The organism is Rhodospirillaceae bacterium, assembly GCA_016712715.1.
Taxonomy (GTDB): Bacteria; Pseudomonadota; Alphaproteobacteria; order Dongiales; family Dongiaceae; genus Dongia.
In genome coordinates this window covers 1867415-1982757 of record JADJQM010000001.1, presented here as the reverse complement: position 1 = coordinate 1982757, position 115343 = coordinate 1867415, and the positions used below count along the sequence as shown (strand labels likewise).

Below are 115343 nucleotides of genomic sequence, written 5' to 3'. Positions count from 1 at the left end.
TATTTCACCATCGTCTATGGCCTGACACGCGTCCTGAACTGGCTCGAGCGCCGGCTCAACAAGGACCGCCTGGCCATGCCCAGCTCCACCAAGGCGGTCATCCAGGCGTGAAGCGAACGCCGCTTGCCCTCTCGCTGGCGGCTCTGCTGATCGGTGGCGCCGGCTATGGCGCCTACTGGCACTATGTGGCTGGCCAACTTGATGCCGGCATCGCCGATTGGGCCGCGCAGCAGCGGACGCTGGGGCATGAGATCGCCTTTGAATCCGATCCGATCTCGGGCTTTCCCCTGGCTTTCCGCACCGAGTTCCGCGCCGTCTCCCTGATTTGGCACCTGCCCGCGGGCGATGTCTCGGTCGTGGGCGAGCGGCTGCATGCGGTGATGCGCCCCTGGAACCTGCAGGCGATCGAGATCACCAGCGACCAGACGGTCACGGCCACCCTCGACGACGGCAGCGGCCGCCAGCAACAGGCGCGCCTTGGCCAGGGAACCGCCGATCTTGCCCTCCATGCCACCGGCCAGATGCGCTCCCTGTCGCTCGCCGCGGCGGGCGTCGGGCTGGAGACCGTGCACGGCGGCTATGAGGCTGAGACGCTCAACGCGAAGATCGATCTGCCGGCCGAGATGCCGGCCGATTATCACCAGCCTTTGGTCGGCTTTGACCTGGCCCTCTCGGCCTTGCGCCTGCCGGCGGGCCAGCGTGCCTTGACCTCGGGGCCGATCGAAAGCGCCGCCGCCACTGGTGCCGTCATGGGTCCGGTACCGTTCGCGACCAGCCCGCACGAGGCCCTCTCCGGCTGGGCGCGCGCCGGCGGGATCGTGGAATTGAAGAGCTTCACTTTCGCCCAAGCGCCGTTGACCCTGGCCGGCGCCGGCACGCTGACCCTGGACGAGGCGCTGCAGCCCTTGGGCGCGCTCACCATCCACGCGCAAGGTCTTGGCGAGACTATCGTCCTCCTGGAGCGCGACGGGATGATCGACGCCCAATCCGCCAAGACCGCCGGCATGATGGCAAAGGGCCTCGCCAAGCCCGATGAGGCGGGGCATCAAGTGGTGAGCGTCAGCCTCAGCCTGCAGCAGGGCTATCTGTGGCTGGGCCCGGTCAAGCTCGCTTCCCTGCCGGTGCTGGGCTGGTAGAAAAAAGCCCCGCTCGTTTGAGCGGGGCTTTTCATTCGAACGACTGAAAGTCCCCTCACCCCAACCCCTCTCCCCGTAAGAACGGGGCGAGGGGCTTAGAGTCGAGCTCGGTCGAAACCCCCTCGCCCCGCTTGCGGGGAGAGGGTCGGGGTGAGGGGGCTTCTCGCTTTGCAGAACCAGAGCGATCAGCGCCGGACGCGGAAGTTCTCGAACTGCCAGGGATCGCTCTGGTCGAGGTTCTTTTCCTTGAACAGCACGTTGCGATCCTTGAGCGGCGTCCAGTCGGTGAAGCAGCCGACCACGGGGCCGAGATAGGGCCGGCAGATGTCGATGATGTAATCATGATCGATCTGCTCCGGCTCCACGACACCCTCATTGGGATGCTCGATGAGCCAGATGGCGCCGGCCAGAACCGGCGAGGCGATCTGCGGCGAGGTGGCGTTGTATTCCGGCCCCATGACGCGGCGCGCTTCCTCGACCGAGAGCTGCGAGCCGTACCAATAGGCGCCGAAATCGCCCATCAGCAGCACGCCCAACTCGTCGATGCCGGTGACGATCTCTTCGCCCAGCAGGCGGACATCGTTCTGCATGGTGAAGTTCTTTTCCTGGAACTCACGCACCGAGAGGACGGCATCGTCGCAGGGGTGATAGGCATAATGCACGGTCGGGCGATAGGCGGCCTTGCCCTTTTCCATCACGGTGAAGTAGTCGGCCGTGGTGATCGATTCACCATGGGTGATGAGATAGGCGATCATCGGCCCGCCATGGGGCGTCCAGGAACGCACCTCGGTGGTGCAACCCGGCTGCTGCAGGTAGATCGCGGCCTTGCTGCCGACCTTATGCTCGACGGCATTCTCCGGCAGCTTCTTCTCATGGGTACCCCAGCCGAGCTCGGCCGGCTGGCAGCCTTCGCCGACGAAGCCGGGGATCGACCAGGTGTTGACGAACTCGCCCGGCATCTTGGGGACGTCGGTGACCTGCTGGTCATGCTCGGCGACATGAATCGTCTTCACGCCGCAATCGCGCATGAGCTTGGCCCATTCCTCGCGCGATTTGGGCTTCGATGTCTTCAGCCCGCGCATGCGCGCGATGTCGAGCAGGGCCCGCTTGATGAAATGCGTGACGAGGCCCGGATTGGCGCCATGGGTGAGCAGGGCCGAGGGGCCGTTCTTGGGAAATTTCTTGGCGGCTTCCAGGGCGCGGTGACGCAGGAAATAATTGGTCCGCTGTTCTTCCGGAATGGCCGTGTTGTCGTAGTAGTTCGCCCAGGGCTCGATGCAGGTGTCTTCATAGAGCACGCCCTGCTTCTGGCACCAGGTGATGAGCGCCAATGAATCGACCTCGACCGACAGATTGATCAGGAGATCGCCCTTCGAGAGATGCTTCGCGAGGACCTTGGTGTAGTTGCCTTCATGCAGAGGCTCGACGATGTAGGTGACACCCTTCTCAATGAAGCGCGCGGCGTCTTCGCTATGATCATGACCATCGATCACCGTGACGCGGCTCAAAGGCATGTCAAAATGACGCTCGATCAGCGGCATCGTGCACCGGCCGACCGAGCCATAACCAATCATTACAATACGGCCCTTATAGGGAAACTTTGCCATCATCTACCTCATGTCCAGAAAAGCGGTCAGTATGCTGCAGGATCTGCGCAGCCAGCTTTGCTCTGACGAGCGCCGCAAACGCGGGATTGTCGACCGAAAAGCCCCGAACCTCGGCGCTTAAGGGAAATCCCCTGGACTCGCAAGTGAATTTTGTCAGGCGGCCGGAATCGACGGAATTTCGACCGGAATCCAGCGTTAATTCTACGATTTATGCAGCCGGTCGAACTCGCCCAGTTCATGGGCGATCGAGCGCTCGACGAGGTCGCGGTAGATGGGTTCGATGAAGGCCGGAGCCATGCCGGCCTGGGCGGCGCTCGCGCGCACCTTGGCAATCACATCCTCGATGCGGGGTTCGTCGCGCACGGCGTCACGGCTGGCCTTGATGCGCGCCGCCTCGCCGATGAAATGCAGCCGGTCAGCCAGCAGCGTCACGATCTCGCGGTCGAGGGCGTCGATCGCCTCGCGCACCTCAACCATGTCCCGGCAGGTCTTGCGGCGCATGCTCACGCCTGCTTGGCGTCGATGATGGCGCGGCGGACGGCACGGGTGCGGCTGAAGACCTCGAACAGCTTGTCGCCGTCGCCCCAGCGGATCGCGCGCTGCATGGCGGTGAGATCCTCGGTGAAGCGGCCGAGAATTTCCAGCACCGCTTCGCGGTTGTTGAGAAAGATGTCGCGCCACATGGTGGGGTCCGACGCGGCGATGCGCGTGAAGTCGCGGAAGCCCGTGGCGGAGAACTTGATGACTTCCGACTGGGTCGAGGTCTCTAACTGCGTTGCCGTGTCGACGATCGTGTAGGCGATGAGGTGCGGCAGATGCGAGGTGATGGCCAGCACCTGGTCGTGATGGCCGGGTTCCATCACCTCGACCATCGAGCCCATGCCGGACCAGAGCGCCTTCAGTCTTTCGGTCGCCGTCGGATCGGTGCCGGGAACAGGTGTGACGATCGCCCAGCGGCCCTTGAAGAGTTCGGCAAAGCCCGCACGGGGGCCGGAATGCTCGGTGCCGGCAAGCGGGTGGCCGGGGATGAAATGGACGCCCTCCGGTACGTGGGGACCAAGATCGCGGATGACCGCCTGCTTGACCGAGCCCACATCAGTGAGGATGGTGCCAGCTTTGAGATGCGGGGCCAGGGCCGGCCCGAGATCGGCGTAGGCGCCGATGGGGGTCGCCACGATGACGAGGTCGGCATTCGCGACGGCGCCGGCCAGCGTCTCCGCGATCCGGCCGAGTTTCAGTTCGGCCGCCGTGGCGCGGGCCTCGGCGCTGGCGTCGAAGATGGCGATCTCGGCGGCCAGCTTCTCGGCCGCGATGGCGCGCGCCAGCGACGAGCCGATGAGGCCGATGCCGATGATGGCGACCCGATCAAAGAGGGGAGCACTGGTCATTGTGTGGCCGCACCCTGGACAAAATCATTGAGCGCCGTGGCGCAGGCCTTCACGGCTGCTTCCTCGGCAATGGTGATGCGCAGGCAATCGGGCAGGCCATAGGCGCCCATCTTGCGCACCAGGATGCGGCGGCTTTTGAGGAATTTCTCGGCCGCATCGGCATTGAGCTTCGGGTCGGTCGGAAAGCGCACCAGCAGGAAGTTGCCGACGCTGGGATAGGGATGGAGCCCGATGCGCTTCACTTCCGAGACGAACCAGGGCAGCCAGTAATCGTTATGCGCCTTGGAGCGCTTGACGTGATCGGCATCGGCCAAGCCCGCGATGCCGGCGATCTGGGCGGGGGCCGCCACGTTGAACACACCACGAATACGGTTGAGCACCTCCATGATGCTCTTATGCCCATAGGCCCAGCCGAGGCGCAGCGCCGCCAGGCCATAGATCTTGGAGAAGGTGCGCGACATGATGACATTGTCATGCGCCTTCACCAGTTCGGCGCCGTCCGTGTAATCCGGCTTGTCGACATATTCGGCATAGGCCGCGTCGATGACGAGGAGCACATTGTCCGGCAGGCCGTCGCGCAGGCGCTTCATCTCGGCGGCCGGGATATAGCTGCCGGTGGGGTTGTTCGGGTTGGCGACGAAGCAGATCTTGGTCTTCGGCGTCACCGCGGCCAGCAGCGCATCGACATCGGTGGTGAGGTCCTTTTCCGGCGCCGTCACCGGCGTCGCCCCCACCGACTGCGCGGCAATGGGATAGATGAGGAAGCCGTGGCGCGAATAGAGCACCTCGTCGCCGGGGCCGGCATAGGCGCGCGTGATCAGCACCAGGATATCGTCGGAACCGGTGCCGCAGATGATCTCCTCCGCCTTGCCGCCCACGTCCTGCGCCAGCGCGCTGCGCAAGGCATGGCTGCCGCCATCGGGATAACGATGGAGCTCGGCGGCACCCTTGGCATAGGCGTCCATGGCAAGGCGGCTGGCACCTAGCGCGCTTTCATTGGACGACATCTTGTAGATCGGACCCGAGCCCGGCAGATCATGCTCGCCCGGCACATAGGCGGCGATGTCGAGGATTCCGGGACGAACGGTAAGTGACATTTTTTGCTCCCAGGCGACCGGCGCCCGTTTCAGTGGCCAGAGGTTCAGTGGCCGTTTGGCTCGTCGGTGAGCTCGGCCTTGGTCAGGGGTTCGGCATAGGAGCCGATCGTGTGCAGCTTCGCATTCTTGCCAAGGCCGCTGGCGACCAGGGTGAGGCGCGGATCGTCCTCGGCCACATAGCCTGCGACCTCGATGAGGTTGAGGTCCGGGCCTAACTGGTCGCGCCCGCCATGGATGAAGCTGGTTTCGAGACCGACGCCGGCCAGGGCCTGGCGCAGGGTCGAGCGGCTGACCGGTTCCGGCGCCTCCAGCACAATGAGCGAGTGGTCGCGGTCGGTGGGTTCGGTGGGTGTCCGGCCGACCACCAGGGCCTGGAGGTCGGGGTTGCGCTGGTTGCCGGGATCGCCGAAGGGCAGGCGGCCGATGACATGCGGGAGCTGGGCCGAGCCCATCAGGCGTCGCCACCAGGGATCCTTGTCATCCTCGCGCGGGAAGGGCAGGACGGCGACCGTGGCCGAGCCATCCATCACGGCGGAGAGGGCCCGGTCGACACGGCTGAAGGTGAGGATCTTGACCCGGCTGCCGTAATGGTCGCGGGCGAGGTCCCAGAAGCCCGGATGCGCCTGCGGGGCATAGACCGCGACGGCGAAGGGGCCTTCGACCTGGAGGAGGGCCGAGATCATTTCGCGCCACATGCGCACGATCACGGCCTTGGGCAGCTTGCCCTTATGCCGCGCGATGAGGCGGCGCAGGATCTTGGCTTCGCGGGCCGGGCGGATGAATTTCGATCCTTCGGCCGGTGAATCGCCGCTGACCGGCTGGCGCGCGGCCTTTGCCGCCCCCACCGCGACGGCGAGTTCCGTGCGTTGCATGAGCAGATCGTGCAGCTGGTCGTCGATCGCGTCGATCTTGTGCCGCAGCTGGACTAGCTCATCCCCGATGCCATCCGACCCCTGCATGTCCCCTAAACCACTTCCAAGAGCTGAAAACGGCCTTGCCAACGGTCATCCTGACGGGGCCCGGCCGCGGCCAAGTGATAGCCGCCAAGCGCCCGAAAAGCAAAGAAAACCTTGGGAGAAGTCCTCGACAGGGCGACCTGTGCCCGGTTTCCAGGCCCCGAGCCTGGAGGTCCGGACAGGGCTCGATTTGCCGACCAGGGGCATGTCCCGCGGCCGACCGACCGGGGGCGTGCCGCCGCCCCCGCGGACCCTACTGGCCGATCTTCTCGATCTCGAAGGGCGTCGTCTGATAGATCTCGTTGATCCAGTTCGAGAAGAAGAGATGGGCGTGCGGGCGCCAGCGGTTGAGCGGCGCTTGGGTGGCATCGTCGGCCGGGAAATAGTCGTGCGGCAGCTTGATGGGCACTTGGGCCGCGACATCGCGCGCATACTCGTCGCCCAGCGACGTCGCGTCATATTCCATGTGATCGAGCACATGAAGACGGCGCGTGCCGCGACTCTGGGCGATGCAGACGCCCTTCTCGTCGGAATAGGCCAGCACCTCGACATCCGGGCAGGCCGCCACATCGGCCGTCCTGATTTCGGCCCAGCGCGAGATCGGGATCACGAAGTCATCCGAGAAGCCGATGAGGTAGGGCGATGACGGGGTCATGATCTTCTGGCGGTAGACGCCGAATGCCTTTTCCGGGAGTTGATGCTTCGGCACGCCATGGAAATGGTAAAGGGCCGCCATGGCACCCCAGCAGACATTGATCGTCGAATGGGCGTTGGTTGTGGTCCAGTCGAAGATCTGCTGCATCTCCGGCCAATAGGTCACGTCTTCATAGGGGATCGTCTCGACCGGCGTGCCGGTGATGATGAATCCGTCGAATTTGCGATGCCGCGCATCCTCCCAGGTCTGGTAGAATGTCCGCAGATGGTCCTCCGCCGTGTTCTTGGAGGCGTGGTTGCCGATGCGGACCAGGGAAAGATCGATCTGCAAGGGGGTGGCGCCGAGCAGGCGCGCGATCTGCAGCTCGGTCTTGATCTTGTTCGGCATCAGATTCAAGAGGCCGATCTGCAACGGGCGGATATCCTGGCGGATCGCCGCGGTTTCAGTCATCACGCGCACGCCCTCGTTCTGGAGGGCCTGGAAGGCGGGGAGCTTGTCGGCAATCTTGATCGGCATCTGCGGTCACCCAATTTCAGCGAATGGCTCGCTCTGGGGTCCGCTGCCTTGAGATTCCAGTCTTGAAAATCCCGGGCGGCCCTTTAGCGAGTTGTTTTACGTGGCTGCAAGCCGGCCGGCCAAATCACCACGGAATGGCTCTATTTAACCGAACCGGCACCCAAGCTACAATACGATTCAGCATGCGTTGCGGGCCGCCCAGGGCGGCGGTTCAGGCATTTCGTGGGGCATTTTGCCGCAGAATACGGGCGAATGTGCCGGGGATTGCGCGTGCCGATAACCAAGGGGAGCCTCGATGACTGAGACCTATGCCATTCTCGCCATCATGCTGGCGATGCTGATCGGGGCCATCAGTCCCGGCCCCAGTTTCCTGCTGGTGGCGCGCATCTCGCTCTCGCAATCCCGCGCGCATGGCCTCGCCTCAGCGCTGGGCATGGGGGTGGGCGGCATGATCCTCGCGACCCTCGCCGTCATTGGCCTCCAGGCACTGTTCATGCAGGTCGACTGGCTCTATATGGCCTTCAAGATCGGGGGCGGTGCCTATCTCGTCTATCTGGGCTTTTTGCTGTGGCGCGGGGCGAAGCAGCCCTTGCAGGCAGAAGCGGCAAATCCATCGCGCAGCGGTGTATTCCGCACCTTCCTCCTGGCGCTGGCCACACAGCTCAGCAATCCCAAGACGGTGATCTTCTATTCCAGCGTCTTTGCGGCCCTGCTGCCCGCTCATCCGTCGACGCTGGCAATCGTGACCCTGCCGTTCCTGCTGTTCCTGATCGAAGGCGGCTGGTACAGCGCGGTCGCGCTGGCCTTTTCAACGCACAAGCCGCGCGCCGCCTATCTGCGGATGAAGAGCTGGATCGACCGCCTCGCCGGTGCCGTGATGGCGGGTCTGGGTCTGCGGCTCATCTTCAGTACGGGCAAGATCTGAACCTAAGAGAGCCCCTCACCCCAACCCTCTCCCCGCAAGCGGGGCGAGGGAGTTTCTAGCGAGTTCAGCGTCTTGCCCCTCGCCCCATGAAATGGGGAGAGGGGTTGGGGTGAGGGGCGGTTGGTAGAGGCCGATTCTCAGTCCAGCAAGCTCCGCAGCGCGCGGTTGGCGACGGCCAGCATGGCGAGTTCGAGCTTGCCGACCTGGCGCAGATCGTTGAACAGGGATTCGGCGCGCGGCAAGGCGGCGGAACGGCCCGCCCGCCAGCCGGCGATGGCGTCCGGTCCGGTCAGGGCCAGATCGTTGGCCAGCACCGCAGTGGTGAGGTCGCGCTGATGCGTGTTGAGATCATCGACGATCGCAAACACAGCAAGGCGCTGCCAATGGCTGTCGCCGATCAGCCCCTTGGCCCCGGCCCGCAGCCAGTCGATGTTGAACTGGTCGCCGATGGCAAAGTAAGTGGCGGCCACGTCCTCGACCTTGATCTTGGTCTGCGCCGCGATGCGCACGACATCGAGGGTCGTGCCGATGCTGGCCAGTTGCGAGATGCGGCGCGCCAACGCCTCCGGCACGCCCGCCGACATGAGGGCGCCGGCGCGCTTGGTGTTGGCGGCCTGGTCGGCCGGCGACAGGATCTTCGCGAGGACAGCTTCGATGGCGATGATGCCGGGTTCCGTCGCGGCGATATTGCCGGCGATGTCGAGCGGATGCTCGCCATTGCGCAGGAACCAGAGTGTCGCGGCTTCCGCCAGCCGGTTGATCTCGATCAGCATCGAGGTCTGGACGCTGGCCGAGACCTTGTTGTCGAGGGCCTGGATGCCGGTCCACAGGTCGCGGAGCTTGAAGGCGCCGCGGGTGATGGCATAGGCCCTGGCGATGGCCGAGGCGCTCTGCCCGGTCTTTTCCTTGGTCACATGCAGGAAGGTCGCCCCCATGCGGTTGACCAGGGAGTTGGTGACGACGCTGACGATGATCTCGCGCCGCAACCGGTGCTTCTGAATGAGCGGCTTGTAGCCCTCGCGCAGCTGCTTCGGAAAATAGGAGACGAGATCGTCGGCCAATTGCGGATCGTCGGGCAGATCCGACGGCAGCAATTCGTCATAGAGCGCGTTCTTGGAATAGGCGAGCAGGACGGCGCTTTCCGAGCGGCTGAGGCCGATGCGCTGCGTCAGGCGATGGCGCATGATCTCGTCATCGGGCAGGAATTCGATCGCGCGGTCGAGCTGGCCATTGCGCTCCAGGGCCCGCATGAAGCGGCCCTGCTGGTCGAGGAGGGTATAGCTCTGCGCTTCCGCGACCGACAATGCCTGGCTCTGCAGGTAATTGTCGCGCAGCACCAGCGTGCCCACCTCATCGGTCATCTCAGCCAGCAGCTTGTCGCGCTGCTTCATGGTGAGATCGCCGCCGGCAACCGCCTCGTTGATCAGAATCTTGATATTAACCTCGTGATCCGAGGTGTCGACGCCGGCCGAATTGTCGACCGCGTCGGTGTTGAGGCGTCGGCCCGCCAGGGCCGCCTCGACGCGGCCACGCTGGGTGCAGCCCAGATTGGCGCCTTCGCCGATAACCCGGCAGCGCAGTTCCGCGGCATTGACGCGGGTCGCATCATTGGCGCGGTCGCCGACATCGGCATGGGTCTCGTCCGAAGCCTTGACATAGGTGCCGATGCCGCCGAACCAGAGCAGGTCGACTTCCGCCTTCAGCAGGATGTGGATGAGTTCGTTCGGCGTCACCTGGTCCTTCTCAAGGCCGAAGCGCTGTTTCACTTCCGCGCTGAGTTTGATCGATTTCGCCTTGCGCTCGAACACGCCGCCGCCCGCCGAGATCAGCTCGGGATTGTAGTCGTTCCACCCCGAGCGCGGCAGGTTGAAGAGGCGCTGCCGCTCGGCAAAGCTCGCTTTCAAGTCCGGATTGGGATCGAGGAAGATGTGCATGTGGTTGAAGGCCGCGACCAGCTTGGTGTGCGGGGAGAGCAGCATGCCGTTGCCGAACACGTCGCCAGACATGTCGCCGACACCCACACAGGTGAAGTCGACGCTCTGGATATCGTGGTCGAGCTCGCGGAAATGCCGCTTCACGCATTCCCAGGCACCGCGCGCGGTGATGCCCATCTTCTTGTGGTCATAACCGGCCGAACCACCTGACGCACATGCATCGTCCAGCCAGAAGCCATAGTCGCGCGAGACCGAATTGGCGATGTCGGAGAAGGTGGCGGTGCCCTTGTCGGCCGCCACCACCAGGTAGGGATCGTCGCCGTCATGGCGCACGACCTGGGCGGGCGCCTTCACCTTGCCGCCCACCAGATTGTCGGTGATGTCGAGGAGGCCGCGCATCAAGGTCTTGTAGCAATGCACCACTTCGGCCATCACGGCGTCGCGGTCGCCCTGCACGGGCCGCTTGACCACGAAGCCGCCCTTGGAGCCCACCGGCACGATGACGGCGTTCTTCACCATCTGCGCCTTCATCAGGCCCAGCACCTCGGTGCGGAAATCCTCGCGCCGGTCCGACCAACGGATGCCGCCGCGGGCCACCTTGCCACCGCGCAAATGGATGGCCTCGGCGCGCGGCGAATAGACGAACACCTCGACCAGGGGCCGCGGCAACGGCAGTTCCTCGATCTTCGCGGAATCCAGCTTGAACGAGATGTATTCCTTGGGGCCGCCATCGGCCGCCGGCTGGTAGAAATTGGTGCGCAGGGTGCACAGCACGGCGTTGAGATAGCGCCGCAGGATGCGGTCCTCGTCCAGATTGACGACGCGGTCGAGCTTGCCGTTGATCTTCTCGATGATCATGGCAGCCTTCGCGTCGCGATCGCCCGTGAAGGCCGGGTCGGTCCGGGTATGGAACAGGCGCACGATGTTGCGGGTGATGGTCGGGTTGGCGTTGAGGGTCGCTTCCATGTAGTCCTGGCTGAAAGCGATCGCGGCCTGGCGCAGGTACTTGCAATAGGCGCGCACCAGCATGATATCGCGCCAGCCGAGGCCGGCCGTGATGACCAGGCGGTTGAACCCGTCATCCTCCATCTGCCCGCCCCAGATCTTGGCATAGGCTTCGTGGAACTTGTCGCGGATCGCGGTGATGTCGACCTCGCCGCCATCGGCCGTCACCATGATGAAGGCATGGATCCAGACCGGCTGCTCCTGGCCGACCGGCCGGACGTCGAACGGATTCTCGCTGATCACCTTCAGGCCGAAATTCTCCAGCGAGGGGAGCACGGTCGAAAGTGCGATCTTCTCGCCGGATTTGTAGAGCTTGAGATGGAGTTCATTGCCGGCGGCTTCGATCGGCCGGTAGAGGTTGATCGCGGTCTTGTTTTCGGCCAGCGCCTCTTCGATGCGGTCGATGTCGCTTACCGCCGCATGGGCGTTGAAATAGTCCTCGAAGCCGATCGGGAAGGCGTCGCCATAGCGGCGCAGGAGGCTGAGGCCCTCGGCCTCGCCCTTGGCTTCGATCAGCGCCTCCTTCAGATGGTCGCTCCAGGAACGGCAGGCATCGGCCACCAGCAGTTCCAGCTCCTTGACGTCGTAGCTGGGAATTTCGCCGGGCATGGTCGCGATGATGATATGGACGCGTGCCAGCGGGCTTTCCGTCAGATGAACATAGAAATTCGACAGGCGGCCGTTGAACGCCTTGCACAGGATGCCCTGGATGCGGTGGCGCAGTTCCGTGCTCAGCCAGTCGCGCGGCAGATAGACGAAGCAGGAGAGGAAGCGTTCGTAAGGATCGCGGCGGATGAAGAGGGCAACGCGCTGGCGGTCCTGCAGGTTGAGAATGCCGAGCGCCGTCTCCAGCAATTCATCGGCATTGATCTGGAACAGCTCGTCGCGCGGATAGGTTTCGAGGATATGCGCCAGCGCCTTGCCGTCATGGCTCTGCGGGCTGAAGCCGGCGCGCTTGGCGACGGTCTCGACCTTCTCGCGCAGCAGCGGGATTTCCCAGGGCGAGCGGTTATAGGCGACCGACGTGAACAGGCCGGCAAACAGATGCTCGCCGACGACCTCGCCCTTGTCGTTGAAGATCTTGAGGCCGAACGTGTCGAGATGGACGTTCCGGTGCACGGTCGAGCGCAGATTGGCCTTGGTGACCAGGACCAGCTTCGGCTGGGTGAGGAAGCTGCGGACATCCGGCGGCAGGGCGTCGAGGTTGCGCATGCCCTCGAAGACGCGCACATCGGCATCGCGCAGCACACCCAGTCCGGCATCCTTGTTGATGTGATAGGTGACGCTGTCCTTGGCGCCGGCAAAAGTGTATTCGCGGTAGCCGAGGAAGGTGAAGTGATCGTCGTTGATCCAGCGCAGGAAATTGACCACTTCGGCAACTTCTTCGGCCGGCAGCGGCAGCTTGCGCTTCGAGGTCTCTTCGATGTCGGCGGCGAGGCGCGCCCGCATCTTCTGCCAATCCTCGACCGCGAGGCGCACGTCGCGCAGCACGATGTCGATGCGGTCCTTGATGGCATCCAGCTGTTCCTGGGTCGCCACCTGGTTGACGCGCAGCTGCATGATCGATTCCGGCTTGCCGTCAGCAGCGCCGATCGCGGTCAACTGGCCCTTGGCATCGCGCGTCGTGCGCACGATCGGGTGAATGACGAGATGGACGCCAAGCTCCTGCCGGTTCATCTCGGCGGTCAGCGAATCCACCAGGAACGGCATGTCGTCATTGACGATCTCGACCACCGTGTGCGGCGAGCGCCAGCCATGTTCGTCGATATGCGGGTTGAAGACGCGGACCTTGGCCTGGGTCGGCAGGCGAACTTGCGCGAAATTGGCCAGCGAGACGGCGGCGCTGAACAGATCCTCCGGGCTTTCCCCGGCAATGTCGGCTTGCGGCACATTGGCGTAGAACGCCCGGATGAAGGCGTCGACCTGCGGCGCTCGCTTGCGCTCGATTCTCTCGCCAACAAAGCGCACGACTTCATCGATAAGCTGGGTCTTCAGCTTTTCCGCTCGCATGATACTCGATCCCCGATGACAGTTAATGGAGGTTACTTATTGTTATTTTTGATGATTCTAGCCCAAGCCAGCTGAAAGCGCCAATCTGGCACTTGCCCGGAAAGGGCCGTCGAAGCGGCGCCTAGACAGCGCAAATTGCAGGTTTTTATCGCTCATTGGCCTAATGGAACATGTTTTGGTAAAGAAAATTTAAACTATACGGCGTCATTCTCGGAGAAATGGGGGTGCGGGGTTGCTTGGGGCCGATATGCGCACCGAAAGGAGCATGACATGCTGATGGACGAAGTCCGCGGCGAAGCGTTTCTGCGCAAACTGCCGCAAGATGTGCGTGACAGCCTGACACCGGCGCAGTCGCAGGCGATCAGTCGCGTGGCACAGGGTACCATTCAACGGCGCCAACCGATCGACCTGCGCGCCTCGATCCCGCTGCTTTTCGGCGAACGCGCCTATCTGGTGTTCCTGATCGGCAAGGAGAAGCGCTCGACCGCGCGCCGCAAGCTGGAACAGCAATTGCGGCCGACCGACCGGCTGAGCCAGATTGTCGTCTTCGGGCTGGGCCTGGCGGCCTTCACCTTGGCGGCCTTCATCGCCTTGCTGTTCCATAACGCGGTCCTGGCACCCTGAAGGATCGCGCGATCGAACTGGCTGTCACCGTGCGGATCATTCTGTTCGCCTTGCCTCTGCTGCTGGCGGTCTCGGTCGCCGCGGCTGACACCAAGAAACTGCCACCGCTCCCGAAGATCGGCATCGAGGGCAAGGACGACCGCACGCGGGTCGATTCCAGGACCTGGCCCTGGATCGCCATCGGCCGCATCAATCTTGAAGGCCGCGGTCATTGCACGGGAACGCTGATCGCCCCGGACAAGGTCCTCACGGCCGCGCATTGCCTCTACAATGCCACCGACGCCCGCTGGGGTATTCCGCTGGAAACACATTTCGTCCCAGGTTATGACCGCGGCAGCTATGCCGGCCATTCACGCGGCAAGCGTTTCATTTTCGACCCGGCCTACGATCCGACGCAGCGCCTGACACCGCGCGGCATGGCGCATGACTGGGTCGTGGTGGAACTGGAAAAGAGCCTCGACGTCAAGCCGATCCCGCTGGCGCAGATCGATTGGCCCGGCCTGCAGAAGATTGGTGCCGCCGGCGAGATGAGCAATGCCGGCTACAGCAGCGATTGGCCCGAAATCGTGATGCGGCATGCCGGTTGCAGGGCCGAGAAAATCATCGCCGAATCCGATCTCGTGCTGCACGATTGCGATGCGACCTTCGGCGCCTCCGGCGGCCCGCTGCTGCGCATCAAGAAGAATGGCGAGGTCGAGGTGGTCGGCGTCCAGAGCGGCGGCCTCAAGGCGAACGGGCAGGAATTCGGAACCGCCGTGCCGGTCTGGACGTTCAGGCCGTCCGTTCTGCCCTAGCGACAAAGCGCAGCATCAGATAGCCGGCGATGGCCGAGGCGAATGAGCCCGTGAGCACGCCGAGCCGGACTTCGCCTGCCAAAGCGGGGTCCGGAAAGGCGAGGCCGCCGATGAACAGCGACATGGTGAAGCCGATGCCGGTGAGGAGCGCCACGCCATAGAGTTCCGACCAGCTGGCACCGCTGGGCCTGCGGCACAGGCCGAGGGAGACTCCTGCCCAGACCGCCAGCAGCACGCCGACCTGCTTGCCGAGGAAGAGGCCGAGCGCAACGCCCAGCGTCAGGCTGTGGGTCAGCGATTGCAGCGACAGCTCCGATAGGTTCACCCCGGCATTGGCAAAGGCGAAAATCGGCATCACGCCGAAACTGACCCAGGATGAAGCCCATGCTCGGCCCGGCGCAGGGGCGAGTGTTCCGGATCGCCCGCACCGCGATAGGGAATGAACAGCGCCACGGCGACCCCGGCCAGGGTGGCATGCACCCCGATTTCAGCACACAGACCCAGATGAAGATGCCGATGAGGACATAGGGCGTGATGTTGCGGACGCCGCTGCGGTTGAGGATCAGCAGGCCAACGCCGCCGGCACAGGCGAGGCCCAGGGAGAGCAGCGACAGATCGGCGGTATAGAAGATGGCGATGATGATGATGGCGCCCAGATCGTCGATGATGGCCAGCGCCAGCAGGAAGATCTTCAGGCTGGGTGGCACGCGGGAACCCAGCAGGGTGAGGACCGCGAGCGCAAAGGCGATGTCGGTCGCGGCCGCAATGGCCCAGCCGCCGAGATATTCGGGCGCCTCGCGGTTGATGAGGAAAAAGACCAGCGCCGGGACGGCCATGCCGCCCAGGGCGGCGATGCCGGGGAGCGCCGCCTGGGACGGGGTCGAGAGTTCGCCGCCCACGACCTCGCGCTTGATCTCCAGCCCCACCAGGAAGAAGAACACCGCCATCAGCCCGTCATTGATCCACAGCAGCAGCGGCTTCACCAGGCCCAAGGGCCCCAGCGTCACGCCGAGCGGCATTTCCAGGACGCCGCGATAGTAGGGCGCCAGGAACGTGTTGTCGCACAGCATGGCGAATATGGCGGCCACCAGCAGGATCATGCCGCCGGTCGATTCAAGCTGCAGGAACTGGCGCAGGGCATTCATCGGGTTGGGGTATCCTGGTCTAGAAGAGAGAGGCGTTGATGATGCGGTGGGCGAGGATGCTGGCGCCGTAGCCGGCGGCGATGGCCCAGCTCCATCTCAGATGGCTGGAGAAGGTGTAGATGCCCTTGGCCTGACCCATGAGGGCGACACCGGCCGCCGAGCCGATCGACAGGATCGATCCGCCGACACCGCAGGTGAGGGTGATCAGCAGCCATTGGCCGTCGGTCATCTGCGGGTCCATCTTGAGGACAGCAAACATCAGCGGAATATTGTCGACGATGGCCGAGAGGGCGCCGATGACGATGTTGGCCGTGGTCGGCCCGAAGCCCGCATAGAGAAATTCCGAGGAGACGGCCAGATAGCCCATGGCGCCCAGCCCGCCCACGGCAAAGATGATGCCGAAGAAGAACAGCAGGGTGTCGAACTCGATCCGCTGAATTTCCTTGAAGGAATCGAGCAGCATGTCGGAATCGTCGCGCTTTTTGCCCGTGCGGGTAAGGTAGAAGGACCAGAGCTGCAGATAGCCCAGGCCCAGCATCATGCCGAGTGCCGGCGGCAGATGCAGGAAGTTCTTGAAGGAGACCGCCGTCACGATGGTGGCTGCGAACAGGATGATGACACCGCGTGCGCCGGACTTGGCGCGCACATGCTCCTGTTTGCTTGAGGGCTTGGTTTTCGGAATGGCGAAATGCATGGCGGTGGCCGGAATGAGCCAGTTCACGACTGACGGCACGAACAGCGCGAAGAACTCCCAGAAGGACAGCTTGCCGTTCTGCCAGACCATCAACGTGGTGATGTCGCCGAAGGGCGAAAAGGCGCCGCCGGCATTGGCGGCCACCACGATGTTGATGCAGCCGATGGCGATGAAGATGCGCGATCCGGTGCCCACTGCCAGCACCACCGCCCCCATGACCAGGGCCGTGGTGAGATTGTCGAGCACGGCAGACATCGGAAAAGCGAGCCCGCCGGTGAGCCAGAAGAGCGCGCGGTAGCCGAGGCCGAGGCCGACGAGTTTTGCCCGCAGGACGTCGAACACGCGCCGTTCCTCCAGCGTGTTCACATAGGTGATGGCGACCAGCAGGAAGAGCAGCAGCTCGCCATATTCGAGGATGATGTGCTTGGCCTGTTCATTGGCGGCTTCGGCCTGGCCAGCCATGCCGTAGCCGATGGCGACCAGGGCCCAGATCAGCCCGGCTGCGAGCAGCACGGGCTTCGACTTCCGCATCTCGATCGCTTCTTCGAAAACGACGAGGGCGTAGGCAATGAGGAAGATGGCCAGGGCCAGCAGGCCGGACCAATGCGTCGTCAGATCAATCAACCGCCAAGCTCCCGAGCAGCATCGCCTCCGGTCCTGTTACCGAAGCGCCGGCGGAGCATAGCGGAGCTAACCGGGCCAAGCCCAGCTTTTTGTGGTTTCGAGATTTCAATCTATTGATAACGTTGCGCTTTGTCGGAGAAATCTGCCCGGCGCACCCGGCACCGGGCGCCCTTCAGGCGAGGCTGGGCAGGGCCAGAATCAGCATCATCAGGGCGGAAAAGGCGATGGCTTCGACGGCGTTCTTGAGGCGGATGGCCATGATCTTGCTCCCTGTGTATCGTCTATGACCTCTTTATGTTCCATCAATGTTCCAAAGTCAAGAGGCAGAAGAACGGAGCCGGGAGAGCCCTTTCATGCTCTGGAAGATTCTCCGGGGGAAGACCTAGTTCGGGCGGCCCGCCTTCAGCCGATAGGCCCCCGCGGCGGGTTTCTCGAACATGTCGCGCAGGAGCGGATGACGGCAGGGCTGCCCGCTGTCATCGGGCAGCAGGTTCTGCTCGGAAACATAGGCGACATAGGTCGTCTCGGCGTTTTCGGCCAGCAGATGATAGAAGGGCTGTTCCCGGTGCGGCCTCAGCTCGGCCGGGATGGATTGCAGCCATTCATCGGTATTGGCGAAGACCGGGTCGACATCGAACACCACGCCCCGAAACGGGTAGACGCGATGTTTGACGATGTCGCCGATGTTGAAGCGGGCGGTGCGAGAACTCATGACTGAAAGATTGCTACTCAGACTGTCGGCGTCAAGTCATTGGCGAGGATTGTGTGATCGATCATCAACAACTATGACTGGTGTGCAGTGTTTCATCCGCTACAGGTTACCTCCCCATGAATTGTCGAGCGCCAGGACACGTTGCCCATACCATGGTTCGCATTCTCCTGCCGATGGTCGCCGCCATTGGCCCAAGCCATACGGCACTGGCCGACGACCCGCTCGCACCCTGCAACCTCACTGCAGACTATTTGCGGGAGTTCGCGGAGGCACATCCGGCGCAGGCGACGAGTGAGGAAAACTTCCCGCTCAACGCTCTCACCGGTCAAGAGAGTGCAAGCTCAATCCGCTTCCTGCCGCTTCAGGATTTCGAGACATTGGAGGCCATTGTAGCAGCGATCGCACCGCTAAAGTTCAGCCCGGCCAATCGCCAGTTCATGGAAGAGACCGTCTATCTCGACCTGGGCGCGAGCTGGCAGGTGATCGATGCGAGATCATTCGGCAACCGACTGGTACTGATACAGACGGGTGGATCAGCCTCTTGCTATCAGGCAGCCATTTTCGACGCGTCCGCCAGCGGCCTCAAGCCAGCCTATACCGGCAATTTCGGCGTAGGCGAGGTATGCAGCGGCTTCGGTACCTCATTTGATTTTCTCAGCGTCAATGGTCAGGCCTATCCGGTCCTTTGGAGCGTGCCGCAGGGAGGCGTTTCCTATCAGTTCTCGCTGGATATCTTGCCGCCAAGCGGCGGCTCAATTGTCGAAACGCCGTCACAATGCAGCGTGACGGTCGATTTCGCGAACGACCAGCCGGCGACAGATTGGTATGTCGCAACGACGGCGAGCAGTCCGCAACTCATCAAACGGGTCGAGGCATTGGCGCGTTCACTTGAGCCGGCGATCCGCCATGGCGACGATTTGACACCGTTGCTCCAACCCTATCTGGCGCTGCCGGACGGCTCTGATAAAAGCGACCCGTTCCAACGCCTGGCGGCACGCAATGATCCAAAAGCGCAGCCGGCCGATGTCTTGACCACCGAAGAGGAGATAGAACTCGGTTCCAACCTGCCGACTCGCGATTGGTCACTGCGGGGGCCGTATCTCGCGCTCAGGATCGACGGGGAGAACGTGATCTTCGCTTCCGGTACCCGAAATATGGGATGGCGCGAACTCGCATATCCCTCGCTCAACGCGTGGCGATGGACCAGTGGCGGCCCGGCCATGCTGGTGGACGCGGACTTTCAGACGCAGGGTACTTCGCCCAGCATCAATGTTGCCGGCTGGAATCAGGAAGTGCAGGAGTAGGAATTGGCAAAGCGTTTCGACCACAGAATGACGAAGCATCCATCATGACCGGACCGATTGCTCGCCAGGCTATCCCGGCGCTGGTGTTGGCCACCGCCTTGCTGCTGTCACCCGGCACAGGTCGGGCCGAAAATACCGCGGCGGCGCTGGCGCCCTGCAACGATGTGGCGCGCTACCTGCGGGAGTTCTCCGTCGCAAATCCGGACCTTGCTACCAGTGCCGAGAAGTTTCCCGTCGGCGCGTTGCTTGACGCGCCGAAAGATGCAGCGGTGGGATTTGTCGAGTCCACCATCGCCTACGACGGGTTGATCGCCGCCCAGACGGCCATCCTCCCGCTTGAAATTGCCAGCGCCGTGAAACCGATCCTGAACGAGTCGAGTGTATGGGCGGAGTACCTCGATCATGGGTGGCGTTTCATGGACGGCCGCGCCTTCGGCGACCGCCTGGTGCTCTACACCATCGATCCGCATTCGGATTGCACCGAGGCGGTCATCCTGGATACGTCTGGGGATCATCCGAAGCTCGCCTATCGCGACCTTGTCGACGAGGAATATCTCGAAGGTGGCGAGACCTGTGACGATCATAGGGCGCGTTTCAATCTGCTTCGTGTCGGCAAGAGCAGTTTTCCGGCCATCACCGAGATCGGGCGGCAGGACGAGAAATATCAGTCTCGCATCAATCTGCTGGCTCGTTCGGAAGATGCCGATGAGAAGGCACAGGCGCAATGCCTTGTTAGCACCACCTTTGCGACTTTTGAAGACATGACCGAATGGACCATGCCCATGGAAGCGCGTGAGAGACCCTTGGCGGCATTGATCCGAGAAGCCCTCGAGAGTTTTGAGCCGGATTTTCGTGCCAAGACGACGGCCATGCGTCATTTTGAATTGGATGATCTCAATCACCTTACGCCGATTCGTATCGCCGCAGGCGATGTTCGGACCCCGGAAACCTTGGCCGCGCAGCTCCGTGGCAGCAACCTGCTTTCGAGCGAGCCCGTCGTATTGGAGATTGATCGCCAGAAGGTGATTCTCATTTATGGCGAGGAATCTCGCGGCTGGGATCTTACGGGGCATCAAAGTATCATCGCATGGCTATGGAACGGGATGGATGGCAAGGAGCTGCTTCGTGGCGACTACTTGATCCGGGCCTCCAAGCCGGAGATTATTGTCTCTGCTCCTTAATCGATCTCGTAACCAGGAAAATGCTTCTCATGACCAAGCCCGCGAAATTCACCGGCACCGAGAGCTACATCACGACCCGCGATCTGGAGATCGCGGTCAATGCGGCGATGACCCTGGAGCGGCCCTTGCTGGTGAAGGGCGAGCCCGGCACCGGCAAGACCGTGCTGGCGCGCGAAGTGGCGACGGCCCTCAAGATGCCGCTCATCGAATGGCATGTGAAATCGACCACCAAGGCGGCGCAGGGCCTCTATGAATATGACGCGGTCGCGCGCCTGCGTGATGGGCAATTGGGCGAGGCCAAGGTTCACGATATTTCCAACTACATCGTGCGCGGCAAATTGTGGGAGGCCTTCACCGCCGACCGACAGGTTGTGCTGTTGATCGACGAGATCGACAAGGCGGATATCGAATTCCCCAACGATCTGCTGCAGGAACTCGACCGCATGGAGTTCTTTGTCTACGAGACCAAGGAGACGGTGAAGGCGCGGCATCGGCCGTTGGTGATCATCACGTCCAACAATGAGAAGGAATTGCCGGACGCCTTCCTGCGCCGCTGCTTCTTCCATTTCATCCGCTTTCCGGACCGTGCCACGATGGAGCGGATCGTCGCCTCGCATTACCCCGACATCAAGCACGATCTGGTGCGCGAGGCGTTGAACCTGTTCTTCGATATCCGCGAGGTGCCGGGGCTGAAGAAGAAGCCGGCCACGTCGGAGCTGCTTGATTGGCTGAAGCTGCTGATGGTCGACGACATCCCGGCGGAGATCCTGAAATCCAACGACCCGAAGCTGGTGGTGCCGCCGCTCTATGGCGCGCTCCTGAAGAACGAGCAGGACGTGCATCTCTTCGAACGCGTGGCGTTCCTGGCGCGGCGCGGGCAATAGGCCATCATGTTCGCCGGCTTCATCACATCTCTGCGCAATGAAGGCGTGCTGGTCTCGCTCACCGAGTATCTCACGCTACTCAAGGCGATGAAGCATCAGGTGGCGGTCCTCGACGTCGAGGATTTCTATTACCTCGCCCGGGCGACATTGGTGAAGGATGAGCGGCTGGTCGATCGTTTCGACCGGGTCTTTGCGCTCTATTTCCAAGGCCTCGCCGGCATCTCGGAAGATTTGCTGGCCGAGATACCCGATGAATGGCTGAAGAAGCTTGCTGAAAAATACCTTTCGCCGGAGGAAATGGCAGCCATCCAGGGACTCGGCGGGTTCGAGAAATTGATGGAGACCCTGCGTGAAAGACTGCAGGAGCAGAAGGGCCGCCACCAGGGCGGCTCGAAATGGATCGGAACGGCGGGCACCTCGCCCTTCGGCGCCTATGGCTACAATCCCGAAGGCGTCCGCATCGGCCAGGAAGGCATCGCGCCATTTTCGCGCGGTCAAGGTCTGGGACAAGCGCGAGTTCAAGGATCTCGATGGAGAGGTGGAGCTGGGCACACGCGGCATCAAGCTGGCGCTTCGGCGCCTGCGTCGCTGGGGCCGCGAGGGCGAAGCGAATGAGCTGGATCTGAACGGCACCATTCGCGCGACGGCCGCCAATGGCGGCGTGCTCGATCTCCATCTCAGGCCCGAACGGCGCAACAAGGTGAAGGTGCTGCTCCTCCTCGATATCGGCGGGTCGATGGACGATCATATCGAAGAATCAGCGCAGCTCTTCTCAGCGGCGAAATCCGAGTTCAAGCATCTCGAGACCTTCTACTTCCACAATTGCCCCTATGAGAAACTGTGGCGCTCGAACCGGCGGCGTCACGATGAGTTCATGCCGACCACCCAGGTCATGAACACGTACGGGCCCGACTGGTGCCTGATCATCGTCGGCGATGCGACCATGAGCCCCTATGAGATCACCCATGCCGGCGGCTCGGTCGAGCATTGGAACGAGGAAGCCGGGGCGGTCTGGCTGGGGCGGTTGCTGAAGCACTATCCGAAATCAGCCTGGATCAACCCCAGGGACACGCAGCATTGGGGCTATACCGCGTCGTTGAAACTGCTGAAGCAGATGATGGGCGAGCGGATGTTCCCGCTGACCCTCGATGGCCTGGATGGGGCGCTCAAGGAATTGCGCCGGCCGCATTAAGCACCCCTCACCCCGACCCTCTCCCCGCAAGCGGGGCGAGGGAGTTTTGAACGAGTTCGCTCTAAAGCCCCTCGCCCCGTGAAATGGGGAGAGGGGGTGGGGTGAGGGGTTCTCGCGAATTTAGAAACTAATCCTCTTTGCCGCGCAGCTTCTTGATCTTTGCATAGGCTTCATTGGCCTGTGCCGCCATGCGGTTGGCTAGCTGGATAAAATCCGGCGGCAGGTTCAGCGCCTGGATACTGTCGGGATGCACGGGTGTTATCGCCTTGTGATAGGCAGCCTTGATCTCGGCATCGGATGCCGTCTCGCTGACACCCAGAATTTCGTAGGGGCCGCGGCTGGGCTTGGTCGTGCTTTCCATCGGCACGATGCGGCGGATCGCGTCCTTGCGGATGATCTCGGTGGTGCCGTCGGCGGTCTCAAAAGGCAGGAACTGGCGATTGTCGTTGAGCGTGTCGCTGACGCGCGTGTTGGGCGCCACGAACAGCGCCATCAGCCGCTCGATCCCATCATCCAGCTCGACCCGCATCAGAATTTTGACGCGGGTCTTCTTCGTCTGCGAACTGTCGAACATGCGGCTCTGCAACCATTGATAACAAGGTCCTCAGAGTGCGGCGAAATGGTTAATAAATGGTAGCGATTCGTCCGTTTCGCTCACACCGGCCGGCGCGCGAAGGCGAGGGCCACGCCGAGACTGCACATCAGGGCACCGGAGGCGCGCTGGGCGCGTTTCATCCAATGCGGCCGCGACAGCAGGCTGCGCCGGATCCTGCCGGCGAAGACGGCGATGACGATGTCGGGCGTGGTGTTGAGCGTCACCGACATGGCGCCGAGGATGATGAACTGCACCGCCACATTGCCCCGCGTTGGATCGACGAACTGCGTCACGAAAGCCAGGAAGAAGGCGGCGGTCTTCGGGTTGAACATTTCGACGAAGATGCCTTCTACGAAGGCGCGCCGGCAGCCCGCCGACTTCACCTCGATATTGGAGAGATCGAACCCCGCCTGGCGCCAGGTGCGAATGCCCAGCCAGACCAGGTAGATGGCGCCCACCAGTTTCAGCGCCGTGAAGATGTTGGCGCTGGCCATCAGGATGGCGGTGACGCCGATGGCGCCGCCGATGACATGCACGAAGCCGCCCAGCGCCGTCCCGAAGCTGGAGGCAAGTCCCTCGGCGCGACCGCCGGAGATGGAGCGTGCGGCGACATAGAGCATGCCGGGTCCCGGCGTGACGGCGAGCGCCGTCGCCGCCACCAGGAAGATCATCAGCTGAACGGGATCGAACATGTTTGAGTCTCCTTTGAGCGAGCGCCCCGCCCCTCACCCCAACCGCTCTCACCAGAGGGGCGAGGGGCTCAAGGCCGGTCTCGCTCGAAACTCCCTCGCCCCGCTTGCGGGGAGAGGGCCGGGGTGAGGGGTGTTTAGTACGCAAACTCCGAATAGACCGGGTCGACGCTGCCGCCCCATTTGCCGTGATAGAGGTCGAGCTTCAGCTCGGCCGGGGTCTTGCCGCTGTCGGCGATGATCTGCAGCGGGTTGAGGAAACCGGATTCGTCCATGCCGCCGAGGTCGGTGGCGCCGCGCTGCTGCAGGCCGGCTCGCGCAATGGCCAGCACCTCCAACGCGATATCGCGGACGGTGCGGCCGCGGAACGGCGTCTTCAAGGCAAGGCGCGGCACGTCGGCGCGCAACTGTTCATGCTCGGCGATGGTCCAATCCTTGACCAGGTCCCAGGCGGCATCGAGGGCCGTCTGGTCGTAGATGAGGCCGACCCACAAAGCAGGGAGCGCGCAGAGCCGCTCCCACGGACCGCCATCGGCGCCGCGCATCTCCAGGAACTTCTTCAGCCGCACTTCGGGGAAGGCGGTGGTCATGTGATCCGCCCAATCGCCGGTGGTGGGAATTTCGCCCGGTGCCGCCGGCAATTTGCCGTTCAGGAAATCGCGGAACGACTGGCCCGAGGCGTCGATATACTTGCCGTCGCGATAGACGAAATACATCGGCACATCGAGCATGTAATCGACATAACGCTCGAAACTCATGCCCTCTTCGAACACGAAGGGCAGGATGCCGCAGCGGTCCGCGTCGGTATCGGTCCAGATATGGCTGCGATAGGAGAGGAACCCGTTGGGCTTGCCCTCGGTGAAAGGTGAATCGGCAAAGAGCGCGGTCGCGATCGGCTGCAAGGCCAGCGACGTGCGGAACTTCTTCACCATGTCGGCTTCGGAGGAGTAGTCGAGATTGACCTGCACGGTACAGGTGCGCAGCATCATGTCGAGACCGAGCTTGCCGACCTTGGGCATGTAATCGCCCATGATCTTGTAGCGGCCCTTGGGCATCCAGGGGGTGTCGGCGCGCGACCATTTCGGATCGAAGCCCATGCCCAGCACGCCGATCCCCAATTCCTCTGAGATGGTCTTCACCTGCTTCAGATGCTGGCCGACCTCACGACAGGTCTCGTGAATCGTGCGCAAGGGGGCGCCTGACAGTTCGAACTGACCACCCGGTTCCAGCGTGATGCTCTCGCCGTTCTGCGACATGGCGATGATCTTGCCGTTCTCCTCGATGGGCTCCCAGCCATAGCGGATGAGACCCTGGAGCAGCGCGCCGATGCCATTGGGTGCGTCATAGCTGACGCGGCGCAGCGATTTCAGGTCATAGACGAACTTCTCGTGCTCGGTGCCGATGCGCCAATCCGCCTTGGGCTTGTTGCCTTCGGCGATGTAGTCGACGAGCTGGCGCTTTGCCGTCACTGGCTCGCCGCGCGATTTGGGCGGTGCTGACACGATATATCCCCTCAGTACGACGTTCCTCAGGCCGGCAATTGGCCGATCGGCACAAGAGGTGCCGGTGGCCGCAGGGCGCCGTCGCCCAGGATGCTTTGAAAGACCGCCAGCGCTGTGAGCGCCGCGGTGTCGGCACGCAGGATTCTGGGTCCCAGGCCAACGGGGGTAACAAATGGCAGATTTGAGAGGAGGTCAAGCTCGGAACGTGCAAACCCCCCTTCTGGCCCGCAAACTATTGCCCATGCGTTAGAAATACTCACGGATGGCTGTAGCTCTGATAACGCTGTCGCAATCGGTGCCGCCGGACCGGCCTCGGCGCAGAGGATGATCCGCCGATGGGGGGCCCATTGCGCGATCATGTCGCGGAGCGGCAAGGGCTGCCGGATCTCCGGCAAGGTCAGGCGTTCGGTCTGTTCGGCGGCTTCGATCGCGTTGGCGGCGAGGCGCTCCAGATTGAGCCGGGTCGAGGTCGTGTGCTGGGTGATGACCGGCTGAAAGGCCGCCGCGCCCAATTCGGTCGCCTTTTCGACCAGGAAATCGACCGCGTCCTTCTTCAGCGGCGCAAAGCACAGCCACACATCCGGGACGCCCATCTGCGGCCGGCGCAAGGCGCCCACCCGCACTTCCACCGCGCGCTTCGACACCTCGGTGATCTCGGCCGCGAATTCGCCGTCGCGGCCGTTGAAGAGGATGATCGGATCGCCGACGCTCCGCCGCATCACGTTGCGCAGGTAATGCGCCGCGCGCTCGGCGGCCGGGAAGACGAGGCCGGGTTTCAGTTCGACGGGCACGTAAAGGCGTGGGATCATGTTCTTGAGCGATTCTTGCGTGGTGACTATGGTCGCGGGCGTGAGCCTAACCCTAAATGACGGACATGACGACGTTATGAGCGAGGCCAGCGACATTCAAGCCGGCGATTGGATCGACCGCCACCTGCCGGCGGGCTTGCGCCCCTATCTGCGCCTGGCGCGGCTCGACCGGCCGATCGGCACCTGGCTGCTGCTCTTTCCCTGCTGGTGGTCCCTGGCGCTGGCGGCACCCCCGGGTGGCCTTCCCGACATCAAGATGCTGGTGCTGTTTGCCCTGGGCGCCGTGGTGATGCGTGGCGCCGGCTGCACGGTCAATGATATCGTCGATCGGGATTTCGACGCCAAGGTGGCGCGGACCGCCAACCGGCCGCTGGCCTCGGGCGCCTTGTCGCTGTTGCAGGCGCTGATGTTCCTCGCGCTGCTGCTGGCGGTGGGGCTCCTTATCCTGGTGCAGTTCCCGTTCTTTTCCATTCTGCTGGGGGCGGCCTCCCTGATCCTGGTCGCGGCCTATCCCTTCATGAAGCGCATTACCTGGTGGCCGCAGGCCTTCCTCGGCCTCACCTTCAATTGGGGAGCATTGCTGGGCTGGGCCGCCGATCGCGGCGCGTTGGATCCGGCACCGGTCTGGCTCTATCTCGGCGGCATCAGCTGGACATTATTCTACGACACGATCTATGCGCACCAGGACAAGGTCGACGACGCCCTCATCGGCATCAAATCGACAGCGCTGAAGCTGGGGGCGAAGACCAAGCCCTGGCTGGTGGTGTTCGCGATGCTCGCGATCGGCTGTTTTGCGACGTCCCTGCTCCTGGCCGGCACCGGGCTCATCGCGCTTGTCGCCCTGGTGGCGGTCCTGCTGCATATGCTGTGGCAGACCTATGATGTGGATCTCGACGACGCGAAGGATTGCCTCACCAAGTTCCGCAGCAACCGCTTCATCGGTTGGATCCTGTTCTTAGGCATCGTCCTCGATCGGCTCATGGGGTGAGCGACCCACAGGCTTTCATCCGCGCCCAGACCAAAATCGCCCGGCCCAGCCTGGTGCCGGAGCTCAAACTCCATCTCGCGACCGAGATCAGCCCGATCTGGCGCGCGACCCAGACCGAACTCGACAATTACGGCATGCCGCCACCCTATTGGGCCTTCTGCTGGCCGGGTGGCCAGGCGCTGACCCGGTTCCTGATCGATCATCCGGAATGGGTGAAGGGCAAGCGTGTGCTTGATTTTGCCGCTGGCAGCGGCATCTCCGGCATTGCCGCCGCCAGGATGAAGGCAGCGCATGTGACCGCTGCCGAGATCGACGACTTCGCCGTGGCGGCCATCGCCCTCAATGCCCGGCTCAACAAGGCCAAGGTCGAGATCGTGATCGAGGATCTGGTGGGGCGGGTTGATCTTGGTTTCGATATCGTGCTGGCCGGCGACGTATGCTACGAACGGCCGATGGCTGAACGCGTCTTCGCCTGGTTCGAGGCCTTGGCAGATGCGGGTGTCACCATCCTCATGGGTGATCCGGGGCGGGCCTATCTGCCACGCCGTCATCTGGTCGAAATGGCGCGCTACCAGGTGCCGACTTCGGTCGAGCTCGAGGACAAGGACATGCGGTTGACATTGGTGTGGCGCATTTCAAGCGGAGCGGAATCTTGACGAAGTCGGCAATGGTTGCGGGTCTCTATCGTTATCCGGTGCAAAGCGTGCAGGGCGAGGAACTCGCTGCCGTGACGTTTGGCCCCAAGGGCATCCAAGGCGACCGTGCCTTTGCCATTGCCGATCTGGAATTGGGCGTCGTTGCCCATGTCAGCGGCGCCAAGAAGCACTATCGCGACATGTTCAGCTGGCGCGCGCGTTATCTGGCCGAACCGCAGGCGGGCGCCGATCTGCCCCTGGTCGAGCTGGATTTCGGCGACGGCACCATCCTGCGCAACGACGATCCAGCTCTCGACAAGGCGATCAGCGATCGGCTCGGCATGGACGCGGCCTTCGTGCGCAATGACGGCAAGCGCGTGCCGCTGTTGTTCGAGCACAGTCATTGCCATCTGCTCACCAGTGCCACTTTGAAGCGGCTGCACCAGAATCATGAATCCGGCATATTCGTGCCGGCCCGCTTCCGCCCGAATACCTATCTTGATTGCGGCGATGAGGTCGGCTTCTTGGAACAGGAGTGGCTCGGCCACAAGCTCAGCCTGGGTGGCGCCAGCTTCGACATCAACGACGTCTGCAAACGCTGCGCGCTCACCACCCGCGCGCAAGGGGATCTGCCGAGCGATCCCGGCATCCTGCAGGCGACCGCGCTCAACAAGACAGTGGCCGGCGTGTATGGTTCGGTGGTCGGCCAGGGTGTGGTGAAGGTGGGGGATGTGGCGAAGATTGCGCGCGCATAGCATTGCCATCGGCACCTCCACCCTCTCCCGCGAGGGGAGAGGGTGGAGGTCACGTCGGGCAGATTCTGTCTGTAGCATCAAAAAAAAGCCCCGCAGTTTCCTACGGGGCTTTTCGTTGGCGGTGCCGCGTTACTTGTTCGGCTGCGGCGTCACGCGGAGATACGGCTTGATCTTCTTGTAGCCCTTGGGGAACAGCTTGTCGGCATCGGCGTCGGAGATGCTGGGCGGGATGATGCAATCGTGCCCATCGCGCCAGTTGACCGGCGTCGCCACCTTGAAGTTCGCGGTGAGCTGCAAGGAGTCGAGCACGCGCAGGATCTCGTCGAAATTGCGCCCCGTGCTCATTGGATAGGTGATCTGCAGCTTCACCTTCTTGTCCGGGCCGATGATGAAGACCGAGCGCACGGTGGCGGTCGCGTCCATGTTCGGGTGGATCATGTCGTAAAGTTCAGACACCTTGCGGTCGGCATCGGCCAGCAGCGGGAAATTGAGCGCATGGCCCTGGGTTTCCTTGATGTCGCCGACCCAGCCCTGATGCTCCTTCAAGCCATCGACCGACAGGCCGATCACCTTGGTGTTGCGCTTGTCGAATTCCGGCTTCAGGCGCGCCACTTCACCAAGCTCGGTGGTGCAGACCGGGGTGAAGTCCTTGGGGTGAGAAAACAGAATGGCCCAGGAATTGCCGATCCAGTCATGGAACTTGATCCGGCCGTCGGTCGAATCCTGCTCGAAATCTGGGGCGGTATCGCCAAGTCGAAGGCTCATGTGAAGCTCCTCTGTCTGATTTTTGAGTTTGTTATTCGCCCGCGGCGCTGAGGCGCGGCTGCGGTTTGGTGAAGCTGCGGTCATGGGTCAGCGCCGGCACGGCATAGCGTGCCTTTGTGACAAGGGCGGTGTCGATCTCGGCCGTCACAACGCCGATATCGGTGCCGGCATCGGCCAGCACCTTGCCCCAGGGATCGATGATCAGCGAATGGCCATAGGTGCCTCTGCCATCGGCATGGATGCCGGTTTGCGCGGCCGCCAGCATGAAGCAGCCGGTCTCGATCGCGCGGGCACGCAGCAGCACATGCCAATGCGCCTCGCCCGTCGGCACGGTGAAGGCCGCAGGCCCGGTCAGCAGGCTGGCGCCTGCCTGCGCAAGCGCCCGGTGCAGATAGGCAAAGCGCACGTCGTAGCAGATGGTGAGGCCAAGCCCGCCCCAGGGCGTGTCGGCCACCACGGCTTCCACACCAGGCCGCACCTGGGCGGATTCGCGGTGGCTTTCGCCGGTCGGCAGATCAACATCGAACATGTGGATCTTGTCATAACGCGCGACCACCTGGCCCTGCGGGTTGAACACGAATTGCCGGTTGGCGATGCGCGTCGGCTCCGCCCGGACCGGCATCGAGCCGATCACCAGCCAGACACCCAATTCCTTGGCGAGGTTGGAGAAGGCGGGGAGGCCGGGATGTTCATCCTCGACCGGCGTCTTGGCGAGGGCTGCCTTCTTGTCGGGTTCCAGGATGGTGGTGTTTTCCGGCGTCACGATCAGCTTGGCGCCTTGCGCATGGGCGGCGCGGATGAGGTCGCTGGCGGCGGCGATGTTAGGCGCCACGTCGCGCTGGCTGTTCATCTGCACACAGGCAGCGGTAAAGACGGCCGCTTTACTGTCGGTCATGGCGAAACTCCTGTTCAGTCGGTCGCATATGCCGCGCGGTGTCACGCCGCGGCGGAAAATTTCCGGATCAGTGGCGCCGGATCAGTGGCTGGCGTGGAGCAAGGGCTGCAGCTTGCCGGCCTGGTCGAGGGCATAGAGATCGTCGCAGCCGCCGACATGGGTGTCGCCGATGAAGATCTGCGGGACCGAGGTCCGGCCGCCGGCACGCTTGCGCATCTCGTCGCGCAGCTTGCCATCCGTCATCACGTCGATTTCGGTAAACTCGACCCCGCGCTCCTGCAGCAGCTTCTTGGCGCGGTAGCAATATCCGCACAGCATGGTCGTGTAGATCTCAACCTTGGCCATTCACACACCGATCCGAGGTATAACCAAACCCGCCCGGGAAATCCCGCCCGGCCGGGTTCCTGTAATGTCAGCCTTTAGGGCCGGGTTGACAAGGGGGTGCGCGCCCCGTTTCGGCAAGCTTTCCTCGCGCAAAGACGTACTTTTTCTGTGGCATCGGCCTGCTCAAAGGGCCTGGATGACCCGGGCCAGGGCCAGGACGTCGATGGCCGCGGCGCCGCCCTGGCGCAGAACCCTGGCGCAATTGGTGACGGTGGCCCCGGTGGTGATGACATCGTCGATCAGCAGCACCCGTTTCCCGGCCAGCGCCGACGCCCGCCCGGGGTGAAGGGCAAAGGCCCCAGCCACATTGCGCTGGCGGGCGAGGCGGCCGAGATGCCCCTGTTTCCGCGTGGCGCGCCGCCGGACGAGCAGATCTGGGAGCACCGGCTTGCCCGCAAGGTCCCCGAGCGCCACCGCCAGCAGGGCCGCCTGGTTATAACGGCGGCTGAACAAGCGCGACCAGTGCAGCGGTACCGGCACGATCAGATCGGTCTCGGCCAGCAGCTCCTCACCGGCGCGTTTCAGCCAGGCGGCGAAGGCGGGGGTGAGGGAGGTGCGGTCGGCGTGCTTGAAGGCGAGGACGAGATCGCGGCTGGCCTCGTCATAGCGCATCACCGCGCGCGCCCGGTCGAAGGCGGGTCGCATCTGGGTGCAGGCGCCGCACAGCGCCCCCGGCCCCATCTCGAAATCGAACGGCTGGCCACAGCAGGCGCAGCAGGGTGGTCCCAGGAAACTCAACTCCTGCCAGCAGGCGGGGCAAAGGGCGCCATGCGGCCCGCTCCCATGCGAGCCGCTTTGCGTCGCCACCACCAGTCCGCATTTCAGACAGCGCGGCGGCAGCACGGCATCCAGCGCCCGCGCCAAGGCACGGCGCATCGGGCTGCGCGCTGGTGATCGCAAGGAGTCGAGCTGGGTCATGCCCCCATTTCACGAAATCAGGGCACCCGCGTCAACCCCAAGTGGTCGGTCCCAAGTGGTCGGGCCCAAGTGGTTGGGCCCAGGTGGTCGCACGAATTGCCGTTGCGCGACCCGCCGCCTTGCGCATACTCCGCAGCCATGAGCGACCAGCAACATGTCTTCGATCGCACCCAGCTGCGACGCCAGCGCCGCCGTGCCGCGGCCGGTTTCACGCGCCATGATTTTCTCTACCGAGAACTGGGCGAACGGCTTCTCGACCGCCTCGCCGATGTGCGTCGCAGCTTTCCGCTGGCGGCCGATATCTCACCCTATCCGGGTGTTCTGTCCGATCTGCGAGCGGCGATGAACCCGGATCTCGGTGGGATCGAGACCTTGATCGAGACCGGCCCTGTGCCGCTGCCAGCGGGACATGGCAATCCACGTATTGTCTGCGATGAGGAGGCGCTGCCGTTCCGCGCCGGCAGCCTCGATCTCATCCTCTCGTGTCTCGGCTTGCACTGGGTCAACGATCTGCCGGGCGCCTTGGTGCAGATGCGCGATGCGTTGCGGCCGGACGGGCTGTTTCTCGGTGTGATGCTGGGTGGCGAGACGCTCCATGAGCTGCGGCAATGCCTGATGGAAGCGGAACTGGCCGAGAGCGGCGGCGCCAGCCCGCGCATCTCGCCGATGGTGGGGCTGCGCGATGCCGCGGGCCTGCTGCAGCGCGCGAGCTTCGCCTTGCCGGTGGCCGATGCGGAAAGCGTCACGGTGACCTATCCGAATGTGCTTGCCCTGATGCGCGAGCTGCGCGGCATGGGCGAGGGGAATGCCACCCTTGCCAGGTCGCGGCGGCCGCTCGGGCGCCGTGTCCTGGCGCATGCCAGCGCGCTCTATGCCCAGCGGTTTGCGGCCGCTGACGGGCGGGTAACGGCCACGTTCCAGGCAGTGTTCCTCACCGGCTGGGCGCCTGCCGCCAATCAGCAGCAGCCGGCCCGGCGCGGCAGCGGCGAGGTCAGCCTGGTCGACATTTTCGCACCCAAGGGCTGTGGCAGCACCTAGCGCAGACCCGCTCTATTGCTGATTGCCGCCGCTTTCACTCGACTTCGCCCGGTCGCGATTGAACTCGACGCCCAGCGCGTTCAGCCAGCCATCGTCGACAACGGCATCGGCTACCGCGAGGACTTCATCGATCACCTCGATGCCCTCGGGCGTAATGCGGGCGCCCTTGCCCGCCGTCAATGTCACGGGATCGCCCTTGCCCTTGGAGACGATGCCGATCTCGCCTTCGTCAAGTCCCAGCAATGTGTCGCCATTGGCGCGGACGCCGATCTTCACATTGGTGCCGCGGATCGTGATGGTCGCGGTCGGCGTTTCAATGCGCATGCCACCCGACGGCATGATGCCGGTGACCCAGCGAACGGCGCCGCGGGTCAGGGTGAGGACCGCTTCACCGGTCTCCGCGTCCTGATCGAACACGAAGTTGTCGATGTTGATTGCTGCGTCGGCGCCAACGGTCATGGTCGAGCCATCGACAAAGCCGATCTCGACGGCGCTGTTCCTGGCGGTTTCGATCAGTTCCTTGAACTCGACCCCGTCGCGCTTGTGCTTTGGCACCCGCGCGGCCTGCGGCGGCGTGCCATAGGCGGTGTTGTGTACACGCTGCACCAGGCCGATGGGATCGGCCAGGGCCGGTGACGGATGGCCGAACAGAGCGAGGGCGATGAACGCGCCGCCTAAGCCAGCGATTGCAAGGACGCGCATTTTTCCCCCAGCCATATCATTCGTCGGTCGGTTGTCTCGAACTGGCCTTCATCTCACAGCAAATCGCACAACATGGCAATGAGCGGCTTGTCGGCCGGCGGCATCGGATAGTCGGAAAGCCGGGTCGGCCGCACCCAGGCGAGGCTCTGGCCTTCGCGGCCGTGCACGGTGCCTTCCCAGCGGCGGCAGACATAAAGTGGCATCAGCAGGTGAAACTGTTCGTAGCTGTGCGAGGCGAAGGTGAGGGGTGCGAGGCAGCTTTCCTTGACGTCGATGCCGAGTTCCTCATGCAGCTCGCGAATGAGTGCCGCCTCGGGGGTTTCGCCTTCATGCACCTTGCCACCTGGAAACTCCCAGAGGCCAGCCATGCTCTTGCCCGGGGGGCGCTGCGCGAGCAGCACCCTTCCATCAGCATCGACCAAAGCGACGGCGACGACCAGCAACATTTTCTTCTGGCTCATGCAGCCCCCATTAGGCGGCCCGGCCCGTCGCGCGTAGCCAATCGTTCCGCTTCAGACGGCGATGAATGACGGGCAGGTGGCAGTTCTGCGCGCGTGAATAGATCTCGCCTGTGCCGCAAACGGAAAAGCCGATCTTTTCCAGTACCCGGTGCGAGGCCTCGTTGACCGTGACGGCGGAGGCGATCAGTTCCGGCAGGGCGAAATTCTCGAAGGCGAGTTTCACCAGGCGCCCGGCGGCTTCGCTCGCATAGCCCTGGCGCCAATAATCGCGCCCGATCCAGTAGCCGAGCTCCGGTCCCTCCGGCGTTTTCTGCAGGCCGACGCAACCCAGCAGCCGGCCGTCTTCCTTGTGGAAGATGCCGAGCACGATGGCGCCCTCGGGATCGTCAATGAATTTCGAGGCGGCATCGGCCGCCGCTTAGGGGGCGGCGATGAAATCCAGCGCCATCGACATGTCATAGGGATGGGGAATGGTGGCGGTGAAGCGAGCGACGTCGAAATCGTCGACCAGCCGCACGATCTCTGGCGCATCTGCCTTGGTCAGCGGGCGCAGGCGCAGGCGATCGGTCTCGATCTCAGGAACGGTAATCGGCATTGATCTCGATATAGCGATGGGTGAGGTCGCAGGTCCAGACCCGCGCCTTGGCCTTGCCCACGCCGACATCGACGCCGATCTTGACGTCGCGGGTCTTGATATGGGCGGCAACCGGTGTCTCGTCATAGTCCGGGCGGCGTTGACCATTCCGCGTGATCTCGACGCCGCCGATGGAGATGGCAAGCTTGTCACGGTCCGCCTTCTCGCCCGATTTGCCGACGGCCATGACAATGCGACCCCAATTGGCATCCTCGCCGGCGATGGCAGTCTTGACCAAGGGCGAATTGGCGATGGCAAGGCCGATGCGGCGCGCGGCGGCAGCGGTCGCGGCACCCGTTACATCGATGGTGATGAGCTTCTCGGCACCCTCGCCATCCTGCACCACCTGGACCGCAAGGTCGGTCAGCAGCGACTCAAGGGCTGCGCGGAAGTCCTTGAGGATCGGGTCGGTGGCGGATGCCGGCTTCTTGTGCTTGGGTCCCTGGCCGGTCGCCACCAGCAGCAACGTGTCGCTGGTCGAGGTATCGCCATCCACCGTGATGCAGTTGAACGACCGATCGACCGCCTTGGAGAGAAGGGTCTGCAGGATGGCGGCCGGGATCTTGGCGTCGGTCGCCACAAAGGCCAGCATGGTCGCCATGTCCGGCGCGATCATGCCCGATCCCTTGGCGATGCCGTTGAGGGTCACTTCCACATCGCCGATCCTGGCCGTGCGGGTTGCCACTTTCTCGAACGTGTCCGTGGTCATGATGGCGCGGGCGGCATCGTTCCAGGAATCGGCGTGGAGGTCCTTGATCAGCGCCGGCAGATTGCCGGTGATCGCCTTGTCGTTGAGCGGCTCGCCGATGACGCCGGTCGAGGCGATGTAGATTTCCTTGGGCTGACATTTCAGCGCTTTGGCGGTCGCCTTGAGGCAACGATCCGCCGCCTCCATGCCGGCCTTGCCGGTAAAGGCATTGGCATTGCCGGCATTGACCAAGATGGCGCGCACCTTGCCGCCTTTAAGATGCTTGCGGCAAATGTCGACCGGGGCCGAGCAGGTCAGGGAGCGCGTCAACACGCCGGCGATGGTGCTGCCGGGCGCCACCTCCATCAGCATGACATCCTTGCGGCCCTTGTAGCGCACGCCACATTCGCGGGCGGCGAGCCGCAGCCCGGGCAGGGCCGGCAAATGATGAAACACGGTCGGTGCAAGCGGCGAGACCTTGGCGCCCATCTGTTGTCGGCCTTTCGTCGGGTGATGTCAGGTGGTTGTTTCTGGTGGTTGCTTACTGGGCGGGCTTCACGCCGCCATTGGGGTCGATGACCTCAAGCTTGGCCGCGTCCTTCAGCTGCTTCGCCACGTCGCGGCGCAGTTCATCCACCAGGTCGAGGCGGATGTCTTCCTTTTTCCTGTCGAAGGTCGGCAGGGGCTTGGTGCGATCGCCGGTGACCTTGATGATATGATAGCCAAACTGAGTCTTCACCGGCACCTGGCTCGTCTCGCCTTCCTTCATGGCAAAGGCGGCGTCCAGGAACTCCTTCACCCATTCGTCCTTCATGGTGAACCAGCCGAGCTGGCCGCCCAGCTTACCGCTGTTGACGTCGGTGGATTTTTCCTTGGCCAAAGTGGCGAAATCGGCGCCGCCCTTCAACTGCTCGATGATCGCCTTGGCCTCATCCTCGGTCTTGACCAGGATATGGCTGGCCGAGAGTTCACGCTCCGGTGCGATCTTCTTCACTTCTTCGTCGAACTGCGCCTTGAGTTCGTCATAGCGCGCATCGACCGCCGCGTCGGTCACCTTCTGGTCGATCAGCTTCTTGAAGTAGATCTGTCGGATGGCATTGTCTTCGATCTGGCGGACCGACTCGGCCACCATCGCCGTCACATTGGGATCCTTGTCCAGTCCGTCGGCCCGGCCCTGATCGGCTACCAGCTTCAGGAAGATGTAGCGGTCGAGCAGCTGGGGGAAGAACTGGTCGATATTGGCGCGCACCTCAGGCTCCAGGCCCTGGGCGGAATCGATGATGTCCTGGCGTGTGATGTCGGTCCCGTTCAGCTTGGCTACCACCAGCTTGGGATCCGGGGCGCCCGGACTGGCAGGCGCCGTCGCCGGTGCCGCGGCGGGTGCCGCCGGCTCGGTCGTGGTGCTGTTGTCCTGGGCCCAGCCGAGGTCGGCGCTGAAGGCGAGGATGAGGCCGGCGGTCAAAGCCTGGCGGATAATCTGAGTGGCCATGGGATTAGGGGTATCCTTTGGTGCCTGAAAATTGGGTGTCCCGGGCGGACCCTTTGATCGACCCCGAGGTCGTCCCTGGGATCGATTTAGGGCCGCAAACCCCGCGAGCGCCGGGGACTATGCCGAACGCTGCCCGGCCTTACAAGCGGAAAGGTCAAGGATTTCCGTGGCTTCACCCCAAGTTGACAGGGCGCCGCCCGCGACCTATCTCTTCCGCAACCACAATCCAGAATTTTAAAGGTTTCTGAGCATGTTCGCGGCGTTGGCGAGGCGGGTCTTCGGATCCGCGAATGACCGTTTTATTAAGGGCTTGGACAAGACGGTCGCTGCGGTGAACGCCCTGGAGCCGGAAGTCAAGGCACTCAGCGACGACGAGCTCCGCGGCCGCACCATCTGGCTGCGCGACCGCCTGGACAAGGGCGAAACGCTCGACGACATCCTGCCCGACGCCTTCGCTACCGTGCGCGAAGCGGCCAGGCGCACCCTGGGCCAGCGCCATTTCGACGTCCAGATCAAGGGCGGCCTGGTCCAGCATCAGGGCCGGATCTCGGAAATGAAGACCGGCGAAGGCAAGACCCTGGTCGCGACCCTCGCCGTCTACCTCAATGCTATCGAAGGCAAGGGCGTCCATGTCGTCACCGTCAATGACTATCTCGCCAAGCGCGACGCCGGCTGGATGGGTCAGGTCTATCAGTTCCTCGGGTTGACCGTGGGGTCGATCGTCCATGGCCTGAACGATGTCGAGCGGCGTGCCGCCTATGCCTGCGACGTCACCTACGGCACCAACAACGAATTCGGCTTCGACTATCTGCGCGACAACATGAAGCATCGCGTCGAAGACATGGTTCAGCGGCCGTTCAATTTCGCCATCGTCGACGAAGTCGACAGCATCCTCATCGACGAAGCACGCACCCCGCTCATCATCTCAGGGCCGACCGAGGACAATTCCGACCTCTATTACAAGGTCGACAAATTGATCCCGCATCTGGTCGATGCCGATTTCGAGAAGGACGAGAAGTCGCGCCATGTGACGCTGACCGATGCAGGCAACGAGCATATCGAGCAGCTGCTGCGCGGTGTCGCCCTGATGAAGGCCGGCACGCTCTATGACGCCGCCAATATCAGCCTGGTACATCACGTCAACCAGGCGCTGCGCGCCCACAAGCTCTTTACCCGCGATGTCGATTACATCGTGAAGGACGACAAGGTCGTCATCATCGACGAATTCACCGGCCGCATGATGGAAGGCCGCCGCTACTCGGAGGGCCTGCACCAGGCGCTGGAGGCCAAGGAGAACGTCACGATCCAGAACGAGAACCAGACCCTGGCCTCGATCACCTTCCAGAACTATTTCCGCATGTATCCGAAGCTGGCCGGCATGACCGGCACGGCGATGACGGAAGCGCCGGAATTCTCCGACATCTACGGCCTCGACGTCGTCGAGATGCCGACCAACGTGCCCTGCATCCGCAAGGACAACGACGACGAGGTCTACCGGACCGCCGCCGAGAAGTTCAAGGCGATCAGCGAACTGGTCGAGGAATGCCGCGCGCGGCAACAGCCGGTACTGGTGGGCACGGTCTCGATCGAGAAATCGGAACTGCTCTCTGAGCATCTCAAGAAGAAGAAGATCCCGCACGCGGTGCTGAACGCCCGCTATCACGAGCAGGAAGCCTATATCATCGCCGATGCCGGCGTGCCCGGCGCCGTCACCATCGCCACCAACATGGCGGGTCGCGGCACCGACATCCAGCTGGGTGGCAACGTCAAGATGCGCATCGAGCGCGAAATGAAGGATATGCCCGCCGGCCCTGAACGCGATGCGCGGATTGCCGCGATCACCGCGGAAGTCGAAGCGGCGAAGAAGGTCGCGCTGGATGCCGGCGGCCTGTTCGTCATCGCCACCGAGCGTCATGAAAGCCGCCGCATCGACAACCAGCTGCGTGGCCGGTCCGGCCGCCAGGGCGATCCGGGTGCTTCGCGCTTCTTCCTCAGCCTTGAAGACGATCTCATGCGCATCTTCGGCTCCGAGCGCATGGATTCGATGCTGAAGCGCCTGGGGCTCAAGGAAGGCGAGGCCATCGTCCATCCCTGGATCAACAAGGCGCTGGAAAAGGCGCAGCAGAAGGTCGAAGCGCGCAACTTCGACATCCGCAAGAACCTGCTGAAGTTCGACAACGTCATGAACGACCAGCGCAAGGTGATCTACGAACAGCGCAAGGAAATGATGATGGCGACGGACCTCAAGGAAGAGGTCATGTCGATGCGCCATGAGGTCATCAACGACCTCATCAACCGTTATGTTCCCGAGAAGGCCTTCGCCGAGCAATGGGACGTGAAGGCCTTGCACGAGGAGACCTTGCGCATCTTCGCGCTCGATCTGCCGTTCGCCGATTGGGCCAAGGAAGAGGGCATCGCCGACGAAGCGATGCGCGAGCGCCTGGTCGAGGCGGTCGACCGCCGCATGGCGGAAAAGGCTGCCAATACCGGCCCGGACCTGATGCGCGCCATCGAGAAGTCGCTGATCCTGCAGGTGCTCGACCAGAACTGGAAAGAGCATCTCCTCCACATGGATCATCTGCGCCATGCCATTGGCCTGCGCGCCTACGGCCAGCGCGACCCGTTGAATGAGTACAAGCGCGAAGGCTTCGAGATGTTCGAGGCGATGCTCGACCGTCTGCGCGAACAGGCAACCTCGATGCTTTCCCATATCGAGATCCGTGCCGAAGCCCCGCAGCAGGCGGCACCTGCCGCGCCGCCGCCCGTGATCGAGAACGGCATCGATCCCAACAATCCGGCGACCTGGAGCAACCTCAACCGCAATGCCGATTGCCCCTGCGGTTCGGGGAAGAAATACAAGCATTGCCACGGCCGCCTGACCGCCTGATTTCTGGTTAAAGCCGGCTTTCAGCCCGACCGCCCCTCCGATAGTATCCCCAGAACGGGGATCTATCGGAGGTGGGTCGCATGGCGGAGAATGACGGCAAGGCGCGCATCGACTTCGTCGACGCGGCGCGCTTCCTGGGCATCTTCCTGGTCTATTACGGCCATGTGGTCGAACGCGTCATGCAATTGGGGAACGCCGACGCCGCCCTGCAGTACAAGTTCATCTATTCCTTTCATATGCCGTTCTTCTTCCTGATCGCCGGCATGATCGCCAAGGATTGGTCGATGGGGACCGGGCCACGTGCCTTCCTCTGGTCGCGCGTGACCTCGCGCCTCGTCCCCTTCCTTTTCTTCAATCTGCTGCTCTGCGGCCTGAGCCTGCTGCACAAGCCTGATTTCCCACCATTCCCGCTCAGCACGCCGGGCGACTATCTCAACGCCTGGATCGCGACTCTCACCTGGCTATCCTTCTTCAACGTGCCGACCTGGTTCCTGATGGCCTTGGTGAGCGTCGAGATCCTGCATTACGCCGTGTTCAGGTTCCTGCGCGGCTCGACGCCCCGCATCGTCGTGGCTGCGTTGCTGTTCTATGCCGTCGGCTACGTACTCAATGACGCATATGCCTTCTTCCCCAATTGGAACATCTGGCTCTGGAACGAAGCGATCACGATGTATGCCTTCTATCTCGGCGGCATCATCCTGGTGCGCATGGAAATCGCGCGCTGGCTGGGGGCCCGGCAAATGGCGCTGGCAGTGGCGGTGCTCGGTTTTGCCCTTGTATGGCTGACCTATGATCTCAATCAGGGGCCATTCCGCCTCGGCTATGATGCCGTCGTGATTGTCGCCGCGGCGCATGGCCACTGGCTGCTGTTTCCTGCAACGGCGCTGCTGGGGTCGATCGCCTTGCTGGCGGCGGGACGCCTCGTCCAGTCATGGAACTGGATGCGCTATCTGGGCCGGAACGTGATGGTCATCTTTTGTCTCAACGGTGTGGTCTATCACCATGTCAACGGACCGTTCGCCGCCTGGCTCAGTGCCGATGGCCAACCGGGTGTCGCCAGCCTGACGGCAGCCGCCACGATCTTGAGCATTCTCTTGATTGCCGCCATTTTGTCTTTGGTCTATCTGTTGGAGAGATATCTGCCACAGCTCATTGGTCGACCGACCGTCGCCGGGCCGCTGCTGCCCAGACTGAGCTAGGACGTCGAAGGCACAACCTTGCCGCGATCTATCGCCTAGCCACGATTATTTTGCGTAGACAGACGGCGTTGTGCTTGTCGCCGCAGTGATCGGTCGTTTCACCCAGGATCTTGGGCCGATCGGCGCGGGCGTAGCAGGGAACTTCTTCCCTGCCGCCGACAAGTCTGAAACGCGCGAAATTCAGGCGCAGTACTTGGATGACCTTGCTCTCATGATCGAGGATCACCAATCCCAATCATTGCTCTGTCGGGCCGCCCAACCAGGATTCGTCCTCGCCGAGATCCACTGAAGCGAGTTGGCCTACCCGGACGTCGTCGGCATAAGGAGGGGCCACGCAAACAAATGCGGCAGGACGGTTGATCATATCGTCAATAAGCGGGAACAGCTCGCCAGCCAGCGCTGGTGAACGCGTCAGGCTGGCGTCGACGTGATGCTCGAATGCGTCCGACCTGCTGTCCAGTTCGACAGAATTCCAGATCTCCCGCCCAAGCTCCGCGCAAATCAGCAGCATTAAAAGTGCTGCGATGGAAAGTACTATTCGCCCCTTGGTCAATATCTTATCCCCGGATGGCTATCTGCCCAGCTCGCAGCTTCGATGCGCGGTGTGCCATTTTTGAGGCAAAGGATGGGTATTTCGAAGACAGCACTGGGAATCCTGTGTCTCGTCCTAGCTCTAAATGACCCGCCCCATCGAAAACCCGCGCACGAGGTGCTTTCGCATGAAGATGATCAGCACGATGCCGGGGATGAGTCCCAGCACGCTGGCGGCCGAGAGAAGCGAGACATTGGCGGCGAGCACGCCGCCCGCGCGCGTGATGATGCCGCCGATCGGTTTGGCGTCGGTGGTGGTGAGGCCGTTCGAGATCAGGAACTCGACCCAGGAGAACATGAAGCAGAAGAAGGCGGTAACGGCGATGCCGGGTGCTATCTGCGGCAGCAGGATATGGAGGCTGAAACGCACCGGGCCGTAGCCATCGAGCTTGGCAAGGGCATCCATTTCGCGCGGGATGGCGGAAATGAAGCCTTCGAGAATCCAGATCGCCAGCGGCACGTTGAAGAAGCAATGCGCGATCGCCACAGCGATATGCGTGTCGATGAGGTTGAGGTCGGAAAAGATCTGCACGAAGGGCACCAGCAGGATGGCCGGCGCCATCATGCGGAACATGAGGAAGCCGAAGAACAGGGCCCTGCTGCCGGCAAAGCGCAGGCGCGAAAAGGCGTAGGCCGCCGGAATGGCGACCGAGACGGAGATGGCGACGTTGATTGCGACATAAGCGAGCGCATTGAGATAGCCGAGATACCAGCTGGGATCGCTGAGGATGAGCTGGAAATTGGCGAGCGTCGGTTCCTTCGGCCAGAACGAGAGGCCGCTCAGGATCTCCTTATTGGTCTTGACGCTCATCAGCACCAGCCAATAGAGCGGCATCATCAGGAGTGCCACATAGAGTGTCGCGGCAATGGGGATGCGTTCCCTCATGCGGCTGCCCCGCTGCCGACCTTGGGCATGATGAGGCGGAAGAGGATGAGCGCGAAGGTGGCGATGATGGCGAAATAGATCACCGCCAGCGCCCCACCCTGACCGAGGTCGAACTGGATGAGGGCGGTCTGCACCAGTTCATGGGACAGGAAAGTGGTGGCGACACCCGGCCCGCCGCGCGTCACGACATAGGCTTCGCTATAGATCATGAAGCCGTCCATGAAGCGGAGCAGGATGCCGATCAGCAGCACCATGCGCAGCTTTGGCAATTGGATATAGCGGAACACGGCCCAGCGGCTGGCCCCGTCGATGCGCGCCGCCCGGTAATAATCCTCCGGGATCGCGCGTAAACCCGCAAAGCACAGCAGCACGATGAGGCTGGTCCAATGCCAGGCATCCATCGCGGCCAAGGTCAACCAGACGACGATTGGATTGTTCATATCGTAATGAACACCGAGTGCTGCCGCCGTTTCAAAGAGCAAACCCGCCTTGTGCGCCACCAGGATCTTCCACAGATAGCCGACCACGATGCTGGGCGTCAGCAGCGGGATGGCCAGCAGTACGATGTAGAGCGCGGAGAGGAAACCACGGGTCGGCATGCGCAGGGCGATGAACAGGCCCAGCGGCACCTCGATCAGCAACAACAGCGTTGCAAAGCCCAGGCTGCGCGCGGCGGCGCCGTGAAAGTCGGGCGAAGCCAGGACTTCAACGAACCAGTCGAGCCCGACCCAGACGAAGCTGTTGCCCATGAAGGTATCGTGCAGCGCATAGAAGAACACGAACCCCATGGGCACCAGGCCGCAGGCCGTCATGACCAGGAGGGCCGGTGCCAGCAGCGTATAGGCGGTGCGGTTCACGGGCGAACCCCGCGCTACCTTGCAAACCGGTCCGTGGCCTCAATGAGCTGGTTCATGATGCCCGGTTCGTCGAAGGCATGGCCCGCATCGTCGACGATGACGAACTCCGCTTCCGGCCAGGCCTTGTGCAATTCCCAGGCGGTGACGGCCGGGGTGCAGATGTCGTAGCGGCCCTGGATGATGATCCCGGGAATGTTCTTCAGCTTGTGGGCATCGCGAATAAGCTGGCCCTGCTCCATCCAGCCGCCATTGACGAAATAATGGTTTTCGATCCGCGCGAAGGCGAGGGCGAACTGGTCCTGGCCGTAGCTGGTGCTGTTCTGCTTGCTGGGCAGCAACTTGATGGTGCTGCCTTCCCAGATGCTCCAGGCGCGCGCCGCCTCAAGCTGCGCCTTGGGATCCGTCCCGGTGAGACGCTTCGCGTAGGCGCCGACCAGATCGCCGCGCTCGCCTACCGGGATGGGGGCCAGGAACTTTTCCCACAGATCCGGGAACAGGTTCGAGGCGCCGTCCTGGTAATACCAGGCGATCTCGCGCTTCTGCAGCGTGAAGATGCCGCGCACCACGAGCTCGCTGACATGCTCGGGGTGAGTCTCGGCATAGGCCAGCGCCAGCGTTGAACCCCAGGAGCCGCCGAACACCAGCCATTGCTCGACACCCATGATGCCGCGCAGCTTCTCGATATCCTTGACCAGATCCCAGGTGGTGTTGTTCTCCAGGCTGGCATGGGGTTTCGAGCGGCCGCAGCCGCGCTGGTCAAACAGCAGCACGCGGTATTTCTCAGGGTTAAACAGGCGCCGATGCGCCGGGCTGCAGCCGGCGCCAGGGCCGCCATGCAGGAAGACGGCCGGCTTCCCTTCCGGATTGCCGGACATTTCCCAATAGACCTGGTGGCCGTCACCCGTGTCGAGGTGGCCGGTGCGATAGGGTTCGATCGCCGGGTAGAGCGTGCGCATGCTGGATCCGTCCTGGGGACTCAATGGATGAAACAGAGCCGTCAGGATTAGGCGATCCCAGTTGCTTGAGCAAGTGACCCCGGAGCCGGAGCGGTTCAGCGTTTGCCAGAAGCACCCCTCACCCCGACCCTCTCCCCACTTCGTGGGGCGAGGGAGTTTCTACCGAGCCTTTGCGACAAGCCCCTCGCCCCACACCCGACGAATGTCGGCCTTCGCCGACGGCGGAGAGGGGTTGGGGTGAGAGGAAGTACGCGATTCCATGGAAACGGGAGCAGCCCTAGTCGTTTTTCACGCCGGCCAGGGGCAGGTCGCCTATTTCGATGGCGCTGCGCAGGGCCTTCAAGCCCAGTTCAAGCTCTTCGGCCATTTCGCGCGAGCGACGGATTTCGGCAATATCCATTTCGCCGATGGGGCCGCGCTTGTTGCTGGCGAGATCGACGATCTGTGCCAGATAACGCCCCTTGAGCTTGGCCAGCAGACGCGCCACGCGCTGCACTTCGACCGGGGTGCAGGCCTGCACGGCATGCTCGGTCTCGGCCCTCGTGAAGGCGCGGATATCGCTGGTCAGGTGATAGAGATACTGCCCGACGCTGGGCACGTTTTCGAACACCTTGGCGCGTTGCGGCGGCGGGGCGAGGGGCACGGCCGGCCGCGCATTTTCCACATTGGCGGCAAGATGCGCCTGCGACAGCTTCAGCGGCGTCACGTTGCCGGATCCCGTCGGTTTCCGGGCGGAAGACCCCAGGCGGCTGGAATCAATAGGTTTTTCAGCTTCCGCCTTCTTCGAGAACATGGACAACATGGGCAGATTCTTCCCCTTGGTTCATTGCGCGGGGAGATCGATGCAAAGCCCGTGCCGTCGTTCGGGAAGGTCAGGCAAAGACGAATTGATTGGTGCCGCGCTCGCGGGCCAGCAGCATGGCGTCGGTGGCGCGGGAGAGCAGCCCCTCGGCGCCGGTGGCACTCGTCGGATAAAGCGCAATGCCGATGGCGACATTGAGGGCGACCGGCCCCACGGCGAGCGAGAGCGGGCGGCTCACTTCCTCGATGATCTTCTCGGCGACGATCTGGATGTCCTCGACCCGCGGCATCGATTCGGCAAGGATCGCCAGTTGCTGCTGCTCGAACCGGGCGATGGTGTCGCTGCCGCGCAGGATCGGCGTGATGCGTTCGGAGAGTTCCCGCAGGGCGAGGTCCTGATAGGGGCCATCTTCGCTCTGGCCATCCGGCAGGTTCTCGATATCGACGAGCAGGATGGCAAAGAAATCGCGGTTGCGCTTGGCGCGCCGCACGGCCAGCGAGAGGATTTCCCAGAACAGGATCTGGCTGGGGAGGCTGGTGACCGGGTCGAACAGCCGGAGGCGCGTGAGTTTGCGTTCGGAATCCCGCCGCGCCAGCGCATAGCGCAGGGCGCGGCGCAGCAGCACGGCTGAAAGGTCGCCCACGGCAATGACGTCGATGGCACCGGCGGCAAGCGCTGCTTGCGCGATCTGCGACGCTTCATTGTCGACGAGGACGATGACTGGCCCGGCCCGGGAGATGATGGGAATGGCGGAGAGAAGATTGTGATGAGTGCTGCCGCCGCCGCGCAGATCATAGAGGGCAGCACCCCGGTCGCCGGCGCTGGACAGTGCCTTGGAGGTCGCGTCGGGATTGCTGGTGATAACCAGCTCGATCGGTTCCTGCGGCCGTTCCCCAACTTGCGCCTGCAGCGTCGTGGCAAGCGCTGTGTCACCCGTCAACGCCACCAGGGTGATGGCGGAAAAGCCGGCGGTTTCCGGAGGTTGCGCTGAATCGGTCATGGGCTGGTACTCGCTTGCGGCAGGTCGTTGCTGCGCAGACGGTGACAGAGGTGCCGGAACAAGACAAGGGGGCGCCCAGACAAGACAAGGGCGGAAGCGCAACTTGCCAGGCAGGCCGCTCTCGGCTATCCGGCCGGTATGATTCTGCATGATGAGATCGAAAACCTGTTCCGCACCGTGCCGCTGCTGGCCGCCGTGCCGCGCGGTCAATGGCGGGTGACGCATCTGGGTGGCATCACCAATCGCAGCTATCGGCTGCAAAGCACCGGCCTTGACCTGGTGCTGCGTTGGCCGGGCGCCAGCGCCTCGCGCTATCTCGACCGCAGCGCGGAACCCGCCAATGCGCGCGCGGTCGCCGATCTCGGCCTTGCGCCGCGCGTGCTGGCGGCCGAGCCCGCGCAAGGCTGGTACATCACTGCCTATGAAACCGGCGCGCGGCCCCTCGGCAGCGCGGATTTCGCGCAGCGGGAGATCCTCGCCGAAGCGATCGGCCTGCTCACCCGCCTGCATCGCGCGGCCATCCGCTTTCCATTCCAGCAGGGCCTCTTCCAGGCGATCGATCTTTATCTCGATCTGGCGCCGACGCCGCGCATGCTCGATCTGCGGCAGCGCCTGGACCCGGTGAGGTCGTCGCTCGCCCGTCATCCGCTGCCGCTGTCGCCCTGCCATATCGATCCCAACCCAGCCAATTTCCTGCGCTGCGCCGATGGCCGCCTGCAATTGATCGATTGGGAATTCGCGGCGATGGAGGAGCCGCTCTGGGACCTTGCCGCCATCACGATGGATGCGGAAAAGGCCGCGCATGAGGATCTCATCTCCGCTGTGATCGGCGCTGCCCAGATGCCGCGCTTCGAGCTCTACAAGACCAGCCTCAACCTGGTCGCCGCAAGCTGGTGCGAGGCGGAGATCGTGGCCGGCAATGATTCACCCGAACTTGTTGCCCTGCGCGATCAGCGCATCTTGCGTCTCGAACAACGTCTCGCCGATCCCCATCATGTGATCTGGCTGCAGCAAGCTTGACAATCTGGCCTGTCCTGACGAAAGTGGCGGCCACTCAACGGGGTGCCCCAGTTCAGGGGCTGAGAGAAGCGAAAGAGCGCTTCAACCCGCGGAACCTGATCCGGGTCATGCCGGCGGAGGGATATGAGTCAGCGATTGAAGATCCAGCGGTCCCAATCCCGATATCAGCCTTCCGCCAGCGCCCTTACGCGGAGGAGTTGATATCATGCGCCTGAAGAACTTCCTGACATCTACCATCCTGGCATCCGCCTGCGCCATGGCAGCCACGACTGCCTTCGCGGAGGGCAAGCCGGTCCTCACCGTCTACACCTACAATTCCTTCACCAGCGAATGGGGTCCTGGCCCCATGCTGGAAAAGGCGTTCGAGGCAAATTGCGCCTGCGATCTCAACTGGGTGGCGCTGGAAGATGGTGCTGCGCTGCTGTCGCGCCTCAAGCTTGAGGGCAAGAACACCAAGGCGGATGTGGTGCTGGGCCTCGACACCAACCTCACGACCGAGACCAAGGCGACTGGATTGATTGCGCCACACGGTGCTGATCTCTCCGCGCTGGCCTTGCCGGTCGCGTGGAATGATGCCGATTTCGTGCCCTATGATTGGGGCTATTTCGCCTTCGTCTATGACAGCGAGAAGCTCCCCAATCCGCCGCAGAGCCTGGCGGAGCTGATCGACGGCAAGGATGCGCCCAAGATCCTCATCCAGGATCCGCGCACCAGCACGCCGGGCCTTGGCCTCGTCATGTGGCTGCGCGCGGTTTATGGCGACAAGGCCAAGGATGCCTGGGCGGGGTTGAAGCCCAAGATCCTCACCGTCACCAAGGGCTGGAGCGAGGCTTACGGTCTCTTCACCCAGGGCGAAGCACCGATGGTGCTCTCCTACACCACTTCCCCCGCCTATCACCAGATCGTCGAGAACAGCGAGCGCTACAAGGCGCTGGTGTTCCCGGAAGGGAATTACATGCAGATCGAGGTGGCGGCCCGGATCGAGGGCTCGGCGCAGCCCGATCTGGCGAAATCCTTCCTGCAATTCCTGATCTCTACGGAAGCGCAGAAAGTCATTCCGACTACCAACTACATGTATCCGGTGCGTGATATCGGTGACGATCTGCCGGCGCAATTCACCGCTTTGCCCAAGCCCACCAAGTCGCTGCTGCTGTCGTCGGAAGACGCCGCCGCCAACCGTGATGCCTGGATCAAGGAATGGATCGAGAGCGTCAGCCAGTAGGCGGGCCATCGCCGATGCGTACATCTGCACAGATAGCCGCCCCCAGGGCTGCGCGCCTTTCCGCAACCGTGCTCATCGGTTACGGGTTGGCCGCGACCCTGGGGACGTCGGCGATTGCGATCTTTGCGCTGCTGCTGGCTGCGGGCGATGATGCGGCCGTGGTGCCGCCTTATGCCTATATCGGCCGCGTGCTGGGTTTCACTCTGTGGCAGGCCCTGCTGTCGACGGCACTCTCGCTGCTGGCCGCCATCCCGATGACGCGCGCTGGCGCGGCAGGCACAGTTTCCCGGCCGAATGCTGCTGGTGCGACTCTGTGCACTGCCCATGGTGATGCCGACCATCGTCGGCATTTTCGGCGTGGTCGCGGTCTATGGCGGCAGCGGCTATCTGGCGCTGGCGGCGCAGGCGGTCGGTCTCGACTGGAAGCCGCGCCTCTACGGCTTGGGCGGCATCCTCATCGCCCATGTGTTCTTCAACCTGCCGCTGGCCATTCGACTGCTGCTGCCGGCCTTCGCCTCGGTGCCGGCGGAAAGCTGGCGTCTCGCGGCCCAGCTTGGCATGGGCAGCCGCGACATTTTCCGCATCATCGAGATTCCACTGCTGCGCCAGCAATTGCCGGGGATCGGTATCATCATCTTCATGCTGTGTTTCACGACATTCGCCGTGGCGCTGACCTTGGGCGGCGGGCCAGGAGCCACGACGCTGGAAGTCGCCATCTACCAGGCACTGCGGTTCGATTTTGATCTCCGCCTTGGTGCCATGCTGGCGATCCTGCAAATCCTGTTTTGTGCGGGCGGCGCCTGGGCGGTGTGGCGCACCGGGCGCCAGATGGTGCTGGGCACCAGCGCGCGCCTCGTCGCCTATCGCTATGACGGCCGCACGCGTGGCGCGCGCCTTGCCGATTTCGGCGTGATCGTCCTTGGTGCCATCTTCCTGGTGCTGCCGATCCTGGCGCTGGTGCAGAAAGGCCTCATCGGCATCACCGCTGCTGCTTCGGTCGAAAGCCTGCTGCACGCTGGCCTGATCAGCCTCGGCCTTGGACTCGCCGGCGGCATGACGGCGACCCTCATCGGCTATCTCATCGCCCAGGCGCGGCAACGTGCCGTCTCATTGGGGCGCAAGCGGGGCGCCATGCTGCTGGGCCTTGCCGGCCGCCTCGGCCTCTTCGTCTCGCCGATGGTGATCGGCACCGGCATCTTCCTCGCAGCCAGCGGCCATATCGACCTCTACCGCCTGGCGGCGGCAGGCGTCATCCTGCTCAGCGCGGTGATGGCCTTGCCCTTCGTGCTGGGTGTGCTGGAGCCGGCGCTTGAAGTGGCTGCGGAGCGCCACGACCGTCTCTGCGCAGCGCTTGGCCTCACCGGCTGGAACCGTTTCTGCCATACCGACTGGCCGACCTTGCGCCGGCCGATCGCGACCGCGCTCGCCCTCTCCAGCGTCATCGCCATGGGCGATCTCGGCGCCATCGCCCTCTTCGGCAATCAGGACATGGTCAATCTGACCTTGCTGCTCTATAGCCAGCTCGGCGCCTATCGGCTCGACGGGGCAGCTAGCACGGCACTCATCCTGCTGGCGCTGGCGCTGGTTTTCTATTGGACAATCGAACGCGTGGTGGGTGGTCGTGAGCTACATTGAGATTGCCGGCCTGCAATTCACCTATGAGGATCTGGTGATGCGTTTCGACCTCGCCGTCGAACAAGGCGAGGTCATGGCCATCATCGGACCCAGCGGCGCCGGCAAGAGCACGCTCTTGGCCCTCATTGGTGGCTTTGAAACAGCACAGGCCGGCAGTATCGTCATTGACGGCGAAGACATCAGGGATCTGGCGCCCGATGCGCGGCCGGTCACGACCCTCTTCCAGGATCACAACCTCTTCGCCCATCTCAGCGTGGCGCAGAATGTGGGCTTGGGCCTCCATCCGGGTCTGCGCCTCAGCGCCGAGGACCGCATCGCCGTCGCCTGGGGGCTGGAACAGGTGGGCCTTACCGGCTTCGAGGACCGGCTGCCCGGCCAATTGTCCGGGGGCGAGCGCCAGCGTGTGGCGATCGCGCGCTGCATCTTGCGCAAGCGCCCGGTGCTGATGCTCGATGAAGCTTTCGCAGCATTGGGTCCGGCACTGCGGCGCGAAATGCTGCAACTGGTGCTGGGGTTGAAGGAGCGGAACGGCCTCACCGTGCTGATGGTGACCCATGACCCGGCCGATGCCGCTTTTGCCGCCGACCACACCAGCTTCATCGCCGATGGCAAGGTCGTGCTAAGTGGTGAGACGGCGGCGGTGCTGGCTTCAACGCACGCTGCCATCCGCGACTATCTGGGTACCTAAGCCCAATTCGTCGGTCACCCCTCACCCCGACCCTCTCCCCGCAAGCGGGGCGAGGGAGTTTCGAGCGAGCCTGCTCCAAAGCCCTTCGCCCCTCTGGGGAGAGGGGTTGGGGTGAGGGGACTTTTCGCGCTCAGCCAATGAGAGCGCGGCGCGAGAGGATGAACTCCTCGGTCTGTCCCAGGAAACGATCGATATCGCCATCGGTGAGGGCGAGGCTCAGCGCCATGTAGCCGCGCCGGGCGAAGAACAGCCCCGCCGCGATGAAGTCGAGATGCATCAGCTTGTGAAGCTTGCCGCGGCGCGCTTCCTCCTCATCCGCATGGTGCATCGGCCGGTCGACGATATCCTTGGTAAAATGCAGGCCGATGAACGAGCCGCAACCGGTGGCGCCCATGCCCACCTCATGTTTCTGCGCCAGCGCGTTGAGCCCGTCGCGCAGCCGGTCGCCCTTGGCATTGAGGTCCATGGCGGCCGCCGGCGTGTAAATGTCCCGCAATCCGGTGAGGCCGGCCGCCATGCTCAGCACATTGTTGTTGAAGGTGCCGGCATGGGGCCAATAGCCGGGTTTCTCCGGATCATAATGCGCCATGATGTCGGCACGACCGCCAAAGGCGCCGAACGAGGCGCCGCCGCCGAGATACTTGCCGAGCGTCGTCATGTCAGGTGTCACGCCAAGTGCCGCCTGCAGGCCGCCCGAGGAGAGGCGCGAGGTCATCACTTCGTCGAAGATGAGGATGATGCCAAGTTCGCTCGCCGCCTGGCGCAGGGCGCCCAGGAAATCGCGCCGGCCCGGCAGGCAGCCGCCGCTCCCCAGCATCGGCTCGACCAGGATGGCGGCCAGGTCCTGACCATGTTGGCGGATGAGGTCGAGGGTGCCCTCGACATCGTTATAGGGCGCCAGCACCCAGTCGAGCGGCAGGTTGATGGGGATGCCGCCATGGCCGAAGTAAAGGACGCCGCCATGATAGCCGCCGTCGAACACCATGATTTTCTTGCGGCCGGTGACGGCAAGTGCCGTCATCAGCGCAAAGACGTTGGCCTCGGTCCCGGAATTGCAGAAGCGCAATTGCTGCAGCGAGGGAAAGCGGTTCTTCAGCAGCCCGGCGAGTTCCGCCTCATAGACATTGGGCCCGCCCAGCACGGTGCCGTCATCGATCGCCTTGTGCATGGCGGCCTGGATCTTCGGATTGGAATGGCCATAGAGGCCGGCCGAATATTCGCCCAGGAAATCGGTATAGGTATTGCCGTCGAGATCGGTCAGCATCGCCCCTTCACCCTTCGCCCAGGCCAGCGGAAAGGGCGAATAATGCAAGACGGTCCGGGTGTTGCCGCCCGGCATGGGGCCTCGCGCCGATTCGTGACGGGCAAGGCTCAACGGGTTGGCGGCAACGAAGCGGCTTGTCGCTTCGGAAAGGGCGGCATCCAGGGAAACGTTCATGATCGGCCTCGGTTTGCGGCGGCGCTGCTTGACAGCACCCCCAGTGCGTCGATTAGAGTGAAATCCATAGCTGTATACAGCTATGGATGAAAGGATGTCGCGTCGCAACATGAATGCTGCGCGACTCGTTCTATCGCATTTGTGCGCAAGGGGCGAGCGGGGCTATCCTCGCGACCGACCAGGCCGGAACAACCGGCCGGTGATTGACGGCAGGGAAATGAAACAAGTGGGAGATGCAGGTCATGTTGTTACGGAAGTTCGCCTTCGTTGCGAGTACCACCGTCCTTCTATTGCTTGGCGCTTGCGGCGAAGAGAAGAAGAACGAGCAAGCGGCGGCGGAGCAGGCTGCTCCAACCGCAAGCAACGTGGCTGAAACCGCGCCGTCGACCACCAATGAGACCCAGACAGCCTCTGCCGTTCCGGCTACCACATCGAAGGTCTCAGAGGGTACCGTGCTCAATCGTGGCATCGGCGCAACTATCGGCACGCTTGACCCGCATATCAATTTCCTGGCCTGGGAAGGCTGGGTACTCGACGATCTCTATGAGGGTCTCGTCGCCAATGACGCGGGCGGCGCGGTCATTCCGGGTGCTGCCGAAAAATGGGACATCAGCGATGACGGGCTCACCTATACCTTCCATCTGCGCGACGGATTGACGTGGTCGAACGGCGACAAGCTGACGGCCCAGGATTTCGTCGACGGCATCATCCGCACCATCTCGCCGGAGACCGCCTCGGACAAGGCCTATATCTTCACCTCGACCATTCGCGTGGCCGGTGCCCAGGGTCTGGTCGATGGCAAGAGCAAGGACCCGGCCAGCGTCGGCATCTCGGCGCCCGATGAACGCACAGTGGTCCTGAAGCTCGATGCCCCCGCGCCGCACACGCTCTTCGTGCTGGGCTCGTTCTATGCGCCGCCGCTGCATAAGCCGAGCCTCGAGAAGTTCGGCAAGGATTTCATCAAGCCGGGCAACATCGTCAGCAACGGCGCCTATACGCTCACGGAGAACGTCCCGCAGAGTCAGGTCACCCTGGGCAAGAATCCGGCCTACTGGGACGCCGCCAATGTGAAGATCGACAAGGTCGTCTACCGGGTGACCGAGGATGACAGCACGGCCGTGAAACTGTGGCGTGCCGGCGAGCTTGATACCACGGCCGACATCCCCACCGCCCAGATCGACCCGTTGAAGGAAGAATTCGGCGATCAGGTGCATATCTCGGCCTCGACCGAGACCAATTACATGAGCTTCAACATCTCGAAACCGCCCTTCGACAATATCAAGCTGCGCCAGGCGCTCAGCATGGCGATCGACCGCGACACGCTGGTCAACAAGGTGGTGAAGGGCGGCTATGTCGTCAATTACGGCTATGTCGTGCCGATCCCCGGCTATCCGGCGCCGCAGGTTGCCGAGGCGACGATGAGCAAGGAAGACCGCATCGCCAAGGCCAAGGCGCTTTATGCCGAAGCCGGATTCGGTCCCGACAAGCCGGTCTCGCTCACCATCGAATCCAGCAATAATGACGCCTACAAGAAGCAGGCGGAAACCATTGCCGTGATGTGGAAGCAGGTGCTGGGCGTCGATGCCAAGGTCAATGCCCAGGATCGCGACGGCTGGCTTGCCGCCTTCAACAGCGGCGGTTGGGATGTCTTCAACGACAATCTCATCGGCGACTTCCCGGGGCCGGAAACCTATCTGGCCTACATGGATCCGCGCGCCGATGTCGGCTATGGCTGGAAGAGCCCGGAATTCGAGGCGGCCTTCGACAAGGCCATGCCAATCACCGACCAGGCCGAACGCTGGAAGGTGCTGGCCGAGGCGGAGAAGGCGCTGCTCGACTATTATCTGACGGCACCCATCGCTTCCAGCCCCAACCGGCATCTCATTGCCAAGAAGCTGCAGGGCTGGGTCGACAATCCGGCGGACGTGCACCCGACACGCTTCATGTCCGTGGCACCGTAAGGCTTGAAGGGGCGGTGCTTCGCGGCGCCGCCCCTTTGTCTCAGCACCGCTCAGCCAGCCAGAAGCCAGACTGATGTTCGCTTATGCCATCCGCCGCATCCTCGGGGCATTGCCGACGCTGATCGCCCTTGCGGTGATCAGCTTCTTCATGATGCGCGTGGCGCCGGGCGGACCTTTCTCCGGCAATCGCCGCGTGCCCGACGAAATCCGCGCCAATGTCGAGCGTGCCTTCCATCTCGATGAACCGCTCTGGATGCAGTTCGGCCGCTGGGTCTGGGGTGTGCTGCATTTCGATTTCGGCCCCTCGATGAAATACCGCGACTACAATGTCTCCGAACTGATTGCGATCGGCCTGCCTACATCGCTCGAAGTCGGTATCTGGGCGATGATCGTCTCGACTCTCATCGGCCTTGCTCTCGGCATCGCCGGGGCACTCCGCCGCAACACGTCAATCGATTACGCGGCCGGCGCCCTTGCCATGGTCGGGCTTGCCATTCCGATCTTCGTCATCGGCCCGGTCCTGCAATTGACCCTGGGCCTGGAATTGCGCTGGCTGCCGATCGCCGGCTGGGACGGGAGCTGGCCGTTCAAGATCCTGCCCATCATCACGCTGTCGCTGCCGGGCATCGCCTATGTCTCGCGCCTGATGCGGGCCAGCATGATCGAGACGATGCGCAGCAATTATGTGCGCACGGCACGCGCCAAGGGCATCGGCGCCCGCCGCACCATCATCCGCCACGCGCTGCGCGGTGCCATCATGCCGGTGGTGGCCTATCTCGGCCCGGCGACCGCCATCACCATCACCGGCTCGATCGTCATCGAGCAGATCTTCCAGATCCCCGGCATCGGCCGCTATTTCGTCGAAGGCGCCACGGGCCGCGACTATCCGCTGGTCATGGGCGTCACCATATTCTACGGCGCCATCGTGATCGGCGCCAATCTGCTGACCGATCTGGTGCGCAGCTGGCTCGACCCCAAGGTGAGCTATGAGTGACGTAGCGGACATCGCCACGGCGCCAACCCCGGTCCAGGGCCTCTCGCCCTTCCGCGCCTCGCTGCATCGCTTCAGCCAGAATCGCCTCGCAGTGGTGAGTTTCTTTATCCTCGCCTTGGTCATATTTGCCTGTTTCGTCGTGCCGCATCTCATGCCCTTCACGGCCGAGGATGCCGATTTCGAGAATCTCTCGGCGCCGGTCAATCTGTTCTCGCTCCATCCCTTTGGCACCGACGATCTCGGCCGCGATCTGCTGCTGCGCGTGCTGGAGGGCGGCCAGGTGTCGCTGGCACTGGGCTTCTTCGGCGCCCTCATTTCGGTCCTCATCAGCGTGGTCTACGGTGCCACCGCCGGCTATCTCGGCGGCCGGATCGACGATCTCATGATGCGTTTCGTCGATATTCTCCTCAGCGTCCCGTTCATGTTCCTGGTGATCATGATCAATGTCAGCCTGAGCGATTGGCTGGGTGGGTGGCTCGACGCCTGGCTAGGCGGGTGGCTTACCGCAAAGAACCTCTCTCTTTTCATCGCCGTTGTCATCACCCTGTGGCTGACGCCGGCCGTCATAGCGCGGGGCCAGGCGGTGAGCCTCAGGAACCGCGAATTCGTCGAGGCGGCGCGGGCCGGTGGCATGACCAGCTGGCAAATCATCTTGCAGCATGTGGCGCCGAATTCCGTCAACGTGGTGATCGTCTATTCCAGCCTGCTGGTGCTGGAGGCGATCCTCACAGAAAGCTTCCTCTCCTTCCTCGGTATTGGCGTCCAGGCGCCGGCGGCAAGCTGGGGCACATTGATTTCCGACGGTGCCCGGGAGCTGGAAACCGACGCCCGCTTATTGCTGCTGCCGGGTGGGTTCCTGGCGCTCACCTTGTTCTGCCTCAATTACATCACCGACGGATTGCGCGATGCCTTCGATCCCAATGAGCGTTGAGGCGATGAACGCCGGGAAGGCCACGCCGCTGCTTGCGGTGGACGGTCTCACCGTGCGCTTTAAGCTGCCGCAAGGCTGGGTGACGGCGGTCGATAAGGTGGCATTCAGCATCAAGCCGGGCGAGATTGTCGGCATCGTCGGCGAATCCGGTTCTGGTAAGAGCCAGATCCTGCTCTCGATCATGGGCCTGCTCGCCGGCAACGGCCGCTCGACTGGCAGCGTACGCTTCCGCGGCACGGAGCTTCTCAACCGGCCGGCGGATGAGTTGGACGACATCCGCGGTTCCGCCCTGTCGATGATCTTCCAGGACCCGATGACCTCGCTCAACCCCTATATGCGGGTGAGCCAGCAATTGACCGAGGTGCTGACCACTCATCAGGGGATGTCGGAAGCGCAGGCGTTGAACACTGCCATTGCGATGCTGGACCGCGTGCGCATTCCGGATGCGCGGCGCCGCATCGGCCTCTATCCCCATGAATTCTCCGGCGGCATGCGCCAGCGGGTGATGATCGCCATGGCGCTGCTGTGCCGGCCGGCTTTGCTGCTGGCTGACGAACCCACCACGGCGCTCGACGTCACGGTGCAGGCACAGATACTGGAACTCATCGCCGAGCTTGGGCGCGATCTCGGCACCTCGGTCGCCATCGTGACGCATGATCTCGGCGTCATCGCGCGCCTCTGCGATCGGGTGATCGTGCTCTATGGCGGCCGCATCATGGAAGAGGGGGCGGTCGATGACATATTCCATGACGCGCGCCATCCCTATACCGGAGGGCTGCTCGCGGCGACACCTAGGCTGGATGCGGCGACCCATGGCGAGTTGGTCACCATCCCCGGCCAGCCGCGCGCGGCGATGGGGGATTTGCCCGGCTGCCCGTTTGCGCCGCGCTGCGCCTTGAAGGCTGACATCTGTGCGGTGGAGATGCCGCCCCTCGTGACCGGACCCAGCGGCCACCGCCTCGCCTGCCATATGCGCGCGGTGCGGTCATGAGCGAGACCCTGCTCAAGGTTGACGACCTCAAGGTCCATTTTCCGATGCGCGCGGCGCATCTCTTCGGCGGGCAAGGTGCGCCGGTGCGCGCGGTCGACGGTGTCTCCCTCGACCTCAGGGCCGGCGAGACGCTGGGCATCGTCGGTGAATCCGGTTGCGGCAAGACCACGCTCGGCCGCGCCATCCTGCGCCTCATCGAGCCCACGGACGGCCATGTGCTGTGGATGGGGCAGGATCTGCTGGGGCTTGGCGCCGGACCCTTGCGCGAGGCGCGGCGCCACATGCAGATCATCTTCCAGGATCCGCTGGCCTCGCTCGACCCGCGCATGTCGGTCGAGACCATCATCGGCAAGCCCCTGGGCATCTTCCATCCGGAGCTGAGCCGCAAGCAGGTACGCGAACGTGTGCTGGAAACCATGCTGCAGGTGGGCCTCGCTCCCGCCATGGCCAATCGTTTCCCGCATGAATTTTCCGGCGGCCAGTGCCAGCGCATCGGCATCGCCCGCGCCATCATTTTGAAGCCCAAGCTCATCGTCTGCGACGAGCCGGTCTCGGCCCTCGACGTCTCGATCCAGGCGCAGATCATCAATCTGCTGATGCAGATCCAGCGCGATCTCGGTCTATCGCTCCTGTTCATCTCGCACAATCTCGCGGTCGTGCGCCATATCAGCCACCGCGTGATGGTGCTCTATCTCGGCAAGGTGATGGAAATCGCCGACCGGGACGATCTTTACGCAAGACCTCTTCATCCCTATACCGAGGCGCTCATTTCCGCCGTGCCGATCGCCGACCCGCGCACGGAGCGGGGCAGGGAGCGCCTGCTGCTGGAAGGCGATCTGCCGTCGCCGATCAACCCGCCGCCCGGCTGCCGCTTTAAGTCGCGCTGCCCGAGGGCGACCGAGATCTGCGGGCAGGTCGAGCCACCGCTGGTGAGCTATGGTAAGAACCATCTCGCCGCCTGCCATCACATCAAATTGCAAGATTGACCATGAGCAAACCTTTCGACCTCGCCGCTTTCGATCCGTTCCTGGACCGGCTGCTGGATCTGCCGACCATCTACACCGCTGGCCTCTCGCCGGACGGGACCCAGCTTGCCTGGATCTGGTCGAAGCTCGGCCCCACGACGCAGCTCTGGTGGCAGCCGGCCGATGGCAGCCTTGCGCCGCGTTGCCTCGTCGATGACGGCCGCGATTGCGACGATCTCATCTGGGCGCGGGACAGCCGCTCGGTCATCGTCGGCCAGTCGAGCGGCGGCGATGAGCGCACCAGTTTGCTGCAGGTCTTTCTCGACGGGAGGCCCGCCCGGCGCCTGACGCCGGAGGAGCCCGACTATTACATCCATGGTGGCCAGTTGCTGGCCGACAATCGGCATCTGGTCTATGCCGCCAATGTCGATCCCGAGACCTGCGAGGAGATCGAGCCGGCTTTGGTCTATCGCCACGATATCGAGACCGGCACGAAGCGCGTGCTGGCGCGGCCCGAGAAGGCTGCCTTCATGTGGCCTGCCGTCTCGCCTGATGACAAGCATGTGCTTTACGAACGCAAGGATCGCGATCCCTCCGGCTGCCAGCTCTGGCTCGCCTCGGTGGATGGCAGCGGCGATCGCGAGATCGTCAATGTCGGCGACAAGGCCAAGGTCGACGGCGCCTGGACGCCGGACGGAAAGCGCATCGTGCTGGCGGCGGAGGGCACAACGCATCGCCGCATCGGCCTCTATCACCTGGAGGATGGCCGCATCGACTGGCTGCTCGACGATCCGACCCGCAATATCGAGGACGCCGTCTGGCTGCGCCGCACCGACCACCTCATCATCGAGGAAGTACGCGACGCCCGGGCCATCATCTCGCTGCTCGATCCGGCGTCGCGCGTGGAGCAGCCCTTCAGGCCCGGTGCCGGCACCTTCGATCCCATCGGCATGACCGCCGACGGTCACTGGATCGCCTGGCATTATGCAGCACAGTTTCCGACCCGGCTGGTGCGGCTGGAGAAAACGGCACCCTATGCCGTGGCGGGTGTCTTGGCCGAGCATCCGACCCGGCCCGGTATCGCCGCGTCGGACCTGGCGGCAGCCGAGGATTATCGTTGGAAATCAGTGGACGGGCTCGACATCCAGGGTTGGCTCTACCGCGCAAGACAACCGCGCGGCACGATCCTGCTGGTCCATGGTGGCCCCACCCATCACGACGAAGACGAGTTCGATGTCGAGATCCAGTATTACGTCGCCTGCGGCTTCCATGTGCTGACGCCGAACTATCGCGGCTCCACCGGTTTCGGCCTTGCCTATGAGGAGGCGATCAAGCAACAGGGCTGGGGCGGGCTGGAACAGGCGGATATCCGCGCCGGCGCCGAGGAACTGATCCGCGACGGCATCGCGACGCGCGGCCGGATCGGCATCACCGGCACATCCTATGGCGGCTATTCCTCCTGGTGGGCGATCACGCATTTCCCGACCGACATCATCGCCGCCGCGGCACCCATCTGCGGCATGACCGATCTCGTGGTCGACTACGAAACCACGCGCCCGGATCTCCGGCCTTATTCCGAGGAGATGATGGGTGGCTCGCCGCAACAGGCGCCGGCGCGTTACCGGGAACGCTCGCCCATCCATTTCGTCGGCAACATCAAGGGCAAGCTGCTGATCATCCAGGGCGACAACGATCCCAACGTGACGCCGCAGAACGTGACCGACGTGATTTCGCGGCTGAAGGCCGCCGGCATCGATTATGAGCTGCTGACCTTCGACGATGAGGGCCATGGCATCGGCCGGCCGGCGAATCAGCGCATCCTCTATCGCCGCATCGCCGATTTCTTCGCGCGGGCCTTCGCCGCATCATGATCCAGCAATTCACCGATCTTGCCGCAAGCTGGTCGCGCTATGGCGTGAGCTGGACACCCCATGTCTCCAAGGACGGTCGGATGCTGGCCTGGTCCTGGAGCGGCCCCACGGACAGTGCCAATGTCTGGGTGGCGCCGACCGATGGCTCGGCACCGCCGCGTCGCGTCACCGAGGGCAGCGACCATTTCTTCGTCAACGGCATCAGCGCCGATGGCGGCACGCTCATCCTGGCGCAGGGCAAGGGCGGCAATGAACATGACCGCCTGTTCCGCCTCGACCTCGCTTCGTGTGGTCATCCTGAGCCGCTGACGCCGGCTCAGGATGACCACTACGTCTTTGGCGGCGCGCTGCATCCCGATGGGCACTCGCTCCTCTACACGGCCGACTATGATTATGAGAAGCGGGTGGTCACCGATGGGTCCTGGCTCTATGTCCAGGACCTCGCCACAGGCGCGCGCCGCGTGCTGGTCCGAGCCCATTCCATCGTCGACCGCAGCCCGGAGATCAGTCCCGACGGCACGCGCGTGCTCTATCATCGCGGCGACATTCACCCGGCGGGCACACAGGTCTGGCTGGTGAACTGGGACGGCGCGGGCGACCGGGAAATCTACAGCGCCGGCGACCGCCTGCGCGCCTATGGGTATTGGCTGGACGAGGGCCGCATCCTGCTGCTGGCGGATACCGAGACGCATATGCGGCTCGGCATCCTCGATATCGACGGCGACGCGATCGAGTGGATTATCGACGACCCGGAGCGCGGCATCGAAAATATCGTGGTCGGTCATGACGGACGCGAGGTCATGCTGGTGGAGTTTGTCGAGGGTTGCTTGACGCCCTGGCTGCTCGACCTCGAAACCTATCAGGCGCGCAGGGTCGAGCTTGCGGGCCGGAGCATCCTCCCGCTCCAGCAATGCCCGGACGGCAGTTGGATTGTCGAAACCTACACCTCCAGCGGACCGCACGCGTTCCTGCGCCTTGATCCCGCGACCGGCAGTGCCGTGCTGCTGGCGTCTCAACTGGAACAGCGCAGCTATGTCACCGCCCAGGATTTCCGCTGGGTCTCCGGCGATGGCGAGAAAGTGCAGGGCTGGCTCTACGAACCCGTCGGTGAGAGCCGCGGCCTCATCGTCTGGGTCCATGGCGGCCCCACCTGGCACAGCGAGGATTGGGCGCATCCGGTGCTGCAGTTCCTGGTCCAGGCGGGATTCACCGTGCTCGACCCCAACTATCGCGGCTCGACCGGTTTCGGCCGGCGCTTTCGGGAGTTGATCAAGGAGGATGGCTGGGGCGGCCGTGAACAAGACGATATCCGCGCCGGAATCGAGGCGCTCATCGCTGCTGGCAAGGCGCGGCGGGGCAGCATCGGCGTCGCCGGCCTTTCTTATGGCGGCTATTCATCCTGGGTGGCGATCACGCGGTTTGCCGATCTGGTCGATGCGGCCTCGCCCATCTGCGGCATGTATGAACTCGGCATCGATTACCACAACACCGAAATGCCCCATGGCCGCGCCTATAGCGAGGAGATGATGGGCGGGACGCCGGAACAGTTTCCGGACCGCTATTTCAACGCCTCGCCACGCAATTTCGTGGACCGGATCAAGGGGAAGCTGCTGATCGTGCATGGTCTTGCCGACAGCAATGTTTCGCCCACCAATACCGAGGCCGCGGTCAAGGATCTGGATACCCGCAACATACCCTACCGGCTGCTGACCTTCCCCGATGAAGGCCATGGCATCTACAAGGCCGGCAACCGCGCCCGCTGGTTGGCCGAGACGGCCGATTTCTTTGCCGCTGCCTTCAGCAGGTAGCGTTCAGGTCTCGGCCCACATGCGCAGCAGGTTGGTGTAGAGGCGGAACGCCATGTCCGTCTCCGGCGCCTTGGGATCGAGCACGTGCAGCTTGTCGCGAATCTCCAGCGCATCCGACAGGAACTGGCGCTGGCGCTCGTCGCGCACATAGGATTGCACCCAGGTAACGGCCACCAGCCGCTCGCCCTTGGTGACTTCCAGGACCTCATGCAGCGTGCCGGAGGGATAGACCACGGCAAAGCGGGCGGGCAGCTTCACTTCCTGCGGTCCATAGGGCGAATGGATCACCAATTCGCCCCCCTCATATTCCGTAGCATCGTTGATGAAGACGGTGACCGACACGTCGGTGCGTTCGCGATTGGCGGAGGCGCCCATCAGCGCATCGTCGACATGGGCGCCATAGGTCATGCCCGGGCGATAGCGGCTGATGAGCGGCGGGCGGATGCGGTGCGGCACGGCGCCACGGCGGAATTCCTTCGAGCGGTTGAGCGCGCCGATGACGATTTCCTGCAACTGCTTCTTGTTGGTGGCGTCCTTGGCCACCTGCTCGTTGTTCTTGACCAGCTTGGCGCGGAATCCGGCGGTTTCCTTGCCGTCGACAAAGTTCGTCTGCGCGGCCAGGTCCTTCAGCTTCTGCTGTTCTTCGACGCTGAGGACATCGGGGATGATCACGATCATGCGGCTGTTCCCACCATTTCCGGGTCTCTAGCGCAGCATCTGCCGCACGCGGGCGAGGCTGTCAACCAGATGGTCGACATCGTCGCGCGTATTGTGGACGCCGAAGGAGATGCGGGCCGTGCCGGCAAGACCCAGATGCTCCATCAATGGCTGTGCGCAATGATGCCCGGCGCGGAGGCAGACGCCGCTCTCACCCAACAAGGTCCCGATGTCGTGGGGATGCAGTCCGTCGATGGTGAAGGAAATGATACCGATATGCGACGCCGGCGCGCCGATGATCTTGAGACCCGCGATCTCGGGCAGGCGTTCCGCGGCATGGCTGAACAGGGCCGCATCGTGGGCGGCAATCGCCGAAAATCCGATCGCTTCGATGAAGTCGAGCGCCGTTGACAGCGCAAGGGCGGCGCCGATGGCCGGCGTTCCGGCCTCGAAGCGGCGCGGCCCGTTGGCGAACTCAGTGTGATCGATGCTGACTGACCGGATCATGCCCCCGCCCCCCATGAAGGGTGGGAGTGCGTCGAGAAGCTTCGCCTTGACGTAAAGTGCGCCGATCCCATCGGGTCCGTAGAGCTTGTGGCCCGTGACGGTGAGGAAATCGCAACCCAGCGCCTTCACATCGAGGACGAAATGGGGTGCCGCCTGGGCTGCATCCACCATGACCAGGGCACCCGCGCGATGCGCCATCGCAATGATTGTCTTGAGCGGTGTGACCGTGCCGATCGTGTTGGCGGCGGCGGTGATGCAGACGATCTTGGGTTCGCGCGACAGCAGCATCTCATAGCGTTCGAGGTCAATATCGCCCCTGGAATCGATGGGAATGGCGGCCAGCCGCAGGCGCTTGCGATCCTTGAGCAACTGCCAGGGGACGATATTGGCGTGATGTTCAAGGAGCGAGGTGAGGACAAGGTCCCCCGACTTCAGATTGCTGTCGCCATAGGCATGCGCCACCAGGTTGATGCCCTCGGTGGCGTTGTGGGTGAAGATGATCTCGTCCTTCTCGGCGCCGAGAAAGCGCGCAACGCGCCCCCGAGCCTGGTCATAGGCCTCGCTCGCCCCCTCGCTCAGGGGGTAAAGGCCGCGGTGGATATTGGCGTATTCGCCGCTGTAGAACCGGGTCAGCCGGTCGATCACAACGCCGGGTTTCTGGGCGCTGGAGGCGCTGTCGAGATAGACCAGGCCCGGATTGTTGCGGAGCAGCGGAAATAGCTCGCGCCCGACCAGGGCGTCGTCGCCGGGATTTCGCTTCAGAATGGGAACCGAACTCGACATTTGCCTGAACCAGCGCCTTTGATTTTCGTCATCCGTCACGCCCCGGTGTGACCCGGGCAGCCACTCTATCAGTTGCGACCGTGACGTGGCGGCCCTCTTGAAGCAAGGGCGGGCCGATCACGGCAGAATTTTGTTCTATTGGTCAAGAATCCAGGCGCCGGCATCACTCACTGGTGATGGATTGATTGTTTGCATGCAAACGATCTCCGCTTGAATGATCCCATAAAGCATGTTTTGCTCGACCAAGAAGGCACCGCTCCGTGTGCCTGTGGAGGAGGGAAGAAAATGACTGGGAAGACGCGGGACGGTAAAGGCGGTTTCGGCAGAGTGTCGCGGCGCAACTTTGTGGCCGGCGCATCGGCGCTGGGTGTGGGCGTTGGCCTGACACCTTTCCTCAACCGGCGGGCGCAGGCCAGCACCGAGGTCAAGGTCCTCAACTGGCAAGGTTATGGCACGGACGAGAAATGGGCGCTTGAGGCGTTCAAGAAGGCAACCGGCCTCGACGTGGTGCATGAATACTACAACTCCGAATCGGAGATGATCACCAAGCTGCAGACCAATCCCGGCGCCTATGACGTCATCGTCACCAATTCCGCCTGGAACGGCCGCGCTACCGAGCAGGGTGTCATCCAGCCGATCGACACGGCCCAGGTCAGCAACTTCGCCGACCTCAACCCGTCCTTCCGCGATTCGCCGCTGCTCAATGTCGACGGCAAGACCTATGGTGTCGCCTGGGTCTGGGGCATCACCGCCGTCGCCTATTCGACCGACGTCTACAAGGACGTGCCGACATCGATCGAAGCCCTGTGGGATGCCAAGAACGCCAAGCGCGTCTCGGTCCGCGACGACGCCATCGAAGCGGTGAGCTTCGCCGCCATCGCCACCGGCCAGGACATGAACCACCCCACGGATCTTGCCAAGGTGAAGGAAAAGCTCCTGGCCTTGAAGCCGAACCTCGCCATGCTGTGGACGTCGGAAGACGATTGGAACAAGCAGTTCCAGGCCAAGGCGTTCGACCTCTCGGTCTATTGGAGCGGCTCGGCGCTGCGCAGCAAGACCAACTTCAAGCTGCCGGTCGGCTATGTCGTGCCGGACGAAGGTGCGGTGGGCTGGTTTGACGGTCTTGCGATCGGCAAGGACGCGCCCAATGCCGAAGGCGCCCACAAGTTCATCAACTACATGATCGAACCGACCTATTACGTCGAATGGGCAACCAAGGTCGGCGCCCCGGCCTCGGCCAATCCCAAGGCCATGGCGGCATTGCCCGACAGCGATCCGTCGAAGGCCTTCTACTCGGACGAAGCGGCCATCAAGCGGCTGCAGTTCATGGCCCCGCTCAGCGACCAGGAACGGCAGGATTTCTCCGATCTTTGGGCCGAAGTGAAGACCGAGTACGCGAAGTAAAACGCGTCTCGCGCATGAACGGGGGGCGCCGCACCAGATCAAAACTGGGCGGCGCCCACGTTCGAAGGATTCTGCATGACACCGACGACGCGCACGCGCTGGGCCATTCTCAGCCTGACCGGACCCGCTTACCTCTGGCTGGCCTGCACGATCTTCTTGCCGATCGCCGCCATGCTGGCGCTGAGCTTTCTCGATAAATCGCCGCTCGTCCCCAAGCCCGCCAGTTTCACCCTCGCCAATTACGGCGCCTTTTTTGGGAAGCCCTTCTACTGGTCGCTGACGCGCTGGTCGATCGAGCTCGGCTTCTGGGTCACCCTGTTCTCGTTCCTGATCGGCTATCCCGCCGCCTATGCCTTGGCCAAGCGCGTCAAGGGCCGCTGGCGCGAAGCGATTTTCCTGCTCATCGTGCTGCCGTTCTGGTCCAATGCGCTGGTGCGCATCTTCTCCTGGACCATGGTGCTGCGCTCCAACGGGATCATCGATCTCGGCGTGCAATCGATCTTTCCCGGCGCGCCGACCGTGGACCTGCTGTTCACCTATCCCGCCGTCGTCATCGGCCTGGTGCATTCCTATCTCCCCTACATGATTCTCACCTGCTATATCGCGCTGCAGGCGATCGATGACAGCCTGATCGAAGCCGGCCGGTCGCTGGGGGCCAGCAAGCTCACCACCTTCCGCCGCGTCGTCCTGCCGCTGAGCCTGCCCGGTATCATCTCGGGGTCAGCCCTCATCTTCGTGCCGGTGATCGGATCGTTCATGGAGCCGCGCATCCTCGGCGGCACCAAGGGGGCCACCCTCGGCATGAACATCGAGGAGCAGTTCACAGTGACCGCCAACTGGCCGCTGGGGGCGGCGCTTTCCTTCATCCTGCTCGCCATCGTGCTCATCATCTTCGGCGTGCTCTATCCATTCTTGCGCAAGCAGGGCGGTGCCGCATGAGGAACCTCGCCGATGCCGGCATCCGCTTCTATCTCATCCTGGTGCTGGTCTTCCTCTATCTCCCGATCCTGGTGATGGCGGTCCTCGCCTTCAACAAATCGCCGCTCTATGCGCTGCCCTTCCAATTCGACCTCGTCTGGTTCAAGGCGCTGGCGGAAAACGATCGCCTGCTGAAGGCCGGCCTTAACAGCGTGCTGATAGCGCTCGCCAACACGGTGATCGCGACCTCGCTTGGCACCATGGCGGCGGTGGCGTTTGGCCGCTACACCTTCCGCGGCAAAACCATGATGCAGGCACTGCTCTTTCCACCCATCGCGATTCCATGGCTGGTGATCGGCACGGCGATGCTGGTGTTCTTCTTCTGGATCGGCCGGGCCATGGGCTATCCGGGCATCGCGCGCGGGCTACACGCCATTCTGCTGGGCCATGTCGCCTTGTCGCTGCCCTATGTCATCTTCGTGGTGGGCGCGCGGCTCAACGACTATCCGAAGGCGCTCGAGGAAGCGGCCGCGACCTTGGGGGCAACACCCTGGCAGGTGTTCCGCCGCGTCTCCGTGCCGATCCTGGCGCCGGGCGTGGTGGCGGCATCGCTCTTCGCCTTCGCCGTCTCGTTCGATCAATTTGTAATTTCATATTTCCTGGCCCCACCCGGCGTCACCACATTGCCGGTCGAGATCTATACCTCGATCCGCAAGGGCTTCACGCCGGAGATCAACGCCATCTCGACCATCATCATCCTGGTGTCGATGGGCTTGATGCTGATCGTGGCCAGGTTCTATCGCTTTGGTGGGGAGAGGTCGGGTAATGAGTGAAGTTGCCGTCAAGGGTGCCGTCAAACATTACGGCCCCATCGCCGCCCTGGATGGTGTCGACCTGACCTTCGCCGATGGCGAATTCTTCGGACTGCTGGGCCCATCCGGTTCGGGCAAGACCACCTTGCTGCGCGCCATCGCCGGATTCATCGAACTCGACCGCGGCGAGATCCGCATCGACGGCACTGACATCTCGCGCATCCCGGTGCACCAGCGCAATATCGGCATGGTGTTCCAGAACTATGCCCTGTTTCCGCATATGAACGTGGCCGAGAATATCGCCTTCGGGCTCGACGTCCGCAACGTGCCCGCGGCCGAGATCAAGCAGCGCGTCGGCGAGAGTCTCGATCTTGTGCGCCTCTCCGGCCTTGAGCAGCGCCGGCCCAAGCAATTGTCCGGCGGCCAGCAGCAGCGCGTGGCGCTCGCGCGAGCCTTGGTAACGCGGCCACAGGTATTGCTCCTCGATGAACCGCTGAGCGCCCTCGACAAGCACCTTCGCCAGGAGATGCAGGTGGAGCTCCGCCGCATCCAGCGCCAGATCGGCATCACCACCATCTTTGTGACCCATGACCAGGAGGAGGCGCTCACCCTCTCCGACCGGGTCGCCATCTTCAACAAGGGGCAGGTCGTCCAGGCCGGCAGCCCGCGCGCCGTCTACGAACGTCCGGTTGACCGTTTCGCTGCTGGCTTTCTTGGTGAAGCGAATTTCCTCGATGGCCGGGTGAGTGGCATCGCCGGCGGTGTCGCGCGCGTGGCACTCAGCACTGGCGGCGAAATCCTGACACCCGCCGCGGATCTGGCATCCAACGACTCCGTCCTCGTCGCCTTGCGTCCGGAGAAGATCAGCATCGACCCGGCACCTGCCGGTGCCGCCGCCATGCCCAACCGGATCCTGGGCACGGTTGTGGCGGCGATCTTCTCGGGTTCCAGCCTCACCTATCGCATTGCCGTGGGCGACCGCATCTTCATCGTCTTCGAACAGAACAAGAGCCGGGCGCCCTTGCCCGAACAAAGTGCCGTCATCCTGGAATGGCCGACGGCCGATAACGTCGTGGTGAAACCTTGACCCAATTACCGCTGACCGACCGCAGCCTGCACATCGTCGTCGACATGCAGGAAGTGTTCGCGACCAACCCGCAATGGGGTTTTGCCGGCATCCACGCCATCGTGCCGGCGATTGCGAAGCTCGCTGCCGCCAAACCGGCGCAGACCCTCTGGACCCGCTTCATCTCCGCCCATTCGGCGGAACAAGCGGAAGGCTCCTGGGCTGCACTCTATCGCCTGTGGCCGGGGGCGACACTCGAAGCCGGCGCGCAGATGGATATCCTGCCATCGTTGCTGCCATTGGTTTCCGGACCGGATGCGGTGTTCGACAAGCCGACCTACTCGGCCTTCCACAATCCGGCATTCGTCACGCGCCTGAAGCAAGGCAGGGTCGATACGCTGGTGCTCTCCGGCATCGAAACCGATGTCTGCGTGCTGGCCACCCTGCTGGAAGCGGTCGATCGCGGCTATTTCGTGGTGATGCCGGTAGATGCGCTGACCAGCAGCGACCTGGACGGCCACAAGCAGATCATGGATGTCATCCCGCGCCGCCTCAAATCGCAGGTCTTCACGGCGGATGTGGCCACGGTGCTGGAGCAATGGCCATGACCAAATCCTATCCGGATCTGGCGCCCGCGCGGCACTGGAACAGTTGGCAGAGCGAGTATCCGGCGCAGATGATGCACCTGCCGCTGGGCCTCACCGTCGCTGTCGCTGCCTATTCCGCGGCACAGAACAGCTTCACGGACTTTCCGGCCAATAAGGGCCAGCTCACGTACGGCCCGCGCGACGTGACCGGCCAGCAAATCGGCTTCACTGCGCGCCATGGCGGCACGGTGTTCGATTGGCGCTGGGACCAGCCGGTCGAAGGCGCCATTCGTGGGGCATGGGTGGTCACGGAGAATGGCGAATGGGGCCTCAGGTTCTGGCTCATGCCGGTCTTCGCCGTCACCGGCCGCGACGACATCTCGTGGCAATTTAACCCCGCGCGAGGTGTGCTCAGCAGCGTCATCGATGGCCAGCATGTGGCGGTCATCGGTGATGCCATTCCGTTGATTGCGAGCTTCCACGACAGCCGCGCAGCCCTGGCCGCCGAATTCGAGCGGGAAGGTTACTTCTTCCTCGGCTCGCGCGGCACGGAGGGTCGTATCCCGGCGCTCCGTTACAATCTCGACGAGACGCCGACCATGCGCTTCGCCGTCGCTGTCGGCGCCACGGCGTCCGACGCGCTTTCCCGCGCCAAGGCGGCCCTCGCCGCCCCGGAACCGGCCGAATTGCCGCAGAGCCAGTCGCTTGATGCCGTTCGCGACATCGTGGGCTGGAACTCGGTCCATGATTTCATCAACGACTGGCCCTATATGAGCCTCAGCCGCACCTGGGTCGCCCAGAAGTTCGGCGGCTTTGGCCTGTGGCTCGATGACATCTTCTATCATGCGCTGGCCAGCAGCCTGCTCGATACGCAGATGGCGCGCGAAAATATCAAGGCCGTGCTCGACCGCGAGACGCCGGAAGGCAATCTTGCCTGCCTGCTCACCGGCCGGGACAGCTGGATCGACCGCTCGCAATTGCCGGTCTGCTCCATGGTGCTGTGGAAGATCTGGCAGCATACCGGCGCCGACGATCTCATCGAGCTTGGCTACAGGAAGCTGCTCCGCAACCATGATTGGTGGTTCAGCCATCGCGATGGCAAAAAGCAGGGGCTGATGGGCTGGGGCACGTCGGCCAGTGTCGGCGACGGGCTCTACAAGGGTACCAAGCTCGGTGCCAAGAACGAATCCACCATGGACAATTCGCCGCTACATGACGATACGATCTTTGATCCGGCGAGCGGCTGTCTCGACGCCGCCGATGTCGGCCTCAATTCCATCCTGGTGGTGGATGCCGAGGTGCTGGCGGCCTGGGCGAAATCGCTGGGCGATCAGGCGACCGCCGACCGGTTGCTCACCCGCGCCAACGCCTTGCGCGCACGCATCGGTGCGGAACTCTGGGACGAAAGCCGCCAGATCTTCGCCAACCGGCGCTGGTCCGGCGATTTCGTGCGCCCGATCGCCCCCACCAGCTTCTATCCGCTGCTGGCCGGGGCTGCCGATCCACGCCAGCGGCAGGGCGTCGTCGCCGTGCTCAACGACCCCACGAAATTCGGCGGCAAATGGCGGCTACCCTCGATCACGCGCGATGATCCCGCCTATCACGACAATGTCTATTGGCGCGGCCGCGTCTGGCCGCCGCTCAACTATCTCACCTATCAGGGGCTGAAGCGTGCGGGCCTCGATGACATGGCGCAAGCGCTGGCGACAGATTCGGCTAAGATTTTCGAATCCGCCTGGGCGCGCCGCCAATGCCCGGAGAACTTCTCCGCCGAGACCGGGCTTGGCGACGACCAGCCGGATACGGATCTCTTCTATGGCTGGGGCGCCCTCATGCCGGTCATCGCGGTGAATGAGGTGATCGACGTGACACCCTGGCATGGCTGGGAGTTGACGAACAAGGCGGGTGAACGACGTGTCGGCCCGTTGAACGCCTTCAACGGTCGCAGCACCGTCATCGAGATCAATGACGGTCGCCTGTCGCTGCTGTTGAACGGCCGACGCATCTTCACCACCGACGTGCCGGGCCGCTTCCGGCAGGTCGAGATCACGGCAACGCGGATTGCCTTTGAACCGCCGCTGGCCGGCGGACGAATCTTCATACCCGGCAAGGTCGGGCGCATCCATTACGGCGCCGGCACGCTTGCCGGCAAGCCGATCGGCGATGAGACGGTTATCGACCTGCCCGCCGTGACCGCGCGCCAGCTTTGCGTCATCGAGATCCTGCCATGATCGTCGTTTTCGGCTCGCTCAATGTCGATGTGATGATCGCGGTCGATCACCTGCCTCTGCCCGGTGAAACCGTGCTGGGGCCAGGCTACCAGCTGACCGCGGGCGGCAAGGGCGGCAACCAGGCATTGGCCGCCGCACGCGCCGGGGCCGAGGTCAAGATGATCGGCTGCATCGGCGGCGATCCGCTATCGGAAACGGCGCTCAAGGATCTGCGTGCGGCCGGTGTCGATCTCTCAACCCTCTCGACGGTAGCCGATCCGACCGGGCTTGCCGCCATCTGTGTCGACAAGCTCGGCGAAAATCATGTCGTGGTGGCGTCTGGCGCCAACCGTCAGACGAAGGCCGCACAGTTTCCGGACAATCTGCTGGGGCCCGGCACGCTCATCGTCCTGCAGATGGAAGTGCCGCTCGCCGAAAACTGGGCGCTCATTCGCCGCGCCAAGGAGAAGGGCGCCCGCATCCTCCTCAACGCGGCACCTGCCGCGGCCATTCCAGCCGATGTGCTGGGCCTGCTCGACTGGCTGATCGTCAATGAGAACGAGGCGAAACAGATCGCGGCGGATCTTGATCTCAAAATCGAAAACGCCCGTGCAGCCGCACAAGCACTCGCCAAGGCCAGTGGGACGACGGTCATCGTGACCCTGGGCGCCGCGGGCGCTGCCGCTTATCTGGGCAATGGTGGCGGGTTCAGCGTCGGCGCCCTGCCGATCCGGCCAGTCGATACGGTGGGTGCCGGCGATTCCTTCGTCGGCGGCTTTGCCGCCGCCACAGATCGCGGCTACACGATCAGCGAGGCGCTACGCTATGCGTCGGTGGGCGGCGCGCTTGCCTGCCTGAAGCCCGGCGCACAACCGAGCCTGCCGCTGCTGGCGGCCATCGAAGCGCGGTTGACGGATTTGCCGGCGGTCAGCGCGATCTGAGCAACAGCCCCTCACCCCGACCCTCTCCCCGCTAGTGCGGGGCGAGGGAGTTCGCGCCGAGCTTGCTTGATAGCCCCTCGCCCCGCTTGCGGCGAGAGGGGGTGGGGTGAGGGGCCCTACCGCAAGCTCAGCGGATACAGCGTTTTCGCCGCATATTTGAACTCGTAGTGATCGAGCGTCACCCCCGCCGGTCCCGGCGCATCGCATTCGATGATGGCGCGGGTGAGCGGCGTGAAGCCGGCGCGGAAATGATTCTTCGCCTTCACGCAGAGCAGGCCAACCTTGGCGAGGTCGATGCCGTGCAGGGTGAAGTAGGCTGGATCGTTGGGCGTCTGGCAGGAGGTGGTGACGATCACCTTGATGCCCTCGACCTCGAACAGCGCCGTGTCGCCGACATCGACGGCAAGATTGTTCTCATAGGGGCCGACATTGCGGAACTTCCCGTCGGTCAAGGCGAGGCTCCTAGCGCCGATGCGCACCGGCGCGCCGAAAATCGAGGTGACGCGGCCGCCGAAGGCCACGTCGAGCGTAGCGCCGACGCCAGCAAGGCGCGCCTCGGCCACCAGCTCGGGATCCCAGAAGAAGGCAAAGACGCAAGGCACAGGCGGCTTCGCCTCGAGCAAGGCGCGAAACAAGGTGGGCGTGTCGCCGATCCCGCCGGAAAGCGGATTGTCGGCTGGATCCGTGATTGCCGCCGGCCTGTCGCCCGGGATGGCCAGCGCCTGCGCGATGGCGTCTTCGGGTGAGGGAGGCCTCGCTTCAAAGCGCGCCTGCCTTGCTGCCATCTCGGCTGCCAAAGCATGCGCCGCGCGCTGCGCCAGCATGCGGTCGCCATCGGCGAACACCATGGCGGTCGGCCCGGCAAAGGGGGAATCTCCATAGGCAAAGCCACCGAACACGGTCGCTTCCAATATGCCGGGCTCGGCGCGCCACGCGGCGGCGAGCTTCGCCATCTCGGCCATCGGCCCGTCGGTCGTGCGCATGTTGAAACTGGTATAGATCGCCGGCACCTTGGCGATGACGCCGACCGGTTTGATCCGGCCCTCGGCAAGTGACGTCAACAGCGCCAAGGCTCGCGCCGCCGTCGCATCCATGTCGATATGCGGATAGGTCTTGTAGCCGGTCGCGACATCGAGGAGCGCGATCATCGCCGGCCCGATATTGGCGTGGAGATCGAAGCTGGCGGCAAGCGGCGTCTTGCCGATGATCGCCCGCACATCCTCAAGAAGTTCCAGTTCCGGCGTCGGATTGCCGCAGGTGACCATGGCACCATGGAGCGACAGATAGACGGCGTCCCATTTCTGCTGCTGCAGTCCATCGAGAATGTCGGCGCGGATGGCGGCAAAGGCATCGTCGGTCACCGGCCCGCCGGGCGGTGCCGCGGCGCAGCGCAGATAGGTCACCTCCCAATCGGGATGCGCGTCGGCAAAGGCGATGACGGCGCCGATTTCAGTCGCGGTGTCGCGATAGAGCGTCACCGCCGCGTCGCCCTCGGCCCATTCGCGCGCCTGGAAGATATCGAGGCCGGTGGTGATGGGGGAAAAGGAATTGCCCTCGTACCACAGCCGCGCAACCGCAAGTTTCTTCTTCATCGCACCGGTTTCTTCTTCATGGCATCTGACAGTCATTCCCACGATCTGGCCCGAAAATTAGCCTATGGGGCGGCTTGCGTCCATCTCCCGCCCCCGTCTAAAGTCCGGCCAACATCAGGCAGGGGGAAAAGATGGCCCGCGACCCACGTTACGACATTCTGTTCGAACCGGTGAAGATCGGGCCGGTGACCGCCCGCAACCGCTTCTTCCAGGTGCCGCATTGCAACGGCATGGGCCATCAGCATCCCCAGGGCCATGCCGCCATGCGGGGCATGAAGGCCGAGGGCGGCTGGGCGGTGGTGGCGACCGAGGAATGCGAGATCCATCCCTCCGGTGACGTGACCCCCTATGTCGAGGCGCGCATCTGGGACGATCACGACATTCCCTATCTTTCCATGATGACGGAAGCAGTGCATCGTCACGGCTCGCTCGCGGCGGTCGAGCTTGTGCACAACGGACCCAGCTCCTCCAACCTCTACAGCCGCGAGGTGCCGATCGGCCCCAGCCACCAGCCGACCAATTACTACCCGTTCCAGGCCCGCGCCATGGACCGCGAGGATATCCGCAACTATCGCCGCTGGCACCGCGACGCCGCTGTCCGCGCCAAGAAGGCCGGCTTCGACATCGTCTATGTCTATGCCGGTCACGATCTCTCCTTGCCGATGCATTTCCTGCAGAAGCGGCGCAACCAGCGGACCGACGAATATGGCGGCAGCCTCGAGAACCGCGTGCGCCTCTTCCGCGAACTGATCGAGGAAGCAAAATCGGCCGTGGGCGACACCTGCGGCATCGCCGTCCGCTTCGCGGTCGAGGAGATGATGGGCGATGACGGCGTCTCGATCGAGGGCGAGGCCAAGGACATTGTCGCCATGCTGGCCGATCTGCCCGACCTCTGGGACGTCAACCTCTCCAACTGGAAATACGATTCCCAGACTTCGCGCTTTGCCGAGGAAGGCTATCAGGAACCCTTCACCGCCTTCGTGAAGAAGCTGACCAGCAAGCCCGTGGTGGGGGTGGGGCGCTATACCTCGCCCGACCGCATGGTCTCGCTGATCAAAAAGGGTGTGCTCGACATGATCGGCGCGGCCCGCCCGTCGATCGCCGATCCCTACCTCCCGAAAAAGATCGAGGAGGGACGGATCGAGGATATCCGCGAATGCATAGGCTGCAATATCTGCATCACCGGCGACATGACGATTACGCCGCTCCGCTGCACGCAGAACCCGACCATGGGCGAGGAATGGCGCAAGGGCTGGCATCCGGAGATCATTCCGGCCAAGGCGTCGCAGGATCGCGTGCTCATCGTCGGTGGCGGTCCAGCCGGCCTCGAAGCCGCGCGCGCCGTGGGCCTGCGCGGGTACGAGGTGGCGCTCGCCGAAGGCTCGACCGAACTCGGCGGGCGCGTGAACAAGGAATCGCGCCTGCCCGGCCTTTCCGCCTGGGGCCGCGTGCGCGACTATCGCTTGGGGCAGATCGGCAAGATGAGCAATGTCGACACCTATCTCGACAGCCGCATGACGGCTGCCAACATCCTGGAACAGGGGTTCGAGCGGGTGGTGCTTGCGACCGGCAGCCATTGGCGCAAGGACGGGGTGGGCCGCAGCCATGCCCGCGCCATTCCGGGCCTCGACGGCGCCATTGTCTTCTCGCCCGACGACATCATGGAAGGTCGCCTGCCGCCCAGCGGCACGGTGCTGGTCTATGACGACGACATGTTCTACCTCGCCGGCGTGCTGGCGGAGAAGCTCGCCAAGGCCGGTCTCGACGTCGTCTATGTGACGCCCGGCGACACGGCCTCGAGCTGGACAGCGAACACGCTCGAAGTCCTCTTCATCAACAAGCGCCTGCGCGCGCTCGGCATCCGCGTCATCACCGCCCATGATCTCGTCGAGGTGAAGGCGGGCGTCGCGCAGCTCGATTCCGCCTATGGCGAGAAGCCGCATTTCATCGCCATCGATGCCGTGGTGCCGGTGACGGCGCGCCTGCCGGAAGAGGCGCTCTATCACGCCCTGATGACCAACCCGGAGGCGCTGAAGGATGCCGGCATCAAATCGGTGACCCGCATCGGCGATTGCCTCGCCCCCGGCCTCATCGCCTACGCCGTCTATGCCGGCCATCGCTATGCGCGCGAGTTGGATACCAACGACACCAACGAAGTGAAATTCCGCCGCCCGCTGCCGATCATGGCGACGAGCTGATCTTGCCTAATTAAACTCCGTCATGCCCGGGCTTGACCCGGGCATCCACGTCTTTGCTGGCGTCAAGGAAACTCGTGGATCCCCGCACCAAGTGCGGGGATGACGGTGTGCTATCTGGTTGTAACAAGTCCTGCAACGCCCCACACCCCAACCCGTCTCCGCCGTCGGCGAAGGCCGACATTCGTCGGCTGTGGGGCGAGGGGCTTTAAGGCGAACTTGGTCGGAACTCCCTCGCCCCGCTTGCGGGGAGAGGGTCGGGGTGAGGGGAATGACTCGTTCTCAATCCGGCATCGGCTTGGCGCCCACATGGGGCATGTGTTCGCCGCGCGGATCGAGTTCGGGGGCGCCATAGGCGCCTTGCACGGCGGGGACGGCGACGTAGTTGTTCTGCTCTTCCGGCGTCTTCGCCTTGCGCCGGAACACGCGGTAGAGCGCGAAGGTGACGATGAGGCCATAGCCGCAGCCGACGAACAGGAACAAGGCGCGTGGCCCCAGCTCATGCATGGCAACGCCGGCCAGGGACGGGCCGATCGAGGCGCCGAGGCCCCAGGCGAAGAGCAGGCCGGAGGAAGCCGCGACGAAATCCTTCCGGGCGATATAGTCGCTGGTCTGGCCGATGCCCAGCGCATAGAGCGGCGACTGGAAGGCCGAGAGCAGGAAGAAGATCACCAGCAGGAAAATATAGGGCATCTCCGGCGTCGCATAGATCATCAGGCACAGCAGCGCTGAGGCGGTCACCGTGCCGATGATGATCGGCCGCCGGCCATGGACGTCGGCCGCGTGGCCGATCGGGAACTGCGCGATGAGGACCGCGATGGTGCCGATCAGCAGCAGGAAGGAAAGCTCCCGCTCACCCATCGCCATCGCATCGACGAAGGCCGGCAGCAGGCCATAGAGCGAGCCGTTGAGGAAGCCGGCGCCGAAACAGCAGACGACGCCCAGGGGCGAGATCACGAACAGGCGCCGCAGGCTGAGATGGGTATGCTCGCTGATGACCGGGTTGCCGATCTTGGTGAGGCCTAGCGGGATCATCGCGCTGGCCAGGCACAGGGTGCAAAAGGCAAAGAGCAGGATGCCGGTCGGATCGTCGACATTGAGCAGCAAAGGCGAGATGCCGGAAGCCCCCCAGCTCACCGCGGTATAGATCGCAAAGATGCGGCTCCGCGTTTCGTCGGTCGATTTGTCATTGAGCCAGGATTCGATCACCACGAAGCCGCCGGCCAGCGAGAAGCCGGCGATGGCGCGGAGGGCGATCCAGAAATAGGCATCCTGGATGACGAGGTGCAGCACGGTGGCATCGGCCGCCAGCACGACGAATACGCCGAAGGCGCGGATATGGCCCACCCGGCGAATGATGCGCTGGCAGACCACGGTGCCAGCGAGGAATCCCACGAAATAGGCCGAGGCCGCGACACCGACGACGATCTCGGAGACGCCCCAGCGCGCGAGCTGGATACCGATGAGCGGCATCAGGATGCCCAGCGCCACCTCGATCAGCGTGATGCCGATGAGGACCGGCAGGACCGGCTGCGTGGTGCGCCAGATCGCCTGAAACATCAAAACCCCCGAAAAGCCGCCAGAAACCCCGGGCGGGACTTTAGAGGGTCGACAGGTCGTTTGGCTAGGGGAAGGGTTCGCCCCCAATCGTCATGGTCCGCCTTCGCGGACCATGACGACCCTTTTTTTACTACTCCACTACCGCCACGCCGCGCTTCAGCAACCCGTTGGCGATGATGATTCGCTGGATTTCGCTGGCCCCCTCCCAGATGCGGTCGACCCGGAGTTCGCGGAAGAAGCGCTCGGCCACGTTTTCCCGCATATAGCCGCGCCCGCCGAAGATCTGCACCGCCCGGTCGGCGACACGGCCGGCCATCTCGCTGGCATAGAGCTTGGCCATGGCGCATTGCGCATGGGCGGTCTTCAGGTCGGACCCCTCATCGATGGCGCGGGCGGTCTCATAGGTCATGAGGCGTGCCGCGAACAGTTCCGTGAGGGAATCGGCCAGCATGAACTGCACCGCCTGTTGTTCGGCCAAGGGCTTCCCGAAGATGATACGGCTCTTGGCAAAGGCGGTTGCTTCCTCGATGAGCCGTTCGGCCGACCCGCAGCAGCGTGCCGCGATCATCAGGCGTTCATGGCGGAACCACGCATAGGTGAAGCCCATCCCATCACCTTCCGCGCCGATGCGGTGGCCGACCGGCACACGCACATTGGTGAAGCGGTAGATCGGGTGGTGCGCCCGGTAATTGTGCGTGTAGGCCGGTGTGCGGACGATCTCGACGCCGGGCGTATCGTGATCGACAAAGAACAGGGCATGGGCACCCTTGTTCGGCCCGTCGGCGATCTTGGCCTGGAAAAACATATAGTCGGAAAGATTGGCGCTGGTCACATGCCATTTCTCGCCGTTGAGGATGTAATCCTCGCCGTCTCGCCGGGCGGTCGACTGGATGGCGTCGACATCCGATCCGGCTTCCGCCTCCGTGATGGCATAGCATTCATGCCGCGCGCCGGTCATCAGCGGCTTGATCCAACGGTCGATCTGCTCGGGCGAACAGGCTTCCAGCATCCATTTCTGCGGGTTGTTGGCGCACCAGCCCAGCGCATTGGTGACGCGGCCGGTCTGCTCCTGCGCCACCGCCTGTTCCAGCGTCGTGTAGCCGCGCCCGCCCATGCTCTCCGGCAGGTCCATGTTGTCGAGGCCCGCTTGCCTGGCCTTCTCCTTCATGCGTGTCCAGACATCCTCCGGGACCAGCCCGTCATGCATTTCGGCATGCACTTCCCAGGGGATCAGTTCGGCATCGACAAAGGCGCGCACACGCGCCTGGATCTCGCGGGCGCGGGGCGGCAAGGACATGGTCATGGGAAATCTCCGGTGGGATGGAGCTCAGGCGGCGGCGTTGCCGTTGGCGGCTGCCACCTTGCCGCCGAATTCGCGTGGGAAAAGGCCGGCGAGGAAGGCGCGGACGCTGGCCTTCGCGGTATCGCGGTCGGTCTGCTTGGGATTGAGGAGCATGTCCAGCCACAGCCCGTCGATCATGGCATTGAAGCCGCGGGCGATGAGGCCGGCATCGAGGCCCTGATAGCCGCCTTCATCGATGAGCGCCTGGAAGGTCTCGGTCGTGGCGATCTGGAAGGAGGTCGAGAGGTCGGCGCAGAGTTTCAGGAATTCCGGGCGCCAGCGCGTCTCGCCCCAGAAGGCATACCAGACCGTGACCTGCTTGCGGTTGGCATGGGTCCGGGCGAAATCCGCCTCGATCATGGCGTCGAGCTGAGCCGCCGCCGATTTCCCGGCCTTGGCCAGGATCGCCTGCATGTGCTGCTCGTAATCCTCGACCAGATGTTTGAAGGTCGCGATGAGGAGCGCGTCCTTGCTCTTGAAATAGAAATTGACGATGCCGACTGAGAGACCGGCTTCCTGCGCCACATCGGCGATCTTCAGCTCGGTAAAGCCCTTGCGGGCAATCCCGTCGATCGTCGCCTCGATGAGCTGCCGGCGCCGGGCCTCCTTGGCCAATTCGCGGCTCATGCCTTGTTCCCTTTCGGGCGGCAGAACCGGCCAGTGGTTGACGATCATGCCAGCCGGCCTTCGCTCAGGCCGCCGACCGGCTCGTCTCCCGCAAGGCGTCATTGCGCCGCCGCAATGTCCCGGCCGCCGGCGCCCGCACCTCGTTCACCACGGGGCAGGCTGCCCGAATCCGGTCGTGGAAATCTACCACCGCATGCTCGTAATTGGAAAGCGGCCCCGGCTCATAGCCGTGGGATCCCATGCCGAGCTGGACCCGTTCGCACAATTCCCGGTCCTCGGCCCCGACCTGGCGGTTGATGCGGGCGTTCAAATACTGCATCGCCTTCAGCTCCCGGCTGGCACCCTGGTCCTTGGCGGGGCGCACATAGATCGGATAGCGCATGACGGAGGTCTCGCCGCCCATCGGCAGGATATGGAAGATGTCGAAGCTGTCCGGATAGATGTCGAGGCCGATATTCGGCGCCATGGAAAAGAAGGTCCAGGTCTTGCGCACATCCTCGGGCAGGTCGGTGAGGGCATCCTTGGCGAGGTGCTGGTACATGCGCTCGGCCCGGTTGGCCGAGGGGATGCCCTTCAGGACGCTCTTGCTGTAGGCAACGCCATGCTGGTTGATGACCCCGGTCAGATCGCTGTCCAGCATCCGGTTGAGGCCTGGATGCCCGATCGGCACATGGTAGTTCTCGAGGTTGTTGTCGACCGCGATTTTCCAGTTGCAATCCCAGGTCTCGATCCAGGCGGGACCGCCCGGCACCATTTCCTCGAGATTGTAGCCGGCGATGACATCGGCCATGTCGCCGAAGCTCTCGCGCAAGGACGGGCCGCCCGGCACCACCCGGGTGAAGACCATGCCGGCCAGGATCTCCATCTCGACTGGCTTCAGGCCGAGCTGGTCCTTCTCGATGCCGGGGAAGGTCTTTTCCGCGGGTACCCCCTTCAATTCGCCGCTGAGGTCATAGCTCCAGCCATGATAGGGGCAGGTGATGCGCGCCTTGCAATTGCCGCTGCCGTCGAGGAGCTTTGCCGCGCGGTGGCGGCAGACATTCATGAAGGCGCGCAGCACCTTGTCCTTGCCGCGCATGACCAGGATGGAATCGCGCTTCAGATCGAGGGTCGCATAGTCGCCGGGCTTCGCCACTTCCGAGATGTGGCAGACGAACTGCCAGCTGGGCAGGATCAGGTTTTCATATTCGATGTCGATCAGCTCGTCGCTGGTATAGGCCCAGGCCGGCAGGCTCACCGCCAGGCCCCCATGCACATCCGACCGCGCCGTCTGGTTTTTGATTTGATCGATCATCGTCATCATCCCGCTCCGATTTATCAGCGTTTATATGGGATGATTTCTATACGATAGAATCAATAAAGTCAATGTTTTCATATCAATAACGTTCATATATTGAATGATGGTTCAATCAAAAATGAAGAAAATCAAGGACTTGGCCAAGCAGTCCTAAGGTGCCGGGGAAAAGGCGGGATTTAAGTGGGTGGGGGAAAGTTTGGACCGATATGTACTGCGGAGATTGCGTTGGCATCGATCAGCACCAGTTTTCTCGAGTGCCGTGGAAATCGCCCTGCAGGGTCAAGGCTTTGGCGCAAGCCTTGACGTCTGAAAATTCCCTGATTAATTGAAGCAGCTCTCCGGCTCATTCGCGTGACAGGAGGCAAAGACGCGTATGCCGATGAAGTTTGCGCTCTCACCGGTCATGAGGAATGGGAGAGGCCGGGAGGGAGAGATGACTAAGGTAAGTGTCAAGATTGTGCATGCCTGCACGTGGCTCCTGAAGCAGGCGACCATACTATCGATCGCCCTTTCAACGAGCGGAGTTCTCCCAGCAAGCGCCAATGACGAGATGTGTTTGAGTCTCGAAGCTCAAGGGAAGTCGGTGTTACTCGGAATAGACAGCGCATACTTCCGTCATATCCCAGTTCCACCGAGTTCTATCTTTCGCATCGTGTTTCGATATAGAGACTTAGCGCCAATGGGTAAGAGCTTCACTATTGATCGATTTGATCCTGAAAAATTGACCGAGCAAAAGGGTGCGGAAGCGCTAGAAGTAACAACATTCTTAACTATAGCAATGAAGAGCAGGACAGGATTTGTTCTCCACTTACCTAAACTCCCAGGGAGAATGAAATTGCCTGGGTGGCAAAGCTACACATGCGAAGGATGCATTTCTGAAGTGCTTATTCCTGACAGCCAACATGATGCTCCACATCATCTTGAATGTCCTTCGGCCCCCATGTTCACACAGGCCCAGGAGAAACGGTTCAGCTGCACTGTCTACGATGTAGTTGACGGAATCGAAGTCCAATACGTTGTTCCCAAGCAAAAAATAGCGATGCTGAGTGATTTTAGAGATAAGACAAAGCAGTTGATCGAGGGTTTTCGAGTGGCTGGCAATGCATACTGCCCAAAGTAGGGAAAATCGGACTCTGACCCCGATTGCTTATATCAATAGAGTTCATATATTGAATGATGGTTCAATCAAATATGAGGAAAATCAAGGACTTGGCAGGGCGGTCCTAAGGCGCCGGGGAAAAAGCGGGATTTAAGTGGGAGGGGTGGAGAATGGGGTGTCATTTGGTGCGGAGATCGCGTGGGCACCGATCTGCACCAGCTCTATAGCGGGCCGGGGAAAACGCTCTGCAGGGTCCATGCGTCGCGGGATGCCTTGACGTCAGAATCTTCCCTGATTAATTGAAGTAGCTCATTGGCTCAATCCCATGACACAAGACGGGGGCGGGAATGCTGACCGGATTTGTGTGTTCACCGTTCACGAAGGTGGGTGGTGAGGTGGGGGAGAAACGGGGAAGGTGCTTGGCAATAGAATTGAGAGCCAGGTGACGTGGTCATTGACGAGGGGAGCCCTGATGCGCATTGCCAGAGTGCCACTGTACCTTGTTGGAATTCTGTTCGCCGTAGTTGTTCTCGATTGTACATCGAAGTCAGGTCTTCGCGCTGATGGCGACGGAGATGTGACGATAGAAATTCCGATGCCTTATGACGTTGTTCGCTCTATCGTAAGTACGGCAGATGTGCCGGACGGTGCAACATGGGACCAGTTGTTGGATCGTGCCGTCGTGACAAAGCGTGTCGCACCGGTGCGAATCTACTTTCAGAACGCTGCCGATGTTAAGTATGAGCACATTACGGAGCTGATCAAGGTGCAGATACTGCCTCTACTCGCGTCCGTACACGAAACGTCGGGGCTGAAGTTCGATTGGGTTCACGACCTGAACGAAGCTGATACAGTGATTGTCTTCGCTGACCGAGCGTCACAGGGCTTGGCAGCTATAGGCGAAGTGCGGTTGGTCAAGTGGCTGGGTCAGCCTCGGGAAGAGTTTGACGCGGGGCTAGAAACTTTTCGTAGCGACGAGAGTGAATGCTTGGGATTCACTGTGGCGCCTGGTGGCATTATCACTCGCGCTGTTGGATTTGTCTCGACCGGCCAATCAGCATCGTCCGAAGAGAACTGCATCGCCAAGAACCTGCTCTATGCCATCGGACTCCGAGGGCCGGCAGATGGCCCATCGGCCAGGAATTTGGATTATTCATCGCGGACAATCGATATCCTGGACAAACTGGGGTTGCAGACTATTTACGGTCGCAATGTTCAACCGGGTATAAAGCTGCGCGAAGTCATTGAGGTAAAATCAGATGAGTGAGCGTCAGACTCCCCGTTGCTGCGCGGCCGGCAAAGTCTGACACGCGTCGGCGGTGCGTGCGACTAGGGATAGAGGTATATCGGACGCGCCTTAGCCCGCCATCGCCACCGCGATCGCGGCACCCAAGCGTGCGTTGTTCCGCACGAGCGCGATGTTGGCCACCAGCGAGCGGCCTTCGGTGAGGGCCGCGACACGCTTCAGCAGAAAGGGTGTGAGCGTCTTGCCGCGATAGCCGGTGGTGTCGGCTTCGACCAGGGCGCCCTGGATCTGGCGGTCGATCTCGGCGGCGGGGATCTCGTCGGCCACGGGGATCGGGTTGGCGATCACCAGCCCGCCTTTGAGGCCCAACTCCCATTTGGCGCGCATGACGGCGGCGATCTCGGCGGCGCTGTCGGCGGTAAAGGGCGATTTGTGGCCGCTGTCGCGCGAATAGAAGGCCGGGAAAATGTCGCTGCCCATGGTGATCACGGGGACACCGGCGGTCTCGAGGTATTCGAGCGTCAGGCCGATATCGAGGATCGATTTCGCCCCGGCGCAGACCACCGCCACATTGCTTTCCGCCATCTCCTCGAGATCGGCCGAGATGTCGAAGCTTTTGGCTGCTCCCCGGTGCACGCCGCCGATGCCGCCGGTCACGAACACCTGGATGCCGGCCATGGCGGCGATGCGCATGGTGCTGGCGACCGTGGTGGCGCCGTTGCCACGGGTCGCGACCAGGACCGGTATGTCGCGGATGCTGGCCTTCACCATGTCCGGCGATTGTGCGACGCGCTGCAATTCCGTTTCCGACAGGCCTACCTTGAGCCGTCCGTCGAGAATGGCGATGGTGGCCGGCAGCGCACCACCGGCACGGACCAGTCCCTCGACTTCTTCCGCCGTCACCAGGTTCTGCGGGAAGGGCATGCCATGGGCGACGATGGTCGATTCCAGCGCGACCACCGGTCGGCCAGCCTTGAGGGCTTCGGCGATTTCCGGGGCGATGTCGAGATAGGGGTTCATGATCGCTCCTTGGTTCATTTGCTCGCGGCGGCGACACTGGTCAATGAATGCACCGCGCGGGCGGCAAGTTCCTGGCCCATGCGCGCAGCTTGCGCAGCGCTCTTGCCGCGCGCAAGGCCATAGGCGAAGCCCGCCACCATGGCATCGCCACCACCGGTCACGTCACGCACCCTGGCCCGCGATGCCGTCGGCAGATGCACCGTGAAATTGATGTCGTCATGGGCCGAGGAAAGATAGCAGCCGGCGGCACCCAGCCCCACCAGCACATGGCGCACACCGCGGCGGTGCAGCAGCCGCATGGCGCGCTTGAGGGCGGCCTCGCTCTTGACCGGAAAACCCACCAGCGCCGCCAGCTCATCACGGTTGGGCGTCACGGCATGGATCGGCAGGCCTGAGCGGAGCAACGAGGCGAGGCGCTTCGCCTTGGGGACCGAGACCGGCTCGACGATCAGCGGGATCTTCGCCTTCGCGGCAATCTTCGCGACCTCGGCCAATGCCTCGGCGCTGAGATTGCAATCGGCCACCAGCAGCCTTGCCGCCGCCAGCTCTGCCCTGTGGCGGGCGATGAAGCGCGGCGTAATGGCGTCGATGAGGCGCATGTCGGCAACGCCGATCACCATCTCGCCCTGGCGGTCGATCACCACCGCATAGGTGCCGGTATTGCCCTTGGCCCGGGTGGTGAGCCTCATGTCGATGCCGGCAGCAGCCGAGCCTTCGATGAGACGGGTGCCGGCATCATCGTCGCCCACCACCGACAGCAAGGCGACGGGTGCGCCGAGGCGCGCCAAGTTCTCGGCGATGTTGCGCCCGACTCCGCCCAGGCTCAGCGAACTCGCACCGGGATTGGAGGTGGCGGCCACGGTTCGCCCCGCGATGACGCTCTTGATGTCGAGATTGGCGCCACCGATGACGATGATGCTCATGATGTCACGCCGCTGCCACAGGCTTGGCGCTGGCCGGCTGGTCGAATTGCAGTTCCGCGAGGCGCGCATAGAGCCCGCCCTGGCGGATGAGCTCGGCATGGGTCCCGATGGCGTCGATGCGGCCCTTTGTCGAGCACCACGATGCGGTCGGCCTTCAACACGGTCGCCAGGCGGTGGGCGATCACCAGCGTGGTGCGGCCGACCATCAATTTGTCGAGCGCTGCCTGCACCAATTTCTCGCTCTCGGCATCCAGGGCCGAGGTCGCCTCGTCGAGCAGCAGCAGGACCGGATTGCGCAGCACGGCGCGCGCGATGGCGATGCGCTGCCGCTGGCCGCCGGAAAGGCGCACGCCGCGTTCGCCGAGATGCGTGTCGAAGCCTTGTGGCAGCCGATCGAGGAATTCGCTGGCATGGGCCGCATCGGCGGCCTTGCGGATGGCTGCGTCATCGGCGTCTGGCTTGCCGTAGCGGATGTTCTCGGCGGCGGAGGAGGAGAAGATCACCGGGTCCTGCGGCACCAATCCCATGGTGGCGCGCAAGGCTTCCGGCACCACATCGCGGATGTCGATGCCGTCGACTGAGATGGCGCCGTCGTCGGCATCATAAAAACGCATCAGCAATTGCATGATGGTGGTCTTGCCGGCGCCGGACGGGCCGACGATGGCGACCGTCTCGCCGGGGGCAATCTCGAGGTTGAAATCGTCGAGCGCCTTGGTCTCCGGCCGCGACGGATAATAGAAGGTCACATGGTCGAACTTGACGCGGCGGGTGAGGGGCTGCGGGAGGTGCTTCGGCAAGGCCGGCGCCGAGATGATCGGCCTCGTGTTGAGGAGCTCGATGATCCGCTCCATGGCGCCCGCCGCCCGCTGCAGATCGCCGATCACCTCGGTGATCGCGCCGAGCGATCCCGCCACCACGATGGCGTAGAAGACGAAGGCTGAGAGCTGGCCCGCGGAGATATCGCCCGCCAGCACATCGGCGCCACCGATCCACAGCACGATGCTGATGGCGCCGAAGATGAGCAGGATGACGAGGCCGGTGAGGAAGGCACGGGCACGGACCCGCTGTGTGGCGGCGTCGAACGCCTCCTCCACCCGGCCACCGAAGCGCTTGCGCTCTTCGACCTCATGGGCGAAGGCCTGGACCGTGCGGATGCCATAGAGCGATTCACTGGCATCGGCCGAGACCTCGGCGATCTTGTCCTGGGAGAGGCGCGACAGCACGCGTACCTTGCGGCCATAGATGATGATCGGCGCCACCACGAAGGGCACCACCAGGAAGACGAGGCCGGTGAGCTTGGGGCTGGTGATGAACAGCATCACCGTGGCGCCCACCATCATGATCGTGTTGCGCAAGGCGATCGAGGCAGAGGAGCCGACCACGGTCTGCAGCAAGGTGGTGTCGGTGGTGAGGCGCGAGATGACCTCGCCGGTGCGCGTCACTTCGAAGAAGCCGGGGCTCAAGGACACGATATGGTCGAAAACCGCCTTGCGGATGTCGGCCACCACGCGCTCGCCCACCCAGGTCACGAAATAGAAGCGGGCATAGGTGGAAAGCGCCAGGATCACGGTGACGCCGAACAGCGCCAGCACCGTTTGATCGAGGATATGCGGATCGCCGAGGCCAAAGCCGCGGTCGACCAGATAGCGCATGCCGCTGCCCAAAGCGAGGACCGTGCTCGCCGAGACCAGCAGGGCGATGGTGCCGCCCACGACGCGCAGGCGATAGGGGGCGACGAAGCGCAAGAGGTCGCTGAGGCGCCGATATTCGCGCGAGATCGGCCGGTCTGGGAGAGGTGCACCGCGCGCCATGGCGTGTCAGGCCGCGCTGATGAGGGCGGGGAGGCCCAGGGGCTGCCCCAGGACAGCGGCCAGTTCAGTCTCCAGCCGGTCGTGGAGTGGCTCGCCGCCGCGCGTCGGCAGCCAGGCGCCGCTGGCCGGGTCCGGCTTGAAATGGGCCGCACCGCTCTTCGGGCTGGACAGCCAGATTTCCTGATTGGCACCATGCTTGTTGACGACATAGGTGCCGCCGTCTTCGAGCTTGATGGTCAGGACCGGGCCCTGCAGCTCGATATCGTCCAGCACATCCTCCATCGCATCCTCGATGGCCCGGGTCAGGCGCTGGAGGGTTCTTGTGGCCAGGCGGTCGAAGTCGGAATCGTCCATGCGGCATACTTTCTGTGGTCGGCCCTGGAATAACCGCCCCGGGACGGGGCCGCAATGGCTATTGTCAGCGTGTCGTTAACCATAATCCGGGGCGACCCAGCGACCATATCCCTGCTTGCCATATGGGGCCCCCTTGGTTATAAACCGGCCAAATTCGCCCAAGGGTCTACCCCAAGGGTTCATTCCCATGGGTATCGACTAGGAGTTTTCGCCATGAAGGCCAACATTCATCCGAACTACCACGAGATCAATGTCGTCATGACCGACGGCACCAAGTTCAAGACCCGCTCGACCTGGGGCAAAGAGGGCGACACGCTCAACCTCGATATCGATCCCAAGTCGCATCCGGCCTGGACCGGCGTTCATCGCCTCCTGGATTCCGGCGGCCAGCTCGCGAAGTTCAACAAGCGCTTCGCCGGCATCGGTCTCAAGAACAACAACGACTAAGACGGCATTTCATGCCGCAAGGTTCGAAAACGGCCGCCCCTCGGGGCGGCCGTTTGCGTTCGGGAATGGCATCAGCCCTGGATGACGGGCAGAGGGGCGGCCTCAGACCACCGGCTCGAAGCCATCCGCTGTGACCCGGGCGAGTGTCCCGGTATGGATGTCAAAGCGGAAGCCGTGAAGGGCGAGCTGCCCCCCCGCCACCCCTGATTTGATCCAGGGGAAGGTCAGGAGATTGGCCAGCGACACGCGCACCACTTCGGCCTCGCACAGGTCGAGCCGCGAATGCCCCTCTTCTTCATGGCCATGACGATGCGCCGCTGCGTCGAGGGCGGATTTGGCAATGCCCATCCAGGGGACGACAAAATCCTGTGCTTCCGCGGGTGCCCCCTCGACGATGGCCTGCACTCCGCCGCAGCGCGCGTGGCCCAGCACGACGATGCGCGCCACCTTCAAGACGCGGACACCGAACTCAAGGGCGGCGCTGGTGCCATGATAGCCGGCATCGGGCAGGTAGGGCGGTACCAGCCCCGCCACGTTGCGCACGACGAACAGCTCGCCGGGGCCCGTGCCGAACACGGTCTGCGGATCGACCCGGGAATCGGAGCAGGCGATGACCAGCGTTTCCGGTCGCTGACCGCGCTTGGCCAGCGCCTGGTAACGGTCTCGCTCGGCGGGCCAGGTTTCGGTGCGGAAACGGCGATAGCCAGAGATCAGTCGGTCCATATCGATCCTCACGAAATGATGCCGGATTTGGTGGGTCGCGTCCGCCACAGCGAATAGAGCACACCGGCCGCCAGGATGGCGAAGGTGACCCCCAGCGACCAGGAGGCCGGGAACTTCTCCCACCCAAGGAGGTCGGCCACGAAGATCTTCGACCCGATGAAGACCAGTAGAATGGCCAGCGCCTGTTTGAGGTAGGCGAAGCGATGCAGGATCGCCGCCAGAGCGAAATAGAGCGCCCGCAGACCCAGGATCGCGAAGATGTTCGAGGTGTAGACCAGATAGGGATCGGTGGTGATGGCGAAGATCGCCGGCACCGAATCCACCGCGAAGATCACGTCGGCGATCTCGATCAGCACCAGGGCCATGAACAGGGGTGTCACATAGGTAACAATCCGCCCGGTCTTCTGGTCGGCCTGCCGCACGAAGAAGTTCTGCCCGTGGAGCTGCTCAGTCACCTTGAACTTCCGGCGCATGAACTTCACGACCGCATTGTCGGCCAGATCCGATTCCTTGTCGCCCAGCCACAGCATCTTGACACCCGTGGCGATGAGGAAGGCGGCGAAGATATAGAGCACCCAGTGGAACTCACTGACCAAAGTGGCGCCGAAACCGATCATGATCGCGCGCAGGATGATGGCGCCGAGGATGCCCCAGAACAGGACGCGGTGTTGATACTGCCGCGGTATAGCGAAGTAGGTGAAGATGAGGGCGATGACGAAGACATTGTCGAGTGCGAGGCTTTTTTCGACAACGAAACCGGTCAGATATTCGACACCGGCCTGTGGTCCCAGTTGCGCCCAGACGAAACCGCCGAAGCCGAGACCCAGGGCAATGTAGACGGCCGACAAAGCGAGGCTCTCGCGCGCGCCGATTTCGTGATTGTCCCGGTGCAGGACGCCGAGATCGAAGGCCAGCAGGGCGACCACGATGCCGATGAACCCGAGCCACATCCAGAGCGGCTGGCCGAGGAAAAGTGTTCCGATCAGAAAATCCATGATGCTCCCCAAAATAAGTATGAGGGGCAGCTCGCGGCACAGCGATCATCTGGACGTCTTCTGGGAGGACGTTCCGGACCCGGCATCGAGCTCACCCGATGCGGTCCGACATCACGACGTCGTAAGCGACATCGTCAGAGGGGCCCGGCCCGCTGGGGAGAAGTAGTAGCCGCCCGGTGGCGTTGCAACCCCTCCCCAGCACTTTTTTTCAGCTGGATTGTCGTGAATGGGACCTCAGGCGACGACGTCCTGCGGCTCAGGAGCGCGCTTGCGACCCGTGACCATGGCCCGCACCAGATTTTCCCGGTGGCGGAAGCCGGCGATGATGACGCCGGCCACGTGGAGCCCGACCAGGCCGAGGAGGGCATTGGCCAGGGCCTCATGGGTTTCCTCGACCCATTCGACACCCCAGAAGGCATCGGTGGTGTAGAGCCAGCCCGTGAGGCAGAGGGCCGCCATGCAGCCGATGAGCGCCAGGATCATCAGGCCGCCGGCCGGGTTGTGGCCGAGATAGCGGCGCTCCCGTCCGGTGAGGATATCGCGCAGATAGGCGGCGACGGTGCCGGGCGACCGAACGAACTGGGCAAAACGGGCGTAACGCGTGCCCATCACTCCCCAGGCGAGCCGGAAGGCGATCAGCGCTGCTGCCGCGTATCCGGCCCATATGTGGAGATCGTCCCATTCATCGGCGCTGAGCCAGGCAATCGCAAAGCTGGCTACCAGACACCAATGGAAGATCCGTACCATGGGATCCCAAACCCTGACCGTCGTGGCCCTGACCGTCGCCGCCATGATCTGCGTCCTTACTTCGACTTGACGACGGTGAGGGTCTTCGGATCGAAGTAGCTTTCCATCCGCGCGCCGCTGGCATCGGTGCCATAGACTTCGTAGCAGCCTTCGTCGATCTTCACTTTCTTGATCTTCCAGCCTTCGGCCTCGAGCTTCTTCTCGAGCGCTTCCTTCGGCTGCCATTCGGCCTCGGGCACGCTGCACAGATCGGCCGCGGCGGCCGAGCCGGCGCCAAGGACCGTGGCGACCAGGCCGGCGAAGAGAACATTGGTGAGAAGCTTGCGGTTCATGTGTAACCTCGTTGGATGAGTTGCTGACGAGCGGCACCATGACCCGTCAAACTGAAGCCAGACTGAAGGCACACAAGATATTTCTTAAGCTTGCCGTAAGCTCGCCACTCGAAGATGCGGCCTTCCGATGGAGTGAGGCGAATGCGTGTCCTGTTGATCGAAGATGAGCCCAGCCTGGGGCAGGCGGTCCAGGAACATGTCACCGATGGCGGCCACGCCGTCGATCGGGTGCTGCGACTGGATGACGCGGATGCCGCGTTGCGTGCCGTTGATTACGGCCTGGTCCTGCTCGACCTGCATCTGCCCGACGCGTCGGGCCTCGATTTCCTGCGGGCGCGGCGACGGCGCGGCGATACAAGGCCGGTCATCATCCTCACCGCGCGAGACCAGATCCGCGACCGTATCGACGGCTTGAATGCCGGTGCCGACGACTATCTGGTGAAGCCCTTCGACCTCGACGAGTTGAAGGCGCGCGTCGCCGCGGTGGCGCGTCGCTATACCGGCAATCCCAGTCCGATCCAGCGTTTCGGCGCAATCGAGATCGACCAGGCGTCGCGCCAGCTGAGCCGTGACGGCAAGAGAATTGAGCTCACCGGCCGCGAATGGGCAATTCTCGATCAATTGCTGCGCCGTCCCAACTCCCTCGTCAGCAAGGAGCAGATCGAGGAAGCGCTTTATCCCTTCGGCGCCGAGATCGAGAACAACACGATCGAGGTGCATGTCAGCCGGCTGCGCAAGAAGCTCGGTCGCGATTTCGTCACCACCGTGCGCGGTGTCGGCTATCGGCTGGGGCAGGCGTGACGGCGCGCTGGAGCATTTCGCGCCGCCTGGTGCTGGTCCTCACGGCGGGGCTGGGCCTGCTCTGGCTGGGCGCTGCGGCCCTCTCGACCATCGCCACCATGCATGAAATCAACGAGGTCCTGGACAGCGCCCTCCAGGAAACCGCGCAGCGCCTGCTGCCGCTGGCAACCTACGATCTCGCCGAGCATGAGGAAGAGGGCGGTCATCCGATCGGCGATGATGTGCCAGGCCATGAAGAATATCTGATTTATCAGATCAGGGATGCCGACGGCCGCGTTGTGCTGCGCTCCCACGATGCGCCGGCGAACCCGTTCCCGGTTCCGCTGGTGCCCGGTTTCGTGGATCATGACGATCGCCGCTTCTATACCGAAATCGCCGGGGACAGCGGCTATGCCATCCAGATCACGGAAGTCTCGGCACACCGGACCGAGACCATGCTGGACAGCCTGTTCTTCCTCGCCGCACCCATGCTGCTTCTGCTGCCGCTCGCCGGCATCACCATCTTGTGGACCGTCCGCCGCAGCACGACTGCCCCGATCCGCACCATGCGCGAGGCCATCCGCGCCCGCAGCGGCAGCAATCTCGACATGATTTCTGATGACGGCATGCCGGTCGAGCTGGCGCCGATCGTCAAGGACGTCAACCGGCTGCTGGAGCGCCTGGGGCTGGCCTTGGCCGGCGAGCGGGCTTTCGCCGCCAACAGCGCCCATGAACTGCGCACCCCGGTGGCCGCGGCCCTTGCCCAATTGCAGCGGTTGAACGCCGAGCTCGGCCCCTCGCCGCATCGGCAGCGCATCGAACAGATCATCGCCGCCTTGCGCAGGCTCGGCAATCTGGTCGAAAAAATGCTGCAGCTCTCACGCGCGGAAAGCGGCATCGCCATGACCGGGGAGCGGGTCGACCTGTTGCCAGTGCTGCGCTTGCTGCTGGATGAGTTCGACCGCAACGCGGCCTGCGGCGGACGCATCCGGCTCGATCCGCCCCACGTCGCAACCTGGATGGCGCAGATCGATATCGACGCCTTCGCCATCGTGCTGCGGAACCTGCTCGACAATGCGCTCAATCATGGCGCTGCCGATAAACCCGTGCGGGTGTTCCTCGATCACGCGAATTGCCTCCACGTGGTCAATGAGGGTGCGGTGGTGCCTGCTCCCGCCATCCCGCGCCTGACTGATCGCTTTGCCCGTGGCGACACCATGGCCCAAGGCTCGGGCCTTGGCCTTGCCATTGCCGATACGATCATGCGGCAGGCCGGCGGCAAGCTGGAACTGCATTCGCCGGCGATGGGAGAAGTGGATGGATTTGAGGCGGTGATCTGTCTGGCGGTAGATTGACCAGCGCGCCTAGGCTTGTCCGCTGCCGCGTTCGGGTGGCCAGGAACCGCTTTCGCCGGGTTGAGTCACGCGCTTGCTGACCTGGGCGTCAAGATGGGCGATGCGCTGGTACAGTTCGAGGCTGCGCGCCATCAGCTTCTGAAAATCGGGCGGCATGGTGCGCATGTCATCGGTTGTGTCGCGGCCGCAGAGTGTGTGGCCACCCAGGCGCCGTTCTGGCGACAGGGCTTCATCCAGCGTCAATTCCCCGGTCAGGACGGCGCGATGGGTGAGCAGCCAGGCCAGCGCCTCGGTCAGACGCGAAACAAGGCGCATGGTTTCAACTGAACTCGCCAAACCCTGGTCGATGCTGAGGCCCCGCGTGTCGGATTCCGCGCGGTCGCTGAGATAGCGGCGCGCATCGACGAGAAGACCCATCGTCTCCGACATGGTGCGGTCATAAAACTCGATCGTGGCCATCGATCGCCAACTCCGTCAAAAGCGTGCCTGCTGGTCTGGTCCGGACTTTCTTCTGAGTAGTAAATGCCGGACCAGCTCTTCTATCTGAGCATGTACGGCCTCACCCGTTAACAGACATTCCAACCAGTTAAGAAAAAGTGATGATTGGGCCTTGAAGGGCAAAAACGCACAACCCAATTAGTGGATTGTCGGAACGCCGCGGCAAGCGGGTGCCGATTTTCGCCGGGCCGATCCCAAGGATGGCCCAGTCAATGTTCCATGTTGCTCATCGGAGGATATGGCTATGCGTAGTTTTGATCTCACCCCCCTTTTCCGTTCGTCGGTTGGTTATGACCGCCTGTCGCGCCTGATGGATTCAGCCGCGCGCGTCGACGAAGCCCAACTGGCCTACCCCCCTTACAATATCGAGCAGGCAAGCGAAGATTCCTATCGCATCACCATGGCAGTGGCCGGCTTCACCGAAGCCGAACTGACCATTACGGCGCAGGAAAACCAGTTGCTTGTCTCTGGCAAGCCGGCCAAGGACGAACAGGCCAAGACCTATCTGCATCGCGGCATCGCCGGGCGCGCGTTCGAACGCCGCTTTGAGCTTGCGGATCATATCCGCGTTGTCGGGGCGGATCTTGCCAACGGGCTGCTGCATATCGACCTGAAGCGCGAAGTGCCGGAAGCGATGAAGCCGCGCACGATTGCGATAACGGCGGCCAAGAGCCAGCCCAAGGTGATCGACAGCCAGGCTGCCTGATCCATCGCATCAGCCTGAAATAGCGGAGGGCCGCTAACCGGTTTCCCGGTTGCGGCCCTCTCAATTTTGTAAAGCCTCAGACCTGTCTAACTTGTCGCAGCCGAAAGTTAGGAGGGGGAGCTTCACCCGTCAAGCCAGATTCGCGCAGCCGTAACACAGCGCGCGCATTCGTGATGCAAACTCTTAAACCTGATCGATTGCGTCGTGATTAGACGGCACAAAATTCATTTGTGCAGAAACAAATCCGCCGGCCAATTAGGCCGGCGGCAAGTTAGACAGGGAGGCATGAAACTGGATCGGAGAGATCCAGGAGAGGAAGGACGAGGTCCTTCCTGACTGCCAAAATAGGCCCCTCGCGTGAACAAACGGTTAACAAAATCACGTTTATTTGCACGTTTTCGGGGGATATTTGCAAGTTTTCAGGGGATATTTTCCTGAACAGGCATTCAGCTCTTGAAGAGGCTGGCCGCGGCCGAAAGATGCTGCTTCTTTTTCGCGATATCCGCCTCGATCCGAGCGATCTCTTGCCTCAGCTCCCCGATATAGGCCTGCAACTCCTCGACACCCATCGGGTCTAGATTGCGCAATTTGGGCCGTTTGGTCTTGGGGTCGAGATCGTCGGTATCCATGGCAGGGGTCTTTCGCTGTTCCTCAGAGCCAAGTCTAGACGCGGGCCTTGCCAATTGCCATGGCGGGCGGCTAGGGGATGTGACCCAGCACGAAGGATCCGCCATGACCTTGCCAACCGAGATGACCGCGATCGAGATCAGCAGCTTTGGCGGACCCGAGGTGCTGCGCCCCGCCAAACGGCCCTTGCCGCAGCTGGGGCCGGACGAGGTCCTGATCAAGGTGGCGGCGGCCGGCATCAACCGGCCCGACATCCTGCAGCGCACGGGTGGCTATGCACCACCGCCGGGTGCCTCGGACCTGCCGGGTCTGGAAGTGGCGGGCGAGATCGTCGCGGTCGCGGCTGGCGTCAGCGGCTGGCATGTGGGCCAACAGGTGGCGGCGCTGGTGGCGGGCGGTGGCTATGCCGAATATTGCGCGGCACCCGCGCCGCAATGCCTGCCCGTGCCTGAGGGCTTCGACATGATCCACGCAGCGGCCCTGCCGGAGACCTTCTTCACCGTCTGGACCAATGTGTTCGAGCGCGGCGGTCTCAAAGCCGGCGAGACCTTCCTGGTCCATGGCGGGTCGAGCGGCATCGGCACCACGGCCATCCAGCTGGCGCACCAGTTCGGCGCGCGCGTCATCACGACGGTTGGCAGCGATGAGAAGGCGGCGTCCTGCAAGCAGCTCGGCGCCGATATCGCGATCAATTACCGCAAGGCGGATTTCGTGGCCGAGGTGCTCGCTGCCACCGACAAAAAGGGCGTCGACCTCATCCTCGACATGGTGGGCGGCGATTACATCAACCGGAACCTGGCGTGCCTGGGGATGGATGGGCGGCTGGTGATGATCGCCTTCCTGCAGGGCGCCAAGGCCGAGGTCAATTTTGCGCAGGTCATGGTGAAGCGGCAGACCATCACCGGCTCCACCCTGCGGCCCCGCTCGGTCGCCCAAAAGGCCGGCATCGCCAAGGCCTTGAAGGCGGAGGTCTGGCCGCTGCTGGAGGCCGGCAAGGTGAAGCCGCTTATCTACAAAACCTTCCCGCTGGCCGAAGCCGCGGAAGCCCATCGCCTGATGGAATCGAGCGCTCATACCGGCAAGATCGTTCTCACGGTTTAGCACGTATTTTCAATCGGTTAACTGCAAGCCCGGCACCTTGCCGAAAGATTGCCCTTGGCAGGTCCGGGGGGTGGATGCTATTTGCCTCTGTGAAGAGCCGTGTTCGGCGCCGATCTGCGGCGCCCCGGCCGTTTTTCCAACATTGGTCAAGTCGTTGCTTGACCGCCCGACGGGGTTGCCGCCCCGTTGGCGAAGAGGAGTAGTCATGACCCAGATCCTGATGCCCAAAGCCACCGCCGTTTGGCTGATCGACAACACCGCGCTGTCCTTCGAGCAGATCGGCGCCTTCACCAACCTCCACCCGCTGGAAGTGCAGGGGCATCGCCGATGGCGAGGTCGCGGTCGGCATCGTGGGGCAGGACCCGATCGGCAACGGCCAGTTGACGCCCGAGGAGATCAAGCGCTGCGAGGCGGATACCAGCGCCCATCTGAAGATGGCGAAGTCCGACATCCCGCAGCCCCTCACCCGCACCAAGGGTCCGCGCTACACGCCGGTCTCGAAGCGCCAGGACAAGCCCGACGCCGTGGCCTGGCTCATCCGCCATCACCCGGAACTCTCGGACGCGCAGGTCTCGCGCCTCATCGGCACCACCAAGCAGACCATCGCCGCCATCCGCGACCGCAGCCATTGGAACGCCGCCAATCTCCGCCCGCGCGATCCGGTGCTCCTCGGCCTATGCACCCAGACCGACCTCAACGCCTCGATCCTCAAGGCCCGCAAGGCCGCCGGCAAGCCCGCGACCCTCGACCCGCTGCCGGGCCACGAAGTGCATGAGGAGCACACCGAGCATCACGGCGACGACCAGGGCAGCCAATCGCGCTGGGGCGATCTCTCGGCGCTGTTCCCGACCAAGGGGTAGGTCCCCAGCGGAAACGCGACACGATCTAAAGAACGGTGCCAGGATAACCTTGGCGCCGTTTCCATTTGGCGGTATGTCGTGATTTCTTTCGCGCAGTTCAGCGCGCTAGTTGAGCGACTTCAGGTATTGTCGTGCTTTCCGCTGCCGGCATCTCGCGAAGCGGGATGTAAAGCGTGAATGTGGTGCCGTAGCCGAGCATGCTGTCGACGGCGATGGCGCCGTTCCAGCTGCGCAGGATGCCGAGGACGACCGACAGGCCAAGACCCGTCCCCACGCCCAACGGCTTAGTCGTGAAGAAGGGTTCGAAGATGCGCATCTGTGTCGCCTTGTTCATGCCGCTGCCCTTGTCGGTGATCGAGACCGTCGCATAGGGAACGTCCCTGCGAAGTCCGAGGGTCCGTATCTGGTCAGCTGAAAGCAGTGCTTGCCCCAGCTCGATATCGATCGTGCCCTTGTCGCCAGTCGCATGGGCAGCATTGATGATAAGGTTGCTCAACACCTGGGTGAGTTCGGTCTTGTTGAACACGGCCATCTGTTCATCTGCGCCGAACCTGGGGCGGAGCTCGATCCCAGGGGGTAGAAGGTCGCGGATGAATTTGAGGGTGGCTACTACTTCGGCGACGAGGTCGGCTGTCTGCAGGCTGGCTTCCTCCTTCCGGGCAAAGAGCAGGATCTTGCGCACGATGTCGCGTGCCTTCTTCACGCTGTCGACGATGACATCGAGAAATTCCTGCGCATCCAGATCATCCGCGGGCACGCTGTCGCGCACGAGTTCGGGCAGGGTAAGGGCTGGCTGCAGCAGATTATTGATCTCGTGAGCCACGCCACCCGCCAGCTGTCCCAAGGCAGCCAACTTATCCCGTTCTGCGACCAATGAGATGCGGCGACGCGTTTCGGTAACATCGGTCTGAATGGTCACAAGACCACCGTCCGCCATGCGGCGCTCATGGATTTCGAACGATCGGCCGTCGGGGCGCGTTTGTTCGCTCCGGACCGGTTCGCTGCCCACGGCGCGCCGCTGTGCGATCCGCGCCTTCATCCAAAGAACCGTATCCTGTCCTTCCAGGTCGTGATCGCCGAGCTTTACCGCGAAGTCTATGAGTTCCTCATAGGTGACGCCCGGCTTGGCATAGAGCGTGGTCGTCTCAGAGAGTGCCCGATAGGCGGCGTTGCAGACCACCAGGCGGTCCGCGGCGTCAAACAGCACAAAGGCCTCTGGCAGAGTTTCGATGGCATCGGCGAGGCGCGCTTCGCTGGCCGCGAGGGCTGCGGTACGCAGTGCCACATCGCGCTCCAGATTGTCGCGGTGATGCTGCAGTTCTACCTGGGCGGCCTTCCGTTGCTCAATCTCGGCTTTCAAATTGGCCATTTCGCGCGCGGCCTGCCGCGCTGCACGGGATGCCAGCTGGTCGTCGAGGATGGCACCGCCAAGACAGAGCGACAGGATCAGAAGTATGACAGTTGAGACTGCGACAGCCAGGACGTCCGGACTAACCAGCGCCGGAGGCACCGGCATCGTGGGATCATAGGTAAAGCTCATGGCCGTTATGCCCGTGAAGTGCATCGCGCAAATCGCCAGAGTCAACATCGTCGCGGCGGTCAGGCGGCTATTGATGCCCGTTCTGGTCGACGCGATCCAGGTGGCAAGACCACCGCCCACAATGCCGAACAGGAGGGATGCCATCACGTAGTCGGTGTCGTACGCGATCGTCCCCTGAATTTTCCAGGCTGCCATACCGATATAATGCATCGCACCGATACCGAGACCGATCGTGGCCCCGCCGATACGCTGCATATGCCGGCCCGGCCTGACAAAAAGTTCGATGCCGAGGCCGGCGAGAAGAATGGCCACAAGGATGGAGGCAAGAGTAAGAGGAGCGTTAAAGCGATGCGGTATGTCCGTGGAATAGGCCAGCATGGCGATGAAATGCGTGGCCCAGATGCCGCTGCCTACGGCGAATGAAGCAGCTACTTTCCACCAGATTCGCACGCCGACCGCCGCCTCAGCACTGCGCGCAATGAGGCTGAACGCCGTGAACGACGCCAGGAAGCAGATCACGGCGGCGGCGAGCACAAGGCGAAGGTCGTGCTGCGCTTCTATGCAGTTAAAGACTCTAAACATACAGGCTGTCCTCACAGGGACATTTTGGAATTTCCAAATATCAATCTAGGTCGAACCCATGCTTACGACATTGCAAGGGTTTCACGATTGAGTTGCGAACCCGTTAAGGCGTAGGGCAGAAAATCTAGACTCACATGGTCGGCTATACGCGGAAAAACCAGCGCATGAAGAACCTGAAGAGCTATTTTATTCCTAGGACCTCAACTGTGATGCAATCGCGCGCAAACATCTTGTTAACATTTTGCGCGTAGCCTGAGGGTGTGGGTTCCCTAGCATCTCCAATCTTCGTGTGCGTACGCACAGCACGCCCAAGACGAATGATACCTCGGTAAAGGACTTCCAAAAATGAAACTAGGCGATCTACGCACACGATCGAAGCTGTTCATCGCTTACGGGCTGTTCCTGCTGCCGTTGCTGTTCCTGTTCTACGTCGTGATCAGCAACAGCTTCGCCAGCATCAATTTCGCACAGAAGGAACTGAGCGGCGCCAAATACATCGTTGCGCTGCGGGAAATTCAGGATGCCATCCTGCGCGAAGATGCCAAATTGCCGAATGCCGAACTGGCCGATCGGATCGCTGCGGCGGAACTTGAATTTGGCGAAGGCATGAGCAGTGGCGGGGTCGCGGCGGCCGCTGTCGCCGCGCTGAAGGCCGAGCCCGACCCCGAACGCCAAGCCGTCCGCAGCGCCCTCCGCTCTGTCATCTCGAAAGTGACCGATGGCTCCAACCTCACGCTGGATCCGGATCTCGATTCCTTCTACATGATGGATGCAGTTGCCTTCAAGGTACCGGACGCGCTCGACCGGTTCTATGGGCTTGCCGCCCTGACGGCCAGCTTCGCCGGCAAAGCAACATTGATGCCGGAGGAGCAGTCGGAATTCCTGGTCCAGGCGGGCAGCTTCGCGCCCGTTCTCGATGGGCTGGCTGGGTCGCTGGCGGTGGCGTTCGCGGCCAATCCACAGGTCGCCACCGAGCTTGCCGATGACAAGCAGAAGATGGAAGTGACCACCCAGGAGATCATGGCGGTGTTACGTAAGGCAGCGCTCGATGACCGTTCGGCCGCGGCGCAGGCGCGCGGCCAGATCGCGCCGGCACTGGACGTCCTCACCACGCTTGGCGAGGCAGGACAGGCTGAACTAATCCGGTTGCTGGATGTCCGCATTTCGGGGCTTAGAACTACGCTCATGATCAATCTTGCGTTTGCCGGTGTGCTCTTCATCGTGGCCGTTGTCTTCATCCTGGTGGCCATCCAGAAGGGTGTGGTTGGGCCACTCGACCAACTCACTTCCATCATGGGACTCCTCACCAAGGGCGATCTTGCCGTCGAGATACCGCGCAGCAATCGCCGCGACGAGATCGGCGCGATGACGGAAGCCGTGCTGATCTTCAGGCAGAACGCTGTCGACAAGCTCAACCTGGAAGCACGTGAGGTCGAGCAGCGGGCCTTGAAGGCGCGGCGGCAGGAGGAAGTCGATCAACTCGTCGGCTTTTTCGGGCGCAGCGTATCGGGCACGTTCGATACGCTGGCAGCGGCGTCGGCCGACATGGCGCGAACGTCCGACGCGCTGCAGAACTCGGCCGGGGATACCAGTGCCCAGGCGCAACTTGTGCTGGTTGAAGTGGGGCAAACATCCCAGACCGTGCAGACAGTTGCCTCCGCCTCGCAGGAACTGTCGGCCTCGATCGATGAGATCGGTAGGCAGGCCAGTGAATCGTCGCGCATATCCTCCGCGGCGATGCAGCAATCTGAGGATGTCGTCCAGAAGGTCGATGAACTGCGCGATGCCGCTCAGAAAATCGGGAAGGTAGTTGAACTCATCAATAACATTGCCGGCCAGACCAATCTGTTGGCGCTCAATGCCACGATCGAAGCGGCCAGGGCCGGCGAGGCGGGCCGGGGCTTTGCCGTGGTTGCGTCCGAAGTGAAGACATTGGCCACCCAAACCGCCGCAGCAACCGACGAGATCGGCGGGCATATCGCGGCAATCCAATCGGCGACGGCCAGCACCGCTGACGCCATTCAGGGCATCACCGGCACGGTCCGGCAGGTCAACGAGATTGCCGTTTCCATCGCATCGGCCGTGGTGGAGCAAGGATCGGCGACTCAGGAAATCGCGCGCAGCGTCGATCAGGTGTCGGCGAGCACCGCTAGCGTGGCCAACAGCATGGAGCGGGTCAGCGGTGCCGTCAGTGAAAACAGTGCGAGTGCGGCCCAGGTGAAGAGTACCGCGCAGACACTTTCATCCGAGTCAGAAACCCTCAGCGGTGAGGTGAAAGACTTCCTTAGTGCCCTGCGCAACCTCGCCGACGGGCAGGAGATGCAAAGCTACGATGTCAATCTTTCGGCGTCGGTAACTGAGAACGGCAAATCTACCTCCGGCAAGGTCGTCAAGCTCTCGCCGGGCCTCGCGACATTCGCCGGATCGCTGTCGGTATCGCCAGGTTCGCTGCTGGAACTCAGGATCGAAAGTATCGAACGGGTGCTGCGCGCCCGCTTCGTCGAGGCGTCGAACGGCATTGCGCAGTTGCAATTGCCGCTCAGCCACGAACAGCTGACCTATATGGGCCAGGTGCTGGCCAGGCTGAATTTTAAACCGGGGGCCTGAGCGCGCGCCCATAGATCATCCAAGGAGGCCGATATGGCGAATATTCTAGTTGTCGAGGACATGGCAGGCGTGCAGCTCGCCATCAGCAGCATGCTGCGCCGGGCCGGGCACACCGTGGTCATCGCGGCGAATGGCGAACAGGGCATCGCCCAGTTGAAACAGGCGACATTCGAGCTGGTCATTACCGACATGCTGATGCCTGGCGTCGACGGCACCGAAGTTCTGGTCGGAGTCCTCGCGATGCCGAACCGTCCGCCCGTCATCGCGATGTCCGGCGGTGGTGCCGGCGTATCTGCCGAGGCCGCCTTGCTGGCCGCCAAAGTAAACGCCGACGCCTTCCTCCAGAAGCCATTTGAAAAGGCTGATTTGCTGGCGGTGGTCGATCGCCTGCTGGCCAAATCTGCGGCGTGAGCGGGTCGCAGGGAGCACCGTCGCCCGGGAACTGGCGACGCTACCTGCAATCCTTCACCAAAAAACAGGGTCACGAAGAGACTGTGTTGGACCGGTTTTCTTTTCATCGGACCTGGCCATCGCCTAGATGGCGCTCTGCCTGGGGCATGGTGCATCTGGACGGTTCCTCCTTCGCGGCCGGCCGTTGCATGCGAGCCTGCGTGGCAACAAATGCGCGCCGATTGTCCTTGGTCACCCGTAGAATAGGCTGTGGTCCAAGAAATAAGCTCTGGCCCTGATTACGCAGATGCTTGAGCCAACGAAGACACGGATGGCAACGATAGCCAGCATTCGAAACCTAGCATCGGCGTCGGCCTGCATCGCCTTGCTGGCCGCCTGCACGCCGGGGCGGGTTGATTATGTTCATGTGGGGTCCGGCTACGCGCCGCTGCAATATGCCAGAGTTCCCTATACCAAGGCGCTGCTAGCCGATGTCAGCGGCAATCCGTTCGACATGCCGCAGGAAGACTTCAATCGCCTCGTCAATGAGGCCATCCAACCGCCGGGCGTGCAGCAGAGCGAGGCCAGCCCCTATGTCATCCACTTCGCCTTCGGCATCTCGGCGATGAATGTAGAGCATGCCTGCACGGCCCCCGGTCGTACGGGGAAGGGCGGCGGCCACATCGCGGTGACGGCTGCCTACTGCCGGGGCACAGGGTCGGCCCTTACCTATCTGGTCGGCTCGGTCGACGGCATCACCGGGCCGGAGGATCCGCGCTTCAAGCAGTACCTGCGCAGCATCGTCGTCAAGCTCTTCCCGCGCGAGACGGAGGAAACCCGCGACAGAGACGGGTTCTGCATTCCGCCCGGCTGCTGATTTCACGCGCGCAGACCCGCCCGACCGGCCTGTTCTTACTTCAGTGTTGACTTAAGAAGCGCGTGCCGAAGCCCTGAGGCGTAAGGCCCCGCTCCACGCCTCACTTCTCCAGCGCCAGCAGCGCGTCCCGGTACGCTTCTAGGGCTGCCAGCACCTCAGAGAGCAGGGCGGCATCGTGGGTCTGGCCAAGATCGGCGCGGATCACGTCGCAGAGGCCGAAATCGAAGAGCGAGGCCAAATCGTCGCGCGTCTCGTCCCAGGGCCATGAGGGACCAGCCTCGATCATGCGGGCTTCGAGCCGCAGCATGTCGGAGACAATGAAGAGCGTGGTTCTGAGCTTGGCGGCGATGTGCGGCTGGCCGAGATCGGAACTGCGCTTCTCGGCGCCGTGCAATTGCGCGCTGAGGAGATCGCGCCTGGCGGTGACGGTCGCCTGGCGGCGCTTGATCAGTGCCGGGGCATCCTTGGGGCAGGCGAACTGGTCAGACAGATCGTTCAGCCGGTCGACGATGTCGACGACATTGTTCATGCCGCGGAAATAGAGACCAACCAGGACCCGGTGGATCTGGCGTCCGTCGATCTGCCCACGGTGTGCCTGCCGCCGGTCGACAAGATCGGGCTCGGCCGAGAGCGGCAGGATGAGCTTGGTCTGGTGCGCAAAGACGCCGTTGCTGTTGGTGAAGGCTGTGTCGAAATAGGCCGGCCGCCTGGTCGTGAGCACCGCGCCATATTGCTCGATGAGGAGATCGCGCTCGCGGCTCGCGGTCAGCGTCTCGACCCCGCCCCCCGCGCGTGGCGTGCCGTAATACTGCTGCAGGCCCGGGCCTTCCCACTCGATCTCGTACTCGGTGACGGCGCCGTTGAAGCGGATCAGCATGAGGTTGCTGCGCCATCTGGCAAGCGACACGCGGTCGAGATCGCGCGCGGTGGGGAGGCCGGTGGCACCCTTGCTGCGCCACACTTGATAGAGCGACCAGAGCCGCGGCTCCGGATGGATGGGATATGGGTCGAAATCATACGCGGTCGTCATCGCCGTCACCCCTCGCCTGAGAGTTGCCGTGAGCGCCCTGTCTGCGACCTTTATCGCGAGGATGTTAGGTGCCTGGCGCCGGCCGGACCGGAGGTCAAGGCGCGCGCCGAGGGAAAAAATTACCAGACAGTTTCTGCCTGCACCTAAGAGCCGTTCACCACTGTTGTTGCCAAATGTTGCCGTCTGCGAACCTTTCGGTACTCCGCAGGTGCGGGATTCCTTTTAGGAATTTTCGCGAAGGCCGTCAACGTCCCTGCCGTGACTTCTGTGCGCGCCGTCATAGAACGCGGCATTGTTGCACGCTAGGGTGAGGGCATGAATGCGTATCAGCAAAGGGAGTATGCCATGCGGTGGATCGGTCTGACGGTGAGCCTGGCTCTGGCCACGATGCTGGGCGCCTGTTTCATTCAGCATCCGGCACCGATCGGCGTTGCGGAAGGTGCGCAGGCTGGCGAATGGAGTGGCGTCTGGGTGGCACAGCCCAATCGCGACGGCGAGGAACCGGGCTTTTTTCGCGTGACCGATGTCGATCCGGCGGCGGGCCAGTTCGAGGTCGAGGAGGCCGATGCCGACGGCACGGGGCAGGGCGACAAGATGGAACTGCGCTTGCGCCGCGTGGGTGAGCAGCGTTTCCTCGATGTGCGCGAGAAGACCGACGGGCCGTGGATGCTGTTCGTGGTGGAGAGTGCCACGGCGGACGAGATCGTGCTCGCCTGGAAACCGGCGGCGGCCCCCTTCGAGGCCGCCATCGCCCGGGGCGATTACCAGGCGACGCTCACCAAGAACAGCGACGGCGATGTCTCGGAGATCGTCATGGCGAATTTGAACGAGGCCGAGGCAAAGCTGCTCGCCGCCAATTGGCGCGACCTGTTCGTCGCCGAACGCATGACCATGCGGCGCATGGCAAGTGCGGATTGAGGGGCTGGTGACTGCCCAGCGCGACCGCCTGTTCCTGCTGCGGCCGGGTTTTGCCGATCCGGCCTTTCCGGGTCAGATCTTCTACTGCTGGCATTGTGCGCTGCTGGAAGGGGTGCTGGCCTCCTTCCCGGATCGCGCGCGGCTGCTCGACGTGGTGCGGATCGCCTGGCCGCGGCCGCGCGAGGCCCTGGTGGCGCTGGTCGGCGCCGAAAACCAGTCCGTGCCGCTGCTGGTCCTGGCCGGCGACGCGCCCCCGGGATTGGAAACGGGGCGTCATGGGCAGGTGCGCTTCATTGCCGGCAAGGATGCCATCCTCTCGGCCCTGAGCCAGCGGCACGGCTTTCCCTCACCCCATCCCTGAGTCTCGCGCCAGCGTCTATTGCGGGATTATTTCTGCAAGAATAGGATCGTGATCGCTATCATAGGTTGCTTTGGACCCGCATTCCTATTTTCTGAGACATTTTCCCATTTTCTGTTAGGATTTACTTTAGTCTCATTCTTGTAAAATTTTATCCGTATTGTTCGCAAACTTTCTGGATCGCTTGCGGGGGCATCATGGGGATCATCGACCGTCGGTCGCAAATCGAGGTCTCTGTCATCAAGGACATGAGCGCCATGATGCAGGCGATGGCGATCCGTTCGGCGGTCTTCATCGGCGAATTCGGCTGCGGGCATGACGAGGAATTCGACGGCAATGATTTCAGCGCCACGCATCTCATTGCCCGCGTCGGTGGTCAACCGGCCGGCACCATGCGCCTCCGGTATTTCGCCGATTTCGTGATCCCCGAACGCCTTGCCGTGCTGCCCGCCTTCCGCAAGAGCCGCTATGGCGACCGGGGGGTTGCCTATGCGCTGGCGACCTTCGGCTTCAACCTTTCGCGCATGAAGGGCTACAAGCGCTTCATCGGCTATTCGGTGCTGGGGCTGGAACAGTTCTGGGACCGGGTTGCGACAGCGAGCGGCGGCCGCGTCGACCGTTTCGGCGATCATCCGATCGAATGCTCGGGCTCGACCTGCGTCGGCGTGTTCGGATCGCTGGATCCCTTGCCGGGCGCCGTCAACGCCCGCGAAAGCCATCATGTGCTGACCGCCTGCGAGGCGGAACTGCCGATGCATGTGCAGCAGCGCGCGCAGTTCATGCAATCGGTCGGCGGCGAAGTATCCCTGCCGGTCGACAGCCGGCGCAGCACGGACCGCCGCGGCGCCGATGCGCGCGGTGGCGATCGCCGTGCGCAGGATCGGAGGGCCAGCGACCGCCGCGCCCAGGATCGTCGCGCCCTCGATCGGCGCGGGGAGAATCGCCGCGCCTCCGACATGGTCGGCCAGGACCAGCGCTTCACCGAACGCCGCGCCGATGAACGCCGGGCCCTTGATCGCCGCGCCGGCGACCGGCGGGCGGGCGAGCGGCGCCATGGCGAGGCGCACGTGGCCTCTGATCAGCGCAACACCTTCAATCACTATGTCGAGGCCGTGATCGCGTAAGCGGTCGCACCGTCACTCGGGTAGCAGGGCGCAACCTTTGGCGTCGGGCGGGACTTTCCAGGGCTGGCAGGATTCCGGCAGGGCCAGGTCATGCGCGATCGCGGCGCTGCAACTGTCGTCCAGCGTGATGTCAATTCCCCTGGTTGCGATATCATGGATGATGACGAGTTCACGCAGGCTGTTGCGCCACACCCGCTCGCTATCCGCCGGATGCCTGTCGGCAAAATGATCGAGGGTGAGCGGCACGCAGGAGAGCGTCGTCCCGGTGAGGTCGGCTTTCTTCATCACGGCACCCAAGCCGGAATCCTCGCCGCGTCCCCGGTCGAAGATGATCTTATTGCCGGCAAAGCGGGCGCCGCTGAGGTCGCTGTTGATGAACTCGGCGACCCAGAGGCTGCGCCCCGGCTGCGACTGCCGGAAATCGGCGTTGCGCAGGCTGGCATGGTAGAAGGTTGCCGATCGCACATCCGCATCGCGCAAATTGACTTCATTCATCGAGGTGCGGCGGAAGTCCACACTGGTCAGTTTCGCGCCGGTGAAGTTCGCGCCGTCGAGCTTTGAATTGGCGAAGGACGTACCGCCGAGGCGGGCGCCGCTGAAATCGAGGCCGCGCAGATCCTGTCCGCCGAGACGCAGGTGCCACCCCTCGAACCCACGAAAATCCACCGTCTGCGGGTCGATATCCTTGCCGAGGAGCAGGATCTGGCGGCGCCTCAGCATCTCGAGCACCGGATCGTTCGGCACCAGCTGCAGGCCGGCTTCGGCCGCCGCCAGCGCCGCGCTGTAATCCCGGCCCAGCTGCAGGCTGCGCACGATGCCGGCATGGGCGCCGGTGAGGGCCGGATCGCTCTCGAGCAGCCGGCGATAGAGGGTGATGGCCGCATCCGGTTCATGGCCCTGTTCGAGATGTGCGCCAAGGCGGAGGTTGAGATCGATATCATCCGGCCGCTGGGCAAGCTCGGCGGAAAGCGCCCTGGTCTCGGCGCGATAGGCGGCGAGGATCGGCTGTGCCACCCGCCCGAAATCACGGTCCGTCGTGCTGAAGGTGCCGAAGGGGGCGATGAGGTAGTCGGCGGTCGACCACGTGCCGTCTTCCTGGCGCTGGGCGATGAGCGCGATCCGGTCGCCCACTTTCAGCCTGGGGCCGCAATTCATGCCATTGCCTTCAGCATAATGCAGCGTCAGCGTCGCCGTTTCAGGGCCTTTCCAGACGTCGGCAAGCTGCAGTTCGGTGACGGTGGAGGAGAAATCCGGAACCGCTTCGGGGCATCCTTTCAAACGCGCCTTGAACGGCGCCCGGCAGGTCGTGTCATCGACATCGGGACAGGCCGCCACCATCTCCTTGGCTGTGCCGAGACAGGGTGATCCCGGCGTGATCTCGACCGAGGTCACGGTCCCTTCGGCGATGAGGTCGCCGGCCGCGAGAATATCGTCAGCCTGAACGCTGCCGCCCATGCAGGCCGCAGCCGGCGCCGCCGTGGCAAGGAGAAGGGCCGCTATGAGCAGCTTGCGGATATGGCGCATGGTGTCCCCGATGAATTGCACGGCAGCAAGGTGGCGGATGATCTGGGCGTTTTGATGGCCGGGTCAAGCCCGGGGGTGACTGTTTAGGGTAGGTGCTACTGCTGGGCCAAGGTCCTGGCGCGCTGCAGGAGTGCCGCATTGTCCTTGTTCGCCGGATCGCGGTCGAAAGCCTGCTGCAAATAAGGGACGGCGTCGGCATAGCGTTCCTGCTTGAACAAGACGCGGCCAGCACCGGCGAATCCCGTTGGGTCTTGGGGCGCCATTTCGCGTATCGCGGCGTAGGCGTCCAGTCCGGGCTCGAAATCGTGCCAATTTTCCAGAAACCCGGCGAGACGTGTTCGGGCTGCCAGGTCCTTTGGATTGGCCTCGACGGCTGACATTACTTCCTTACGTTGCTTGCTGTAGCGATCGAACACCTCGATGCGTCCAGATGCGTCAGCGAGCCGAGGATCGCACCATGTGGCCTGAAATCCACCTCCTGCGTCGTAATGGCCACAGAGCATGCCGCTATCGCCTGGAGCCAATGTAATCCCGCCGCCACAAACTCCCTCACTGTCATACATAACGACGGCATTGTCGCCGACTCTGCCTTTGAGCACATTCGTAAATGCAACGTTGACGGCACCGGAGACTTGGCACTGTTCAAGAAATTTGTCGACAAAGTCGTTGCAGAACGGATCGTTGCCAACATTGTTGCCTTTGTCGCAGCGTTTCGTCCCTTCCGCCCAGAAGTCACGGCATTCGGCTAAGCGCGCACTAACATCTGCAGAGGATGAGACAGTCCCTTCAGCAATTATTTCAGTATCGCGCAGTGTATCATTTGCGACCGATTCTATTTGCTCGGGCGTCAAGGGAAGTATCGTGCAGGCACTGCTTCGCGTGGCATCAAGCAATGCGATGCCGACGAACAATGTAAGGAAAGCAAGACGAACTCGACATTGCCGCATCGAAAGCCAGCCTTCTGAGCGCGGTATGATGTAGAAAAAGTGTGTCTCAAGATGAAATGCAACACAAGGGTGCAGCCATACCATGGCGTTGCCTGCCACCCCATACCCTATTCGTCATGGTCGGCGAAGGCCGAACATCCACGAATTTGTTGGCACGCGCTCAGTCGTCGGTTGGAAACTCGTGGGTGGTCGGCCTTCGCCGACCATGACGATGTTGGTTGAGCCAGCGCCTACCGCTGATCCAGCTTGAACTCGATCCTGCGGTTCTTGTTGTAGGCTTCGTCATTGTCGGCCGGGTCGAGCGGGCGGAACTCGGCGTAGCCGGCCGTCACCATGCGCTCCGGCGGCAGGCCGCGACTAATGAGATATTTGGCGACCGCCACGGCGCGCGCGGTCGAGAGTTCCCAGTTCGAGGGGAACTGCGCCGTGAAGATCGGGCGCTTGTCGGTGTGGCCGTCGATGCGCAGGACCCAGTCGAGATCCTTGGGGATGTCCATGGAGAGAAGGATGAGGGTGGTCGCCAGATCATCGAGCTGCGACTTGCCGGCATCCCCCAGGACGGCCGAGCCGCTGTCGAACAGGATTTCGGACTGGAACACGAAACGGTCGCCGACGATGCGGATGTCCTGGCGGTCGCCCAGCACTTCGCGGAGGCGCCCGAAGAATTCGGAGCGGTAGCGCGCCAGCTCTTCGACCTTGGAGGCCAGCGCCGCGTTCAAGCGGTTGCCGAGGTCGACGATCTGGACCTCCTGGTCCTTGGCCTTCTGCTCGGAGGCGTCGAGGGCCGCGGTGATGCGCGAGAGCTCCTCGCGGAGTGCCAGCATCTGCTTGTTGAGGAGCTCGACCTGGAATTTGGCTTCGTCGGTGATCTTCTGCTTTTCGGCGTCGCTGCCTAAAATCTTCTGCTGCATCTCGTCCTTGAGGCTCTCAAGGGCCGCTATGTCGGAGAGGAGGGCGGTGATGCGTTCGCGGTCGGCATCGATGGTCTGATAGGCCTCGGCCAGCTTCTTCGCCTGGTCGGCATTCATGGCGGCCTGGCGGTTGGCGGCATCGCGCTCGCCGATCACGACATTGAGCTGGTTCTTCATCTCGTCGCGCTCGGCGGTGGAACTGGCGAGCTCCCCGGAAAGCTGGGAGAGCTGGGCCTTCAGATCCTCGGCGGTCTTCTTCTCCATCGCCAGCATGCTGGCGATCTCGCTGATCTGGGCGTTCAATTTGGCGAGCGCATCGTCACGACCGGACAAAGCGAGGCTGAGGAACATCTGCGCCACGACGAAGACCATGAGCACGAAGACGATGACCATGAGCAGGGTCGAGAGCACATCGACATAGCCCGGCCAGGCTTCCATCGGACGAGCGCGACGGCGGCTCATGATTTAGCCTCAACCAGTACTCCTTCTCCCGCCTGGGCGGGAGAAGGTCGGGATGAGGGTGGGAGATTCCAGAGGCGGGCGTTCATCGGTCGCTAACGCCCCTCACCCCGCCCCCTCACCGCAAGCGGGGCGAGGGAGTGCAGGGAGCGGGTGGCAGAGCCAAAGCCATGTTAGCGCTCGTTGCTGGCGGCGGCGGCGATGGTGCGGGCGAGCAATTTGATTTCGCCCCGGATGTCCTGGACCGATTGGTTGCGGCCCTGGGCCAGTTCCTCGGAGAGGCGGGTGAGATGCGCATCGAGGTTGCGCAGATGGTTGCGGCTGTTGGCGTCGATGCCGAAGCCGCCGGAGGCCGCCAATTCGGCAAGGCGCGCCGTGACCTGCTGCTGGTTCCTGAGCTGGTCGTTGAGCACGGCCAACTGGTCCGACATCTGCTTGAAGCCTTGGCCGGAGGCACCACGCCCTTCCTCGCCGCGCTGCATGACGCGCTGCAATTCGTTGAGGCTTTCGGCGGTCTGCTCGAGCAGCGCCTGGATATAGGCCGGGATCGGCTGGTCGCCGGCTTCGGCAAAGGCGCCGGTGCCGCCGGAGGTCAGGCGGGTCTGGCCGGAGAGCCAATCCTCAAGCTCGTTGAAGAAGCGGTTCTGCGCCTGGCTCGCCATCAATTCGAGAAAGCCGATGATGAGCGATCCGGCGAGGCCGAACAGCGAGGAGGAGAAGGCGATGCCCATGCCACCCAGGGGCTTGGCGAGGCTCTGCTTCAACGTGTCGAACATCACCGCGGCATCCTGCCCGCCGCTGACCTGAAGATTGGTGATGGCGTCGGAAACACCCTTCACGGTGCCGAGCAGGCCCCAGAAGGTGCCGAGGAGGCCTAAGAAGATCAGCAGAGAGGTCACATAGCGGCTGATCTCGCGGCTGTCATCGAGGCGCGACTGGATGCCGTCGAGGAGCGAGCGCAAGGAACTGGTGTTGAGGTGAAGCCGGCCGGTCTTGTCCTTCAGCATCGCCGCCATGGGGGCGAGGAGGCGCGGCTGGGTATAGCTCTGCGAAAAGCCGCCGGTGCGGTAATCCTCGATCCAGGCGATATCGCTGTAGAGGCGCAGCACCTGCCAGATGGTGAAGAGGATGCCAGCCAGCAGCACCACGAGGATGCCGGTGTTGAGCACCGGGTTGTGCCCGAAGGCGACCGAGATCGGGTCCCACAGCAGCACGGTGACGGCGATGGAGGCCAGCAGCGCCACCAGCATCCACAGCAATTGCCAGATCGGGCGGCTCATTCAGGCACCCTTTGCATGGTCACGGCGAGGTCAGGGCCAGTACCGGCGGAGAGCGCCACGCCGCCTCAGCCGGCCGAGGGCACGATGTCGACGCGGTCGGCCGGGCTGCCTTCCGACTTGGTGCCGAGCGCGCGGACGTCGATGCGGTTGGAGCGGACACCCTTGCCGATCAGATATTTGCGGACTTCAAGACCACGGGCCAGCGCCTTGCGGCGGGCCTGGCTCTCGGCATCGGCGGTGCCGCTGCTATAGGCCAGAACCTGGATCTTGATGGTCTCGTCGGCCATCATCTTGGTGGCAATGGCGTCGAGCTCGCCGCTCGCACCCTGCGGCAGGTCATCGCTGTCGCCTTCAAAGACGATGCGGGTGCCGCCGGCGGGCAGGACGGCCGAGCCGCTGGTGTCGGGCAGGGTCTCTGCCGGCGCTTCGGCGCTGGCGACCTGTTCGGCCGAGGCTTCGGCAGCAGGCGCTTCGGCGGCTGGGGCTTCGGCTGTTTCGGCAGCAGGTGATTCCGCAGCGGGCGCTTCGACGGCGGGCGCAATGGCAGCGGCCGGGGCGCTGGCGGCGGGAGACGGCACGCTGGCCGGGACCTCGGCAGGTTCGGCGGGCGGTGTCGGTGCCGGCACCGGTTCGGGCGCCACGGCGGCTTCCGCCGGCGCGGGTTCAGCCGCGGGGGCTGCCGGCACCACCGGAACGGCCGGCGCCGGGCTCGATTCGAGGGCCGCTTCGGCGGCGGCCACCTGGGCTGCGGCGCCTTCTTCGATGGCGGTCGGGGTCGAGGCCGGCTTCGGTGCCGAGGCCTTCTTCTTTTTCTTCTTCTTGGCCGGCGCCGCGTCCTTTGGTGGGGTCAGGGCGAAAGGCTGCGCGCCCGGGACATTGAGATAGCTTTGCGGGCTGGCCGCGGTGGGCGTGCTGATGGGCAGGCCCGCACGGTTGGCGGCAAAGCCCGGTGCAAAGGCCGGATTGGCATAGGGCGCCACGAAGGGCACGTTGGCCGGCGCCGCCGGATAGGCCGGGGCATAGCCATAGACCGGCCGGCCGTAAGCCGGGGCATAGGCCGGGGTGAAGACTGATTTCGGCTGCGAGGTGATGCGGGCGGGGGCGCTATAGGGTGCCGCATAGCCATAGGGCTGGAAGCCGGTCGGTACGCCCGGGGCGACACCCGGGGCGCCGTAGGGGCTGAGGGCGCCGTAATTGACACTGACCGGGGCAGAGCTTGCTTGCGGGAAGTAATAGGCCTGCTGGGCCGTGGCACTGCCTGCCAGGAGCAGGGAACCGGCCGTGGCGGCACCCGCCAGCAGCAGCATTTTCAGTCCCGAGGAGATGGTCTTGCCGCCGCTTACCGATTTCGCCTGCTTGCTCATATCCGCCTGCCAGTCTCAAAGAAGGGATGCAATTTGGACTGGACTATAACCGATCCGAATTTGTCCCTACAACCTGCGCTTTGCCAAGGCAGCATAAGTATTTAGCGGGCAGGGAGGGCGGACTCGGACGGATCGGTGCCCGGATCAGTGGCCGATCAGGTTCTGAATCGGGGCGTGAAGGGTGTTGTTGGTCGCCAGAATCTCGCCATTGGCGAGGCTCACGGGCTTGCCCTTGAAGTCGCTGACATAGCCACCGGCTTCCCTGACCAGCAGGATGCCCGCCGCGATATCCCAGGGCGAGAGGAACTCTTCCCAGAAGCCTTCGTAGCGGCCGCAGGCGACATAAGCGAGGTCGAGGGCGGCGGCGCCGAAGCGGCGGACACCGGCGGTCTCGCGCATCGTCTTGTCCATCTGCTTCTGGAAACGTTCGATATTGCCGTGACCGCGGAACGGGATGCCGGTCGCGAGCAGGCTCTCGTTCAAATTCTTGCGGCCGGAGACGCGGATGCGGCGGTCGTTGAGGAACGCGCCGGCACCCTTCTCGGCATAGAAGAGCTCGTCCTTGATCGGATCGAAGATCACGCCCGCCGTCATCTCGCCCTTCACTTCGAGGCCGATCGAGATGCAGAAATGCGGAATGCCGTGAAGGAAATTGGTCGTCCCGTCGAGCGGATCGACGATCCAGCGCGTATCCGGATCGGGGCCGACTTCCACGCCACTTTCTTCCATCAGGAAGCCGAAATTCGGCCGGGCCTTCTTCAGCTCTTCCTTGATGATGGCTTCGGCCTTGTGATCGGCATTGCTGACGAAGTCCGCCGGACCCTTCTGCGAGACCTGCAATTGCTCGACCTCGCCGAAATCACGACGCAGGCCGCGGGCAGCCTTGTCGGCCGCCTTGCACATCACATTGATCAGGGGAGAACGCATCGCCATGGCCGGGTTTAGTCCTTCGCGCGTTCCATATATTCGGAATCCGCGGTGCGGACCACGATCCGGGTGCCGGCGCCGACATGGGGCGGCACCAGGACGCGGACGCCGTTCTCGAGCACCGCGGGCTTGTAGGAGGAGGAGGCGGTCTGGCCCTTCACCACGGCATCGGCCTCGGTGATGAGGCAGACCACGGTTTCGGGCAGGGTGACCGAGATAGGGGAGTCTTCGTAGCTCTCGACCGTCACCACCATGCCTTCGGTGAGGTAGACCACCGGCTCGCCGATGAGATCGGCGTTGAGGGTCAGCTGTTCGAAGGTGTTGTTGTCCATGAAGGTGTAGTCCTCGCCGGACGAGAACAGGAACTGGTATTCCTTTTCGTCGAGGCGGACGCGGTCGACGGTGTCCGAGGAGCGGAAGCGCTCGTTGAGCTTGGTCCCGTCGCGGATGTCCTTCAACTCGACCTGCAGGAAGGCGCCGCCCTTGCCCGGCTTCACATGCTGGGTCTTCACGGCGCGCCAGAGGCGGCCCTGATGTTCGATGATGTTGCCGGGGCGAATGGCATTGCCGTTGATCTTCATGGCGTCAACCTGATCAGTCTTGAATTGTTGTCTGGAAAAGCGGGCGGTTTCTAGCAGGTGGGCCAGGGTTAGTAAACCAGCGGATGGCTTGGTGTCCGCCGTGGCCCGCCCAGCGCCGGCGGCCCGCTTTTCATCGCATTGATAGGAATGGATAATTTACCGGGCGTGGCAGATCAGATCTTGCCCAGGTTCTGGAGCCGGGTGATCCGTTCCTCAAGCGACGGGTGGGTGGCAAAGAGGGCCGACCCGCCGGTTGCGAAATCCTTGAGCGGATTGACGATGAAGAGATGCTGGATGGCGCGATTGCCGATTTCCGGTGCCTTGCCGCCGGCGCCGAGGCTGCGCAGGGCGGCGATGAGGCCCTGCGGATTGCGGGTGAGCTGCACGGAGGTCGCATCGGCCAGGAACTCGCGCTGGCGCGAGACGGCGAAGCGCACCATCTGCGCCGCGAGCGGTGCCAGAATGGCAAAGAGAATGAGGATGATGAGCACGATGACGGCGCCGCCGCCGCCCTTCTTCCGGCTGCCGGAACCGGACGACCTGCCGCCAAAGCGCAGGGAGCGCAGGGCCATGTCGGACACCAGGGCGATGAGCCCGACCATGATGCCGACCGCCGCCATGTAGCGCGTATCGAGGTTGAGGACATGGCCCATCTCATGGGCGACCACGGCCTGGAGCTGCTCGCGCGGCAAGGTGTTGAGGAGGCCGCGAGTGACGCCGATCGTAGCCGCATCGGTCTTCATGCCGGTGGCGAAGGCATTCAAGGCATCGGTCTCGATCACCACTACCTTGGGCTTGGGGAGGCCGGCGGCGATCGCCATTTCCTCGACCACATTGTGCAAGGTGGGTTCGGCCGTGGCATCCACTTCGCCTGCACCGGTCATGGCAAGCACGATCCGATCACCGGCCATCAAGGTGGCGGCGCTGGAGACGAGGCCGATGCCTGACAGCACGGCGCCGCCAAGCAAGCCCGCGCCGCTTACCGCCAGGATGTCGACCGGACGGTCATCCGCTGTGCCCCAGGCCTCGATGGCCCAACCGATGACGTAGCCCAGCGCAAAGCCGAGCAGGATGAGAAGGAGGATGAGGACCCAGGTGTTGCGTCGGTTGGCGGCCTGGGCCGCGATGAAATCGGTGCCGTGAATGCCGAGCAATGCAGCTTCTGCAACTGCCGACGCGGCACCGGCATCCGACATCGGCGCGGGCCCGCTCAGCGCAGATCGACCTTGGGTGTTGCCTCGATCGCGGCGCGCTCGGCCTCGGCCACGCGCCACAATTCGGCCAGCTCGAATTTATAGCCGGCGGCGATCAGGTTGTTGGGAAAGCTCAGCACGGCGGTGTTATAGGCGGTCGCGGAGTCGTTGTAGAACTGCCGCGCAAAACCGATCTTGTTCTCGGTCCCGGTGAGCTCTTCCATCAGCTTCTGCACCGTCTCGTTGGCTTTCAGGTTCGGATAGTTCTCGGAGAGGGCGAAGAAGCGGCCGAGCGAGGCGGTGAGGGCGGATTCCGCCGCCACCGAGGCCTGGCTGGGCATGCCGCCCCCCGCATTGGCCGTGATGGCGCTGTTGCGCGCCTCGATGACCTGCTTCAGCGTCTCCTGCTCATAGCCCATGTAATCCTTGGCGCTTTCGACCAGATTGGGGATGAGGTCGTAGCGACGCTTCAACTGGACATCGATCTGGCTCCAGCCATTGGCGACCTGTGTGCGCAGGGCGATCAGCCGGTTGTAGATAGCGATCCCCCAGATCACGATGGCGATCGCAAGGCCGAGCAGGATCCAGAGGGTCATGGGGTATCCCGGTATGAGGGTGGCTGGGGGCGAAGGGCTGCATCCTGCCGGAAGTGCCCCCCTTGCCGCAACTGGGGGGGGGAAATGGAGGCACCCGCATCGCGCGCACGGGGCGGGTGGCGGCAATTAATCGGCGCTGGCCGATTCGTGTGCCGGGGCGCCCCGGCGGCTGCGCCCGGAGTCGCGCTGCCCGTTGTGGTCGTTCTCAAGGAACGAATACTATATCTAGCTGGAAAAGAACAAAAAATCTGCAATCGTTCTCTTTTCGATCTAAAGTCTTTACAAGCGGAACAAAGCCTGTACATTGGCTCTCATTCGGCGCCGATTTGTCACTGATCCGGTGCTGTGATCTAAGGTGGGAGAGAGACTTATGTCGCAGAACGTGGTCAAGATTTCGGACAGGGACAGCAAAGAAAACATGGACAAGAACAAGGCATTGGACGCCGCGCTGGCGCAGATCGAACGAGCCTTCGGCAAGGGCTCGATCATGCGCCTCGGCAGCAGCGAACAGGCGGTCGAAACCGAAGTTGTTTCAACGGGTTCGCTGGGGCTCGATATCGCCCTTGGCATCGGTGGCCTGCCGCGCGGGCGCATCGTCGAGATCTACGGACCGGAAAGCTCGGGCAAGACCACATTGGCGCTGCAGGTCTGCGCCGAGGCCCAGAAGGCCGGCGGTACCTGCGCCTATATCGATGCGGAACACGCCCTCGACCCTTCATACGCCACCAAGCTCGGCGTCAATGTCGGCGACCTCCTGATCTCCCAGCCGGATGCCGGCGAGCAGGCCCTGGAAATCACCGACACGCTGGTGCGCTCCGGCGCCATCGACATCCTGGTGGTGGATTCGGTGGCGGCCCTGGTGCCGCGGGCCGAACTCGAGGGCGAGATGGGCGACAGCCATGTCGGCCTTCATGCCCGGTTGATGAGCCAGGCGCTGCGCAAGCTCACCGGCTCGATCAGCCGCTCAAAGACCATGGTCAT

Annotated in this window: 104 protein-coding genes, 4 pseudogenes and 2 riboswitches (2 of these 110 running past the window's edge); of the genes and pseudogenes, 49 read left to right on the top strand and 59 right to left on the bottom strand. The window is 63.1% G+C overall.

The features are described from left to right. A protein-coding gene (locus IPK59_09610) for an ABC transporter permease subunit (GenBank protein ID MBK8158994.1) crosses the window boundary here: on the top strand, positions 1 to 111 show its final stretch. Its footprint begins 594 nt before the window's first position; 111 of the gene's 705 nt are visible here — the last part of the coding sequence; the start codon falls outside the window, past its left edge; its stop codon occupies positions 109 to 111. Further along, the gene (locus IPK59_09605) at positions 108 to 1136 is read left to right on the top strand and encodes a DUF2125 domain-containing protein (protein ID MBK8158993.1); all 1029 of its coding nucleotides are present in this window, start codon (positions 108 to 110) and stop codon (positions 1134 to 1136) included. Before IPK59_09610 ends, IPK59_09605 begins: the two co-directional genes overlap by 4 nt. Before the next feature lie 185 nt (positions 1137 to 1321). Here the strand turns inward: IPK59_09605 and IPK59_09600 are convergent, their stop codons facing one another. The 6 genes from IPK59_09600 to IPK59_09575 all read right to left on the bottom strand — a co-directional run bounded on the left by IPK59_09600 (position 1322) and on the right by IPK59_09575 (position 7355). Further along, the gene (locus tag IPK59_09600; GenBank protein MBK8158992.1) at positions 1322 to 2743 is read right to left on the bottom strand and encodes a homospermidine synthase; all 1422 of its coding nucleotides are present in this window, start codon (positions 2741 to 2743) and stop codon (positions 1322 to 1324) included. 201 nt (positions 2744 to 2944) lie between these two features. Beyond that, complete coding sequence (locus IPK59_09595) at positions 2945 to 3244, bottom strand: chorismate mutase (GenBank protein MBK8158991.1); 300 nt, start codon at positions 3242 to 3244, stop codon at positions 2945 to 2947. Positions 3245 to 3246: 2 nt separating this feature from the next. After that, a complete protein-coding gene (locus tag IPK59_09590) occupies positions 3247 to 4131 on the bottom strand; it encodes a prephenate/arogenate dehydrogenase family protein (protein ID MBK8158990.1) in 885 nt (294 codons plus the stop codon). Beyond that, positions 4128 to 5228: a histidinol-phosphate transaminase gene (locus IPK59_09585; GenBank protein ID MBK8158989.1), complete on the bottom strand. Its 1101-nt coding sequence runs from the start codon at positions 5226 to 5228 to the stop codon at positions 4128 to 4130. Before IPK59_09585 ends, IPK59_09590 begins: the two co-directional genes overlap by 4 nt. Positions 5229 to 5272: 44 nt before the next feature. Next, the gene (gene pheA / locus IPK59_09580; protein ID MBK8158988.1) at positions 5273 to 6187 is read right to left on the bottom strand and encodes a chorismate mutase; all 915 of its coding nucleotides are present in this window, start codon (positions 6185 to 6187) and stop codon (positions 5273 to 5275) included. 250 nt (positions 6188 to 6437) lie between these two features. Continuing rightward, positions 6438 to 7355 (bottom strand): homoserine O-succinyltransferase, encoded by a 918-nt coding sequence (locus IPK59_09575; protein ID MBK8158987.1) that lies wholly within the window; start codon positions 7353 to 7355, stop codon positions 6438 to 6440. A 63-nt stretch (positions 7356 to 7418) separates the two neighbouring features. Continuing rightward, positions 7419 to 7496, bottom strand: a riboswitch (SAM riboswitch). A 154-nt stretch (positions 7497 to 7650) separates the two neighbouring features. On the opposite strand from IPK59_09575, the gene IPK59_09570 reads away from it, so the two are divergent. Beyond that, on the top strand, positions 7651 to 8280 hold the full coding sequence (locus IPK59_09570; GenBank protein ID MBK8158986.1) for a LysE family transporter: 630 nt from the start codon (positions 7651 to 7653) through the stop codon (positions 8278 to 8280). A gap of 137 nt (positions 8281 to 8417) precedes the next feature. On the opposite strand, the gene IPK59_09565 is transcribed toward IPK59_09570, so the two are convergent. Beyond that, positions 8418 to 13229 carry an NAD-glutamate dehydrogenase gene (locus IPK59_09565; protein ID MBK8158985.1) on the bottom strand — a complete coding sequence of 1604 codons (4812 nt, stop codon included), beginning with the start codon at positions 13227 to 13229 and terminating at the stop codon, positions 8418 to 8420. Positions 13230 to 13499: 270 nt separating this feature from the next. Here IPK59_09565 and IPK59_09560 point away from each other — a divergent pair, with 270 nt between their 5' ends. Both IPK59_09560 and IPK59_09555 read left to right on the top strand, forming a co-directional pair. Further along, the gene (locus IPK59_09560) at positions 13500 to 13853 is read left to right on the top strand and encodes a hypothetical protein (protein ID MBK8158984.1); all 354 of its coding nucleotides are present in this window, start codon (positions 13500 to 13502) and stop codon (positions 13851 to 13853) included. Positions 13854 to 13882: 29 nt separating this feature from the next. Further along, positions 13883 to 14647: a trypsin-like serine protease gene (locus IPK59_09555; GenBank protein ID MBK8158983.1), complete on the top strand. Its 765-nt coding sequence runs from the start codon at positions 13883 to 13885 to the stop codon at positions 14645 to 14647. Here the strand turns inward: IPK59_09555 and nhaA are convergent. The 3 genes and pseudogenes from nhaA to hspQ form a co-directional block, all read right to left on the bottom strand. After that, positions 14625 to 15792: pseudogene (gene nhaA / locus IPK59_09550) on the bottom strand (Na+/H+ antiporter NhaA). The gene IPK59_09555 and the pseudogene nhaA overlap by 23 nt on opposite strands. Before the next feature lie 19 nt (positions 15793 to 15811). Continuing rightward, on the bottom strand, positions 15812 to 17110 hold the full coding sequence (nhaD, locus tag IPK59_09545; protein ID MBK8158982.1) for a sodium:proton antiporter NhaD: 1299 nt from the start codon (positions 17108 to 17110) through the stop codon (positions 15812 to 15814). 382 nt (positions 17111 to 17492) lie between these two features. Then, entirely contained in the window at positions 17493 to 17822 is a 330-nt protein-coding gene (gene hspQ, locus IPK59_09540; GenBank protein MBK8158981.1) for a heat shock protein HspQ, read from the bottom strand. Positions 17823 to 17974: 152 nt separating this feature from the next. Here hspQ and IPK59_09535 point away from each other — a divergent pair, with 152 nt between their 5' ends. The 4 genes and pseudogenes from IPK59_09535 to IPK59_09520 all read left to right on the top strand — a co-directional run bounded on the left by IPK59_09535 (position 17975) and on the right by IPK59_09520 (position 22383). Then, positions 17975 to 19126 (top strand): hypothetical protein, encoded by a 1152-nt coding sequence (locus IPK59_09535; protein MBK8158980.1) that lies wholly within the window; start codon positions 17975 to 17977, stop codon positions 19124 to 19126. 44 nt (positions 19127 to 19170) lie between these two features. Then, entirely contained in the window at positions 19171 to 20307 is a 1137-nt protein-coding gene (locus IPK59_09530; protein MBK8158979.1) for a hypothetical protein, read from the top strand. A 29-nt stretch (positions 20308 to 20336) separates the two neighbouring features. Next, a complete protein-coding gene (locus IPK59_09525; protein MBK8158978.1) occupies positions 20337 to 21191 on the top strand; it encodes a MoxR family ATPase in 855 nt (284 codons plus the stop codon). 6 nt (positions 21192 to 21197) lie between these two features. Continuing rightward, positions 21198 to 22383: pseudogene (locus IPK59_09520) on the top strand (VWA domain-containing protein). A gap of 127 nt (positions 22384 to 22510) precedes the next feature. Here the strand turns inward: IPK59_09520 and IPK59_09515 are convergent. The 4 genes from IPK59_09515 to IPK59_09500 all read right to left on the bottom strand — a co-directional run bounded on the left by IPK59_09515 (position 22511) and on the right by IPK59_09500 (position 25978). Next, positions 22511 to 22957 (bottom strand): DnaJ domain-containing protein, encoded by a 447-nt coding sequence (locus IPK59_09515; protein ID MBK8158977.1) that lies wholly within the window; start codon positions 22955 to 22957, stop codon positions 22511 to 22513. A gap of 80 nt (positions 22958 to 23037) precedes the next feature. Continuing rightward, positions 23038 to 23670: a LysE family translocator gene (locus IPK59_09510; protein ID MBK8158976.1), complete on the bottom strand. Its 633-nt coding sequence runs from the start codon at positions 23668 to 23670 to the stop codon at positions 23038 to 23040. Between the two features lie 134 nt (positions 23671 to 23804). Continuing rightward, complete coding sequence (locus IPK59_09505) at positions 23805 to 25169, bottom strand: glutamate--cysteine ligase (GenBank protein ID MBK8158975.1); 1365 nt, start codon at positions 25167 to 25169, stop codon at positions 23805 to 23807. A gap of 26 nt (positions 25170 to 25195) precedes the next feature. Continuing rightward, a complete protein-coding gene (locus IPK59_09500) occupies positions 25196 to 25978 on the bottom strand; it encodes a 16S rRNA (uracil(1498)-N(3))-methyltransferase (protein ID MBK8158974.1) in 783 nt (260 codons plus the stop codon). A gap of 76 nt (positions 25979 to 26054) precedes the next feature. Between IPK59_09500 and IPK59_09495 the strand changes: the two genes are divergently transcribed. From IPK59_09495 to IPK59_09485, 3 genes are read left to right on the top strand one after another with little or no spacing between them, the layout of a single operon-like run. Next, positions 26055 to 26966 (top strand): 4-hydroxybenzoate octaprenyltransferase, encoded by a 912-nt coding sequence (locus tag IPK59_09495; protein ID MBK8158973.1) that lies wholly within the window; start codon positions 26055 to 26057, stop codon positions 26964 to 26966. Then, complete coding sequence (locus IPK59_09490; GenBank protein ID MBK8158972.1) at positions 26885 to 27622, top strand: methyltransferase; 738 nt, start codon at positions 26885 to 26887, stop codon at positions 27620 to 27622. The genes IPK59_09495 and IPK59_09490 overlap by 82 nt, the downstream gene beginning before the upstream one ends. Then, entirely contained in the window at positions 27619 to 28356 is a 738-nt protein-coding gene (locus tag IPK59_09485) for an MOSC domain-containing protein (GenBank protein ID MBK8158971.1), read from the top strand. The genes IPK59_09490 and IPK59_09485 overlap by 4 nt, the downstream gene beginning before the upstream one ends. A gap of 129 nt (positions 28357 to 28485) precedes the next feature. On the opposite strand, the gene IPK59_09480 is transcribed toward IPK59_09485, so the two are convergent. The 4 genes from IPK59_09480 to IPK59_09465 form a co-directional block, all read right to left on the bottom strand. Continuing rightward, positions 28486 to 29121 carry a peroxiredoxin gene (locus IPK59_09480; protein MBK8158970.1) on the bottom strand — a complete coding sequence of 212 codons (636 nt, stop codon included), beginning with the start codon at positions 29119 to 29121 and terminating at the stop codon, positions 28486 to 28488. Positions 29122 to 29152: 31 nt separating this feature from the next. After that, positions 29153 to 30016 (bottom strand): carbon-nitrogen hydrolase family protein, encoded by an 864-nt coding sequence (locus IPK59_09475; GenBank protein MBK8158969.1) that lies wholly within the window; start codon positions 30014 to 30016, stop codon positions 29153 to 29155. 81 nt (positions 30017 to 30097) lie between these two features. Beyond that, positions 30098 to 30361: a glutaredoxin 3 gene (gene grxC, locus IPK59_09470; GenBank protein MBK8158968.1), complete on the bottom strand. Its 264-nt coding sequence runs from the start codon at positions 30359 to 30361 to the stop codon at positions 30098 to 30100. Positions 30362 to 30523: 162 nt separating this feature from the next. Next, positions 30524 to 31318 carry a ComF family protein gene (locus IPK59_09465; GenBank protein ID MBK8158967.1) on the bottom strand — a complete coding sequence of 265 codons (795 nt, stop codon included), beginning with the start codon at positions 31316 to 31318 and terminating at the stop codon, positions 30524 to 30526. A gap of 138 nt (positions 31319 to 31456) precedes the next feature. Between IPK59_09465 and IPK59_09460 the strand changes: the two genes are divergently transcribed. Continuing rightward, positions 31457 to 32356: a methyltransferase domain-containing protein gene (locus IPK59_09460; GenBank protein MBK8158966.1), complete on the top strand. Its 900-nt coding sequence runs from the start codon at positions 31457 to 31459 to the stop codon at positions 32354 to 32356. Positions 32357 to 32368: 12 nt separating this feature from the next. Here the strand turns inward: IPK59_09460 and IPK59_09455 are convergent, their stop codons facing one another. The 6 genes from IPK59_09455 to IPK59_09430 are packed head-to-tail and all read right to left on the bottom strand — an operon-like array spanning position 32369 to position 36330. Further along, entirely contained in the window at positions 32369 to 33058 is a 690-nt protein-coding gene (locus tag IPK59_09455) for a FecR domain-containing protein (GenBank protein ID MBK8158965.1), read from the bottom strand. Positions 33059 to 33111: 53 nt separating this feature from the next. Continuing rightward, positions 33112 to 33519: an 8-oxo-dGTP diphosphatase MutT gene (gene mutT / locus IPK59_09450; protein ID MBK8158964.1), complete on the bottom strand. Its 408-nt coding sequence runs from the start codon at positions 33517 to 33519 to the stop codon at positions 33112 to 33114. 10 nt (positions 33520 to 33529) lie between these two features. Then, on the bottom strand, positions 33530 to 33886 hold the full coding sequence (locus IPK59_09445; GenBank protein MBK8158963.1) for a GNAT family N-acetyltransferase: 357 nt from the start codon (positions 33884 to 33886) through the stop codon (positions 33530 to 33532). Between the two features lie 51 nt (positions 33887 to 33937). Beyond that, on the bottom strand, positions 33938 to 34114 hold the full coding sequence (locus tag IPK59_09440; protein ID MBK8158962.1) for a GNAT family N-acetyltransferase: 177 nt from the start codon (positions 34112 to 34114) through the stop codon (positions 33938 to 33940). Continuing rightward, positions 34095 to 35330, bottom strand: coding sequence for a bifunctional glutamate N-acetyltransferase/amino-acid acetyltransferase ArgJ (gene argJ / locus IPK59_09435; protein ID MBK8158961.1), 1236 nt, complete (start codon positions 35328 to 35330; stop codon positions 34095 to 34097). The genes IPK59_09440 and argJ overlap by 20 nt, the downstream gene beginning before the upstream one ends. A 52-nt stretch (positions 35331 to 35382) precedes the next feature. Further along, positions 35383 to 36330, bottom strand: a complete 948-nt coding sequence (locus tag IPK59_09430) for a peptidylprolyl isomerase (protein ID MBK8158960.1) — start codon at positions 36328 to 36330, stop codon at positions 35383 to 35385. 250 nt (positions 36331 to 36580) lie between these two features. Here IPK59_09430 and secA point away from each other — a divergent pair, with 250 nt between their 5' ends. After that, positions 36581 to 39217, top strand: coding sequence for a preprotein translocase subunit SecA (gene secA / locus IPK59_09425; protein MBK8158959.1), 2637 nt, complete (start codon positions 36581 to 36583; stop codon positions 39215 to 39217). A gap of 80 nt (positions 39218 to 39297) precedes the next feature. Next, positions 39298 to 40416, top strand: a complete 1119-nt coding sequence (locus IPK59_09420; protein MBK8158958.1) for an acyltransferase family protein — start codon at positions 39298 to 39300, stop codon at positions 40414 to 40416. Positions 40417 to 40651: 235 nt separating this feature from the next. Here IPK59_09420 and IPK59_09415 read toward each other — a convergent pair whose 3' ends face one another. The 6 genes from IPK59_09415 to IPK59_09390 form a co-directional block, all read right to left on the bottom strand. Further along, positions 40652 to 40969, bottom strand: coding sequence for a hypothetical protein (locus IPK59_09415; protein ID MBK8158957.1), 318 nt, complete (start codon positions 40967 to 40969; stop codon positions 40652 to 40654). Positions 40970 to 41089: 120 nt separating this feature from the next. Next, positions 41090 to 41893, bottom strand: a complete 804-nt coding sequence (locus IPK59_09410; protein MBK8158956.1) for a carbohydrate ABC transporter permease — start codon at positions 41891 to 41893, stop codon at positions 41090 to 41092. Beyond that, positions 41890 to 42705 carry a sugar ABC transporter permease gene (locus IPK59_09405; protein MBK8158955.1) on the bottom strand — a complete coding sequence of 272 codons (816 nt, stop codon included), beginning with the start codon at positions 42703 to 42705 and terminating at the stop codon, positions 41890 to 41892. The genes IPK59_09410 and IPK59_09405 overlap by 4 nt, the downstream gene beginning before the upstream one ends. A gap of 59 nt (positions 42706 to 42764) precedes the next feature. After that, positions 42765 to 43706, bottom strand: coding sequence for a prolyl aminopeptidase (gene pip, locus IPK59_09400; protein MBK8158954.1), 942 nt, complete (start codon positions 43704 to 43706; stop codon positions 42765 to 42767). Positions 43707 to 43983: 277 nt separating this feature from the next. Further along, positions 43984 to 44508 (bottom strand): hypothetical protein, encoded by a 525-nt coding sequence (locus IPK59_09395; protein MBK8158953.1) that lies wholly within the window; start codon positions 44506 to 44508, stop codon positions 43984 to 43986. 70 nt (positions 44509 to 44578) lie between these two features. Further along, positions 44579 to 45508, bottom strand: coding sequence for a GGDEF domain-containing protein (locus IPK59_09390; GenBank protein ID MBK8158952.1), 930 nt, complete (start codon positions 45506 to 45508; stop codon positions 44579 to 44581). Between the two features lie 138 nt (positions 45509 to 45646). Here IPK59_09390 and IPK59_09385 point away from each other — a divergent pair, with 138 nt between their 5' ends. The 4 genes from IPK59_09385 to thiQ all read left to right on the top strand — a co-directional run bounded on the left by IPK59_09385 (position 45647) and on the right by thiQ (position 50073). Then, positions 45647 to 46528: a phosphotransferase family protein gene (locus tag IPK59_09385; GenBank protein MBK8158951.1), complete on the top strand. Its 882-nt coding sequence runs from the start codon at positions 45647 to 45649 to the stop codon at positions 46526 to 46528. Positions 46529 to 46556: 28 nt separating this feature from the next. Next, positions 46557 to 46668, top strand: a riboswitch (TPP riboswitch). 65 nt (positions 46669 to 46733) lie between these two features. Beyond that, positions 46734 to 47750 (top strand): thiamine ABC transporter substrate binding subunit, encoded by a 1017-nt coding sequence (locus IPK59_09380; protein MBK8158950.1) that lies wholly within the window; start codon positions 46734 to 46736, stop codon positions 47748 to 47750. A gap of 303 nt (positions 47751 to 48053) precedes the next feature. Beyond that, positions 48054 to 49385 (top strand): ABC transporter permease subunit, encoded by a 1332-nt coding sequence (locus tag IPK59_09375; protein ID MBK8158949.1) that lies wholly within the window; start codon positions 48054 to 48056, stop codon positions 49383 to 49385. Positions 49386 to 49422: 37 nt separating this feature from the next. Further along, the gene (gene thiQ / locus IPK59_09370; GenBank protein MBK8158948.1) at positions 49423 to 50073 is read left to right on the top strand and encodes a thiamine ABC transporter ATP-binding protein; all 651 of its coding nucleotides are present in this window, start codon (positions 49423 to 49425) and stop codon (positions 50071 to 50073) included. A gap of 130 nt (positions 50074 to 50203) precedes the next feature. On the opposite strand, the gene IPK59_09365 is transcribed toward thiQ, so the two are convergent. After that, positions 50204 to 51511, bottom strand: a complete 1308-nt coding sequence (locus IPK59_09365) for an aminotransferase class III-fold pyridoxal phosphate-dependent enzyme (GenBank protein MBK8158947.1) — start codon at positions 51509 to 51511, stop codon at positions 50204 to 50206. 242 nt (positions 51512 to 51753) lie between these two features. On the opposite strand from IPK59_09365, the gene IPK59_09360 reads away from it, so the two are divergent. From IPK59_09360 to IPK59_09330, 7 genes are all read left to right on the top strand, one after another. After that, positions 51754 to 53472 carry a peptide ABC transporter substrate-binding protein gene (locus IPK59_09360; protein ID MBK8158946.1) on the top strand — a complete coding sequence of 573 codons (1719 nt, stop codon included), beginning with the start codon at positions 51754 to 51756 and terminating at the stop codon, positions 53470 to 53472. Positions 53473 to 53545: 73 nt separating this feature from the next. Then, positions 53546 to 54466: an ABC transporter permease subunit gene (locus tag IPK59_09355; protein ID MBK8158945.1), complete on the top strand. Its 921-nt coding sequence runs from the start codon at positions 53546 to 53548 to the stop codon at positions 54464 to 54466. Then, entirely contained in the window at positions 54459 to 55397 is a 939-nt protein-coding gene (locus IPK59_09350) for an ABC transporter permease subunit (protein ID MBK8158944.1), read from the top strand. Before IPK59_09355 ends, IPK59_09350 begins: the two co-directional genes overlap by 8 nt. Next, on the top strand, positions 55372 to 56388 hold the full coding sequence (locus tag IPK59_09345; GenBank protein MBK8158943.1) for an ATP-binding cassette domain-containing protein: 1017 nt from the start codon (positions 55372 to 55374) through the stop codon (positions 56386 to 56388). The genes IPK59_09350 and IPK59_09345 overlap by 26 nt, the downstream gene beginning before the upstream one ends. Further along, positions 56385 to 57374: an ATP-binding cassette domain-containing protein gene (locus IPK59_09340; GenBank protein ID MBK8158942.1), complete on the top strand. Its 990-nt coding sequence runs from the start codon at positions 56385 to 56387 to the stop codon at positions 57372 to 57374. The genes IPK59_09345 and IPK59_09340 overlap by 4 nt, the downstream gene beginning before the upstream one ends. A gap of 2 nt (positions 57375 to 57376) precedes the next feature. After that, on the top strand, positions 57377 to 59224 hold the full coding sequence (locus IPK59_09335; GenBank protein ID MBK8158941.1) for a S9 family peptidase: 1848 nt from the start codon (positions 57377 to 57379) through the stop codon (positions 59222 to 59224). Next, complete coding sequence (locus IPK59_09330; protein MBK8158940.1) at positions 59221 to 61032, top strand: S9 family peptidase; 1812 nt, start codon at positions 59221 to 59223, stop codon at positions 61030 to 61032. Before IPK59_09335 ends, IPK59_09330 begins: the two co-directional genes overlap by 4 nt. A 3-nt stretch (positions 61033 to 61035) precedes the next feature. On the opposite strand, the gene IPK59_09325 is transcribed toward IPK59_09330, so the two are convergent. Then, a complete protein-coding gene (locus IPK59_09325) occupies positions 61036 to 61710 on the bottom strand; it encodes a Fe2+-dependent dioxygenase (GenBank protein MBK8158939.1) in 675 nt (224 codons plus the stop codon). 27 nt (positions 61711 to 61737) lie between these two features. Further along, positions 61738 to 62979, bottom strand: coding sequence for a cysteine desulfurase (locus IPK59_09320; protein ID MBK8158938.1), 1242 nt, complete (start codon positions 62977 to 62979; stop codon positions 61738 to 61740). A 285-nt stretch (positions 62980 to 63264) separates the two neighbouring features. Here IPK59_09320 and IPK59_09315 point away from each other — a divergent pair, with 285 nt between their 5' ends. The 7 genes from IPK59_09315 (at position 63265) to IPK59_09285 (ending at position 70917) form a co-directional block, all read left to right on the top strand. Beyond that, complete coding sequence (locus IPK59_09315) at positions 63265 to 64383, top strand: extracellular solute-binding protein (protein ID MBK8158937.1); 1119 nt, start codon at positions 63265 to 63267, stop codon at positions 64381 to 64383. 75 nt (positions 64384 to 64458) lie between these two features. After that, positions 64459 to 65322 carry an ABC transporter permease gene (locus tag IPK59_09310; GenBank protein ID MBK8158936.1) on the top strand — a complete coding sequence of 288 codons (864 nt, stop codon included), beginning with the start codon at positions 64459 to 64461 and terminating at the stop codon, positions 65320 to 65322. Beyond that, positions 65319 to 66134 carry an ABC transporter permease gene (locus IPK59_09305; protein ID MBK8158935.1) on the top strand — a complete coding sequence of 272 codons (816 nt, stop codon included), beginning with the start codon at positions 65319 to 65321 and terminating at the stop codon, positions 66132 to 66134. The genes IPK59_09310 and IPK59_09305 overlap by 4 nt, the downstream gene beginning before the upstream one ends. Continuing rightward, a complete protein-coding gene (locus tag IPK59_09300) occupies positions 66127 to 67200 on the top strand; it encodes an ABC transporter ATP-binding protein (GenBank protein ID MBK8158934.1) in 1074 nt (357 codons plus the stop codon). Before IPK59_09305 ends, IPK59_09300 begins: the two co-directional genes overlap by 8 nt. Then, positions 67197 to 67787 carry a cysteine hydrolase gene (locus IPK59_09295; GenBank protein ID MBK8158933.1) on the top strand — a complete coding sequence of 197 codons (591 nt, stop codon included), beginning with the start codon at positions 67197 to 67199 and terminating at the stop codon, positions 67785 to 67787. Before IPK59_09300 ends, IPK59_09295 begins: the two co-directional genes overlap by 4 nt. After that, positions 67784 to 69997: a glycoside hydrolase family 37 gene (locus IPK59_09290; protein MBK8158932.1), complete on the top strand. Its 2214-nt coding sequence runs from the start codon at positions 67784 to 67786 to the stop codon at positions 69995 to 69997. The genes IPK59_09295 and IPK59_09290 overlap by 4 nt, the downstream gene beginning before the upstream one ends. After that, entirely contained in the window at positions 69994 to 70917 is a 924-nt protein-coding gene (locus tag IPK59_09285) for a ribokinase (GenBank protein MBK8158931.1), read from the top strand. The genes IPK59_09290 and IPK59_09285 overlap by 4 nt, the downstream gene beginning before the upstream one ends. Before the next feature lie 116 nt (positions 70918 to 71033). On the opposite strand, the gene IPK59_09280 is transcribed toward IPK59_09285, so the two are convergent. Next, complete coding sequence (locus IPK59_09280; protein ID MBK8158930.1) at positions 71034 to 72509, bottom strand: M81 family metallopeptidase; 1476 nt, start codon at positions 72507 to 72509, stop codon at positions 71034 to 71036. Between the two features lie 131 nt (positions 72510 to 72640). Between IPK59_09280 and IPK59_09275 the strand changes: the two genes are divergently transcribed. Next, positions 72641 to 74707: an FAD-dependent oxidoreductase gene (locus IPK59_09275; protein ID MBK8158929.1), complete on the top strand. Its 2067-nt coding sequence runs from the start codon at positions 72641 to 72643 to the stop codon at positions 74705 to 74707. 279 nt (positions 74708 to 74986) lie between these two features. Here the strand turns inward: IPK59_09275 and IPK59_09270 are convergent, their stop codons facing one another. The 4 genes from IPK59_09270 to IPK59_09255 form a co-directional block, all read right to left on the bottom strand. Beyond that, positions 74987 to 76264, bottom strand: a complete 1278-nt coding sequence (locus IPK59_09270) for an MFS transporter (protein MBK8158928.1) — start codon at positions 76262 to 76264, stop codon at positions 74987 to 74989. Positions 76265 to 76394: 130 nt separating this feature from the next. Further along, complete coding sequence (locus IPK59_09265) at positions 76395 to 77567, bottom strand: acyl-CoA/acyl-ACP dehydrogenase (GenBank protein MBK8158927.1); 1173 nt, start codon at positions 77565 to 77567, stop codon at positions 76395 to 76397. Between the two features lie 24 nt (positions 77568 to 77591). Continuing rightward, complete coding sequence (betI, locus tag IPK59_09260; GenBank protein ID MBK8158926.1) at positions 77592 to 78233, bottom strand: transcriptional regulator BetI; 642 nt, start codon at positions 78231 to 78233, stop codon at positions 77592 to 77594. Between the two features lie 64 nt (positions 78234 to 78297). Further along, positions 78298 to 79527: an aromatic ring-hydroxylating dioxygenase subunit alpha gene (locus IPK59_09255; protein ID MBK8158925.1), complete on the bottom strand. Its 1230-nt coding sequence runs from the start codon at positions 79525 to 79527 to the stop codon at positions 78298 to 78300. 436 nt (positions 79528 to 79963) lie between these two features. On the opposite strand from IPK59_09255, the gene IPK59_09250 reads away from it, so the two are divergent. Both IPK59_09250 and IPK59_09245 read left to right on the top strand, forming a co-directional pair. Continuing rightward, positions 79964 to 80650, top strand: a complete 687-nt coding sequence (locus tag IPK59_09250) for a hypothetical protein (GenBank protein MBK8158924.1) — start codon at positions 79964 to 79966, stop codon at positions 80648 to 80650. 451 nt (positions 80651 to 81101) lie between these two features. Continuing rightward, on the top strand, positions 81102 to 81896 hold the full coding sequence (locus IPK59_09245) for a hypothetical protein (protein ID MBK8158923.1): 795 nt from the start codon (positions 81102 to 81104) through the stop codon (positions 81894 to 81896). A 90-nt stretch (positions 81897 to 81986) separates the two neighbouring features. Here IPK59_09245 and IPK59_09240 read toward each other — a convergent pair whose 3' ends face one another. The 4 genes and pseudogenes from IPK59_09240 to cyaY form a co-directional block, all read right to left on the bottom strand. Beyond that, positions 81987 to 82913 carry a pseudouridine-5'-phosphate glycosidase gene (locus IPK59_09240; GenBank protein MBK8158922.1) on the bottom strand — a complete coding sequence of 309 codons (927 nt, stop codon included), beginning with the start codon at positions 82911 to 82913 and terminating at the stop codon, positions 81987 to 81989. Continuing rightward, a complete protein-coding gene (locus tag IPK59_09235) occupies positions 82910 to 83818 on the bottom strand; it encodes a carbohydrate kinase family protein (protein ID MBK8158921.1) in 909 nt (302 codons plus the stop codon). Before IPK59_09235 ends, IPK59_09240 begins: the two co-directional genes overlap by 4 nt. A gap of 4 nt (positions 83819 to 83822) precedes the next feature. Then, positions 83823 to 85629 (bottom strand): annotated as a pseudogene (locus IPK59_09230) (ATP-binding cassette domain-containing protein). Positions 85630 to 85635: 6 nt separating this feature from the next. After that, positions 85636 to 85983, bottom strand: a complete 348-nt coding sequence (cyaY, locus tag IPK59_09225; GenBank protein ID MBK8158920.1) for an iron donor protein CyaY — start codon at positions 85981 to 85983, stop codon at positions 85636 to 85638. A 213-nt stretch (positions 85984 to 86196) separates the two neighbouring features. Between cyaY and rpmE the strand changes: the two genes are divergently transcribed. Then, positions 86197 to 86430 carry a 50S ribosomal protein L31 gene (gene rpmE / locus IPK59_09220; GenBank protein ID MBK8158919.1) on the top strand — a complete coding sequence of 78 codons (234 nt, stop codon included), beginning with the start codon at positions 86197 to 86199 and terminating at the stop codon, positions 86428 to 86430. 102 nt (positions 86431 to 86532) lie between these two features. On the opposite strand, the gene IPK59_09215 is transcribed toward rpmE, so the two are convergent. The 4 genes from IPK59_09215 to IPK59_09200 form a co-directional block, all read right to left on the bottom strand. Further along, entirely contained in the window at positions 86533 to 87153 is a 621-nt protein-coding gene (locus tag IPK59_09215) for a carbonic anhydrase (protein ID MBK8158918.1), read from the bottom strand. 8 nt (positions 87154 to 87161) lie between these two features. Further along, positions 87162 to 88148 (bottom strand): TerC family protein, encoded by a 987-nt coding sequence (locus IPK59_09210; protein ID MBK8158917.1) that lies wholly within the window; start codon positions 88146 to 88148, stop codon positions 87162 to 87164. A gap of 234 nt (positions 88149 to 88382) precedes the next feature. Then, a complete protein-coding gene (locus IPK59_09205; GenBank protein MBK8158916.1) occupies positions 88383 to 88940 on the bottom strand; it encodes a cytochrome b/b6 domain-containing protein in 558 nt (185 codons plus the stop codon). 11 nt (positions 88941 to 88951) lie between these two features. Further along, positions 88952 to 89227 (bottom strand): PepSY domain-containing protein, encoded by a 276-nt coding sequence (locus tag IPK59_09200; GenBank protein ID MBK8158915.1) that lies wholly within the window; start codon positions 89225 to 89227, stop codon positions 88952 to 88954. 141 nt (positions 89228 to 89368) lie between these two features. On the opposite strand from IPK59_09200, the gene IPK59_09195 reads away from it, so the two are divergent. Beyond that, positions 89369 to 90028 (top strand): response regulator transcription factor, encoded by a 660-nt coding sequence (locus IPK59_09195; GenBank protein MBK8158914.1) that lies wholly within the window; start codon positions 89369 to 89371, stop codon positions 90026 to 90028. Beyond that, complete coding sequence (locus IPK59_09190; protein ID MBK8158913.1) at positions 90025 to 91362, top strand: two-component sensor histidine kinase; 1338 nt, start codon at positions 90025 to 90027, stop codon at positions 91360 to 91362. Before IPK59_09195 ends, IPK59_09190 begins: the two co-directional genes overlap by 4 nt. Before the next feature lie 9 nt (positions 91363 to 91371). Here IPK59_09190 and IPK59_09185 read toward each other — a convergent pair whose 3' ends face one another. Next, on the bottom strand, positions 91372 to 91821 hold the full coding sequence (locus tag IPK59_09185) for a DUF1465 family protein (GenBank protein MBK8158912.1): 450 nt from the start codon (positions 91819 to 91821) through the stop codon (positions 91372 to 91374). 283 nt (positions 91822 to 92104) lie between these two features. Here IPK59_09185 and IPK59_09180 point away from each other — a divergent pair, with 283 nt between their 5' ends. Next, positions 92105 to 92566: an Hsp20 family protein gene (locus tag IPK59_09180; protein ID MBK8158911.1), complete on the top strand. Its 462-nt coding sequence runs from the start codon at positions 92105 to 92107 to the stop codon at positions 92564 to 92566. A gap of 446 nt (positions 92567 to 93012) precedes the next feature. Here the strand turns inward: IPK59_09180 and IPK59_09175 are convergent, their stop codons facing one another. Next, entirely contained in the window at positions 93013 to 93195 is a 183-nt protein-coding gene (locus IPK59_09175; protein ID MBK8158910.1) for a DUF1192 domain-containing protein, read from the bottom strand. 121 nt (positions 93196 to 93316) lie between these two features. Here IPK59_09175 and IPK59_09170 point away from each other — a divergent pair, with 121 nt between their 5' ends. Beyond that, the gene (locus IPK59_09170) at positions 93317 to 94294 is read left to right on the top strand and encodes an NAD(P)H-quinone oxidoreductase (GenBank protein MBK8158909.1); all 978 of its coding nucleotides are present in this window, start codon (positions 93317 to 93319) and stop codon (positions 94292 to 94294) included. 205 nt (positions 94295 to 94499) lie between these two features. Further along, positions 94500 to 95154: pseudogene (locus IPK59_09165) on the top strand (DUF1013 domain-containing protein). Positions 95155 to 95251: 97 nt separating this feature from the next. Here the strand turns inward: IPK59_09165 and IPK59_09160 are convergent. Further along, positions 95252 to 97228 carry a PAS-domain containing protein gene (locus IPK59_09160; protein MBK8158908.1) on the bottom strand — a complete coding sequence of 659 codons (1977 nt, stop codon included), beginning with the start codon at positions 97226 to 97228 and terminating at the stop codon, positions 95252 to 95254. A 393-nt stretch (positions 97229 to 97621) separates the two neighbouring features. Here IPK59_09160 and IPK59_09155 point away from each other — a divergent pair, with 393 nt between their 5' ends. From IPK59_09155 to IPK59_09145, 3 genes are all read left to right on the top strand, one after another. Beyond that, a complete protein-coding gene (locus IPK59_09155; GenBank protein ID MBK8158907.1) occupies positions 97622 to 99883 on the top strand; it encodes a hypothetical protein in 2262 nt (753 codons plus the stop codon). Positions 99884 to 99916: 33 nt separating this feature from the next. Then, entirely contained in the window at positions 99917 to 100294 is a 378-nt protein-coding gene (locus IPK59_09150; protein ID MBK8158906.1) for a response regulator, read from the top strand. 310 nt (positions 100295 to 100604) lie between these two features. Beyond that, on the top strand, positions 100605 to 101150 hold the full coding sequence (locus IPK59_09145; protein MBK8158905.1) for a hypothetical protein: 546 nt from the start codon (positions 100605 to 100607) through the stop codon (positions 101148 to 101150). Between the two features lie 100 nt (positions 101151 to 101250). Here IPK59_09145 and IPK59_09140 read toward each other — a convergent pair whose 3' ends face one another. Next, entirely contained in the window at positions 101251 to 102180 is a 930-nt protein-coding gene (locus tag IPK59_09140) for a hypothetical protein (protein MBK8158904.1), read from the bottom strand. Between the two features lie 345 nt (positions 102181 to 102525). Between IPK59_09140 and IPK59_09135 the strand changes: the two genes are divergently transcribed. The 3 genes from IPK59_09135 (at position 102526) to IPK59_09125 (ending at position 104580) form a co-directional block, all read left to right on the top strand. Beyond that, on the top strand, positions 102526 to 103098 hold the full coding sequence (locus tag IPK59_09135; GenBank protein ID MBK8158903.1) for a hypothetical protein: 573 nt from the start codon (positions 102526 to 102528) through the stop codon (positions 103096 to 103098). 7 nt (positions 103099 to 103105) lie between these two features. Further along, positions 103106 to 103459: a DUF3088 domain-containing protein gene (locus IPK59_09130; GenBank protein ID MBK8158902.1), complete on the top strand. Its 354-nt coding sequence runs from the start codon at positions 103106 to 103108 to the stop codon at positions 103457 to 103459. Between the two features lie 194 nt (positions 103460 to 103653). Beyond that, on the top strand, positions 103654 to 104580 hold the full coding sequence (locus IPK59_09125) for a hypothetical protein (protein ID MBK8158901.1): 927 nt from the start codon (positions 103654 to 103656) through the stop codon (positions 104578 to 104580). 12 nt (positions 104581 to 104592) lie between these two features. Here the strand turns inward: IPK59_09125 and IPK59_09120 are convergent, their stop codons facing one another. From IPK59_09120 to IPK59_09080, 9 genes are all read right to left on the bottom strand, one after another. Continuing rightward, entirely contained in the window at positions 104593 to 106104 is a 1512-nt protein-coding gene (locus IPK59_09120; protein MBK8158900.1) for a pentapeptide repeat-containing protein, read from the bottom strand. A gap of 95 nt (positions 106105 to 106199) precedes the next feature. Next, positions 106200 to 107135: a hypothetical protein gene (locus IPK59_09115; protein MBK8158899.1), complete on the bottom strand. Its 936-nt coding sequence runs from the start codon at positions 107133 to 107135 to the stop codon at positions 106200 to 106202. Positions 107136 to 107281: 146 nt separating this feature from the next. Beyond that, a complete protein-coding gene (locus IPK59_09110; GenBank protein ID MBK8158898.1) occupies positions 107282 to 108424 on the bottom strand; it encodes a peptidoglycan -binding protein in 1143 nt (380 codons plus the stop codon). A gap of 170 nt (positions 108425 to 108594) precedes the next feature. Next, on the bottom strand, positions 108595 to 109701 hold the full coding sequence (locus IPK59_09105) for a MotA/TolQ/ExbB proton channel family protein (protein ID MBK8158897.1): 1107 nt from the start codon (positions 109699 to 109701) through the stop codon (positions 108595 to 108597). Positions 109702 to 109766: 65 nt separating this feature from the next. Then, positions 109767 to 111065: a hypothetical protein gene (locus IPK59_09100; protein MBK8158896.1), complete on the bottom strand. Its 1299-nt coding sequence runs from the start codon at positions 111063 to 111065 to the stop codon at positions 109767 to 109769. 144 nt (positions 111066 to 111209) lie between these two features. Beyond that, positions 111210 to 111998, bottom strand: a complete 789-nt coding sequence (locus IPK59_09095; GenBank protein ID MBK8158895.1) for an inositol monophosphatase — start codon at positions 111996 to 111998, stop codon at positions 111210 to 111212. Positions 111999 to 112006: 8 nt separating this feature from the next. Next, entirely contained in the window at positions 112007 to 112573 is a 567-nt protein-coding gene (efp, locus tag IPK59_09090) for an elongation factor P (protein ID MBK8158894.1), read from the bottom strand. A 173-nt stretch (positions 112574 to 112746) separates the two neighbouring features. Then, positions 112747 to 113769 carry a M48 family metallopeptidase gene (locus tag IPK59_09085; protein MBK8158893.1) on the bottom strand — a complete coding sequence of 341 codons (1023 nt, stop codon included), beginning with the start codon at positions 113767 to 113769 and terminating at the stop codon, positions 112747 to 112749. A 14-nt stretch (positions 113770 to 113783) separates the two neighbouring features. Further along, positions 113784 to 114362: a LemA family protein gene (locus IPK59_09080; protein ID MBK8158892.1), complete on the bottom strand. Its 579-nt coding sequence runs from the start codon at positions 114360 to 114362 to the stop codon at positions 113784 to 113786. Positions 114363 to 114732: 370 nt separating this feature from the next. On the opposite strand from IPK59_09080, the gene recA reads away from it, so the two are divergent. Next, positions 114733 to 115343, top strand: partial view of a recombinase RecA gene (gene recA, locus IPK59_09075; protein MBK8158891.1) — the 5' portion only. The gene runs 475 nt beyond the window's last position; the window shows 611 of its 1086 coding nt (coding positions 1-611); the start codon lies at positions 114733 to 114735; the stop codon falls past the right edge of the window.

Coding starts and splice junctions, on each gene's coding strand:
- IPK59_09600 (MBK8158992.1), bottom strand. CDS start 2,743: ATGGCAAAGTTTCCCTATAAGGGCCGTATTGTAATGATTGGTTATGGC.
- IPK59_09595 (MBK8158991.1), bottom strand. CDS start 3,244: ATGCGCCGCAAGACCTGCCGGGACATGGTTGAGGTGCGCGAGGCGATC.
- IPK59_09590 (MBK8158990.1), bottom strand. CDS start 4,131: ATGACCAGTGCTCCCCTCTTTGATCGGGTCGCCATCATCGGCATCGGC.
- IPK59_09585 (MBK8158989.1), bottom strand. CDS start 5,228: ATGTCACTTACCGTTCGTCCCGGAATCCTCGACATCGCCGCCTATGTG.
- pheA (MBK8158988.1), bottom strand. CDS start 6,187: ATGCAGGGGTCGGATGGCATCGGGGATGAGCTAGTCCAGCTGCGGCAC.
- IPK59_09575 (MBK8158987.1), bottom strand. CDS start 7,355: ATGCCGATCAAGATTGCCGACAAGCTCCCCGCCTTCCAGGCCCTCCAG.
- IPK59_09570 (MBK8158986.1), top strand. CDS start 7,651: ATGACTGAGACCTATGCCATTCTCGCCATCATGCTGGCGATGCTGATC.
- IPK59_09565 (MBK8158985.1), bottom strand. CDS start 13,229: ATGCGAGCGGAAAAGCTGAAGACCCAGCTTATCGATGAAGTCGTGCGC.
- IPK59_09560 (MBK8158984.1), top strand. CDS start 13,500: ATGCTGATGGACGAAGTCCGCGGCGAAGCGTTTCTGCGCAAACTGCCG.
- hspQ (MBK8158981.1), bottom strand. CDS start 17,822: ATGAGTTCTCGCACCGCCCGCTTCAACATCGGCGACATCGTCAAACAT.
- IPK59_09535 (MBK8158980.1), top strand. CDS start 17,975: ATGGTTCGCATTCTCCTGCCGATGGTCGCCGCCATTGGCCCAAGCCAT.
- IPK59_09530 (MBK8158979.1), top strand. CDS start 19,171: ATGACCGGACCGATTGCTCGCCAGGCTATCCCGGCGCTGGTGTTGGCC.
- IPK59_09525 (MBK8158978.1), top strand. CDS start 20,337: ATGACCAAGCCCGCGAAATTCACCGGCACCGAGAGCTACATCACGACC.
- IPK59_09515 (MBK8158977.1), bottom strand. CDS start 22,957: ATGTTCGACAGTTCGCAGACGAAGAAGACCCGCGTCAAAATTCTGATG.
- IPK59_09510 (MBK8158976.1), bottom strand. CDS start 23,670: ATGTTCGATCCCGTTCAGCTGATGATCTTCCTGGTGGCGGCGACGGCG.
- IPK59_09500 (MBK8158974.1), bottom strand. CDS start 25,978: ATGATCCCACGCCTTTACGTGCCCGTCGAACTGAAACCCGGCCTCGTC.
- IPK59_09495 (MBK8158973.1), top strand. CDS start 26,055: ATGAGCGAGGCCAGCGACATTCAAGCCGGCGATTGGATCGACCGCCAC.
- IPK59_09480 (MBK8158970.1), bottom strand. CDS start 29,121: ATGAGCCTTCGACTTGGCGATACCGCCCCAGATTTCGAGCAGGATTCG.
- IPK59_09475 (MBK8158969.1), bottom strand. CDS start 30,016: ATGACCGACAGTAAAGCGGCCGTCTTTACCGCTGCCTGTGTGCAGATG.
- grxC (MBK8158968.1), bottom strand. CDS start 30,361: ATGGCCAAGGTTGAGATCTACACGACCATGCTGTGCGGATATTGCTAC.
- IPK59_09465 (MBK8158967.1), bottom strand. CDS start 31,318: ATGACCCAGCTCGACTCCTTGCGATCACCAGCGCGCAGCCCGATGCGC.
- IPK59_09460 (MBK8158966.1), top strand. CDS start 31,457: ATGAGCGACCAGCAACATGTCTTCGATCGCACCCAGCTGCGACGCCAG.
- IPK59_09455 (MBK8158965.1), bottom strand. CDS start 33,058: ATGCGCGTCCTTGCAATCGCTGGCTTAGGCGGCGCGTTCATCGCCCTC.
- mutT (MBK8158964.1), bottom strand. CDS start 33,519: ATGAGCCAGAAGAAAATGTTGCTGGTCGTCGCCGTCGCTTTGGTCGAT.
- IPK59_09440 (MBK8158962.1), bottom strand. CDS start 34,114: ATGCCGATTACCGTTCCTGAGATCGAGACCGATCGCCTGCGCCTGCGC.
- argJ (MBK8158961.1), bottom strand. CDS start 35,330: ATGGGCGCCAAGGTCTCGCCGCTTGCACCGACCGTGTTTCATCATTTG.
- IPK59_09430 (MBK8158960.1), bottom strand. CDS start 36,330: ATGGCCACTCAGATTATCCGCCAGGCTTTGACCGCCGGCCTCATCCTC.
- secA (MBK8158959.1), top strand. CDS start 36,581: ATGTTCGCGGCGTTGGCGAGGCGGGTCTTCGGATCCGCGAATGACCGT.
- IPK59_09420 (MBK8158958.1), top strand. CDS start 39,298: ATGGCGGAGAATGACGGCAAGGCGCGCATCGACTTCGTCGACGCGGCG.
- IPK59_09410 (MBK8158956.1), bottom strand. CDS start 41,893: ATGAGGGAACGCATCCCCATTGCCGCGACACTCTATGTGGCACTCCTG.
- IPK59_09405 (MBK8158955.1), bottom strand. CDS start 42,705: ATGACGGCCTGCGGCCTGGTGCCCATGGGGTTCGTGTTCTTCTATGCG.
- pip (MBK8158954.1), bottom strand. CDS start 43,706: ATGCGCACGCTCTACCCGGCGATCGAACCCTATCGCACCGGCCACCTC.
- IPK59_09395 (MBK8158953.1), bottom strand. CDS start 44,508: ATGTTGTCCATGTTCTCGAAGAAGGCGGAAGCTGAAAAACCTATTGAT.
- IPK59_09390 (MBK8158952.1), bottom strand. CDS start 45,508: ATGACCGATTCAGCGCAACCTCCGGAAACCGCCGGCTTTTCCGCCATC.
- IPK59_09385 (MBK8158951.1), top strand. CDS start 45,647: ATGATTCTGCATGATGAGATCGAAAACCTGTTCCGCACCGTGCCGCTG.
- IPK59_09380 (MBK8158950.1), top strand. CDS start 46,734: ATGCGCCTGAAGAACTTCCTGACATCTACCATCCTGGCATCCGCCTGC.
- thiQ (MBK8158948.1), top strand. CDS start 49,423: ATGCGTTTCGACCTCGCCGTCGAACAAGGCGAGGTCATGGCCATCATC.
- IPK59_09365 (MBK8158947.1), bottom strand. CDS start 51,511: ATGAACGTTTCCCTGGATGCCGCCCTTTCCGAAGCGACAAGCCGCTTC.
- IPK59_09360 (MBK8158946.1), top strand. CDS start 51,754: ATGTTGTTACGGAAGTTCGCCTTCGTTGCGAGTACCACCGTCCTTCTA.
- IPK59_09355 (MBK8158945.1), top strand. CDS start 53,546: ATGTTCGCTTATGCCATCCGCCGCATCCTCGGGGCATTGCCGACGCTG.
- IPK59_09350 (MBK8158944.1), top strand. CDS start 54,459: ATGAGTGACGTAGCGGACATCGCCACGGCGCCAACCCCGGTCCAGGGC.
- IPK59_09345 (MBK8158943.1), top strand. CDS start 55,372: ATGCCTTCGATCCCAATGAGCGTTGAGGCGATGAACGCCGGGAAGGCC.
- IPK59_09340 (MBK8158942.1), top strand. CDS start 56,385: ATGAGCGAGACCCTGCTCAAGGTTGACGACCTCAAGGTCCATTTTCCG.
- IPK59_09335 (MBK8158941.1), top strand. CDS start 57,377: ATGAGCAAACCTTTCGACCTCGCCGCTTTCGATCCGTTCCTGGACCGG.
- IPK59_09330 (MBK8158940.1), top strand. CDS start 59,221: ATGATCCAGCAATTCACCGATCTTGCCGCAAGCTGGTCGCGCTATGGC.
- IPK59_09325 (MBK8158939.1), bottom strand. CDS start 61,710: ATGATCGTGATCATCCCCGATGTCCTCAGCGTCGAAGAACAGCAGAAG.
- IPK59_09320 (MBK8158938.1), bottom strand. CDS start 62,979: ATGTCGAGTTCGGTTCCCATTCTGAAGCGAAATCCCGGCGACGACGCC.
- IPK59_09315 (MBK8158937.1), top strand. CDS start 63,265: ATGACTGGGAAGACGCGGGACGGTAAAGGCGGTTTCGGCAGAGTGTCG.
- IPK59_09310 (MBK8158936.1), top strand. CDS start 64,459: ATGACACCGACGACGCGCACGCGCTGGGCCATTCTCAGCCTGACCGGA.
- IPK59_09305 (MBK8158935.1), top strand. CDS start 65,319: ATGAGGAACCTCGCCGATGCCGGCATCCGCTTCTATCTCATCCTGGTG.
- IPK59_09300 (MBK8158934.1), top strand. CDS start 66,127: ATGAGTGAAGTTGCCGTCAAGGGTGCCGTCAAACATTACGGCCCCATC.
- IPK59_09290 (MBK8158932.1), top strand. CDS start 67,784: ATGACCAAATCCTATCCGGATCTGGCGCCCGCGCGGCACTGGAACAGT.
- IPK59_09285 (MBK8158931.1), top strand. CDS start 69,994: ATGATCGTCGTTTTCGGCTCGCTCAATGTCGATGTGATGATCGCGGTC.
- IPK59_09280 (MBK8158930.1), bottom strand. CDS start 72,509: ATGAAGAAGAAACTTGCGGTTGCGCGGCTGTGGTACGAGGGCAATTCC.
- IPK59_09275 (MBK8158929.1), top strand. CDS start 72,641: ATGGCCCGCGACCCACGTTACGACATTCTGTTCGAACCGGTGAAGATC.
- IPK59_09270 (MBK8158928.1), bottom strand. CDS start 76,264: ATGTTTCAGGCGATCTGGCGCACCACGCAGCCGGTCCTGCCGGTCCTC.
- IPK59_09265 (MBK8158927.1), bottom strand. CDS start 77,567: ATGACCATGTCCTTGCCGCCCCGCGCCCGCGAGATCCAGGCGCGTGTG.
- betI (MBK8158926.1), bottom strand. CDS start 78,233: ATGAGCCGCGAATTGGCCAAGGAGGCCCGGCGCCGGCAGCTCATCGAG.
- IPK59_09255 (MBK8158925.1), bottom strand. CDS start 79,527: ATGATCGATCAAATCAAAAACCAGACGGCGCGGTCGGATGTGCATGGG.
- IPK59_09250 (MBK8158924.1), top strand. CDS start 79,964: ATGACTAAGGTAAGTGTCAAGATTGTGCATGCCTGCACGTGGCTCCTG.
- IPK59_09245 (MBK8158923.1), top strand. CDS start 81,102: ATGCGCATTGCCAGAGTGCCACTGTACCTTGTTGGAATTCTGTTCGCC.
- IPK59_09240 (MBK8158922.1), bottom strand. CDS start 82,913: ATGAACCAAGGAGCGATCATGAACCCCTATCTCGACATCGCCCCGGAA.
- IPK59_09235 (MBK8158921.1), bottom strand. CDS start 83,818: ATGAGCATCATCGTCATCGGTGGCGCCAATCTCGACATCAAGAGCGTC.
- cyaY (MBK8158920.1), bottom strand. CDS start 85,983: ATGGACGATTCCGACTTCGACCGCCTGGCCACAAGAACCCTCCAGCGC.
- rpmE (MBK8158919.1), top strand. CDS start 86,197: ATGAAGGCCAACATTCATCCGAACTACCACGAGATCAATGTCGTCATG.
- IPK59_09215 (MBK8158918.1), bottom strand. CDS start 87,153: ATGGACCGACTGATCTCTGGCTATCGCCGTTTCCGCACCGAAACCTGG.
- IPK59_09210 (MBK8158917.1), bottom strand. CDS start 88,148: ATGGATTTTCTGATCGGAACACTTTTCCTCGGCCAGCCGCTCTGGATG.
- IPK59_09205 (MBK8158916.1), bottom strand. CDS start 88,940: ATGGCGGCGACGGTCAGGGCCACGACGGTCAGGGTTTGGGATCCCATG.
- IPK59_09200 (MBK8158915.1), bottom strand. CDS start 89,227: ATGAACCGCAAGCTTCTCACCAATGTTCTCTTCGCCGGCCTGGTCGCC.
- IPK59_09195 (MBK8158914.1), top strand. CDS start 89,369: ATGCGTGTCCTGTTGATCGAAGATGAGCCCAGCCTGGGGCAGGCGGTC.
- IPK59_09185 (MBK8158912.1), bottom strand. CDS start 91,821: ATGGCCACGATCGAGTTTTATGACCGCACCATGTCGGAGACGATGGGT.
- IPK59_09180 (MBK8158911.1), top strand. CDS start 92,105: ATGCGTAGTTTTGATCTCACCCCCCTTTTCCGTTCGTCGGTTGGTTAT.
- IPK59_09175 (MBK8158910.1), bottom strand. CDS start 93,195: ATGGATACCGACGATCTCGACCCCAAGACCAAACGGCCCAAATTGCGC.
- IPK59_09170 (MBK8158909.1), top strand. CDS start 93,317: ATGACCGCGATCGAGATCAGCAGCTTTGGCGGACCCGAGGTGCTGCGC.
- IPK59_09155 (MBK8158907.1), top strand. CDS start 97,622: ATGAAACTAGGCGATCTACGCACACGATCGAAGCTGTTCATCGCTTAC.
- IPK59_09150 (MBK8158906.1), top strand. CDS start 99,917: ATGGCGAATATTCTAGTTGTCGAGGACATGGCAGGCGTGCAGCTCGCC.
- IPK59_09145 (MBK8158905.1), top strand. CDS start 100,605: ATGGCAACGATAGCCAGCATTCGAAACCTAGCATCGGCGTCGGCCTGC.
- IPK59_09140 (MBK8158904.1), bottom strand. CDS start 102,180: ATGACGACCGCGTATGATTTCGACCCATATCCCATCCATCCGGAGCCG.
- IPK59_09135 (MBK8158903.1), top strand. CDS start 102,526: ATGCGGTGGATCGGTCTGACGGTGAGCCTGGCTCTGGCCACGATGCTG.
- IPK59_09125 (MBK8158901.1), top strand. CDS start 103,654: ATGGGGATCATCGACCGTCGGTCGCAAATCGAGGTCTCTGTCATCAAG.
- IPK59_09120 (MBK8158900.1), bottom strand. CDS start 106,104: ATGCGCCATATCCGCAAGCTGCTCATAGCGGCCCTTCTCCTTGCCACG.
- IPK59_09115 (MBK8158899.1), bottom strand. CDS start 107,135: ATGGTATGGCTGCACCCTTGTGTTGCATTTCATCTTGAGACACACTTT.
- IPK59_09110 (MBK8158898.1), bottom strand. CDS start 108,424: ATGAGCCGCCGTCGCGCTCGTCCGATGGAAGCCTGGCCGGGCTATGTC.
- IPK59_09105 (MBK8158897.1), bottom strand. CDS start 109,701: ATGAGCCGCCCGATCTGGCAATTGCTGTGGATGCTGGTGGCGCTGCTG.
- IPK59_09100 (MBK8158896.1), bottom strand. CDS start 111,065: ATGAGCAAGCAGGCGAAATCGGTAAGCGGCGGCAAGACCATCTCCTCG.
- IPK59_09095 (MBK8158895.1), bottom strand. CDS start 111,998: ATGGCGATGCGTTCTCCCCTGATCAATGTGATGTGCAAGGCGGCCGAC.
- efp (MBK8158894.1), bottom strand. CDS start 112,573: ATGAAGATCAACGGCAATGCCATTCGCCCCGGCAACATCATCGAACAT.
- IPK59_09085 (MBK8158893.1), bottom strand. CDS start 113,769: ATGTCGGATGCCGGTGCCGCGTCGGCAGTTGCAGAAGCTGCATTGCTC.
- IPK59_09080 (MBK8158892.1), bottom strand. CDS start 114,362: ATGACCCTCTGGATCCTGCTCGGCCTTGCGATCGCCATCGTGATCTGG.